We start from the raw sequence: 115,343 nt of genomic DNA, 5'->3' as shown, positions 1-115,343 counted from the left end.
AGAAAAAAAAATCAATTATGTATGCTCTCGAAAAGTATAATAAATTGGTTGATGGTCCATTATTAAAAAAACGTACCCGAGATTTCAGGCAACTTTATTTGAAAATTTTTAAAAATTATAGGATTTCTTTGCCGTCTTCTTAACGAAAATAAATAAATTTGCTAATCATGAATGACGAACAATCCAAAATTATACGCGAACAAGCTCAGCGATCGGCGACAAGAGAACATTCAGTTCCCCTATACTTAACTTCCAGTTTTATTTTTGATAGCGCCGAGCAAGGTCGTGCGGTATTTGCAGAAGAGGAAAGTGCCATGGTGTACTCTAGATATGCGAACCCTAACACAACCGAATTTATAAACAAAGTTTGTTTATTAGAGCAGGCAGAGGCTGGACTTGCATTTGCTTCAGGTATGGGTGCCGTTTTTGCAACTTTTGCAGGATTTATTCAAAATGGTGACCACATTGTTTCCTCAAGAGCAATTTTCGGTTCCACCCATCAATTGTTTACGCAATTATTTCCAAAATGGGGAGTTACAACAACCTATGTGGATGCAATTGATCTGGAACAATGGGAAAAAGCAATTCAACCCAATACAAAGTTTATCTTTTTAGAATCACCTTCTAATCCAGGGTTGGAATTAGTTGATTTGGAAAAATTGGGTGAGTTAAAAACGAAATTCCCTCATATAATTTTTGCCATTGACAATTGCTTCGCAACTCCCTATCTACAGAAGCCACTACGTTATGGTTTCGATCTCTCTATCCATTCGGCTACCAAATATATGGACGGCCAAGGCAGAGTCTTAGGGGGAGTCATTGTCGGAAAACAGGAACTTATCGACAAGTTAATGTTTTTTATAAGGCATACCGGTCCGGCAATGTCACCATTTACGGCATGGGTATTATCTAAAAGCCTTGAAACCTTAGGTCTTAGAATGGATAGACATTGTTCGAATGCATTAGCCTTAGCGATTGAATTGGAAAAAAATGAAGAAATTTTAGATGTTAAATATCCGTTCTTACCATCCCATCCTCAATTTGAATTGGCAAAAAAACAAATGAAAGCAGGCGGCGGGATTGTCACTATTGAGGTAAAAGGGGGACAACAAAGAGCATTTAGGTTCCTTGATGCATTAAATATGATACTCTATACGTCCAATTTAGGAGATTCACGTAGTATAGCGACTCATCCAGGATCTACAACACATTCTAAACTTTCAGAACAAGAACGTGAAAACCTTGGCATTAAACCTGGATCCATTCGATTGTCCATAGGAATTGAAGATCAAAAGGACATTATAGACGATATTTTGCAAGCTCTTGACTCGAGTAAATAAATTTTAAAAGGTTTAGTGAATTGATATTCACTAAACCTTTTAAAATTATAAGGAAGCTAGGGCCTGCTGATAATTTGGTTCTTCAGTGGTTTCAGCAACCTGCTCTGTATATTTTACCTTGCCTTCAGGATCCAATACAATTACAGATCGACTAAGAAGTCCCTGTAGTGGACCATCTGTAAACTTCACACCAAAAGCCTCATCAAACTTATTATCTTTAAAATCTGAAAGAGTAATCACATTGTCTAATCCTTCTGCTGCACAGAATCTATTCTGGGCAAAAGGTAAATCTTTTGATATACAAAGTACGACAGTATTATCTAAATTCGAAGCTTTTTCGTTAAATTGTCTCACAGACATGGCGCATGTGCCTGTGTCAATACTTGGAAATATATTGAGAATAACATTTTTACCTCTAAAGTCTTTCAATGATTTTTGCGACAGATCTTGCGCTGTCAACGTAAAATCTGGTGCCGTATCGCCTATTTTAGGCAAATTCCCACTTGTGTGTACTGGATTACCTTTGAATGCTACTTGTGTCATAATTAAACTTGTTTTAAATGAAAACCAATATACCCTAAAAATGTTTCCAACAAAAATAAATGCGTGCTCTTTTATTATAAATTGACATTAATTTGTATAAATTGACAGAAATTACTATGTTAGCATATCAATTGCATAAACTAAAACGCTAATCGCTATATATTATGAAAGGATTATTACTCAGTTTGTTATTAGCCTCCCCTTGTCTGCTCTTCGCACAAGGCTCACAAGTTAATACCCAAAGTCAAAAGGCTGTGGGTATGGCTGGCGCAGGTTCGGCATTATTTATTGATGAATCATCAATATTTTACAACCCAGGTGCGTTAGTAAAAATGGACCACAATGCTATTCAGATTGGTGCGAGTGCCGTAATGTACCGATCGGCATTCCAGCAGGCGGGCAGTCCGGATGTCCACCATACCAAATTCAAAATTTCACCTCCATTTGCAGCATACGCCACATTTGGACCAAAAAATTCCTGGTGGAAAGCAGGATTAGGTGTCTATACTCCATTCGGAGGTAGTGTAGACTGGGGAAATGACTGGCCAGGAAAATATTCCTTAAACCATCTTTCTTTACGCGCAATTTTTATTCAACCTACCCTGAGTTTCAAACTCACAGAACAATTCAGCTTTGGTGGTGGTTTTGTTTACAATATAGGTCAAGTTGATTTAAGTCGTTCATTGCCTGTTTTTCATCCCGATGGCACTACGGGACAGGCGGCTTTAAAAGGAACCGGTACGGGTATGGGGTATAATATAGGGGTACATTACAATTTGGAAGACCAATTTGCATTGTCACTTAGTTACCGTTCCAAGGTTGTGACAAAACTCGAAGATGGTGATGCTACTTTTGAGGTTCCAGGATCTTTGGCAGCAAATTTCCCAAGTGGAAAATTCAGTGCTGAATTACCTCTTCCTGCAACATTTAATATTGGGCTTGCATTCCCATTATCTGAAAAGGTTGATGCTGCATTGGATGGCTCTATTATTAATTATAGTATTTATAAAGAACTGGTATTCGATTACGAAAACAATACGCCTGTTTTACAGGATACACGCTCTGAAAAGAAATACCAAAATGCTTTTTCAGGGAAAGTAGGTATTAATTACCAAGTGCATGATAAATTAGATTTACGCGCAGGAGCTGGTTATGTTTATACCCCAGTGCAAGGTGGCTATGTTTATCCGGAGACACCGGACAACAATCGGCTGATGGCAGCTGCCGGATTTACGTACAAATTCTCTGAAAATTGGCAAATGTCTGGGGCCTATGTGTTTCAAAAGGTCCAAAAAAGAACCACAACCAATATTGAATCGGGATTAAGAGGAGCATATGAAACCAATATTCATGCACCTGGGTTATCCGTTTCTTACGCTTGGTAAACTTGTAAACATATAAAAAAATGAAAAAGAACTTAAAACTATATATAGGATTAGCAATTTTAGGATTAGCTAGTTCATGTGCGCCAAGCTTAGAGGAATTCCAACCAAGTAAGGGCACTGCAAATTTCTCGAAGTTTATTGCCGTTGGAAACTCGTTAACCTCGGGATACGCTGATGGAGGACTGTATTTAGAAGGACAAAAAGTAGCATTTCCAAATTTAATAGCTGAGCAGCTTAAAACAGTAGGTGGAGGTGAATTTACTTCTCCTTTTTTCTCACCGGATCAAGAAAACGGTTCAGGTTATATCCGCTTGGTTTCTTTAATAGATGGTTCACCGGTTACAGAGGTAGTAAAGGACAAGCTTGCAATAAGAGGCACAGTACCTGGATCAAACCCACCCAAACCATTGTATACAAAACACTTGGATCCTATTCAAAATTTGGGCGTTCCTGGGATGCGGTTAGACATGTCCATTTTACCTGGCATTGGATCGGTACAAGGTAACCCATTTTTTGAAAGACTATTAACAGATCAGGCTTCCTTAAGCACTAAATATATAGACTATGCATCAGCTCATGACCATACATTCTTTAGCTTTTGGTTAGGAAACAATGATGTTTTGGGGTATGCCACAAATGGTGCTGCAGTCTCAGAAGATCCGACAAAAACATTGATTTCTGTGCAAGCTTTTGAGAATATTTACACGCAGTTTGTTACGGCATTAACAGAAAATGAACAAAAAGGTGTTGTAGCAACAATTCCCGATGTAACGGCCGTTCCTTACTTCAACACGGTAACCACGGCCCGCTTAAATGCAGCCGTTGAAGCAGCATCTGGAGGACAAGCAAAAAATGTATTTATAAGGACCAAAACAGGGCCTCGCATGGCAACTAATGAAGATTTATTTGTATTAACTTTCCCTACTGCATTACTTGGTCAACCTAACGCAGATAAAATTCCATATGGTATGCATCCATTAAATCCAATTGAAGATCAATATGTATTGGATAAAAATGAAACCATTGAGGTTGCTACCAGGGTAAAAGAAATCAATAAAAAGATTATGGCGATTGCAGAGAGTAAAGATTTGGCTGTGGCTGATGTATATACCTTTTTAAACAAAGTTAAAGCCGGGTATCTCTACAATGGTTTCATGATTAGTTCGGCGTATATCACAGGAAATGCATTTTCATTGGATGGAATTCACCTCACACCGATTGGCAATGCTATTGTGGCAAATCTATTTATTGATGCAATTAATAAAAAATACAGCGCAAAAATTGCAAAAATAGATGTGACCAATTATAGCGGTGTGAAACTTCCTAATTAAAAAAAACTTTAAGCATAAAAAAACGGGAGAGTTATAAACACTATCCCGTTTTTTTTATGATAAAACACAGTATGGTAAACGCGGAGAATTGAAACAGATTTAAATTTAAGATTACCGAAGGGTCCTTGGGTAATCTTAAATAGTATACTTCGATTCTGATTGCGATTGTTTAAATTTGTTCCTTAATGAGAATCGAATTATGAAAGTTCAATTAAAAAGACAAAATAAAGCTGTACACTTTGAGGCTTCAAGTGAATTATCATCCGTTAAAGTACATATTGATGGTTCTGATTCAATCGGCGGGGAAGGCAAAGGCGTTCGACCTATGGAGTTAGTGTTGATGGCTCTTGGATCCTGTAGCGTATTTGATTTAACAACTATTCTTCGAAAACAACGTCAGGAAATAACGGACATCCAAGTAGATGTTGAAGGTACTCGCAGAGACGAAATCCCTAACATCTTCACTAAAATTCACTTATCATTTACACTAACGGGCCAAATAGAGGAAACAAAAGCTCAAAAAGCTGCAGAGTTAGCCGTAAAAAAATATTGTTCTGTTCACGACATGTTGGCAGCTGGCGGCATAGAGATCACCTACAGTCTTAAGATCATCAAGTAAGCCCCTACCTACTATTTTAGGGACAATTTAGAAGGGTATACAACGTGCTGTGGTTGGCTTACATTCTCTTTTTTATCGATACAATCAAACAATATCTCGGCTGCTTTATGGGCTTGTTTGTCGGGGTATTGTTCAATACTTCCCATCGGGGGATTATCCATATATGACCATAAAGGGTAGTTTGCATAACTTATGAAAAACATATCTTGATTTAAGATTATTCCACGTTGTTTTGCATAGCGAATTAAATCCAATGTGACAAAGTCATTAAAAGAAATAACGGCGGAGGGTCTATCAGAGAGTGAACACAATTTCTCCATTGCTGATTCATTTCCTTGTTCTGTTAAATCGGTATTCACGATATATCCATCGTGATGATCTATACCCCTGCTTTTCAAAGCTTTATGAAATGCATCTGATCGTTCTTTAGAGGCAAACAACGACTCTGGACCATTAATTAGTGCAATCTTACTATGACCTCTTTCCACAAACGCATCAATCGCTTCGATCATCCCTGATGATAAATCACTATACACTTTGTGGACATTTGGCAAATCAGGAACACAATCAAAAAAGACAATGGGGATTTCGGTTTTTGAGAGTATTTGTTCAAAATCGGTATCGCTTGTGTTTTTACTCAAGGAGATTAGAATACCATCTACCCGATGTTTTTTAAAGGTCTGCAGAATATTAAGTTCACGATTTTCATCGTCTAGGGATTGGCCTAAAAGCACGGTATATTTTTTCTCCTCAGCGACATTCTCAATAGCACTTATGGCCTCAGAAAAAAAAGGTTCAGATAGCTTCGGTAAAATCACTCCAATTGTAAAGGTCTTCCTTTGTTTAAAAAAAATAGCGGTTTGATTTGGTTCATATGCCATTTCTTCAGCCATTTTTTTAACACGCATCGTAGTCACCAAACCAATGCTGGGATGATCATTTAATGCGCGAGACACTGTTGAAGGAGATATCTTTAATTTTCTTGCTATTTCCTTAATTGTGGTCGGTTTATTTCCTGCCATGCTGTAAAGTTAATAATTAAATAATGATTATTTAATCCTTTAAAAGATTCCTTACAGGTATTTTATTTACGGTCCTTTTCGTTTGATAAACTGTTTGTGTAGATTCCATCGATGCCCGAGCAGAACTTCTATTGCTTGTAAAAGATCCCGAAGAAATGTGCATCAGTGCTTCTTGAATCATGTTTTCTTTCGGATTACCCAACTCCAAATAAATATTATCCAATACGTTTGATTTATTTGCAGGAATTCCATCCCAATAGTCTGTATAACCGTTTGCATTTACAATCTTAAATGAGGCAGCCCATAAGCCAACCTTATCCATGATATCTTGCCTAAAAAAACCTACGGGTTTGCCATAGGTACTTCTATATTCAGCGACAACATTCACATTCATATAGGGTTTTAGGGCACTAATAACTATTTCACTCGCAGAGGCAGTCATTTCAGAGACCAAAAAATACACATTCTTAATATCCGTACTGTTGTTTTTCTTGTAATTTTCCGGACTAAATTCTCTACTTCCCTGTTGCCTTTCCTTTTCCAAGTTTTTATTTAGCGTGTAGCTAAACATAAGTTTTCCGTTTCCAGCGTTATTTATGATTTTGTTATTTAAATAAACAGCAGTACTCACATACCCACCGGTATTATACCTTAAATCAACAATCAAATCGGTGATGTTCTTGGTGGCAAAATTTGTAAATATACTCTCCAGCTTAGTATACATAGCGGTCCGCGATCCTGCATCATTGGTCAGCTCCTCGAATGAAGAAAGGGCTAGATAACCAACATTTTTATTGTTCATTCTATACACAGTGTCCTTCATCACCGGATCTATATCATAACTTGTATAGGTTAAGGAATGTGTTCTTTTTAAATTATCTGCATCAACAGTGATGATATCCATTTTACTACCATCCAAATAAGACTCAATATTGAACCTGTTTGCATAAACCATGTTTTTATCCTGATTAATTTGAACAATCTTATCCCCCCTTTTCACCCCAGATTTAAATCCAGGTGAGCCACCCTCCACAAAATAGACAAACAAACTATCTCCCCTGTTCATATCAAAGGTTAAAAATATTCCATATCCATCCGCAAGGTCTGCTCGCGCAGAACTCGATCCTGTCGCAAGATCCTCCAACCAAGAAAACCGGTCCAAAGGGCCATCATAATCTGGATGAAATACATAATCTGTTTTTTGAGGAGTTTGTTTTTTCAGGTAATCCAACAATACATTTTTATCGCTGTACTTATCAGTTAATGAAGAAATTGGATTTGCTGTCTCAATGGACGATTCCCACAAAGAAAGATATTTGTATTGATAATATACACTGTCTAATAATTTTTGAGCGTCGGTACGGGATTGACTGACGTCCGGCTTGGGTGGTGCTGTAATGCTCGAAGGATCCTTACTACATCCAACTAATAATAGCAACATACCCATAACTAACAGCGTATTCTTAAGTCCAGTTCTATTCATTCTACTTATTCAAGATATTAATCCGATTACCTATTCATAGACATCACTCTTTCAAAAAAGATTAACTAGAATTTAAATTTTGACTGATTATCCTTTGAAAACTTAAACATGCTGTTACGATAATTTTTCACTTCGGGTGATTTCAATTCCAAAAGATCTTCTTTTTGGAGTTTGGCTCTTTTAGTAGATTCAGCAGATGAAGAACTTCGATATTGTCCGTTATTAGCAATGCTATATAGGGCCTCAGCGAAAAGCCCTTCATTTTCATTGCCCAATTCCAATAAAAAACTTTCTTGAGCATCCTTTTTAGTACCAATAAGTCCATCAAAATAGTCTCCGAAACCATTTTTATTAATCATCTGGAAAGAAGTAATGTACAAATCAGCATAATCATTGACAACAGGCCAACCAAAGAATCCTACAGGTTTTCCATAAGTACCCACTCCATTTGTACTTATAATTTGTGTATCCATATAAGGACTTAGAACATTGATCACTAGCTCGCTTGCCGAAGCAGTGCTTTTGGTAACCAAAAAGTAAACCCGTTTAAGATTAAGAGAATTCGTTTTATTAAAATTAACGGACTTAAATGGTGCATTTTCATCAGTATTGTCTGTCCATCCAAATTCTTCTAAGTATTGATTTACTTTAAAATCATACATTTTACCCTTAGCTGCAGCGGTGGGTGCAATTAGATTCGCTATTAATTCAGCTGAATTTGTAGCTCCACCACCGTTATAGCGTAAATCGATTACTAACTCTTCTATGTTTTCTGATTGAAATTCATCAAAGACAGAAGTTAGTGCCTGGTGATAGGCGTTTGGAAGATTATTTGTAAACACGTTCACAAAAGAAGTGTAAGCCATATAACCAACCTTCTTGCCATTGAGATCTACGACCTTATCAACCAAAATTGGGTCTATTTGATATGCACCTCCGGTAACTGAAATTGTCGATTCCTTATTATCTACTGGGTCTTTTACCTTTAAGGATAAGGTCTCACCAGTAAAAAACTTATTGTAATTTTTAAAATCGTTAGCTGTTTCAGAATTATAATCAACTTTAGTATCTCCATTGATACTTAAAATTTGCATCCCTCTTTTCAATCCAGCCTTTTGCGCCGGAGAATTTTTTTGGACCAGTCGGATATACATATTTCCTTGTCCACCGCTTAAAAGAAAAATAGGTATTATTCCCGTCTCTTTATAAACTCCTTGCTGAATTTCTTCACTTACCTGCCCTGTTCGGTCCACAAAACTGAATCTATCCTGCGGAGCATATTGTTTAAGCTTATTCAAAACAGCCTCTGAATTCTCTAGATCGTTTGTAAATTTCCTAAGATCCATTTCTTCGTTATTTTTCATCACAGGCTGGGGAAATTTGTCTGTCCATAATGAAAATAAAAGCGAATAATAGTAGGTAGAATCCTTCAGTAACAATTCCTTTTGAGTATCCAAAACGGGTTCTGGATCGGGTTCCGCAGATTCCTTTTTACAACCAGCAAACACAACCATCGCTAAAAGAAGGCCGAACAATAGATTCCTTTTCATCATAATTTTAAGTCAGTTTTTGCTCTATATAGCACAAATTATTGGTTAATAAACCATTTTCAGAAGCAATATAAGTAAAAGGATCCAAATTTCTGAAATGAAGCTCATCAACAAAAAAAACTTTGATATTTTCATCAAATCCTTGCCAGTCGATATGTTTGAGTTTATTTAATTGTAGCGCAGGATTCCCTTTGGTTAAAATTGCAATTTCTCCTCCTTTTTCTAAAATGGATGCAAAAAGCAATTTTACTTCATTAAAAAGGTATAGTTTTAATGGCAATTGTCCATTGACCATTAGTCTTTCGAAATTCTCTCGATAATCAGTAGTGAAATTAAAAAAATTTTGGCTTGCATCAAAAACATCCTTTTCCCCTTTTTCAACATAAACATCACGCATGAAATTTACCAAATCTGAAGCGATGGGTTTAGCTTCTGAAAATTCGACAAATTGTGCAAAGAGATAATAAATTTGTAACAAATAATCTTGTTTTGGATACAAAACATCATCCAGTTCAAATAAATAAAGTTTTTTATCTAATGGTATTTCTTTCCAATTCATTTACAAAATTTTATACAGTACAAAGTGCCACATTATCTCCGTCATCCGAAATGACATAAACCCCACTGATCGACTTATTATGTTTGTAATCTGTATCCAGAGATTTACCATTATGGTATATATGTAGATCTAAGGAGGGAGTTGGATTATTGATTAATAAAACGTCTTCCAATTCTTCCATATCAGGTGTTAACACTTGGATATCGTATTCTTCAAAAAGTTGCTTGGCTTGAGAAATTGCTTGGATTTCTTGCTGACCTAAAGGCAATAAATAGTGAATATGTTTATCTAAACATATCTTCAATAGCTCATGTGCATAGGTAGGATTACTGCCTTTGGGAATTGTCAAAAAATTAGCTTGTAGAAATACAGGAACTTCTTCGGAGGTAGCAAAATCCACATCATATTTATTTTTTAGTAGGTTAGCCAGCCTCTGAGCGAATGCTCTGGTTCCAAAAGTGATAAGAAATTTCTGCATATTAATAAATTAAGCCATCTCGCATATGAATCGTACGGTCTGAAATACGTGCCAGTTCTTCATTGTGAGTAACAATTATAAATGTTTGTTTCATCTTATCCCTTAAATCAAAGAAAAGTTGATGTAAAGCTGTTGCATTCTCGGAATCCAAGTTCCCTGAGGGTTCATCTGCTAGGATTAATGCGGGATTATTTATTAATGCTCTTGCAACTGAAACTCGTTGTTGTTCCCCTCCAGACATTGCCGAGGGCTTATGATCTGCTCGATGTTCAACACCCAAAATTCCCAAAAGTTCGAGCGCTCTATCTTCTACCTCTCTTTTATCCTTTCCGGCTATAAAACCAGGAATACAAACATTCTCTAAGGCTGTAAACTCGGGTAATAAGTGATGAAATTGAAAAACAAATCCAATGTGTTTATTTCTAAAATCGCTGAGTTGTTTCTCTTTTAGGGAAAATACATCCTGATCTTGGATCATTACAGTTCCTTTATCAGGTCTATCAAGCGTACCAATAATATGCAATAAAGTACTTTTGCCGGCACCCGATGCTCCAACGATTGAAACAATCTCTCCTTTGTTTACAGAAACACTAACCCCTTTCAGGATTCCAAGGTCACCATAGGATTTAAAAATATTATTCGCCTTTAAGATCATACTGCGAAAATAAAAATATAATAACATATAATCTTAAACATTTTTTTTCATTACCTAGGCAATTACCTTTGTTAGCCAAAAAAACTGTATTTAGTTATTCTAATGCCTTAAAATTAATGGTTCTATTGTCTCTACAATTTATCGCAATAATAACTTGACCCTTCGGAATAAATACGCTATTTTTACAACAAATTTTTTATCAATGAACATTCACGAATATCAAGGAAAAGAAATACTTAAAAGTTTCGGAGTAAGAGTACAAGAAGGTATTGTTGCCGAGACACCAGAGCAAGCTGTAGAAGCTGCAAAAAGTATGAAAGAAAATTTCAACTCGGATTGGGTTGTGATAAAAGCACAGATTCATGCTGGTGGACGTGGTAAAGGTGGTGGTGTAAAATTAGCAAAAAACCATGACGAAGTTTTACAACGCGCTACTGACATTATTGGTATGCAATTGGTAACTCCTCAAACTGGTCCTGAAGGTAAAAAAGTAAGCAAAGTGTTAGTTGCACAAGATGTTTATTACCCTGGAGAAAGTGAAACAAAAGAATTTTACGTATCTGTTCTACTTGATCGTGCAAGCGGTCGTAACATCATTATGTATTCCACAGAAGGTGGTATGGACATTGAAGAGGTGGCGGAAAAAACTCCACACTTAATTTTCAAAGAAGAGATCGATCCAAAGGTTGGCCTACAAGGTTTCCAAGCTCGTAAAGTTGCTTTCAATTTAGGTTTATCAGGAGCTGCCCACAAAGACATGGTTAAATTCATCGCCGCTTTATATAAAGCGTATGATTCAATCGACGCCTCTATGTTTGAGATCAACCCTGTTCTTAAAACCTCTGATGACAAAATCTTAGCTGTTGATGCAAAAGTAAATTTGGACGAAAATGCACTTTACCGTCATCAAGAAATTGCAGCTATGCGTGATGTTACAGAAGAAGATCCAACAGAAGTTGAAGCTGGTGAGTCAAATCTTAACTATGTAAAATTAGACGGTAACGTCGGCTGTATGGTGAACGGAGCTGGTTTAGCAATGGCAACTATGGATATCATCAAAATTGCTGGTGGTGAACCCGCAAACTTTCTTGATGTAGGTGGTACAGCAAATGCTGAAACGGTGAAAGCTGGTTTCAACATCATTTTAAAAGACCCTAACGTTAAAGCAATCCTAATTAACATCTTTGGCGGTATCGTTCGTTGTGACCGGGTTGCCCAAGGAGTTATTGATGCCTATAATGAAATTGGAAATATTCCAGTGCCAATTATTGTTCGTCTTCAAGGAACTAATGCTGCTGAGGCAAAAGAATTGATTGACAAATCTGGCTTAAAAGTATATTCGGCAATCTTATTAAAAGAAGCTGCTGAACTTGTTACTAAAGTACTAAACGAAGGTAAATAAGCTTTAAACATTCTATTGAAAGGCTACCTAGGCAGGTAGCCTTTTTCTATTACCAAAACTCTAAATTTCTAATCGTTGAATACTCAAAAAGAATAGAGGTGACATAAATCATTGAGATATCTTAATATTAAGTCATATTCTTGAGGAACTTTCAGCAGTCTGCCAGCAAAACACTAGAAACTAGTCACTAAATATTATTTTTGTGAATTAGACAATCAAATTACTATGAAAACATCTACTCCGGACATTTCACGTGAGAATTCTAAAGAATTATTTGAAAAAGCGAAAGCATATTTTCCTGGTGGAGTAAACTCACCTGTGCGTGCCTTTAAATCAGTTTATGGAACTCCATTGTTTATAGAGCGGGGAGATAAGGCTCATTTATGGGATGCAGACGGCAATGAATTTATTGACTTCTGCTGCTCATGGGGACCTCTAATTTTAGGGCACAACAATCCGAAAATTCGTCAAGCAGTTCAAGAGCAGCTGGGAAAAGGGTTGAGTTTTGGCGCACCTACTGCGTTAGAAAATCAGCTTGCTGAACTTATCCTCCAAAACAATAAAAAGATTGAAAAAATACGCTTCGTAAGTTCAGGAACTGAAGCTGTAATGTCAGCTATTCGACTAGCCAGAGGGTTTACAAAACGTGATAAAATCGTGAAATTCGAGGGATGCTACCATGGACATTCTGATTCGCTCTTGGTAAAAGCGGGCTCAGGTTTGGTAACCTTTGGGGAAACCTCCTCCGCGGGCGTACCAAAATCGTTTGCTGATGAAACCATCGTTATTTCCTTAAATGACACAGCCGCACTAGAACATGTTTTTCAAGAATTCAAAAATCAAATTGCAGCAGTCATCATTGAAGGTGTCCCTGCCAATAATGGGTTATTAATCCAAGACAAAGAGTACATCAAATTTTTAAGACAAATCACAGCTCAAAATGGATCCTTACTAATCTTTGATGAAGTGATCACAGGCTTTCGTTTGGGCTTTGAAGGAGCTGCACATTACTACGATATTCAGCCCGATATATTGACTTATGGTAAAATAATTGGAGGGGGAATGCCTGTTGGGGCGTATGGTGCATCCAAAGAAATTATGTCCTGCATATCGCCAGATGGAGCGGTATATCAAGCAGGAACATTATCGGGTAACCCCGTAGCAATGGCCGCTGGTATCGCTGCTTTAACCATTCTATCCCAACCAGACTTTTACCTAACTTTAGAAAAAACGACCCAAGAATTTGTTCAAAAATTAAACGTGTTCATTCAGGAGAATGGGTATCCAATTACCATCACAACAATTGGATCTATCTTTTGGTTCGCGTTTACAAAAAATCAAAAAATTCAACGAGCAGATGAAATTAATCCAGATTCAATGGACAATTATAAAATTATGCATCGAGAATTATTGAATCGTGGAATTTACTTTGGTCCCTCTGGATATGAGGTTGGATTTATATCGGCGGCCCATACCCAAGAAGATTTAAATATCACAATCGACGCACTCAAGGCTGCAATTCATACTGTGTTTCAAAAAAACTAAACAATAATAAAGTATATTTGTTAAAAAGTAAATAGACAATTTAGACTAAATATTAAAAAATGAAAACTATTAAATCCGCATTCGCTATTATAGCAACAGCATCCGTTTTAGTATCCTGCAATTCTGCTACAAAAAAGCAAGATGGTGAAACCCAAGATTCAACTGCATTAAGTGACACAACGGCTACGATTTCGGTTCAACCATTGCAGCATGCAAAAGAGTTTCCAGGAGCTACATTAAAAATAGCTTCATTGACTTCTGAGAAAGTAGGAACAGACTCTGCAAAAATCACGGTAAAATATGACGTTCAGAATTTTAATTTAACAGAACAAACCGAGCATACCCACCATATGGCAAACTCACATGAAGGACAACATATCCATTTTATTTTGGACAATACTCCATATGCTGCTTTATACAAGCCAGAACATACTTTTACAGTGCCAGTAAATTCAGAACATTACCTTCTTTCTTTCCTTTCTCGTTCATTCCATGAATCAATCAAAACGGCAGATGCATCAAAATTGATTAAATTTTCCGTAGGATCTGATGCAGCTATAAAAGAACTTCCTACTCCAACTGAACCTTCGTTATTCTACAGTAGACCAAAGGGAGAATACAAAGGAGATGATGCAAATGTTCTATTATTAGACTTTTTTGTTGTCAACACAACCTTAGGAGCAGATGGGAATAAAGTAAAGGCTGATATTAATGGTCAAGAATTCATTTTAGATCAATGGACTCCATATGAAGTATTAAACCTACCAAAACAAGATGCTCAAATCAAACTTTCCCTTATTGATAAAGACGGAAATGCGGTAACCGGAGACAATGTTTCTATCGAGAGAACTGTAAAATTGACAGCTGAATAGTAGCTCAGGTCATACTATAAAAAACAAAACACTATAAAACTGCAATGCCCCCAGAAAGTGTCTAACTTTTTGGGGGCATTGCAGTTTTTTTTATTGAAATCGATAAATTAAAAACCGACTGATTTTAGATTCAACCCCGTACGCTCATCCAAGCCAAAAAGCAAATTCATATTTTGAACAGCCTGGCCAGCCGCACCTTTAAGTAAATTATCAGTGATATTCAGAATCAAAAGTTTATCCGCGTGTTTTTCCAAATAAAGAATACTCTTATTGGTGTTGACCACCTGTTTCAAATCAATTGCTGTCTTTGAAACGTGAGTAAATGGATGGGACAAATAAAACGATTCATAAAGCTCAACAGCTTCCTCTAAGCTCAAATCAGAATCCAAATATGTGGATGAAAATATTCCTCGAGTAAAATTCCCTCTTTGAGGCACAAAATTAATTTTTTGAGCAGCTCTCTCAAGAAGAGTTTCTTGGGACTCTGCCAAGAAACCGTTTTGCAATTGATCCAAAGATTCGGAAATTTCCTGCAAATGACGGTGATGAAACGAATTGTAAACTGATAAATTATTGTTTCTCCATGAGAAATGAGTTGTAGGGGTCGGTTTTTGCCCAGCTCCAGTCGAGCCGGTTGTCGCATTGACATGTATCTGATCTGGCAACAATCCCTGACTAGCAAGTGGTAATAAAGCCAATTGAACATTAGTTGCAAAACAACCTGGATTTGCGATATGTTGAGCCCCTTTAATTTTCTCTCTATTGAGTTCAGGCAGTCCATAAACAAAATGCTCACCCTGATAACTCGTATTTGCTTTTAAGCGATAATCTTGTGAAAAATCAACAATTTTCACGCTAGGATCAATCACGTTATTCTCTAAAAATTTACGTGCGTCTCCATGGCCAACACATAAGAATAGTACATCAATTCCAGAATGAAAATCAGATGAAAAAGTGAGATCAGTATCACCGAATAAATCATTGTGGACATCTGAAATTTTATTTCCTGCATTGGAAACGGAATGTGCGTAGATAATTTCCACATGTGGATGATAAATCAAAATACGTAACAATTCACCTCCTGTATAACCAGCCGATCCCACGATGCCTACTTTTATTTTTTCCATGTTTAAAATCTCAATCTTCTTTTAATAAATTTATTTTTTATCGAAGAAGGGTTTTTCAAATCCCTTTCATTTAAAATAAAAAGAGTTAATTCTTTTTATTTACTTTATGCCAGATTCCAGTTTGATTTCCAAATATTTTCGAGAACCCTTTCACATCATCGGCAGTATACCCTTTATTAATTTCCCCATAACTACCAAACTTTGTGGACATCAAATCGTGTTCCGATTCAATCCCCAAGATCACAAAACGATATGGGTGAAGCTCCACAAATACACGACCTGTAACGGTGCTCTGAGAGCTTTGCAAAAAGGCCTCCAAATCCCTCATTACTGGATCATGCATCTGACCTTCATGCATATAATTGCCATAAAAAGCCGCCAACTGGTCTTTCCATGATAACTGCCATTTGGTTAATGTATGTTTCTCAAGAGCATGATGTGCTTTGATAATGATAAGCGATCCAGCTGCCTCAAAACCCACCCGGCCCTTAATACCGATGATGGTATCACCAACATGGATATCTCGCCCGATACCATAAGGTTGGGCAATGGCTTGCAATTTTTGAATCACTTGTACCGCGCCAATTTTCTCTCCATTCAAGGCCACAGGTTCTCCATGCTCAAAATCAATAGTAATCTGAATAGGTTCACTTTTAGTAACAGGGGTTGGCCAAGCCGTTTCTGGTAGATATTGATTGGAAGTTAATGTCTCTGCTCCTCCGACTGAGGTTCCCCATAATCCTTTATTAATCGAGTATTTAGCTTTTTCAGCGGAATATTCAACACCATGTTTATTCAAATACTCTATTTCTGCTTCTCGCGATAATTCCAAATCACGTATTGGTGTGATGATTTCAATTCCCGGAATAAGTGTTTGGAAGATCATGTCAAAGCGAACTTGATCATTCCCTGCACCTGTAGAGCCATGAGCAACATATTGTGCGCCAATTTTATTTACATAATTAGCAATAGCAGTCGCTTGACATACTCTTTCTGCGGAAACAGATAAAGGATAAGTAGCATTCTTTAGGACATTACCGAAAATCAAATATTTGATCGTATCACGATAGTAGTCTTCAGTCTCATCGATTGTGGTATGGGATTTAACACCTAATTCGTAAGCCCTCTTTTCTATTTGAACTAATTCTTGTTCAGAGAATCCACCTGTGTTAACAATTACAGAATGTACTTCCATCCCCAAGTCACGTGTCAAATAAATGCAACAAAAGGATGTATCTAAGCCACCACTGAAAGCTAAAACTACTTTTTTCATTTTATAACGATTTATATACTGATAATTACAAAAATAATAAATTAAAAACCTTTCTCAGGTCTGATCTTTGAGGGAATAACCGCAGCAACCATTTTCTTGGTGGACTTCCATAGCTTTGCCTCAATTCTTTTTAAAAGAGACTGTTTTTTAGAAATACGTTCCAAACGTTCTTTCGCCTCAGCTTTACGCAATAACTTTTCTTTTAATTCCTTTTCCTTTTCTACGGGGTCCCATAGCATAGCTGTACAGAGACAATTTTTACGTTCTTTTGCCATTAGAATATCGAAGTTCACGCAAGATTGGCATCCTTTCCAAAATTCCTCATCTTGAGATAACTCCGAATACGTTACTGGTTCATAACCCAAATCGGAGTTAATCTTCATAACGGCTAGGCCGGTTGTTAAACCAAAAATTTTTGCATTAGGGTATTTCTCTCGAGATAACTCAAAAACACGTTTTTTAATTGCTTTGGCCAAGCCAACCTTCCTGTAAATTGGATTAACAATTAACCCAGAATTAGCGACATAATCACCATGGCTCCAAGTCTCAATATAACAGAAACCTGCCCAGGTTCCATCCTTATGCAAAGCAATTACAGCTTTACCCTCTTCCATCTTACGCGCAACGTACTCTGGTTTACGACGTGCAATACCTGTACCACGAGCCTTTGCTGACTCGAACATTTCAGCACAGATTGTCTCGGCATATATCACATGATCAGCTGAGGCAGGAATAATCAAAAAATCGGAAATCGTCATTAATAAAGTCGACCTAAAAATTAAATACCTAAGTATTTTAATTAACTAAACAAAATATTTTAATTAATGTTCAATGAGCTGCATGAACAATCTTTGTGGGAAGTGCGCCTGCCCCAGGATCAAGCTCGAGGCAGAATAGGTCGTCGAAATCTAAGAATAGGACAATTTAATGACCTGACACCAGAATATAACACCCATTCAAAGCTCTGTTTAGCTTCAATCATAGTGTTCATATATAACTTGTTACAATGCATTTAAAATATCCATTTAATCAGTGTCCTCAGACTGTGCAAAAGTAAACAAATATTTTTTTCTTTTGTGCAATATCATTGTAGTTTTTTTATTTATAAACTAATATCACCTATATTTTATTGCCAACCTTTCAATCAGATATAACATTATTTGATAGTTTAAAAAAATCACATCTATGTGTAAGATTCTAAATCTAGTCAATTGTTTTATCTCATTATTTATAATAAATCCTTATTTTTGCATCAAAATTAAAAAATGATGGGTCCAAGTCTATTCTTCTATTTCATATTTGTAATTCCTTACGTATTCTTTATGTATTGGTTAGTGAAACAAGATAAAAAAAAATACATGTGGGGTATTCTGGTGGTGACCGTTATCGCTATATTTGGTGTTATTGTTTCCCAAACTGCAAGTAAAATTGCTATGGAAAATTACAAACAACATCAAATTGATGCACGTGAATCTGAAAATGATTTGCGACTGGATTCTTTAAAAAAATAAACAAAGACCACACATTCCATTCGTCTAAATAGCGGAATGTATGGTCCAGTTTATTAATCCTTGATGTTTTCTAATTTAAACAGGAAAGCATAATTTAAAGCAATATCCTTTAAGTAATCAAATCGACCTGAAGCTCCTCCATGACCATACTCCATTTCAGTCTTTAATAGAATAACATGATCTCCTTTCTTATTAGCTCTTAATTTTGCGACCCATTTGGCTGGTTCAAAATATTGCACTTGACTGTCATGCAAGCCCGTTGTAACTAACAAATTAGGATATTGAATCGCCTGAATATTTTCATACGGTGAATATGACTTCATATAGTCGTAAGCTTCCTTATTATTTGGATTTCCCCATTCATCGTATTCGTTCGTGGTTAAGGGTATACTCTCATCCAACATCGTATTCACTACATCCACAAACGGAACTTGAGCAATCACCCCATTCCAGATTTCGGGTGCCATGTTCATAACAGCTCCCATTAACAGCCCTCCGGCGCTCCCTCCTTGAGCGTAAAGATGTGCGGATGAGGTATATTGATTGTCAATCAACCATTTGCCACAATCAATAAAATCGGTAAAACTATTTTTCTTTTTCATCATTTTACCATCCTCATACCATTGCCTACCCATTTCTTCACCGCCGCGTATATGTGCAATAGCATAAATAAATCCCCTATCTAATAGCGATAATCTAGAAGAGTTAAAGGTTGGATCCATGGAACTTCCATAAGAACCATAGGCATATAATAACAGCGGAGTCTGACCATTCTTTTTAATTCCTTTTTTATAAACTAAAGAAATTGGAATTTGTGTTCCATCACCGGCCTTGGCCATGATGCGTTCGCTGACATATTTCTCTTGATCATATCCTCCCAATACTTCTACTTGTTTAAGCAGTTTTTTCTCATGGCTGATCATGTTATAGTCATATGTAGAAGAAGGTGTCACCAAAGAGGTGTAACCATAACGTACTATGTCTGTATTGTATTCGGGATTTGCGCTCGAGAATACGGTATATGCTTGTTCACCAAAATCAAGATAATGTTGTGTATGGTTTCTTAAATTTCGAATGGCCAGATTTGTCAATCCATTTTTTCGTTCAGAAATCACAATGAAGTTCGCAAATTCATCCACATCTTCAATTAAAACTTCATCTCTATGTGCAATATATTCCTTCCAGTTCTCTTTCAAGGTTTTATCTAGCGGAGTTTCCATAACCTTAAAGTTTTTTGCTTGATCATTTGTCACGATTAAAAATCGGTCAGCTAAGGGAGTAACAGAATATAAAACGTCTTTCATTCTAGGTTGAAATACTTGAAATTCTCCTTGGGGATTATCCGCCTTTAAATATCTGGTCTCTGAGCTTAGCGTTGCCGAGGAATAAATAAAAATAAATTGATCATTTTTAGACTTATAGACACCAATATAATTGGTATTGTCCTTTTCATGATAAACCACGACGTCTTTTTGATCATTTTCCCCTAAAGTATGACGTTTAATTTTTTCACTCAATAAGGTCACCGGATGCTTTGCTGTGTAGAAAAAAGTTTTGTTATCACTTGCCCAAATTGCACTACCACTGGTATTGTTTATTCTGTCTGCCAGAACCTCACCTGTTTCAAGATTCTTAACATAGATGACATATTCCCTTCGTGAGACGGTATCGACACCATAGGTCATCAGTTTATTATCCTCACTGATGGACACGCCACCAATGGAAAAATAAGAAAAACCTTCTGCCATTTTATCGACATCTAATAAAACCTCTTCAGGAGCATCTAAACTATTTCTTTTACGACAATATTTATAGTACTGTTTCCCTTCCTCTGTACGTCTGTAATAATAATACCCATTTTTTAAATAAGGAACACTTTGGTCAGCCTCTTTAATCCGGTTTTTCATTTCCTGAAAAAGACGACTTTGCAGATCCTCAGTATCTCTCATCATTTCATCAGTATACGTGTTTTCTGAGAGCAGATAATCTACAACTTTTGAGGAATCAGGACCTTTTTTAAAGTAGTCGTTAAGCCAATAATAAGGATCTGGGACAGTCTCGCCATGGATAATTCGATCATGCGGTATTTGCCGAGCAATTGGCGGAAGGATATTAGGCCATTTAATGGGTTCATTAAACGAACTCAAATCTGTAGAACAAGAAGAAATCATATAATAAAATATTAATCCAATTATTAATTTATTTTTCATAAAAAAGTTTGGCTAGTTAATAATTTAGCTAAAATTAAGATTTAATATGAATGTTTTTAGATTAATTAACAAATGGTTCATTTCGAAAATGATTAACTTTGTTAAGGTTTAATCTTTTAAAACATGATAAAAACAAATAAATTACTGAGTTTACTTCTATTAAGTACACTTCCATTTTTGAGTCTTGCTCAGGAGGAAAAAAACCCTCCGAAAGATTGGTATAATTTAGACTTCCAAAAAGACGGAGTGATGGGCATCAGTACTGAACAAGCATATCAGCTATTAGAGGGTCGAAAAGCATCAACGGTCATTGTCGCTGTATTAGATGGTGGAGTAGACGCCAAACATGAAGACTTAAAGGAAATCATGTGGAAGAACCCAAAAGAGATTCCCGGAAATGGTAAAGATGATGATGGAAATGGATACATCGACGATATAAACGGATGGAATTTTATCGGTAATCCTAACGGCAAAAATGTTAATCATGATAACCTTGAGGTAACGCGATTAATTCGAATTTACGAACCAAAATACTTATCCGTTCTTCCCTCCACCCCATTATCAGAAGAAGAAAGAAGGGAGTTTGTTGCTTATCAAAAGATGATAACAGACTATACCTCTAAAATGGACGAGGCTTCTTTTGGTAAATTAAATTATGGAAGATTAAAACTTGAAATAGACAGTATCCTCAAAAGCATTGGTAAGGAACCAAAGGATATAACGAAAGAAGATCTTGAAAAATTTGAAGCCGTTGAAGACAGACAAAAAATGGCAATTCGCCTAGCCAAAAAAGAAAGTGAAAAATCTGGTTTTCTGAAATTTTATGAAGACATCACGGAAGGAACCAAATATTTCAATGAGCAGGTAGACTTCCATTTAAACAAAGAATTTGATCCAAGAGAGATTGTTGGGGATGATTATCAAAATGCAAATCAGAGTGATTATGGTAACAACGATGTAAAGGGACCTGATGCTGAACATGGAACTCATGTTGCTGGGATTATTGCTGCCAATCGCGATAATAAAATTGGCATAAATGGTGTTGCAAAACATGTGGAGATTATGGCTGTACGATTAGTACCAAATGGTGATGAAAGAGATAAGGATGTTGCCAATGGAATTAAATATGCAGTGAACAATGGAGCTAAGATCATCAACATGAGCTTTGGAAAAGGATATGTTTATAACAAAAAAGCAGTAGATGAGGCTATCAAATATGCCGAATCCAAAGACGTTTTGCTCATTCATGCGGCCGGAAATGACGCTTCCGATAATGATATCAAAAAAAACTACCCAATGAAATACTATACAGACAGCCTTGACGCTGTTGTTGGAGAAGCTAAAAATTGGGTTACAGTTGGTGCAACTGGTTGGGAAATGAATTCGGATTTATTAGCTGAATTTTCAAATTATGGATATAAAAGTGTAGATGTATTTGCTCCAGGTGTAAAAATTAATTCTACTATTCCAGAATCAAAATATAAAGAACAACAAGGAACAAGCATGGCTGCGCCGGTAGTTTCGGGTCTAGCGGCATTGATCAGAGCATATTACCCAAACTTAACGGCTGTTGAGGTTAAGGATGTTATATTAAAAAGCGTTACCAAGGTGGACCAAAAAGTAAAAATAAAAAGTGAGTCTGGTAGCAAACGTGTTTATTTAGATGAAATAAGCGTTAGTGGAGGAATCGTGAACGCCTACAAGGCCATTGCAGAGGCAAATAAATTAGCGTCAAGCAAAAAGTAAAAAAATGTTAAAATTAAAACAATATTGCTTAGTATCTTGCGTTTATATATTAAACTCAAGATGCTTATGGTTCAAATCTCTACTAATTCAAAAGAAGTAAGTTACGAAGATCAACATTCAGATTTCACTAAGGAAAATAAAGTTGAGATCTCCTTCGAGGATAAGATAAAAAGTTGCATTCAGCAATTATCAAAAAATCCCAGCGAGAAAACGATAGAAAACATACTCAACTATTCGAAGAATCTTAGTAACTTATAATACAATGCCACTCTTAATTAGAGTGGCATTGTTCTTTATCGACCATACGCTCTTCCTGATGAAGCAACAAAAAATGCAATCAATCTGACAACCTTCAATTAAACCCGGGTCTTTACATCAACCGAATAGACGAGCTAAATCAATTATCAATTTAAGCTCCTTTGAAACTTCAAATCTCGCGTTTTAACGTGCAAAATAAAGAAGAAAACGAACATATTTGATTATCTTTGCGTATGCTAAAAAAAGATAGATACAAGGCATTCGTCGACTATTTTTCCACCCATAACCCTGATGCTCAAACTGAGTTAAATTACAGTAATCCTTTTGAATTATTAGTAGCAGTTATCTTATCTGCACAATGTACGGATAAACGTATTAATCAGGTAACGCCAGCTTTATTCGAACGGTATCCTGAGGCTATTACGTTGGCCCAGAGTACTTCAGATGAAGTTTTCACCTACATTAGGTCGGTGAGCTATCCAAACAATAAGGCAAAACACTTGGTAGGTATGGCACAAAAATTAATCTCCGAATTCGGTGGAGAAGTGCCTGAAAGAATAGAAGATTTAGTGAAGCTTCCAGGAGTAGGACGCAAAACGGCTAATGTCATCTCTTCTGTTGTTTTTAATAACCCCGCAATGGCTGTTGACACACATGTTTTTCGCGTGAGCAATAGACTAGGTCTAACCCAAAAGGCTAGTACGCCCTTAGCCGTTGAAAAGCAATTGGTAAAATATTTACCCAAGGAAACCATTGCAATTGCGCATCATTGGTTAATTTTACATGGCCGCTATATCTGTTTGGCGCGTAAACCAAAATGTGATGTTTGTCCCATCACGCACTTCTGTAAATACTTTGAGAAAACCTATATAGTCACTTCAACTTCAGAAAAATAACAAACTAATTATTTTAGCATAAAATTTGCATACTTCTAATATTAATCTTACTTTTGAAAACAACATACTAATAATATGAGCAACACAGATAAACTAAAGGCATTACAACTGACCTTAGATAAATTAGAAAAATCTTACGGTAAAGGTACCGTTATGAAGCTTGGCGATTCGGCTGTTGAACCGATAGAATCAATATCAACAGGATCTTTAGGTTTAGATATTGCTTTAGGGATCGGTGGTGTGCCAAAGGGGCGAGTAATAGAGATTTATGGACCGGAATCATCAGGTAAAACGACATTAGCCACACACATTGTTGCTGAGGCGCAAAAAAAAGGTGGTATCGCTGCAATTATAGATGCTGAGCACGCATTTGACAAATATTATGCAAAAAAATTAGGGGTAGATATAGAAAATCTATTGATTTCCCAGCCCGATAATGGTGAACAAGCATTAGAAATTGCAGATAATTTAATTCGTTCAGGTGCCATTGATGTTATTGTGATTGACTCGGTTGCCGCTCTAGTACCGAAGAGCGAAATTGAAGGGGAAATGGGTGATTCTAAAATGGGATTACAAGCACGTTTAATGTCTCAAGCATTGCGTAAATTAACAGGTACAATATCTAAAACAAATTGTTGTTGTATATTCATTAACCAATTACGTGAAAAAATTGGTGTTATGTTTGGTAATCCAGAAACAACAACAGGTGGTAATGCATTAAAATTCTATGCCTCAGTGCGTTTAGATATTCGAAGAACTTCTCAAATTAAAGATTCAGATGAAGTATCTGGAAACAGAGTAAAAGTTAAAATTGTAAAAAATAAAGTGGCTCCTCCTTTCCGCATAGCTGAATTTGACATAATGTTTGGCGAGGGAATCTCCAAGGTTGGAGAAATTATCGACCTAGGTGTAGAATATAACATTATTAAAAAAGCAGGATCTTGGTTTAGTTATGGAGATACAAAATTAGGTCAGGGACGGGATGCCGTTAAGTCTTTATTATTAGACAATCCTGATTTAATGGAAGAGTTGGAAACAAAGATTAGAACCGAAGTAAGTGGAATTGATTTAGACGAACAAATAATCGCTGAATAAGTAATTCAATTGTAAGGTATAAAACGGGGTAAACTAGATTATAGTCCCCTTGTTTTATGAAGTAATCTTCTTTTATTTATGAAAATCCCTGCTACTATGTAACAGGGATTTTTTATGCTTAAAAATAGTTAAATATTATTCTTCAGATAAGAATGGGTAGCGGTAATCAGTATCTGGATTAAGAGTCTCTTTAATTGTCCTCGGAGATACCCAACGCAACAGGTTAATCATTGAACCTGCTTTATCGTTGGTTCCAGAACCTCTAGCACCCCCAAAAGGTTGCTGACCTACAACTGCGCCCGTACATTTATCATTGATATAGAAATTACCCGCTGCATTACGCAAAACATAACTAGCTTGATCTATGGCGTAACGGTCTTGAGAAATGATAGAGCCCGTTAATGCATAGATTGACGTATTATCTACTAAGCTCAATACATCTTCCCATTGATCATCTTGATACACATAAACAGTCAAGACTGGACCAAATAACTCTTCACTTAACGTTTCATAATCACCCTTTTTTGCTAATATAACCGTTGGGCTAATAAAGTAACCTTTAGTCTTATCGTAGTCACCACCAATCACAACCTCAGCATCTTCAGACTCTTTAGCGCGATCGATATAATTTGTGATTTTATCAAAAGCTTTTTCGTCAATCACAGCATTGACAAAATTACTAAAATCCTCAACCCCTCCTACTTTAAAGCTATTAACATCTCTTTCCATAGATTTTTTCAAGTCATTCCATAAAGACTTAGGTACATAAGCACGAGAAGCAGCTGAACATTTCTGACCCTGATATTCAAATGATCCACGAACCAAGGCTGTATTCAACACCTCAAGATCCGCTGATGGATGTGCCATAATAAAGTCCTTTCCTCCTGTCTCACCTACAATTCGTGGATAAGTTTTGAACAATTGTATGTTTTGACCAATAGTTTTCCAAATATCTTGAAAGACCCCAGTTGAACCTGTAAAGTGAATACCCGCAAAATCAGGGTGTTTAAAAATAACTTCTCCAGCGACAGGGCCAGAAACATACACAAGATTAATTACACCAGCTGGAAGACCAGCTTCGATGAAAATTTCCATCAAAACTTGAGCTGAATATATTTGAGCATTTGAAGGTTTCCAAACGACAACATTTCCCATCATCGCAGCACTTGTTGGCAAATTACCAGCAATTGCAGTAAAATTGAATGGTGTTAAAGCAAAAACAAATCCCTCAAGAGGACGTTGTTCTACTCTATTCCAAACATTTTTTGGGTTGATCGGAGGTTGTTGTTGGTATATTTCAGACATATACTTCACATTAAAACGCAAAAAATCTGCAATTTCACAGGCCGAATCGATTTCTGCTTGATAAGCATTTTTCGACTGTCCAAGCATAGTCGCAGCATTTAATTTGTAGCGATATTTGCTAGAAATTAATTCAGCAGCTTTTAAAAAAATAGCAGCTCGATGTTCCCAAGGAAGATTTTCCCAATCTTTTTTTGCCGCCAGTGCAGCATCAATTGCTTTCTCTACGTGTTCATTAGTCCCTTGGTTATAATATCCCAAGATATGTTGATGATCATGAGGAGGAGAAATTTTCACCTTCTTGTCCGTACGGACTTCCTCTGCGCCAATATACATAGGTATGTCCAATTCTATTTTTCTTGCCGAGGCTATTGCCTCTTTCAGCAAACTTCTTTCCTTAGTTCCAGGACCGTACGAATAAACTGGTTCGTTAGCCGGTGTAGGAACATTAAAAAAACCCTTTAACATAAACAATATGATTTAATTTAAACTCTAAAGCCACAACTGTTAAACATCTAGAAATATAGAATGTTTAATTTCACAAAGATTTGTGGTTAAGATACGAAGTTAGCAAATAAAGGCTATCTAGAGGAAACGTATCTCAGCCGAAGATAAACATATTTTGTCCATTTTTATAAGTTTTTAACTAAACTAAAGGAATAAAGGTTTATAAATAACGCTATTGAGAAGCGATTATTTTTCCATTAACACGCAACTCTTCTTCGAAAGAAGTATTCGTTCCAAACCGGTATTTAAAATTAAAGAGGAGTAACATCATTATGCTACTCCCCTTTTTCAGTAAAAAAGATCTCTTCCTAAATGATAATCTAGGATCGAGATATTCTAAAAATTATTTTGCCTTACTGTATAACTCTGCAACAGCATCCCAATTAATTACATTAAAAATTGCATCTAAATAGGCTGGACGTTTGTTTTGATATTTTAAATAATAAGCATGTTCCCAAACATCAATGCCTAAAATCGGAGTTCCTTTTACTTCAGCTACGTCCATTAAAGGGTTATCTTGATTTGGTGTAGAAGTAACGGCCAGTTTGCCCTCTGGGGTAACGATTAACCAAGACCATCCAGATCCAAAACGCGTAGCACCTGCTTCTTGAAGTTTTTTCTTCAATTCATCAAATGAGCCAAATGTATCTTGGATATCTTTAGCCAACTCACCTGTAGGTTCTCCACCTGCGTTTGGTCCTAAAATATTCCAGAACAAATTGTGATTATATGCGCCACCACCATTATTACGTACGCCAGCTGCATACTTGCTAATATTTTTAAGCAAATCCTCTAACGATAAATTTTCAGCATCTGTACCAGCAATCGCTTTATTTAAATTATCAACATATGCTTGGTGATGACGATCATGGTGGATTTCCATTGTGTCTTTATCAATATGTGGTTCTAATGCGTCGGTTGCATAAGGCAACGCTTCTAATTGAAATGCCATAATTCTTATATTTTATTTTAAAGTTTTAAAATTAACAATGTACGAATATAACAAAATACTACGTTTAATGTTTGTCAAAACGGGTGTTTTGTGGATAACTCAGCGTTTATTACGAAAAAAAGACATCATTAGCTCTGCACATTGATCTGCAAGAACTCCGGAACTCACTGTTGTTTTCGGATGGATGATTTTTTCATTAAAAACATGGTATCCCCTCTTCACATCTTTTGTACCATACACTATTCGACCAATTTGAGTCCAATAACTAGCCCCAGCACACATCACACATGGCTCGACGGTAACATATAAAGTGCAGTCCCGCAAATATTTACCACCTAAGTAATTTGATGCGGCCGTAAAGGCTTGCATTTCAGCATGGGCAGTTACATCGTTCAAACGTTCAGTAAGATTGTAACCCTTACCTATAATTTTACCATTGGAGACAACCACAGCGCCAATTGGAATTTCATTTTCCTGAAGTGCAACATGCGCAAGCTTTAAAGCCTCTGCCATGTATAATTCATCTACCTTAAGTGGTTGATCGTCCTCTTGATTATCAAAATTGTAAATGATCATTTTAGTTTTGCTCCATTAGGTAAATTCCAGTCCACTGTACTCAATACGATATCTCCATTTTCATCCTCAAACCCAGTTACTAGACATTCAGACATAAAATTCGCGATTTGTTTTTTTGGGAAATTAACAACCGCTAAGACTTGTTTTCCCAATAACTCAGAAGGGCTATAGTGAAAAGTTATCTGAGCAGATGATTTCAAGACCCCTATATCAATTCCAAAATCAATTTCCAATTTATAGGCTGGCCTTCTTGCTTTGGGGAAATCCTCGATTTTAATAATGGTACCTAGACGAAGGTCAACCTTTTCGAAATCATTCCAGGAAATAGTTTCTTGCATTTTGTTACAGATTGTTAGAGGTCAAATCTGCCATTTCTTTTGATAGTGTAAAGATTACATAATCCACTTTTCTGTTCAACCTTTTCGCCAATCGATCTATTAACTCCCCTTCTTGACCATCATTAAACTGCAAATCATCATCCGTTAATCCGTTATATTTTCGTTGTAATTTTAGTTTAAGAATTGGCCAATCTGCAGCCTGAATCTTGAAATTATACATATATTTTACCTTGATTTAAATAAAAACTTATATTTTAGTATTTGGAAATAGTAAATATATAAATTTTTAACATGAAAAAAATCATACTAGGTTTAGCTGCTTTGTTATTTTGTATGCAGGCATCTCAGGCTCAGTTATTCCCTAGCTTAAAACTAGGAGTAAAAGGAGCGATAAATTTTTCAAGCCTACAGTCAGAGGGTAAAATTTTAAATTCAGACACCAAAGCTGGATATCAGATTGGCGTATGGGGAAGAATTGGTGCAGCAGGATTACATCTGCAACCTGAAATTTATTATGCACAAAAGAAAATGGGCGTTGAGACAGAGGGCGAAGGTCAGGACGGTGAGGTAACGTTAAAAAGCATGGATGTGCCCTTGTTATTAGGAACGAGAATCGGAATAGGTCCGATCGGTGTCCGAATTCAGGCAGGCCCAGTTTTCTCTTTTGCTCAAGATGGAAAAGTAACCTTCCAATCTGCAACTGATTTCGATAATTATAAAAAGACGTCCACTGGAATTATTGGTGGTCTGGGAGCCGATGTAGGTAATTTTACAGTAGACTTGCGTTATGAGCATGGTTTATCCAATGCAAGCGAAAGTAGTGATTATAAACAACGCGTAAGCATGTGGTCCGTTGGCATCGGATATGCTATATTCTAAAAAAACAATACAATCAACAGTATCAAAAGGCCTGATTTATCAAAAGTCAGGCCTTTTGACGTGTTAAAGATTAGAACAATTCTAAATTAGTAGTTTTTTGAACATAAATCTCATATTATTGTCACCAATTAAATAGATTTGCAGAACTAAATTAAATTCATAGTAATAATGAGTAAATCAAAGCCAGTATTAACGTCTTCATTAGGGAAGAAACTAATCATGAGCTTGACAGGATTGTTCTTATGTGCTTTCTTAATCGTTCACTTGATTGGTAACTTACAACTATTTAAAGATGATGCAGGGTATGCGTTTAACAACTACGCTTATTTTATGACCCACTTCACACCTATTAAAGTAGTTTCTTATCTCCTTTATTTTTCCTTCATTGCTCACGCTGTAGATGCCTTGATCTTAACTAAAAAGAACAAGCAAGCGCGCTCGATTGGGTATGATCAATATGATGGAAATGCTGGGAGTACTTGGAGTTCACGAAACATGGGAATTTTGGGAACGATCCTATTGGTGTTCCTTGTTACGCACATGCAAAACTTTTGGTATCAATATAAATTTGGCACAACGCCATATGTAGAATACCACACAGAGCTAGCTACTGATAACAAGCAAATAACAACCTCAGAGGATGTTCCTAGTGATTACACCGGTTACAAAATTTACACTCAAGACGGTGTGGAAGTTGTTAAAACTAAGGACTTGTACAAACAAGTATCGGTAACATTTCAAAATCCATTTTTAGTTGCTTTATATGTATTGGGAATGGCAGCTTTATCTTTTCATTTGATTCATGGCTTTCATTCTGCATTCCAGACATTAGGCTTTAACCACAGACGCTATAATGGTATAATCAAGTGGGTTGGAATTTGGATATTCGGTATTATAATTCCAATTGCATTCGCTTCAATGCCGTTGTATTTTTATTTTGTTAAATAGGTTATTTATAGATTAAGCAAAACGCCAGATCTTCTAAATAAATAAAAAATATGTTAGATTCAAAAGTACCTGCAGGCCCATTGGCCGAAAAATGGTCAAAACATAAATTTGACATGAAGCTGGTTAATCCAGCCAACAAACGTAAGTTTACTATTATTGTTGTTGGTACTGGTTTAGCAGGAGCTTCTGCAGCAGCTTCATTAGCTGAATTAGGTTATAATGTAAAAACTTTTTGCTACCAAGATTCTCCAAGACGTGCGCATTCGATCGCTGCTCAAGGAGGTATCAATGCAGCAAAAAGCTATCAGAATGATGGTGACTCAGTTTACCGATTATTCTATGATACAATTAAGGGAGGTGACTATCGTGCACGTGAGGCGAATGTATATCGTTTAGCTGAGGTTTCCGTAAATATTATTGATCAATGTGTTGCTCAAGGTGTTCCATTTGCGCGTGAATACGGCGGATTATTGGACAACCGATCTTTCGGGGGTGCACAAGTATCAAGAACTTTTTATGCACGCGGTCAAACAGGACAACAATTATTGTTAGGTGCATATTCAACACTTAATCGTCAAATACAAAAAGGAAAAGTTAAGTCCTACACACGTCATGAAATGCTTGACCTCGTTAAGATCGATGGTGAGGCAAGGGGGATCATTACCCGCGATATGATTACAGGAAAAATCGAGTCGCATGAAGGTCACGCAGTATTGTTGTGTACAGGTGGTTACGGAAACGTCTTTTTCTTATCCACAAACGCAATGGGCTGTAACGTAACTGCGGCTTGGAGAGCACACAAACGTGGGGCATTCTTTGCAAATCCATGTTACACTCAAATTCACCCAACCTGTATTCCTGTTACAGGCGACCATCAATCAAAATTAACTTTGATGTCAGAATCATTGCGTAACGATGGACGTGTTTGGGTTCCCAAAACAGTAGAATTGTCCGAAAAACTTCGTAAAGGTGAATTGAAACCGATTGACATCAAAGAGGATGATCGTGATTACTACTTAGAAAGAAAATATCCTTCATTTGGTAACCTTGTTCCTCGTGATGTAGCTTCCCGTAATGCGAAGGAAATGGTAGATGAAGGTCGTGGTGTCGGAAAAACTGGTTTTGCCGTTTACCTTGATTTTGCTGATGCGATCCAACGTTTAGGCGAAGATACAGTGAGAGAGAAATACGGTAATTTATTTGATATGTACTATCAGATAACGGATGAAAATCCATACAAACAACCAATGCGTATTTATCCAGCCGTTCACTATACTATGGGAGGTGTATGGGTTGACTATAATCTAATGACAACCGTTCCTGGACTATATTGTTTAGGCGAAGCGAATTTCTCAGATCATGGGGCAAACCGCTTAGGAGCATCCGCTTTAATGCAAGGACTTTCCGATGGCTATTTCGTGATTCCCTATACAGTTGGGGATTATTTAGCAAAAATTGGAAACTTCAAACCAGTTGACAAGAATCATCCAGCTTTTGAGGAAACTCGTTCAGAGGTTGAATCTAAAATCAACAAATTATTGTCTTTAAAAGGAAATAAGACCGTTGATGATATCCACAAGAAACTAGGCCACATCATGTGGGAATATTGTGGAATGGCCCGCTCTGCTGAGGGTTTACAAAAAGCAAAAGGTTTGATTCAGGAATTACGTAAAGAATTCTGGTCCGATGTTCGTGTTATAGGAGAAAATGAAGAATTAAATATGTCTCTTGAAAAGGCAGGCCGTGTGGCGGACTTTTTGGAATTAGGAGAACTAATGGTTGATGATGCGCTCGAGAGAAACGAATCTTGTGGTGGTCACTTTAGAGTAGAGTCTCAAACCGAAGAAGGAGAAGCAAAACGTAATGATGAATTATTCACATTCGTGTCAGCATGGGAGTACAAAGGCGATAATCAGCCTGAGACTTTACATAAAGAGGAATTAATTTTCGAAAACGTAAAGTTAACCCAAAGAAGTTATAAATAAGCATTGAGGCTTTAATGCCTTTTCATACTCAAAAATAAAATCATGAGTGGACATATGAATTTAACGCTTAAAGTTTGGCGTCAAAAAAATACAAGCGACAAAGGACAATTCGTGACTTATCAAGCAAAAAATATTGCAGATGACATGTCATTTTTAGAAATGCTTGATATTGTAAACGAAGAAATTACACACAAAGGAGAGGATCCCATATATTTTGATCACGATTGCCGTGAAGGTATTTGTGGTATGTGTTCATTGGTTATTAATGGACGTGCTCATGGGCCTAAATACGGAATAACAACATGTCAATTGCATATGCGTTCTTTCCATGATGGACAAACCATCGTGATTGAACCATTTAGAGCATCAGCGTTTCCTGTGTTAAAAGATTTAGCGGTTGATAGAACATCCTTTGACAGAATCCAACAAGCCGGCGGTTATGTTAACGTCAATACAGGTGGTGCACAAGACGCCAACAATATATTAATTCCGAAAAGGATTGCTGATGAGGCGTTTGAATCTGCAACTTGTATCGGTTGCGGGGCATGCGTTGCAGCTTGTAAAAATGCTTCAGCTATGTTATTTGTATCGGCTAAAATTTCTCAATTTGCGTTATTACCACAAGGCCAAACTGAACGCTATGAGCGCGCTCAGGCAATGGTAGATCAAATGGACAAAGAGGGTTTCGGTAATTGTACAAACACCAATGCATGTGAGGCTGAATGTCCTAAAGGAATAAAAGTTACAAATATTGCAAGAATGAACCGTGAATATTTCACAGCGAAATTCTTCCGTTCAGAGGATGTTCACCATAACTAGTTGGTAAATTCTCTATAAAGTCCTCGTAATCCAAAGTTACGAGGACTTTTTTATTTATATTTACCCTAATAAACAAAAATTCATGGGTAATAAAATTAGAATTCTCCTCCTAATTCTTACAGTTTCTTTATTGGCTACTGCCATAATGATTAACAATATGGTCAGCAAAGACGATATGTTGGAACTGGACACAAGAACCCTAACTAAAAATATCCATGAATATGAAGAAATTATAGATAATATTTTTCAAGATACTTCACTCATAAAGTCCTTTGAAAATGTAGAGCTTTACCCTACCCAGGTTCTTGAGTTTACGCAGAAACAGGGCGAAAAGCACAAATTATTTTTTTATATCTATAAGGATCACCAACCAATATTTTGGAGCGACAACACCTATGTTCCACATACAGATGCTGGACTTCAAACGGATGTAGTTTTTATCCAAGAAAATAATCGATCTTTTATTCTTAAACATAAAAATTTATCTGGAGGAATATCCATCATTGGTTTAATACCAGTAAAAACCAATTTTAGTATTAACAATGACTACCTATTTAACTCATTTTCGCCTAAACTTATAAAGACAAACAACCTCACCATAGCAAATTATAATGATACGGTGAACATCAAAAATATATACAGCAAAACCGGATCCTACTTATTTTCTGCTAAACTGAATCCCGGTAAACACGATAATATCTTCATGAATATCCAATTTTTCTGTTGGGTATTCGCCTCCATTTGTTTTGTGATATTAGTCAATAATATCTGTTATATGCTAGCAAAAAATGGGAAACCATGGTTATCGATTCTCTTTTTTATAGTCACTTTAATTCTGACTCGTTTAGTGGATTTAAGCACAAACTGGCTGGCTTCTAAATCAAGTTTAGGATTATTTGATCCTAAATATTATGCATATAATCCATTTTTACCGAACCTTTGGGCCTTCTTTATGACGACAATCTTTGTCGTTTGGTTGGTCTTTTACATCCGATCCATCCAGCATTATTTAAAACCACCAATAAAAAATGTATCCACAAATCTTGCGGCCATCGTCTCATTTTTTGGAATAATAAGCATTTACTTACTCAGTAATATGCTTTTTTATCATCTTTCTACCTTAATTACCAATAGTAACTCTATCGCATTAGATCTAACGAATTTACTTTCATTTGATCAATATAGTTGGCTAAACATGCTAATTATTTGTATTAACATGGTTATTCTTCTTTATTTCATCGATAGCATAATTGGATTGCTGAAAGTTCTATTACCAAATACAACATCATTTTTAAACATCCAGCTCATTGCATTAGTCACAGCAATCATATTAAATGCCATCATTATCGGTGAGAACACTTTTTTTAATATCTTTTTGGCTGGTGTGATCATGTTAAGGGCGTATAGTCGGGTCAAGGTCAGCTTATCCATGTCTACCTTTATAATTACGCTAGTCTTCCTAGCTTTTATGACCACGACCGTTTACCTGAGAAGTTTACACGAGAAGGTAGAACGGGAAATGAAAATAACCCTGAATCAATTAGACGCGGAAGACGACCTGAATGCAACATCTCTTTTTGTGGAACTGGAAAACAAAATATTATCGGATGTTCGTTTAAAACAGTTATTTCAAATCAGTCTTCCGCACACACAGACCAATATCATAAACACGTATTTAAAAAACAATTATTTAAGTGGATATTTATCAAAATTCGAATTCAGTGGCTATTATTATTACCAGGGAAAACCTCTAAATAATTACCCTAATAACAAAATAGAAGAATACAGAGAAAAGGTAATAAATAAATCTACAAAGGTTCCACAAACCGATCATTTCTATAGACTTCGAAGTGAGTTGGGAACTCAAGAATATTTTTTACAATTCGACATACCTATTGGAGAGAATGAAGATAAGCAGGTTCAAGTATTTTTAAATTTCAAAAACAGAGTTTTTGGCACCTCCCTTCCCTATCCTGAGATATTATCAGATAGCCGAGTTGAATTTATCAAGAATTATCAAAAGAACGTATCGTCTTTCGCATTATATAGGGATGGTAATCTATTAACTCAAAACGGATCATTTACCTACCCAAGCAAGGACGCAATGTTTGACACAAAAGTGTTAGAATTTCGGTCGATAGAAGATCTAAACGGTTATTTTCACGTAATTTATAAACCAAATGCACATACCACCTTAGTGGTAAGTATCGCCCAATTGAATCTATGGCAATCAATCGCCATTTTTTCATTCTTGTTTCTCTGTTTATACATCTTCTTTATATTCTTCACAGGTATCTTGTATATTGTCAACACCATTGCCCAAAAATCGTTTAATTTCAGAAGTATTAAATTCCATTTTAAAATCATAATTAACAGAATCCAATATAGTACCCGGATCCAAACAATGATTATTGGAGTTGTGATTTTTGCTGTCATTGGCTCTGGTATAATTTCCTTTATCAGTATAACAGGTCAGTTAGAAAAATCGAAAATACAACAAAGGCAGGACTATATCTTGGATGTGGTTAAAAAGATAGAATATAGCTTACAAGACTCTCAGGAAGATTCAGATTCACAAATTAGCAAAATTGTACAACAATTAGCAGAAACTTCTATCACAGATTTTAATTTATACAATAAGAATGGTAAGTTAATTTTCACCTCTCAACCTCGAATATATGAAACAAGGTTGTTATCTCAATACATCAATCCTCAAGCTTTTAACACCCTTAATGTGGTGAAAAAAAATGCTACATTTACCAGCGAATCCATTGTGAAATTTAAATATAACGCTAGTTATGCAGCAATTAAAAACAACGATTTTAATACTTTAGTCTTTCTAAATATTCCATATTTCACTTCAATTGACGAAGAAAACCAAAACCAAAATTTACTCTTAAACACCTTATTAAACATATATACAATTATCATTTTGGCCATGGGATTTCTAACTGTTTTGGTAGCAAATTCCATTACCAAGCCACTCAGTTTAATTGGCCAAAAATTATCACAAACAATTTTTAGTAATAAACCAAATGAACCTCTTTACTGGGAAAGAGATGATGAAATAGGAGCTCTCGTGAAGGAATACAATTTTATGATCGTAAAGCTGGAAGAGAACGCAAAACAGTTGATGAACGCTGAAAGAGAATATGCATGGCGTGAGATGGCAAAACAAATCGCACATGAAATTAAAAATCCATTAACACCTATGAAACTAGGCATTCAACAATTAAGCAGAAGCTATGCCGAGAATGATCCTAAATTTGAGGAAAGATTTCATAAAATCTCGAATTCTTTCATCGAACAGATAAATAGTTTATCAAAAATTGCAACTGAATTTTCAAACTTTGCGAAACTTCCTGACACGAACTTAACCAAAATTAATATTTTTGAAAAAATCAATAAATCTGCAAACGTTTACCACAATACCCACAACACATATATTAGAATTATCAACAACACTAATCATGAAAAAGTCTTTGTTTTGGGTGATAAAGACCAATTGTTACGATCGTTCAACAACCTAATTAAAAATTCGATAGAAGCCTCCATTGGCCGTAAAAAACACTTAATTAGCATTATTGTTGAATACGGTGAAATAGGGAATGTAAAAATTATTATTAAAGACAACGGAATGGGAATACCGGCGCATGTGATTCCTAAGATTTTCCAACCCAATTTTACAACTAAAAGCTCAGGAACTGGTCTAGGGTTAGCCTTTGTTAAAAAAACCATTGAATCGCTAAATGGCAGCATATCCTTTACGACCTACGAGGGAATAGGAACAACATTCACTATTCAATTACCACTATACAAGGAAACTGAAAACAGCCCAAACAATTAATTGATTGAAACAAAACTATGTTACTCGTAAATAAGCGAGGGTATTAAAGAAAATAATGCACAACTGGTTGGACCTGAAAGCTAAACGAACGTATGGGATAGTTATAATGTATCAAGGGGTTGTACCGACCAAATTAAAAACTCGAGGAGCAAATGACCCCTTCGTTGTTTATTACCCATATTTCTTGCTTTATAATCCTTAACGAATACATTGAGTACAAGAAAGACCCTTTTCAACCTTTCTCTTTCTTATACAGAGCGATGAAATGATATGCTTAACAACGTTTATTTCCCAACTTATTGTATGATATATGAAAACTCATACGTCAATAACAATTAAAAAAGGGGTAATAAATACCCCTAATATCTTTAAATAAAAACCTAAATTCACCTATTTCAACACCACCGAAGACCTACCCATGATGGCATTATCTGCATACAAAAGAACCGTATAGGCTCCTTTCTGGAAATCATGATTATCACTTGACCAAATGATCTGATACTCTTGCCCATTGTTGGAAAAATTAATTTCATCACTAAATGTAAACTGCAATTTCTCCCCATGTACATAAAAAATATCTTCCGAGTTTGCAATTAAATTCCCTTTAGGATTTATAATTCGGCCATAAATCTGTTTTTTACCAGCAGTGGCTAAAGGGTTATCTGCGATAGTAAAATTAATCTGTAAATTATTAATTCGTTTCGCTTTCGTTTCGTTCTCAAATGAGCCGTCTTTCTTAACCTCGATTCCAATAATATGAATATTTGAAACCTTGATGGAAGAAGCTTTTGCGATTTTAGAGTTCAACGATTGTCGATCCTTATCTAAGGCAATAGCTTTATTTTGCGTTTCTTCTATTTGTTTAGAAAGCTCTGAATTAGTCTGGGCTAGCATTTCATTTTTGATTCTCAGACCGATCACCTCGTCTTTCATTTTGAATACTTCATCCTTTAATCGGAAAACATCTTGACGGGCTACCTCAATTTCTGCTGTAGTAATATCACCATTTTCAAGATTGGTTCTCAATTCCTCTATTTTTAACCTAGCAACCTTTTCTCCGGAGACCAGGCTAGCGGTCGAGGTGATATCTTGAGCCTTAATATTATCTAACTCAGCCTCGATAATATCAATTTGCGATTGTAAATTTTCCTTTTGTAAAGTCACGGTGTATAACTTCTCACCCGAAGACTTAAACTTGACATAGAAATATATGTTCGTTGCCAAAAGGGCAGAAATAGCTATAATAAAGAAGTAAACTTTAGAATTATCACGTTTAGCTTTTAGACTAACTTCGTCATGATTTTGTTCAGAATCTATTACCTGTTCTTCAGTATTCATTTTAATATTATACGTTTTGGATAATATGGAAAATATCCATTACCATTTTGAAAACAATTTTTTAATAATTTGTTAACGATACATACAAAAATTGTTCCAACTAATTACTACTCAAAATAATTCGGTGTATTGAATCCACCGTTTTTTAAATATTCTTCTTTTTTCATTAGTTTCAAATCTGACAGGACCATCTCATTGATCAGCATATTTAGGCTATATTTAGGTATCCAGCCCAATTGTGTGTTTGCTTTACTAGGATCTCCAATCAATAAATCAACTTCGGTTGGTCTATAATATTGTGGATCGATTTTGACAACCGTCTGACCAAGTTTAATTTTATCAACCTCAATCCCTAGTTCGATCAACCTTTCATCATCACGATCAATGATTACCCCCTTTTCGCGCTCACCTTTACCTGAGAATTCAATCTCCACTCCTAATTCAGCAAATGCAAGCCTAACAAAATCACGAACCGTTGTGGTAACCCCTGTAGCTATCACAAAATCTTCAGGTTTCTCCTGTTGTAGAATTAACCACATGGCTTCCACATAATCCTTTGCATGTCCCCAATCTCTCTGGGCGGATAAATTTCCCAGGTAGAGTTTATCTTGAAGTCCTAACACAATTTTAGCCGCTGCCCTTGTGATTTTACGGGTCACAAAAGTTTCTCCTCTAACTGGGCTTTCATGGTTAAATAAAATCCCATTACATGCGAACATATTGTATGCTTCACGGTAATTAACAGTTATCCAATAACCATAGAGTTTAGCGACAGCATATGGACTTCTAGGATAAAATGGGGTAGTTTCACTCTGAGGCACTTGTTGTACCAGGCCATATAGTTCGGAGGTAGAAGCTTGATAAATTTTAGTATGCTGTACAAGCCCTAATAATCGAACGGCTTCTAATATTCTTAAAGTACCTAAACCATCTGCATTTGCTGTGTATTCAGGAGTATCAAAGCTAACTTTTACATGAGATTGTGCTGCTAGATTGTATATCTCGTGGGGTCTGGTTTCCTGAATAATTCTGATAAGATTGGTTGAATCAGTAAGATCCCCGTAATGCAACACAAAATTTCGTCCCAATTGATGTGGATCTTGATATAAATGATCAATTCGATCGGTATTAAAAGACGAACTTCTTCTTTTAAGTCCATGCACTATATAGCCCTTTTTTAAGAGAAATTCAGCCAAATATGCTCCATCTTGGCCGGTAATTCCAGTAATTAAGGCAACTTTATTACTATTTTGACTCATGCTAGTAGTTATGATTCGCAAATATATTTAAAATTTCATCTCAATTGATCGTATGCTATAAAAAATAAAGCCGCAGATCCTCTCCGCGGCTTTCATAAAATACCGTTCAGGCTCTATTCAGATGCTCTACTGAATTTCAGAAATAAAGAACCTTGGCCATTATCCAATGCAACAGGCATTCGCATTTCTAAAGTAGATTCATCAGCAAATATCAAATCTAAGCGATATCCACTGGTCACGTTAGCGGCTTTATCACCTGCATATATTTTTTTGAATTGAAAAGCAGGTTGCCCGCCATTACTACCTGGATTGAAGATGGACCATACAATAGTCCTAACAGCGCCGTTTGCACACAATGTTCCATCGGCATTGAAAGTAATGCTGCCTCTGTGATTTCCACCTGGAAGATCCCAAACAGAACCTATGAAACAATCTACCGGAGCCTCTTCGAAAATATTTTTGATAGTATAGGTACTTGGAATATTTTCACGTTCAACTGAATTCAGTATCCATTTACCTTTTACGCCAGCTCTCCATTGCGATGCAGAGGGGCCTTGTGAGGAAACAGTGCCTGTTTGATCACCCGAGGATGTGGCTTTTTTGGGAGCTCCACAACTTACCAATATTAACACAAAAGTGAATAAAGATAAAAACGAAAAAATACGTTTATGCATATTACAAGATTTAAAATAGTATATTAAATGTATATTAGTAGACAAAAAGTTTCTGTACATAATTTTGAAAAATAACACATCCAAAAATCATACCATAAGCAAAATTACCGCGAAAGCCCTGTTGAGATTAATTTTAATCGTATTGGTGCTTGGTTTGGCTTTTTCTCTGAGCAAAGATGCGAATTTACTAAACAATATTTCATTATTATTTCCCCATAAATGGGCTATATTTGCGCCAATTACATTATTTGCACTATGTATAGTCTTAATGTTTATTATGCTACGAGAAAAATATCAGCGTACTGATATTAATTGGTTATTCAGTTTGAGCGGCGCTTTTTTTGTAATTTACTTGCTCTTACTATACTCTCGTATTTACCCAATGCTTTAACACAACCATAAGATTACATGGACAAATCAAAAATCTGGGATATTATTAAGAATTTAATTAAGGTACTGATCACTTTAGGTGCAATTTACTGGGTATCCACAAAGATTTCTTTAATTGAGCTTCAGGAAGCACTTCAAAACAGCCAACCCACATATCTTTTTCTCGCATTGATCGCTTATTTATGTTCGGTAATTCTGGCCTCCTCAAGGTTAAATTCGTTTTTTAAGGCGATAGGGCTCAAACTCACCGAACGCTATAATTTTAGGTTATATCAATTGGGTTTGTTGTATAATTTTTTTCTACCAGGGGGAATAGGTGGCGATGGTTATAAGATTTTTTTTCTTAAAAAAACCTTTCAAATTTCACGCAGGCAGGTATTAGGGTCTGTATTTTTTGATCGACTTAGTGGACTTTGGGCATTGTGTGTGATTATTGGGTCGCTTGTGATATTTATGCCCAGACTTGCTATTCCAAACGCAATAACTATTGCCGTTTTGCTATTAGGAACATTTAGTTATCTCTATCTGCTAAAACTATTTTTTAAACAATTTCTAAAGAATTTTCTCACCACACACTTTAAAGCACTTTGCGTGCAGGGTTTCCAAACAGTTACGGCGATATTCATTCTCTATGCGATTAATTTTGATGGAAAATTCTCTCCTTATTTGTTGATCTTTATGGTTTCCTCATTAGTGGCGATTGTTCCTTCCATAGGTGGAGCAATAGGTCTACGAGAAACCGTCATATTTAGTTTAGCAACTTACTTGAGATTGGATCCACACATTGCAGTTACAATCAGTTTAATTTTTTATATCATTTCTTTATTAACCGCATCAAGCGGGATATACTATATATTTAGACCGCAACGTTTAGGCGCTGATAAATTACCTTCTGCAAGAGAAGTAGAAAAAGAATTCGAGAAAGAATAAGCAAATATTATGGCAAATATCATCATTACAGGAGCAAGCAGCGGTATAGGTTTTGAAGCTGTTTTAGATCTAGCAGCAAACAAAGACAATCAAATAATCGCCCTTGCCAGATCTGCAGATAAATTAAGTAAGCTACTTGAAATTTCCACATCTCTTAATGTAGGAGGAGGAAAACTATTCCCAGCTCAATTTGACATCGTATATGATAACTATTCACAATCCCTTATTCCATTTGTCAAATCAAAATTCAACCAGGTTGATATTTTAATCAACAATGCCGGGGCACTGATCAATAAACCATTTTTGGAAACCAGCGATGATGAATTTGCACAAATGCTACAAAGCAATGTAATTGGACATATTAACATGATAAAACATATTGTTCCGCTAATGAATAACGGAGGCCATATCCTAAACATAAGCAGTATGGGAGGTTTCCAGGGTGCTTCAAAATTTCCAGGTCTAGCCGCCTATTCTGCGAGCAAAGGGGCACTTTCAGTTTTAACAGAATGTCTAGCAGAAGAATTTAAAGAAAGAAACATTCGCGTGAACTGTTTAGCCTTGGGATCCTCTCAAACAGAAATGTTCGAAGCGGCATTTCCTGATACCCAAGCGGGAACATTAGCATTTGAAATGGGAAGATATGTGGCAGAATTCGCCCAAAATGGGCACAAATATTACAACGGAAAAATACTTCCCGTTTCCAAGACGACTCCATAATCATTCAGGTCAGCTTTTCAAGTAAGTCCCGCAGTGCCTGTGGACTTCCAATAATGGGCGTGTATTAGCTGATGATTTAAATCGCCCGAAAGAATATTCTTAAAAAAGATTAAACATATCTGCAGGAACTCTCTAGTAGAATGATTAAAATAGAGAAATCATACTTTGATTACAAATAGAGCACTATGAAATCTGAAACTCATCTCATCATTTAAGGTATAGACGGATAGTTTATTTTTTTAATCCAAGAGGCAATATCATAAAGTACTTCTTCATTCATCGTTTCTTGAATTTCAGCATATTCATGGATCTGACCCGTTTTAGCTTTTTGGAAAAGATGATTAAAATCAGGGTAGAATTTGATTTTATCTTTACTGTTTATTCTGAGATTAACCTTCAAACTTTCTATATTTTGTTTTGCCGGCACTTGAACATCTTTTCCACCATACCCGGCAAATACAGGAACTTTAATTTTTCGAATAAAAGGAACTGGATCAATTTTTAAAAAATGACGATACCAAGGAGTTACTAAAACACCAATTTGATCCGCAAAACTAACATTTTGACTCCCAGGAACAGCGCTCATATTTTTCATAATTGCATTCAGTGCCTGATCTGCCGGGAGATCTCCTTTGGCGATATTAAAATTCTTACGGATCATAATCCTCTCTTCATTGGTCATTTTTTTACCGTTACTTTCCATCACAGCCTGATTTTGTAGCATCAACAGCGAATCCATCTGAATACTTGGTCCAGCTAATGAGACAATAAATTTGATATCCGGAGCCTGTTGTCCAGCAAGAATAAAACTAATTAAACCACCTTCACTATGTCCTAAAACTCCAAGTCGATTAGGATCAACTTTAGGTTGTGACTTTAAAAATGCCAAAGCCGCCAATGCATCCTTCCCAAAATCACCCGTTGTGGCCTTTGAAAAATCACCTGTTGATTTCCCGACACCCCTATCATCATAGCGCAAAACAACAATTCCATTTTTCGTAAGGTAATCAGCTAGCACTTTAAATGGTTCATGAGCTAGCAATGATTCATTTCTATCCTGAGGACCACTGCCAGAGATCAACACGACCGCTGGAAATTTACCTGCATGTTTGGGCCTAGTAATAGTACCGCTTAATGAAAGGTCATCCATAACATTTTTGAATTGTACATCCAGCGTATCGTACGTATAAGGGGGACTTACCCGTTGAGGTCTTTTATGAGTTCTAAGCACCCCAGCTTGTTCAGCGTTTAACCTTGTAAGAGTTAAATCGGCAATTAGGTTCCCTTGGTAAAATTTTCCCAGGATAGCGTTTCTGTCCGCTGAAAGTTTCCCAGCAAAACGTAAACCCATCTTTTTTAATGACAAAAAAACAGAATCGCCATTTGTACGAACCGATGATAAAGGAAATTTGTTAGGGGATTGCATAGGGCTTTGCATGCTACCTTCCCAAACTCCATCGTATTTAAACTCAAAAATTAGTGGTAAATCCGCAGACTGAACTCTTAATTTGCCTGACCATGCCCCTGTAAATGATTGGCCGAAACCCAAACAAACTAAACTAATTAAAGACAGTGTAATTAAAATTCTTTTATTCATAAATATAGCTCTCAAGAAGCCTATAACTTGATCTGAACACAGGAGGAATTTAGCTAAGATTCCTTTTAGTGAAATAATATTTAATAATACTTCAATATCTAAACATCTCATTTTTGTATTTAAAAGTGTTTATATACCAATGTAAGAGCAATGCATATAGTTTTCTTATTTTTTATCCAATCCCCTTTTCCAGTCACACACTAACTATTAACTATTGAAGGTGTATTTAAAAATATGGCTTAATAGATACTAGCATAGCATCTAAAATGAAAACTAATAGGACAATTATTAAGCCATGATACCATCTTCTGCTATTAACCGCAATTCGAATACCTTTAATGAGCAAGAAAAAGTAGTATACCAAGGCCAACAAACTGATCACTCCTGTGAAGCTTAGAAATGTGAGATCAAATTTTGAAACAGATTGGAGTTCAATTTCACCATGTGCGAGACTCTCTTCTATCGATTTTATCACCCGTTGGGCAAATGGGAAGGATAATGAAATTTCTACGACCAGAAACGCGATTTGTGAAACCAAAACCACAATAAACACATCCAATAGCCTGGTTCTCTTATAGACAAATTTACCAAAAAGATAAAGAATTAAGGTCAAACACAGTAAGTTGATACTTTTATTACCTAAAACCTCAAAAATAGAATTATCCACCGAGCTTTGTAAATGTAGGTAACCAATTGTATTAAAATTCCAAAAATAGCCAAGAGTAGTTGACAACAAACAAGCTGACAAACCCAAAATTAATAATATTTTATCCGTAAAATTCTCATAAGGATTCTCAAGATATCTTAGTGAACTATTTCTCATCGGTTTCTGGTCTATAGTGAATCACAACTCTGTGTATTTCCTCTGGTTTTTGGGTTCCTATCATAATTCTCTCTCCATTTTTCAAAATCAGTTGCAAACCATATTTACCCTTGGCATTATAGGCAATCCCCTGTGAGCTCACACGGTATCCCCAACCGCCAAAATCTCTCAAGGTGTATGTACGACTATGAATTGTTTCAATTTGATCCCATCTTATGGTTTTATTCCATACAAAAGGAATAAAATGGATATGTATTCCATGCTCATCAATTTTCGTTTTAAGTCGAATTAAAAACAGAAAAACAGTAACGGAAAATAAAATCCAGAATCCAGGGTTTTGATAGATATGCGCAATATTCTCATAATTCACATAGACTATCTGCAAAAATAATATCCCTATAATAATTAATATCCATACCGACATTAAACTTTGTTTTTCCATGTAGATATTCTTCATATTTTGTTATTCGTTTTTAATTTTTCAATAAGCTCATCCAATTTATTACGGACAGTTGGATAACTTTTCCCCATTTTATTAGCCATTTCTTTTAAACTCCCTGAGTTTAACAAGAATTGAACTATAAATTCTTGTTCGGAGGCCGTCAATCGCAAAAGTATAGGAAGGCTGAACACCCCCAGAACTTCGGTATGGCAGCTCGGGCAATTAATCTTGACCACATTCATTTCTTCATCACATGCGGGGCAACGCGTTGGAAACTTCATATTCATTAAAACTTTTTTAATAAAGTTAAATAAAAAATAAATATAATGAAACTATAATTTAATTTATCATCATAAATCAAACAAAAAGAATGGAGCATTCTACATTTTCGTATATTTGCACAACGTTCGATATCTTATGAGAAAATTATTAGGTTATATACTGACCCCTATATTTTATTTTAGTTTTTTCTTATCCTTAATTATTTTTCATCCAATTCAATGGATATGCTTAAATCTTGGAGGATATAAAGCCCACAAACATAGTGTAGACATACTAAATTGTGTATTAGTCGCCTGCAATTATATCCTATTTAATAGGTCCGAATTTATTGACAATAAAAACCTGCCACTTGATCGACCAATTATTTTTGTAGCCAATCATCAAAGTACCTACGATATTCCGCCCTTAATTTATTTCCTAAGAAGGTTTCATGGAAAATTCATCTCAAAGATCGAGTTGATCAATGCTGGAATCCCAAGCATTTCCTTTAATTTAAAACACGGAGGAGCAGCAAATATTGATCGAAAAGATTCTAAACAATCGATTTCAGAGATATTAAAATTGGCAACCAACATGAAGGAACATAATTGGTCGGCTTTTATTTTTCCTGAGGGAACACGAACCAAAACAGGCAAGATGAAGTCCTTTTCAGTCGGAGGTATAGCAACGCTCGTTAAGAAAAATCCAAATGCGTTAGTGGTCCCTATAGCAATAAATGGCTCCTATAAAATGGTGCAATGGGGAAGCTTTCCATTGCGACCTTTTACCCATATGACATGGGAAGTTCTTGAACCATTAAATTTGACTGAATTAAGTGTTGAAGAAATTGTTCAAAATGCTGAATCAGCGATTAAAGCCAAAGTAATAGAAGAAAATAACTAAAACTTTATTATTTTACTATTCTACCTTTCCAATCGTATTTTCCAATATTGCCTGCTATTCCTATATAAACCAGATAAAGAGAGTGCACCAAGGTGATAACGGGTAAATTCCACAACAACTCCTTACGTTCAGCAAATTCCACAATGGGGTATAGAAATACCAATTCAACTAAAAACTTCATCATCAGGGATAGTAATATCAACTGAGAACCACTTGTATCACCGGCAAACAAAAGGCATAAATTTAATAAAAGGGCCAAATTAAACAACCAGATGCAGACGCCTAAAACCACAACCTTTTTATCTTTATACTTCGTACTCTTAGAGGCCCAACGTCTACGTTGATTAAGGAAAGATTTTAGGTTTTCCTTCGCATCGGTGTACACCATAGCTTGTTTGGTTTTACAAAAACCGATACGATCTGCATATTTTTCAGCTACCTTATGTAAAAGCAACTCATCATCACCCGAGGCAAGGTCGTCGATCCCGTTAAATCCACCCATTTCGAAAAATAAAGACTTACGATAGGCCAGATTTGCCCCATTACAAGTTGTTGGATTTCCCTGCCCTATACCTGCCGCGCCTAACCCGATTAAGTATAAAAACTCTAAAGTTTGAAGTCGTTCAAAATAGGATTGCTCATTATGGTAACACACGGCAGAGGAAACCATCAATTTATCCTCTCTTTCCATAAATTGAATAACAGACAACACCCAATCTTTTCCCATAATACAGTCCGCATCTGTAGTTACGATCACATCGCCCCAAGCCGCATTAATAGCCTTATTAATTGCAAACTTTTTATAGGAATTCAATTGACTTCCCTCGTTCAAGGTAATTAATTTGATTCCCTTATCCGCATAAGAGCTAACCACCTCACCTGTTCTATCAGTAGAATGATCATCGACAATAATGATCTCTAAAAGGTCCTTAGGATAACTCTGACTCACAAGACAGTCCAAAGTCTTCCCTATATTATTTTCTTCATTTCTAGCAGCAATTATAATGCTTACCCTGCTAACCACTTGGGTTGCTTGAATACGCGAAGGAGATAGGTTAAACCATCCTCTTTGCATATAAAGGACCAGGACCACATATACGATGGTCATGATAAACAGAAAAATACTAAGACTTAGAATCACTGATATAATTTACGTTAATTACAAAAAATGCTCCGATAATAGCCGGAAAGATAAGGTTAACAAACCAAACACAAGAAACAATGGCCATAACTGCAATTTCTTGCGTCGTGATATAGGCATATAAATTACTAGCGACAAAACTTCGAACACTAAAATCAAAAATATCTAAAGAAGGAACTGCTGATTGAATGAAAAACATAATGAAAATCATTAAAACCATGGACACGAATGGCAATTCCGGTAAAAAAATCAACATGAGTATTATATATTGTGAAGTAAAGATCACAAATCGAGCTGCAGAAAGAAATAATACATAGGCAAGCTCTTTGTTTGAAAAATCCTCCAAAATAACGAAATATGGTTTTATTTTTTTTAAAACCTTAACCCTTCCAACTAAATAATCTATCCAATATACATTGAAATATAAGACAATAAAACCCAATGCATAGATAATTGCGATTAACCAAATACCAAAATTAACCGATGCTGGAGTATCTATAAATTTGGTTACAAACCAAGCGATACTCAACGAACCAAAAACGCTGGTCAAAACGAGCTGAGCAAACAAACCTACACCCATTGCAACGGCTCCAGAAGCTCGGTTCTCGGGCTTCAATAGCATCACCCTTCCTCCATATTCTCCTATCCTATTCGGCGTAAATATGGCCCAGGTGAGTCCACAGAAAACAGATTTAACGGCCTTCCACAAACCAAGTTTTTCAATTCTTTGACTAAGGTATCTCCATTTGATTACTTCCAAAAACCAATTGACAAACATCAAGATTACTACGATACCTAAAACGGAACGAATCGTATAGGAATCAATTTTATAAAACAAGGCTTCAAATTCTCTTAGATTTTTTTGATCATTAACCTTGACAACAATAAACCACATAGCCATGACAACAATGCCTATTTTTATGAGCAGATTGAGATATTTCCGATGTGTCTTTGTCAATTTCGATAGTAAAAGCACAATTTTAACAAAAAATTAATTAATAATGGTTTTTCCGATGCAATCTTTAGAAAATCGTATTATTGTATTATGCAAAAAGAGAAGGCAAAGGAGAGGATTATTCTAGGAATTGATCCTGGGACGGCGGTTTTGGGGTATGGTATTATCAAAGAAGTCAATAAGAAAATCAGTTTAATCACTATGGGTGTTATAAAAATGGGCCATTTAGATGATCATGCGCTGAAACTACAACGGATATTCAAAAAGACCTCTGCCTTAATCGAAGAATACAAACCCGATTGCGTTGCGCTAGAGGCACCTTTTTATGGCAAGAACATCCAGGTAATGCTAAAACTTGGTCGTGCTCAGGGTGTTGCTATGGCTGCTGCCTTAAATAAGGACCTTCCGATTTTCGAATACTCTCCGAGAAAAATTAAACAGTCAGTGACCGGAGGCGGTAATGCCAGCAAAGAACAAGTTGCCTCCATGTTACAGACCTTATTGAATTTCAAAGAAACTCCTGAATTTTTGGATGCAACTGATGGGTTAGCTGTAGCAGTATGCCACTCCTTTCAACAAAATCTTACGGTTTCCGGTAAAAGTTATTCAGGATGGGAATCTTTCGCAAAAGACAATCAAAAACGAATTGTTTAGAGCTGAACCTGACGAATTACGTTTTTCACATTGAGCTCAATGATATCAGTCATTGAATGACACTTGAAATAATCTTCATTATTGTACAACTTGGCATAACCTTCTCTTAACCTTTGAATATTTTCCTGGGTGGAGAGTTGTTGTGTCTTAGAGGCGTCCCTTAGGTCCTTAATACGATGCCGTTCACTACGTACCCGATGAACTATTGAAGACCTTTCCTCTTGCTGGTACTGAAGTACCGTTTTCTCGTTTAAATATTCCATGGAAAGTTTGACGTAGGGAAAATTCTCTTTGAAGAACTGAGGCATATAAACCTTGATATTTCCCTCATAAAACTGCTGATCAAAATCAATGGCGCGAATACGAAATTGATAGTCATCAAAATCAGGGGTGATCTGCATAACAAAATTATACGCTCTCATATCACCTAACATTGAAATCACACAACGCTCATTAAACTTTACAAATTCTTTTGCAATCCGAGTTTGGTTGAAATCTGGACTTTTCATTCTATATTTAGCAAAAACATCTCCTGGAATTCCCACGATATGTTCTTCCACCAAAGTGTCTCTATCATAAAGATAATTAACTTGATTCGGGGAAACGATCTCTTCTAATTCCAATCCGTAAATTCGAGATGCGTCAGCTTGTTTAATGTAGAAGTAGTCATACACATCATTCAAACGATTCACAATTTTAATGCGAAAAGGATGTGTATTTCCAAATGCACAAAATTCGATTTTTTCGATCACTTTATGTTGAACAATCCGAATATTGCCAGAGGCTTTAAGTTGTGCATAAACAATTTTAAGTTGATCATATAGAACATCTTGGATGTGGGGGGGATAAAGAGGGATTTCCCACAAGGTGTCCTCTCCAAATTTATCAAGCGCAGGCACCGTTTCTTGAAAGTTCAGTAGGTCTTTATATGCCAAAGGTAATTTACCCTCACGCTGATAGGTCTTCAGGTATTTAATTAGGCCCGGACCTACCGGATAGATTGGTTTTTTACGGGAAATCTTTACATCCTTCTCTTCCATAACTGCACATATATCAATAATTCTAATGTACGAAAATAACTAAAATTAGCAATCTATTCTTCAAATGCAAATATGATAAAAAAAATGACCTAAATTTATCAATTGATTATTAAATTAACGAATATTGTTGCTATTTTTGAAAAAACATAAAATGTGTCATTCACAATGGATTATACGCGGAAGAAGCTCCCCGGGCGAGGAGCTTCAACACTTACCAATTATAAACCTATGTTAATTTGAAGGGAATCAAATGCAATTTTTATTTTTTTTCTTTGTTTTCTTAAACAAATCTAACTTTTTGTTATAGAAAACAGAAATAATATATCATTTTTTTAATATTTTTAAAAAACAACAACAAAAAACGACAACAAATACCATTTTTATGGAAAATAATTATTCAAATTACGATTTAGACAACTTAGATGTGCAGATTTTATCCATATTAATGGATGATGCATCAATTCCTTATACTGAAATTGCCAAAAAATTAATAGTTTCCGGAGGAACCATCCATGTACGCATGAAAAAAATGGAAGAATTAGGAATTATTAATGGATCAAAGCTAATAATCAACCCGCAAAAGGTCGGTTTTGACATCACAGCGTTTTTGGGGATTTATTTAGAAAAGGGATCTCAATATTCTGATGCTGTAGAACAACTAAGACAGGTAAAAGAGGTGGTTGAATTACACTATTGCACTGGACAATACAGTATGTTTGCCAAAATAGTATGCAAAGACACAACACATTTGCGAAAAGTTTTAAATGAGGATATTCAAGGTCTTAAAGGAATTCAACGTACAGAAACCATTATTTCTCTAGAAGAAAGCATTAAAAGGCAAATTACTTTATAAAAAATGAGTGGTAACCCCACTCATTTACTTATTTTAAAGTACTCATAAACCTTTTAATAGGTTTATATAAAACCTTACTCCTTGATCAATTTCATCCAGATAGATATATTCATCTGCTGTATGTGACCGAGCAGAATCTCCTGGTCCCACTTTTATAGATGGAATAGGTAAAATAGCCTGATCACTCATTGTAGGACTACCATATAGCCTACCTCCAAGTGCTAATCCTGATTGGACTATTGGATGATTCACATCTATTGAGGAAGGATTTAAACGGGTAGATCGTGGTTGTACACTAGATTCGACATGTTTTTGAATAATTTCTAAAATCTGAACATTAGAATACATATCGGTGCTTCTGACATCCACCACAAACTTACAGCTAGCCGGTACAACATTATGTTGCGATCCTGCTTGAATCATTGTCACGCTCATTTTAACGGGCCCTAAGAATTCCGATTGATTTTCGAATTGATATTCATTAAACCACGTTATATCCTTAATAGCTTTATATATAGCGTTTACACCCTCTTCCCTAGCAGCATGCCCAGATTGCCCTATAGCTTCACAGTCTAATACCATTAATCCTTTCTCCGCAACAGCCAGATTTAATAAGGTCGGTTCTCCAACTATTGCAAAATCACACGTTTTCAAGCTTTTATAAGCTTCTTCTAAACCCATTTTACCTGATACCTCCTCCTCACAGGAAGCAACAAGACATAAATTAAACGGGATATCCTTTTGGTTATAAAAATATCGAAAACAAGCAATTAAAGAAACCAAGCAGCCACCAGCATCATTACTACCCAAACCATAGAGTTTTCCATCTTCCTGAATAGGATTAAATGGATCTTTTGTATAGCCAGGGTTTGGTTTAACAGTATCATGGTGAGAATTTAACAATACAAATGGTTTGTCCTCATTAATATATTTATTATAGGCAATTATATTATTACCTACCCGCATGGAATCAATCCCACATGCGTGCAAAAAATCGGTAATTAGTAAAGCAGTTCCATCCTCCTGTCGACTATAAGATGGAATACGAATCAATTCACAAAGTAAATCAATACTATCCTTAATCAACTGCTCAATACTAATCATTATATAAACCTCCTGCTTTTTTTGCTGAGAGCTTAATCCCCTTTATAAAAGCGGAACTGAAACCATTGTGCTCCATTTCATTCAGCCCTGCAATAGTACATCCTTTAGGCGAGGTCACCTTGTCAATTTCACTCTCAGGATGCGTTTGCATCTGAAGTAATAAATCCGCAGCACCCTTAGCTGTCTGAATAGCCATCTTTAAGGCATCATGTGCATGGAAACCAATTTCTACCCCTCCTTGAGAAGCTGCACGGATACTACGTAGGAAGAATGCTATTCCACAAGCGCATAATGCAGTTGCTGAGGTCATCAAATCTTCGTTAATTACAACCACAGAACCAACAGCCTCAAAAATAGCAGTTACTTGATCTAACTGATCTACCGGAGCAAAATCAGTCGCAATGCAAGTCATTGATTGACCAATAGCAATTGCTGTATTTGGCATAGCACGAATTACCACTATTTCTTTACCAAGAACTTCTTTGATATCATGACATGACACCCCAGAGACAACTGAAATTATTGTTTGATTTGGTTTCAAAACAGGTAAGATTTCGTCCATTACCTTACGAAGGTGCTGAGGCAAAATAGCAAATACAATAAAATCAGCATCCAGTATTGCCGAAGCATTTTGATCACTTACTTGAAATCCCAGTTCCTTTTCTTGATCTAAAGAAGCTAAGCTTCTTCTAGTAATAGTTATTTGGCTCGGTCTGCAGTATTCGGATTTAACCAAACCATTTGCCAACGAGAGACCAATATTACCACCTCCAATAATAGTTATTTTGTTCATGGTTAATTTAGTTTATGCGATTAAACAAGTGCCAAATTTCTGCTGTTGGAACAAATGTAAATTAGTGGCATTGCCAATATAGACATGTTGAACCCCTTTCGAAATTGCCTCAAACGCATTATATAATTTTGGAATCATACCATCGTGAATAGTTTTACTATTCTTTAATAATTCAAATTCTTTTGAACGAATTGTTTCTATTACGGAATTGTCGTCATTAATATCCAAAAGCACACCATTTTTATCAAAACAGTAGATTAAAGAAACGTCGTAATAATTCGATAATGCCACCGCTAAGGAGGAAGCAATAGTATCTGCATTTGTGTTTAATAATTGCCCGATACCGTTATGGGTAATGGCTGAAAAAACCGGAATAAATTCCGCCTCAAGCAACTTCTTTATGGCTAAAGCATCTATAGAGTCAGCCAAAATATCACCTACAAATCCATAATCAATTTCTTTGACGGGTCTTTTAATTGCTTTGATGACGTTCGCATCTGCCCCACACAGACCAATTGCATTGCAATCATATTTCTGTAGGGTTGCGACAATGTTTTTACTCGTTAAACCAGCATAAACCATTGTTACCACATCTAACATTTGTTTATCGGTAACCCGTCTACCCTCTATCATTTTAGCCTCAATCCCCATATCTGAGGCAACCCGGGTTGCAATTTTGCCACCACCATGCACTAAAATTTTGCGGCCAGCCAAAGCAGAAAACTTTTCTAAAAAAGCATCCAATTGCTCAGGATTATCAATGACATTGCCACCAATTTTAATAATATTTAACATCGACATTCTTATTTCCTTCTCAATTCTTCCAACATCCTCTTTAACACTACCTGAGCGCCCCAAACACGATTGCTCGCTTGTTTGATGACGAGTGAATCAGGGCCATCCAAAATCTCGGATGACAACTCCAAATCACGCCGAACAGGTAAACAGTGTAACACCTTAGCCTTATCGGTTAGTTCCAATTTACTATTATCTAACATCCAATTCTCTTGCACAGGATAAACTTTACCATATTCATTAAAAGAAGACCAGTTTTTCACATAAACAAAATCCGCCCCCTGAAGAGCCTCGTCTAAATGATTTGTAATCGTTGCTCCTTGAGTAAAATCTTCGGACAATTCAAATCCTTCAGGCTGGGCAATAGTAAACTCGACAAGACCTTCTTGCTGGGCTTTGCACATCCATTCTGAAAATGAATTCGGAACCGCTTGAGGCAATGCTTTAACATGGGGAGCCCATGCTAAAACCACTTTAGGTTTTTCCTTATTTTTATGTTCAGTAATGGTAATCAAATCTGTTAAACTTTGCAAAGGGTGTCTGGTAGCACTTTCTAATGAAATAACGGGAACACCACAATAGTTAATAAATTTGTTGAACAGATCTTCTGAATAGTCGGCTTCTTTATCCTTCAAAGTAGGGAAAGATCTTAAGCCCAAGATGTCACAATACTCTCCCATCACTGCAGCGGCCTCACGAATGTGTTCAACGGTCGCACCGTTCATGACAACACCGTCACGAGTTTCTAGGGCCCAACCATCTTTATCCATATTCATAACCATGACATTCATACCCAAATTTAAAGCTGCCTTTTGTGTACTTAATCGGGTTCGAAGACTTGGATTTAAAAACACCAGGCCTAACATCTTGTTTTTACCTAAATCTTCATTAGCATGAGGATTTGCCTTTAAGCTTAAGGCCTCCTTAACAATATCTTTTAAATTAACTACATCCTTTACGGAAAAGAATTTTTTCATACGATTTATAAATTAAGCTTTTAATCTTTCGTCAAAAGCAGTCAAAAATTGATCCGCCAAATCTTTGCTAAGATTAAGTGCTGGCAATAAACGAATCACATTCGGTTTCGCCTCACCAGTGAAAATACGATTCTTTAATAACAAGTCTTTCTTAATATGATTTAATTCATTGGGTAATTCAATGCCAATCATTAAACCTCTTCCACGAACCTCTATAACCTTATCAAATTTCCTTAGCTCATCGATTAGATAAGTTCCTACCGAGGCCGCGTTTGCAAGTAATTGATCCTGTTTAATAATATCCAATACAGCGACTGAAGCCGCACAAGCTAAATGGTTTCCACCAAAAGTTGTACCTAACAATCCGAATGATGCACTAAATTTTGGTGATATAACTATTCCTCCTATCGGAAAACCATTTCCCATACCCTTAGCCATCGAATAAATGTCAGCCTGCACACCTGCATAATCGTGTGAAAAGAAAGAACCAGTACGTCCATAGCCACACTGGACAGAGTCAGCAATATAAACAGCTTGATATTGGTCACATAAAGTTCGAATCAACTTTAAAAAAGGAATTGAAGCCTCACGAATGCCACCTACCCCTTGAATTCCTTCAATTATAACTGCAGCAACTTCATGTCCAAATTTATGAAAGGCATCAGCAAGGGCTTGTTCATCATTAAAAGGAAGAAATACGACATTATCGGTTTGATTTACCGGAGCAACAATTGATGGGTTATCTGTAGCTGCTACTGCGAGCGATGTCCGTCCATGAAAGGATTTTGAAAAAGCAATAACTTTTTTCCGTCCAGTATGAAAAGAAGCTAATTTCAAAGCATTCTCATTTGCCTCTGCACCAGAATTACAAAGGAACAAACTGTAGTCAGTTTTACCAGATATCTCACCCAAAAGGTTCGCCAATCGGACTTGAATAGGGATGAGAATGGAGTTAGAATAAAAACCAATTTGGTTTAATTGATTGGTTATACTTTCAACATAATGAGGATGAGTATGACCAATAGAAATCACAGCATGACCCCCATAAAGATCTAAATACTCATTCCCAGAATCATCCCAAACATTAGAGCCTTTAGCTTTAACAATGTTAATTGGGTTAACTGGATAAACATTAAATAATTCCATGAAATATAAAGTAATTAATACTAAAGTTTAGATAGCTCAAATGTACAAATAATTAAGATTTAGAAAACAACAAAAGGATATAAAACAGAAAAGTCCTCTTAAAAAGAGGACTTTTCTGTTTTGATAACCAAAAGTAGATTATTCATCTACTTTTTTACCACCGTCTAATTCTCCTTTAAGTTTTTCCAACTCATCAAATTTACCATCAGCTGCAAGTTGAGCTTGTTCAGCCCAAGTTGAAGGATCTGCGGTATTAAAATTAGAACCAGCAGCTGCTAAAATTTCATTTACTTTCTCAGCATCAGTTTTAGCTAATTCCGCGTAAGTAGTGATACCAGCAGTTACTAATAATTCAGCGATTTTAGGGCCAATTCCTTCAACAATAGTTAAGTCATCAGCTGCAACAGTTGCTTCCGTAGCCTTAACCTCAGTTGTTTCTTCTTTCTTCTTAGAAGCGCCGCGACGACGAGTAGCTTTTTTCTCAGTTTTAACAGTTTTACCGTAAACTTCATTGTAATCTACCAATTCAATAAAAGCCATCTCTGCATTATCACCTAAACGGTTTTCTAATTTGATAATACGAGTATAACCACCTGGACGAGTAGCTACTTTTTCAGAAATTTCGCGAAACAAAATTGTAACAGCGTCTTTGTCTTTCAAATAAGAGAAAACAGTACGACGAGAGTGAGTCGTATCGTTTTTAGATTTTGTGATCAATGGTTCAACGTAAATACGTAACGCTTTTGCTTTTGCTAAAGTTGTTGTAATACGTTTGTGTTTAATCAATGACGTCGCCATATTAGCTAACATCGCCTTACGGTGACTGTCAGTGCGGCCTAAGTGATTTACTTTTTTTCCGTGTCTCATTTTTTTTAATTTTGTGCGTACCGTTCTTTGTAAAGGAGCAAACTGACATATTAGTTAACTCTACAATAAAGAGGAATTACGCAGCAGGTCGCTTATTATATATTTACTATTCTTCGTCTAGTTTATATTTAGACAAATTCATACCAAAAGATAAACCTTTGGATTTTACTAATTCTTGAATTTCACTTAAAGATTTTTTACCGAAGTTACGGAACTTCAACATATCTGCTACGTCATAAGTTACCAATTCAGCTAATGTGCGTATATCAGCTGCTTTTAAGCAGTTTAATGCACGAACTGAAAGATCCAAATCAACTAATTCAGTTTTCAAAATTTTACGCATATGTAAAATTTCTTCGTCAACTACCTTAGTCTCTTCTTTAGTTTGTGACTCCAATAACATATTTTCATCAGAGAACAACATAAAGTGCTGAATAAGAATTTTAGCAGCCTCTTTAAGTGCATCTTCAGGATGAATTGATCCATCAGTAGAAATATCTAACAATAATTTCTCATAGTCAGTTTTTTGTTCTACACGATAATTTTCAATGGAATATTTCACATTCTTGATCGGAGTGTAGATAGAGTCAATCGCAATAGTTCCGACTGGACCATCAACCACTTTATTTTCCTCTGCATTTACATACCCACGACCTTTGGAAACAGAAAGTTCTACCTCAATGGTAATTGAACTATCCATATTACAAATAACCAAATCAGGATTTAGAACTGTAAAATTATTGGAGAACTTCGTAATATCACCAGCGGTAAATTGATCTTGTCCATTGATAATAACAAAGATTTTCTCGTTCTCACCCTGATCACCTGATTTCTGAAAACGTACTTGTTTTAAGTTCAGGATGATTTCAGTTACGTCTTCTACCACGCCTTTTATCGTAGAGAATTCGTGCGAAACGTCTGAAAATCTTACCGACGTAATTGCATATCCTTCTAAAGAGGACAATAAAATACGGCGTAAAGCATTACCAATAGTAACTCCAAAACCTGGCTCTAATGGACGAAATTCAAAGGTACCATCAAAATCAGTAGATTTTTGCATGATAACTTTATCCGGTCTTTGAAATGCTAAAATTGCCATTTATGTTCTTTTAAGTTTATTTACTATATATGAGAAAAATAACAACATGGATCTGCATTAAGCAGACACATGTTGTTATCAATTATTATTTAGAGTACAACTCTACGATTAAGTTTTCTTTAATATTCTCTGGAATGTCAGCTCTTTCAGGGAAAGTAACAAAAGTACCTTGAAGTGCTTTCGCATCCCATTCTAACCAACCGTATTTGTTGATTTGTCTACCAGCTACCGAAGTAGAGATAGTTTCAAGTGTTTGAGAACGCTCACGTACAGCGATCACATCACCTGGACGTACACTATATGATGGAATGTTAACAACTTGACCGTTAACAGTAATGTGCTTGTGCGAAACTAATTGACGAGCAGCTGAACGAGTAGGAGCAATACCTAAACGATAAACAACATTATCCAAGCGAGCTTCTAATAATTTTAAGAAGTTTTCACCTGTAACACCTTGTTTAGAAGCTGCCTTTACAAATAAATTTGAGAACTGACGCTCCAATACACCATAAGTATATTTAGCTTTTTGTTTCTCTAACAACTGAATTGCATATTCAGATTGTTTACCTCTTCTTTTAGAAGGTCCGTGTTGACCTGGAGGATAATTCTTCTTTTCTAATGCCTTGTCTGGGCCGAAAATTGGCTCTTTAAATTTACGAGCTATTTTGGACTTAGGTCCTGTATATCTTGCCATTTTATTTTCTGTTTGAAGTATCGATCAGCCTATAGCTGACGAATCTTATCTTAAACAATTAATGATTAAACTCTTCTGCGTTTTGGAGGACGACAACCGTTGTGAGGAAGTGGAGTAATATCCTTAATCGTTGTTACGTCGATACCAATTGATTGCAATGAACGGATTGCTGATTCACGTCCAGCACCCGGACCTTTTACGAAAACCTCAACTTTACGCAATCCTAAGTCATAAGCAACTTTACCACAATCGTTAGCTGCTTGAGAAGCTGCATATGGAGTATTCTTTTTAGAACCTCTAAAGCCCATCTTACCTGCTGAAGACCATGAAATTGTTTGACCTTGATTGTTAGTCAAAGTTACGATGATGTTGTTAAAAGTAGCGCTGATATGAGCTTGTCCTACAGGCTCGATAACTACGATACGTTTTTTAGTAACTTTCTTACTTTTAGCCATTTTTACTTATTATTTAGTAGCTTTTTTCTTGTTTGCAACTGTCTTACGTTTACCTTTTCTGGTACGTGAGTTATTCTTAGTGCGTTGTCCACGAACTGGTAAATGTTTACGGTGACGTAGGCCACGGTAACAACCAATATCCATTAAACGTTTAATGTTCAACTGAACTTCTGAACGAAGTGCACCCTCTACCTTAACTTCATCATTGATGATAGTACGAATAGCTGTTAATTGATCATCGTTCCATTCTGAGACCTTTACATCTGGACTTATACCTGCTTTTTCCAAGATAAAAGCAGCAGTTGTCCGACCAATACCGAAAATATAGGTTAGGCCGATAACACCTCTTTTGTTTTTAGGTAAATCTATACCTGATATCCTTGCCATATAATACTTTAAGCGATTATGTTAAAATTAACCCTGACGTTGTTTATACTTCGGGTTCTTTTTGTTGATTACAAAAACTTTTCCTTTACGACGGATGATCTTACAATCCGTGCTACGTTTTTTTATAGATGCTCTAACTTTCATTACGTTATATTTTTTAAAGCTATTTTTTGAAGAAACCTACAACTTACTTATAGCGGTATGTTATTCTTCCTTTAGTTAAATCATACGGAGACATTTCAAGTTTTACTTTATCTCCAGGTAATATTTTGATATAATGCATACGCATCTTTCCAGAAATATGAGCAACGATCTCGTGACCATTCTCTAATTCAACGCGAAACATCGCGTTAGAAAGCGCTTCTTTTATAATACCGTCTTGTTCTATCGAGGCTTGCTTAGCCATATATTCTGTTTTAAAATAATGTATTAACCCGCAAACAGGAGTGCAAAGATAAATAAAATTAATTGAATACCAACTACTTTTTACTTAAAACTTTCTCTATCGCGTCAAAATTCAACAACACATCTGGAGTCCCTTTTCGAATGGCCACCATCTGTTCAAAATGCGCAGAAAGTTTACCATCGATTGTACTTACTGTCCAACCATCATCCCAAAATTTAACGCCTGCCTTACCTGCATTGATCATAGGCTCGATACAAATTACCAAACCCTCTTCAAGTTTAGGACCAGCCCCACGTTTACCATAGTTTGGAACTTCTGGTTTTTCATGCAAATGAAATCCAACTCCATGTCCGACTAATTCACGAACCACCCCATAGTTATAAGGACTCACATATTCTTGAACAGCTGAAGAAATATCCCCTACCCGTTTTCCAGCTACAGCCTGCTCAATACCAGCATACAAAGATGCTTTTGTAACTTCTAGTAATTGCTTTGCCTCATCTGAAATCTCACCTACACCAAAAGTATACGCTGAATCACTAATAAAACCATTCAAATCGACACCACCATCTACTGAGATGATATCTCCTTCTTTTAACACGTAATCACTCGGGAAACCATGTACTATTTGATCATTCAAAGAAATACATAAAGAATATGGAAATCCATGATAATTCAAAAAAGCTGGTGTACCCTTATAATCGTTAATGAAGTCAAAGGCAAATTTATCTAATGATAAAGTCGTAATTCCAGGTTTTATCAGGCCTGCGATTTCGGCAAGTAAGAGCGAGAGTACATTTGCAGACTCTCGCACTTGCTGTATTTCTTCTTCTGTTTTATAATATACTTTCGACATTCAGAATTTTATATTGCTGATTGATCGTAACCTTCTATGCTTGCCGCTGTACTTCTACCTTTTACTCTTCCAGTTTTCATCAATCCATCGTAATGACGCATTAATAAATGACTTTCAATTTGTTGAATGGTATCCAATACCACCCCTACCAAGATAAGTAAAGATGTTCCTCCATAAAAATGGGCGAACTGGTTATTAACACCAAACAAAGTAGCAATCGCAGGGAATATTGCAATAATCGCGATGAAGATTGCTCCCGGAAAGGTTATGTGAGAAATGACATTATCGATAAACAAATTGGTTTCAAATCCCGGCTTAATTCCTGGAATAAAACCACCATTTTTCTTCATATCATCAGACATTTGCTGAGGATTAACCATAATCGCTGTATAGAAAAATGTAAATGCAATAATCATTATTGAGAATACCACATTATACGTAACAGAGGTATAGTTACTCAGATTTGTCAAAAAGTCCGATTGAACATTTGGGAAAAACTGGCTAATAGACATAGGTAAAAACATGATTGCTTGTGCAAAAATAATTGGCATTACACCCGCTGCATTTACCTTTAAAGGAATATATTGACGTACACCGCCAACTTGTTTATTACCAACAATTTTCTTGGCATACTGAACAGGTACCTTGCGGACACCTTGAACAACCAGAATAGTGAAGATAACAACAAAAAACAAGGCAACAAACTCCAATAATAATGGAATCGGTCCGCCACCACTTGGACTCATTCTTGCAGCCCACTCAGCGGTTAAACCAGCTGGTAGTTGAGCAATAATTCCAGCCATGATGATCAGCGAAATACCGTTACCAATCCCCTTATCGGTAATTTTTTCACCTAGCCACATCACAAACAATGTACCCGCAGTCAATACAACTGCCGAAAGAATAGAGAACATTGGATCAGCAATCGTTTTTGCTTCAGGCCCAATTTGAGTCTTAACATAAGCTACTGCTTGTACCAAAGTAATTGCCACTGTTAGGTAACGGGTAATCTGGGTCATTTTTTTACGACCAGATTCTCCTTCTTTCTGCATCTTTTGAAAAGCAGGAACAGCAATCCCCAATAGCTGCACTACGATAGAGGCAGAGATATATGGCATTACACCTAAAGCAAAAATAGCTGCACGAGAGAAAGATCCTCCTGCAAACATATTGATTAGATTCATAATGTCATTACCACCTTCCCTGTTAATTACCAAAGCATCTGGATTAACACCTGGTAGTACCACGTGACATCCTATGCGGTATATTAAAAGAAAAAGTAATGTATTAAGAATACGATTACGTAATTCTTCTATCTTCCATATATTGGTTAAGGTTGTGATTAGTTTCTTCATGTAGGTTTACAATTTAACGATAGAACCACCTGCTGCTTCAATAGCTTTTTGAGCTGAAGCTGTAAATGCATGGGCTTTAACTTCGATTTTGGCAGTAAATTCACCACGACCTAAGATTTTAACTAGATCATTTTTCGAAACTAAACCATGTAATTTTAAAGATTCAAAATCAACAGATGTAAGATTGTATTTTTCAATCAAACTTTGCAAAACGTCTAGGTTAATTCCAATGTACTCAACACGGTTAATGTTTTTAAAACCGAACTTAGGAACACGACGTTGTAAAGGCATTTGACCACCTTCAAAACCGATCTTAGTTGAGTGTCCAGAACGAGATCCAGCGCCTTTGTGACCACGAGTGGAAGTTCCACCGCGACCAGAACCTTGACCACGACCAATACGTTTTTTGTTTTTTGTTGAACCAGCTGCTGGTTTTAAATTACTTAAATTCATTTTAGTAAAATTGCGTTACGCCTTCGCTCTCACTAAACAGGCCATAACAATTAATAATAATAACAACAGAATGGAAAGGATCGTGAGAATCCTTTCCATCAAATTTTATTAAATGCTTTCGATAGCAACTAGGTGATTTACCTTGCGAACCATACCGATAATGGCCGCTGTAGCTTCAACTTCTATCGAATGATTAATGCGCTTTAAACCTAAAGCCTCAATCGTTCTCTTTTGGCGCTCGCTTCTGTCGATAACGCTCTTTATCTGGGTAATTCTAATTTTTGCCATGATATTAACCGTTAAATACTTTGTTTAAATCGACACCACGTTGTTGTGCAACTGTATAAGCATCACGCATATTCGCTAATGCATCAATTGTTGCTTTAACCACGTTATGCGGGTTAGAAGATCCTAATGATTTTGCCAATACGTCTTTGATACCAGCTGACTCCAACACTGCACGCATTGCACCACCTGCTAAAACACCTGTACCACTAACTGCTGGTTTAATCATCACTGAACCTCCAGAATACTTACCGTATTGCAAGTGAGGTACAGTTCCTCTTATGATAGGAACTTTAACTAAATTCTTTTTTGCATCATCGATACCTTTAGTGATAGCTTCAGTTACCTCTTTAGCTTTACCCAAACCGTATCCTACGATACCATTCTCATCACCAACTACTACGATTGCAGAGAAACTGAAGGTACGACCACCTTTAGTTACTTTAGCAACACGTTGGATGCTTACTAAGCGATCTTTTAATTCAATCTCGCTTGACTTTACTCTTTTAATATTGCTTAATGCCATCTTTTTTTTAATTAAAAGTCTAAACCGCCTTCGCGAGCACCTTCAGCCAATGATTTGATACGGCCATGGTATAAGTACCCATTACGGTCAAAAACTACTTTGCTAACTCCTGCTGCAATTGCTTTTTCTGCAACCAATTTACCTACAGCTTTAGATTGATCTACTTTATTTCCTGAACCAGCAAATTCTTTAGATAATGTTGATGCTGCAGCGATAGTTTTGCCGCTAATATCATCAACAATCTGTGCATAGATACCTTTATTACTTCTAAAAACAGATAAACGTGGACGCTCAATTGATCCAGCCAGGTGTTTTCTTATTCCTTTTTTAATTCGCTCTCTGCGATTTGATTTAATTCCTGCCATGGTTATTATTTTTTAGCTGATTTACCTGCTTTTCTTCTTAATACTTCACCCACAAACTTAATACCTTTACCTTTGTACGGTTCTGGTTTACGTAAGCTACGGATTTTCGCTGCAACTTGTCCAATCAATTGTTTATCGATAGACTCAAGCGTAATCGTTGGGTTTTTACCTTTATCAGCAGTAGTTGTAACTTTAATTTCCTGTGGCAATACAATTACAATCTGGTGAGAGAAACCTAAAGTTAACTCTAAGGTGTTACCCGTATTTGCTGCACGGTAACCAACACCTACAAGCTCTTGTGTAGTTTTGTAACCCTCGGTAACACCAACAACCATATTGTTTAATAGGGAGCGGTATAAACCATGTAATGCTTTGTGTTTTTTCTGTTCAGTAGGGCGAGTTATCAAGATATTACCGTCTTCTTCTTTAACAGTAATGTCGCTGTCTACTTTTTGAAATAATTCACCTTTAGGGCCTTTTACAGTTACCAGATTCTTATCTGATACAGAAATCGTAACACCCGAAGGTATTGCGATAGGCGCTTTTCCAATTCTTGACATTTTTGTGTGTTTTTCCTAGATTAATAAATGTAACATAAAACCTCACCACCAACATTTTGAACGGCAGCTTCTTTGTCTGACATTACACCTTTCGATGTAGACAAAATCGCAATTCCTAAACCATTTAAAACACGGGGCATGTTGTCAACATTTGCATATTTTCTTAAACCAGGTTTACTCACACGTGTCAAAGTGCGAATAGCCGGTACTTTGCTAATTGGATTATATTTCAACGCAATTTTGATAGAACCTTGAGGTCCTTCTTCGATGAATTTATAATTAGCAATGTAACCTTTGTCGAAAAGAACTTTTGTAATTTCTTTTTTAAGGTTCGATGCAGGAATTTCAACAACCCTGTGGTTGGCCTTGATGGCATTCCTTACTCGTGTAAGGTAATCCGCTATTGGATCTGTATTCATTTTGTGTATTCAATTAGGATAATGGTTTCCGGTTCTAACCTAAGAATCAGACCTTTTATCTGTTAATAATATTGCAATGCAAAAAAACCCGATAAACCGTTTAACACGATTTATCCGGGCAAAAGTAAATATTTTTTTTGATTACCAAGAAGCTTTTCTTATTCCCGGGATTTTCCCGTCTAAAGCCATCTCACGAAAAGTAACACGAGAGATACCAAATTGACGCATATAACCCTTAGGACGGCCTGTTAATTTACAACGATTGTGCAAACGTACAGGTGAAGCATTCTTAGGCAATTTATCTAATGCAGCATAATCGCCAGCAGCTTTTAGAGCCGCACGTTTATCTGCAAATTTTGCAACTAATCTTTGACGCTTAACTTCGCGTGCTTTTATTCCTTCTTTAGCCATTGTTGTTCGTATTTTGATTTTTGAATGGTAAGCCGAATTGTTTCAATAACTCTAAAGCTTCGATATCATTTTTTGCAGACGTTACGAATGTAATATCCATACCTTGAATTTTATTGATTTTATCAATATCAATCTCAGGGAAAATAATCTGCTCAGTAACACCTAGAGTATAATTTCCATGTCCATCGAAACCTTTATCGTTGATTCCACGGAAATCACGGATACGAGGTAATGAAACCGCAATTAAACGATCTAAAAATTCGAACATATTGTTGTCACGTAATGTTACGCGAGCACCAATCGGCATTCCCTTACGCAATTTAAAGTTGGAAATATCCTTCTTTGATTTTGTAGGGACTGCTTGTTGACCAGTGATAAGCGTTAATTCAGCAATTGCATTGTCAATTAACTTTTTATCAGTGGTTGCAGCTCCAACACCTTGTGAAACAACAATTTTCTCCAGTTTAGGAACTTGCATAACACTCTTATACTGGAATTTTTCTTTAAGCGCAGTACGGACTTCTTCCGCATATTTTGCTTTCAATCTTGGTACGTAAGTCATTATTTAATTTCCTCCCCTGATTTTTTTGCGTAACGAACTAGTTTACCATCTGCATTTAGTTTACGTCCAATACGAGTAGGATTACCTGTTTTTGGATCAATTAAAGCTAAGTTTGAGATGTTGATCGCAGCTTCCTTCTCAACGATACCACCATTAGGATTAGCTGCGTTTGGTTTAGTGTGTTTTTTAACGAGGTTAGCGCCTTCAACGATTGCTCTGTTTGCATCCACTACTATTTGCAATACTTTTCCTTGAACACCTTTAGAGTTACCAGCGATAACTTTCACTAAATCACCTTTTTTGATTTTGATTTTGTGAGTAGTTGTTTTTGTCTTTTGTGCCATAATTATAAAACCTCCGGTGCTAGTGATACAATTTTCATGAACTGTTTCTCACGAAGCTCTCTCGCCACAGGGCCAAAGATACGCGTTCCACGTGGTTCATCATTATTATTTAACAATACTGCAGCGTTGTCATCGAAACGAATATAAGATCCATCTTTACGACGGATTTCTTTTTTCGTACGTACTACTACAGCCTTAGAAACGGTTCCTTTTTTCACGTTTCCTGAAGGCATTGCACTCTTAACGGTAACAACAATTTTATCACCGATAGATGCATAACGCTTGCGCGTTCCGCCCAATACACGGATTACTAAAACTTCTTTAGCACCGCTATTGTCAGCTACATTTAGTCTTGATTCCTGTTGTACCATTATTTAGCCCTCTCTAAAATTTCTACTAATCTCCAATTTTTAGTCTTACTCAGCGGACGAGTTTCCATAATCAATACCGTATCGCCGATACCACAGGTATTCGTTTCGTCATGAGCTTTAAATTTAGTAGTTTTCTTAACGAACTTACCGTAAATAGGATGTTTTACTTTACGCTCAACAGTCACTACGATAGATTTGTTCATCTTGTTGCTAACTACTAAGCCGATTCTTGTTTTTCTTAAATTTCTTTCCATTTCGACTTAAATTTTATGCCTCAGAGGCTGTTTCAGATTTTGCTGCATTTTTACGGCTTGAAATCTCCGTAGAGAGACGAGCAATAATTTTGCGAGCTGCTTTGAATACATTAGGGTTTTCAATAGCAGAAACAGCATGTGCAAATTTCAATTTGTTTAAGGCAACCTTCTCTTCTGCGAGACGGGCTGTTAAATCCTCAGTTGATAATTCTACGATTTCTGAATTTTTCATTTCTCAATTTGTTGGATCGGGTTATCTCCTGTTTAGGATGCCTTACAGGTAACGGCTGTAAGGCTAAACGATTGACATTACCGACGATTATTATGCTTCTACGTAATCTCTACGTATAACAAACTTTGTTTGAACCGGTAGTTTCTGAGCTGCTAGACGTAATGCTTCTTTAGCAATTTCTAAAGACACACCTTCTGCTTCAAATAATACACGGCCTGGGCGCACTACAGCTACCCAATACTCTGGAGCACCCTTACCTTTACCCATACGTACCTCTGCAGGTTTCTTGGTAACAGGTTTGTCAGGGAAAATGCGGATCCAAACTTGCCCTTCACGTTTCATGTAACGGGTAACGGCAATACGAGCTGCCTCAATTTGACGGCTTGTGATCCATGCTGGCTCCATTGATTTGATACCGAAAGAACCGAAAGCTAATTCTGCTCCACGAGAAGCATTACCTTTCATACGGCCTTTCTGCATCTTTCTGAACTTCGTTCTTTTTGGCTGTAACATGTTCGTATTTTATAGTAATCTGTCTAAACAGATCGTTTTAAATCTTATTGTTAATTAATCTCTTTTTGCGCCACGGTTAGTGTTACCGTCTCCACGACGACCACCTCCGCCAGCATTGCGGTTTCCACCACGTCCGCCACGGTGATTGTTATCACGACGATCAGATCCACCCTCTTGTCCACCACGAGTTTTTACACCTGATGCTTGACCAATGTTAGGGGAAAGATCTCTCTTGCCATATACTTCACCTTTACAGATCCATACTTTAACACCAATCTTACCGTAAGTGGTCAACGCTTCTGCTAATGCATAATCAATATCAGCACGTAATGTGTGTAAAGGAGTTCTTCCTTCTTTGTATTGTTCTGTACGCGCCATCTCAGCACCGCCTAAACGACCAGAACACATTACTTTGATACCTTCTGCTCCCATACGCATAGTAGATGCGATAGAAGTTTTCATTGCACGACGGAAAGAAATACGAGCCTCTAATTGTTTTGCAATACTTTCTGCAACCAATTTTGCATCTAGTTCAGGACGTTTAATTTCAAAAATGTTGATTTGAACGTCTTTCTTAGTTAGTTTTTTTAACTCTTCTTTGACTTTATCAACTTCTTGACCACCTTTACCAATTACAATACCTGGACGCGCTGTGTGGATTGTTACCGTGATGCGTTTTAAAGTTCTTTCAATAACAACTTTAGCTACACCGCCTTTTGCGATACGTACAGAAAGATATTTTCTTATTTTTTCGTCTTCAACTAACTTATCAGAATAGTTGTTTCCTCCGAACCAATTAGAATCCCATCCTTTGATGATTCCTAATCTGCTACCTATTGGATTTGCCTTTTGTCCCATTCTTAATATGATTAGTTGTTAACTGTTTTTAAACTATCTACTACCAAAGTTACATGGTTAGAACGCTTACGAATTCTATATCCTCTTCCTTGAGGTGCAGGGCGTAATCTTTTCAATTGACTACCTCCACCAACGGATACTTCTTTTACATACAGGCTACCTTCTTCTAAGGAAGTGCCTTCGTTTTTAGATTCCCAATTCTTAATTGCTGAAAGTAATAATTTCTCAACACGAATTGCAGCTTCTTTACCAGTATGCTTAAGAATATAAAGTGCGTTTTCTACTTTCTGACCACGGATAAGGTCCACTACTAAACGCATTTTACGTGGAGAAGTAGGGCAATTTAATAACTTAGCAGTAGAAGCTCCTCCTACTTGAGCCTTTTGCTGCTCTTTGCGCTGTTTAATTAAAACAGATTTTTTGAGTTTATTTGTTGCTTCCATTACCTATTATTTTTTCTTTTCTGCGTGGCCTCTGAAAGTACGCGTAGGCGCAAATTCACCAAGCTTGTGACCAACCATATTTTCTGTTACATAAACTGGAATAAATTTATTCCCATTATGCACTGCGAAGGTATGGCCAACAAAATCAGGGGAAATCATTGATCTACGAGACCAAGTTTTGATAACTGACTTCTTGTTAGTTTCATTCATAGAAAGAACTTTTCTCTCTAAGTTGTGATCGATATAAGGACCTTTTTTAATTGAACGAGCCATTATTTTTTCCTTCTCTCAATGATGTAACGATTCGATGTTTTCTTCTTGTAACGAGTTTTGTAGCCTTTAGCCAATACTCCTGTGCGTGAACGAGGGTGACCTCCTGATGAACGACCTTCACCACCACCCATAGGGTGATCGACAGGGTTCATAGCAACACCACGAACTCGAGGACGGCGACCTAACCAACGGTTACGACCAGCTTTACCCAATACTTGGCTAGCTTTTTCTGAGTTGGATACAGATCCGATTGTCGCAACACATGTTAATAAAATCATGCGTACTTCACTCGAAGGCAATTTAATAATCGCGTATTTACCATCACGTGCAGACAGTTGTGCATATGTACCTGCAGAACGTGCAATGGAACCTCCTTGACCTGGGTTTAATTCGATATTGTGAATAATCGAACCCAAAGGAATGTTTGCCAAAGGCATGGTATTACCAATTTCTGGGGCTACTGATTCGCCTGCAATTACCGTTTGTCCTACTGTTAAACCAGATGGAGCAAGGATGTAACGTTTCTCACCATCTGCATAATGCAATAATGCAATACGTGCTGTACGATTTGGATCATACTCGATAGTAGCTACTTTTGCAGGGATATCTTTTTTATCGCGTTTGAAATCTATTAATCGGTATACTTTTTTGTGTCCCCCACCGATGTAACGCATAGTCATTTTACCGGAATTATTACGACCACCTGATCTTTTGTTGACGCTAACTACTAATGATTTCTCAGGTACGTTAGTTGTAACGTCTGAATAATCAGCACCAACTCTAAAACGAGTTCCAGGGGTAACCGGTTTGAATCTTTTAACTGCCATTTCTTATTATAGTGTACTGTAAAAGTCAATAGTTTCGCCATCTTTCACCGTGATGATGGCTTTTTTATATTTAGGGCTTCTTCCAGAAACAAAACCTGCTTTGGTATGACGGCTCTTCGTTTTACCTGCAACAACACACGTGTTAACTGCAAGTACATTCACTCCGAACATCTGCTCAACAGCAGTTTTAATCTGAATTTTGTTAGCTCTATGATCTACTTTGAAAGCATAACGGTTTAATTTCTCCGTTAACATTGAAGCTTTCTCAGTTAAGATAGGTTTTTTAATAATTTCCATATTACTTAGCTAATGCTTCCTCCAAAGTTTTAACAGAATCCGCTGTTAACAATAATTTCGTAGCGTTTAATACATCATATGTACTCAACTCATTTGCTACGATAACTTTTGCTTTCTTCAAGTTTCTGCTTGATAAATAAACATTGTTATTGTATGCTGGCAATACTAGTAAAGTTTTTTCGTCAGCAATGTTCAATGCATTAATTAAAGCTAAATAGTTCTTTGTTTTGATTGTCTCGAAGTTTACTTCATCCAATACCAAAACATTGTTTTCTTGTGCTTTATAACTCAATGCAGATTTACGTGCTAATTGCTTTAATTTCTTATTCAATTTAAAGCTATAATCACGTGGTTGAGGACCGAATACTCGACCACCACCATTAAACAATGGAGATTTGATAGAACCCGCACGGGCACCACCTGTACCTTTTTGTTTGTGTAATTTACGAGTAGAACCCGCAATTTCATTACGTTGTTTTGATTTGTGTGTTCCTTGACGTTGGTTTGCTAAATATTGTTTAACATCCAAATAGATCGCGTGGTCGTTAGGCTCTACACCGAATACTGACTCAGGCAGTTGCACCTTGGCACCTGTTTCTTTACCTGATAAATTAAATACGTTAATTTCCATCTCTACTATTTGTCTACAACTACAAATGAACCCTTAGCTCCTGGTACGGAACCACTAACAACGATTAGATTTTGATCTGGATAAACTTTCAAAACTTGTAAGTTTTGAACTTTCACACGATCTCCACCCATACGACCCGCCATGCGCATTCCTTTGAATACACGTGAAGGCCATGATGAAGCACCTAATGAACCTGGCGCACGTAGTCTGTTGTGCTGACCGTGAGTCGCACCACCTACACCACCAAATCCATGACGTTTCATTACACCTTGAAAACCTTTACCTTTTGAAGTTCCAACTACATCCACATACTCACCTTCTTCAAACAAAGTAACATCAATGATGTCTCCTAGTGATTTCTCATCCACAAAGGTTTTGAATTCAACTAGTTTACGCTTAGGACTAACCCCTGCTTTTGCAAAGTGTCCTTTTAGAGGGGCTGTTGTGTTCTTTTCTCTGGCATCTTCAAATCCCAGTTGAACAGCGGTATAGCCATCCTTCTCTACCGTACGTATCTGCGTTACCACGCACGGCCCAGCCTCGATTACTGTGCAAGGAATATTCTTCCCATCAGCGTTGAACAGGCTGGTCATTCCTACTTTTTTTCCAATTATTCCTGACATGTTATAAATTAATTAATTAAAAGTCCATCGAAGCAGTAGGGCTTCGCTCAAGACATACTATCCCCATTAAGGGACTGCAAAAGTACAAACAATTTTATAACTATCAAATAGTTAGTAAATTATTTTTTAAAAATATTGGACAGGATTTAAGTTTTAGAAATTTAATTTTGAATCATATTTTCTCCAGAGAGCATTCTTTGGTAACGAAGTAGTGCTTCTACATAATAATAATCAGCATAGCTTAGTGCCACATCAACTTCAGAATGCATAGGCAAAGCACCAACACTATGTTTTAATAAAAACCCTCCATTCTCTCCCTTTTTTGAAAAATATTCATCCGAAGAAAGGGTTCTAATCATCCCTTCTGCCTTTCTCAAATAATTCTGGGATTCCTTCCCTTCTGTATATTCAGACAGCTCCAAAAGGCAAGAAGCTAATAAAGCAGCAGCTGAGGCATCGCGCAAAGTTTTCTTAGAAGCCATGTGACTTTCGGACGGAATGTTCTTCTGATCAAAATCCCAATAGGGAATTAAATCAGCAGGTAATTCTGGATGATTGAGAATAAAGGAAGCAATATTTTTAGCAAATTTCAAAAAGGATTTATCGTTAGTTTCTCTATACATCATAATAAATCCGTATAACCCCCAAGCTTGTCCTCTGGCCCAAGCGGATTCGTCTGAGGCTCCCTGATGGGTTTGTTTTGAGAGGACAATCCCAGTTTCTGCATCATAATCAACCACATGATAAGAACTAAAGTCTTTTCGGTAATGATTCTTCATTGTAGTTCGTGCATGTGTCTTTGCAATATGCGAATGGGTTGTGTCTCCGGTCATTTTTGACACTTCCATCAAAAATTCTAAATTCATCATATTATCAATAATCACAGGGTATTCCCATTTATTATTATCCCACGATCGAATCGTCCTTGTTTTTGCACTGTACCTACTACTCAGAGATTTCGCACCGTTCTTTAAAACAGCGAGATAGCTTAGCGAGTCGTTGGTTAATCGTAATGCATTCCCAAAACTACAATAGAGCATAAAACCCAAATCATGTGTTCCTTTATTGTATTGCTCTTTTTGAAGATGTTTTAACTTTGCAAGGGCCAGATCTTTTAATTTTTCATTCGAAGTTGCTTCCGATAGAAGCAATAATGTACCTGGGTAAAAACCAGAACACCACCAACTCGAACTAGAAAACTTATGTGTGTTGTTGGAAAAATTTTGAGGAAATTTATCCTCTGGAGTTGCAGCTGCTAAGACCAGAATTTGTGCTACACTTGCCTTGAGTTGTTGATTAATGAACGTGGTATCTAAGGCCAACGTTTTTGCCGAATTCTGGGAATAGCTAACATTGCAAAAAAATAAGCATATGAGCGTTATCAATAACGAAATTTTAGGAATCATAACTGTGTGAACATAATAATTATCACAAGTTAAGGATTGTTTCCCAAAAAATTTCACGAATCTCCAGAGAAAAACATCAATCTATTTTTAATTAAAAACAAGTTTGTTGAACACGCTCATCCAAAGTAACTCGGTGGATTCTTTTTATAAATCCCCACTTCTCGAACATACAATACAGAAAGAAGCAGAAAAACGGTCGTTAATCTGCTTCTTTTGTATCGATTCAAAAAGATCTCTATGCGCTATAAGATTGAGCTATTCTTTCTTAATCAAAGATTATCTCTTAAAATTGACCTGTATTTAGCATAACTAATGTACACCCTTCGATGACCTCAATCCCCTTTTCTTTTGCCAGACTCGCTAGTTCCGGGTTTTCAGAGCCTGGATTGAAGATTAATCGTTTTGGTTTGGTGTTTAAAATATAATCGTAATATTGCGGCTGATTTTTAGGACCAACATATAAAGTTATTGTATCAATATCGTCATGAATGGTCTCTGCTGGTTCGATTTCAACGCCAGCAACCTTTCCGGTTTTGCGTCCAACATTAACAATTGGATGACTCTTCCTTACCAATTTATTGGCTACCAGATAAGAATATCTTGCAGAATTGGTACTTGCTCCCAAAATCAATGTCTTTTTCATATATCGTTTAAAGTTTAATTAACAAATTCACCGTTTGCATCATATGCATTTTGTCTCAAAATAGGCATTTCCAAGATCTTATACAAATCATCTAAGTTATGTAAACTACCATTTGCCATATTCGTTAACAACACAATGCATACATCATTCTTTAAATCCCTCACATATAAACTCTTAAATCCGTGCCACCAACCCGTGTGATAAACTATGGGATTGTTAGTTGGATGAAAAGTTCTCCACCCATAACCATAACTAAATAAACTATGCTTAGCATCACTTCGCGGAACATAAGCTGAATCAAGTAATGCCTTATCAACCACCCTTCCCTCTTTTAAGGCGAGATCTAACAGAAATAAATCCTGAACAGTACTATAAATACCCTTGTCTCCAACCGGACCATCCAAATAATTTTGAACAACAGATCTTCGCCAAATTTTATCATGCCCAATCACATCAGTTGGAATTTTTTCATAAACAGCCTTTGAATAAACTGAGGTATGTTTCATTCCCGCAGGATCAAAAATATTTTCTTTCATAAAAACTCCAAAATCCTGGGCAGTTACCTTTTCAATTATGGAGGCAAGAACCATAAAATTAGAATTATTATAATGAAAACGTCCGTCAGGTGCGCCATATCGAGCCGGATGGTGTTCAATCAAAAGTTTCATGGCATCCTGATTGGACATCCCTTTTTTACGGTCCTTCCACACTGTTTCTGAGAAATAGACATAATTAGGAAGTCCCGAACGATGAGACAACAGCTGTTTTATAGTAATTCCTGGATAAGGGAAATCGGGATAAAAATCATTTACCGTATTTTCGAGCTTAAGTTTACCATCTTCAATTAATTTCAAAACACCAAGGCTCGTTAATGGTTTTGAATTAGAGGCAAGTTCAAATTGAGAATTGATATGTAGACTATCTTTTAACAAATAATTTGCCCATCCAAAGGAGTTTTGGTATATAATTTTTCCTTTTCGAGCAACTAATACATTTCCGTTAAACCCCGATTTTTTATGTAATTTTTGCATAAAAGCATCAATTTCCATATTCGCCTCAGCAGAATTATATACTAAGCTAACACTATCTAATTTCGATTGATTTATCTTTTTTTCTAATTGTTTAGCCTCGGGTGAGACACAGGAAATTAATGTAAGGACTCCAAATCCAAACCCAAATATTATATTTTTTATTGACACTCTTCTGAATTGTAATTAATTAACACGATCTCATTTCTACCTAAGTTGACAAAATACTACATATCAAAACAAAATCCAATAAAAAATAACAATCTTTCAAAAAAAGACTTGCTATAAGTTTGGCAAAGAGAATTAACAAATGAGTTATCTTGAGACAAATCCAAAGAGCATCTGATTGTCATCTATCGTGCCCCAGTTAACCATAATGAGTTTTCAAGTTCTTTTTATAATCAAAAAGAACGTAATGATTGAAGGGCTAAGGGTAAATAAAAACAGAGATCACAAGTGATCTCTGTTTTTATTCTATTCCATTTGGAATCTGAAGTAATTTATGCTAATAAGCGAATCGGTGCTTCTAACAGACTTTTTAAGGTTTGTAAAAATTGAGCTCCGGTGGCTCCATCTACTACACGGTGATCACATCCAAGCGTTAATTTCATAACATTGCCGGGTACAACTGCACCATTTTTAACAACCGGTACAGCCTGGATAGCTCCAACGGACAATATTGCACCATCTGGAGAATTTATAATTGATGTAAATTCATCTATTCCAAACATCCCTAAGTTAGAAACGGTAAAGGTCGAGCCTTCCCAATCTGAAGGTTGTAGTTTTTTAGCTTTTGCTTTTTGAGCGAAATCCTTCACCTCGACAGAAATGTGAGATAAAGATTTACCATCAGCGAAACGTATAACTGGTACCAGTAGGCCATCTTCTACAGCCATAGCAACACCAATATTAGTATGCTCGTTGTATCGTATTTTATCACCTAACCACGAGGAGTTAACGTTTGGATGTTTTTTCAACGCAATCGCTACTGCTTTAATGACGATATCGTTAAAAGAAACTTTCACTGGAGCAACTTCGTTGATCTGCGCACGAGCTGCCATAGCATTATCCATATCGATACTTACAGTCAGGTAAAAATGTGGGGCCGTAAATAAAGACTCTCCTAATCTACGCGCAATTGTTTTACGCATTTGATTAACAGGCTTCTCGGTAAAACGCTCTTCTCCAACAAACTGAGGTAAACTTATTGTCGTTTTAGTCTGATCACTCGGAGCTGAAGAAGCAACTGGGGCTGCAGCAGGTTTGAAGTTTTCAACGTCCTTCTTAACAATACGTCCATTCTCCGCAGATCCTTTAACTTGTGTAAGATCAATTCCTTTGTCTTTAGCAATCTTTCTAGCCAAAGGAGAGGCTTTAACTCGGGTATCATCGGAAACTTCCCCTTGGCTTTGAGCAGGCTCTGAGGGAGCAGCATCTTGCGAGGAAGCTTGAGTTTGGTTGTCTTCTTTTTTTGCAGGAGCGCTAGCACCCGTTGAGGATTTTTTGTTCAACAACGGAGTAATATCAGTTCCGGCAGGGCCAACAATCGCAATAATATCATTCACTTTAGCAGCTTGACCTGCTTCTAAACCAACATATAATAAAGTGCCATCAGCATATGCTGTCACTTCCATTGTTGCTTTATCTGTTTCTACATCGGCGATGGAATCATCAGACTTAATGGTATCTCCTACTTTGAAGTTCCATTGAGCAATTACTCCCTCGGTCATTGTATCACTCAACAATGGCATTGTGATTACTGTAACACCTAAATCTTCTGGGGTAACATCAGATTCTTGATCAGATCCATCAGAATCTTCTTTTTTGGAGTTATCTTCTTTAACTTCTTCTTTTTTATCAGGAGCGGGACCACCTTCTTTCAAGAGTGCCTCGAAGTCCTCACCTTGCTCTCCCAATATGGCAATAACTGAGTCCACAGGAACAGCTTCACCTTCTTTTGGTCCAATATATAACAATATACCCTCTTGGTAAGATTCAAAGTCCATTGTTGCTTTGTCGGTTTCAACTTCAGCAATTAAATCACCCGAACTTACTTTATCACCAACTTTTTTGTGCCATTTAGCGATCACCCCTTCGGTCATTGTGTCGCTCATTTTTGGCATTCTTACTACTTCAGCCATTTCTTAAAATCGTTCTATTTAGTTAAAGTAATTATCAATTATTAATCCAATATGAATGGATAATCTTCCTGTACATAGACATCCTTGTAGATCTCCGATGGATCAGGATATGGAGATTCTTCTGCAAATTTAACAGAAGCATCAACCACTTTTTTCACATCGGCCTCAACTTCTGCAAACCATGCATCATCTGCATATTTGTTCTCGACAATAGCATGCTTAACGGCAATAACTGGATCTCTTTCTTTATATTCTTCTAACTCGTCTTTTGTACGGTATTTTGCTGGATCAGACATCGAATGTCCTTTGTAACGATACGTACGAATTTCCAAAAATGTTGGACCTTCACCAGCACGAGCACGTTGAACAGCTTCGTCCATTGCGTTATGAACGGCAACAACATCCATTCCATCTACAGGAGCACTTGGCATATCAAATCCCAATCCCATTTTGTAAATATCTTGCATATTTGTTGTTCTTTTCACCGAGGTTCCCATGGCATAACCATTGTTCTCACAAACAAAGATTACAGGTAGTTTCCATAACATTGCCATATTCAGGGTCTCATTAAAAGCGCCTTGACGAACAGCCCCATCTCCCATATAACAAACGTTTACGTTGTCATTACCGAGATATTTTTCTGCAAATGCAATACCAGCACCCAAAGGAATCTGTCCACCTACGATTCCGTGTCCGCCCATAAATTTATGTTCTTTAGAAAAGAAGTGCATTGAGCCTCCTTTACCTTTTGAACAGCCGGTAACTTTACCATAAAGTTCGGCCATACATGCATCCGCTGATACACCTTTTGCAAGTGCGTGAGCATGATCACGGTAAGCAGTAATTAGAGAGTCTTTCGCCCCAATCACAGACATAGTCCCCGCAACTACAGCTTCCTGTCCAATGTATAAGTGACAAAATCCACGGATCTTTTGTTGTCCATACAACTGTCCGGCTTTCTCTTCAAATTTGCGCATGAGCAGCATAGACTTATACCACTCTAGGTAGGTTTCTTTTGTTATAGGTGTTGAACTCATTTCAAAGTATTGAATATCTTTACTAACTGACCACAAATTTAATCAATATTAACGATATTTTGAAGATTTTTTAGGTTACAATGTGTGTTTTTCTCAGAACCTTGATCTTAATTTTCGCTAATGGCAAACAAAAAGGACCCTATTCAAGTCCTTTAATGATTCTTTGCTATTGTAAAATCTTTATTAATTCTTCAACATTCACTTCGGTTTGCTCACCTGTAGACATATTTTTTAGAGATAGTCTACCTGATTCGACCTCTTGTTGACCTATCAATAATACAAATGGGATCTGCTTTGAATCTGCATAGCTCATCTGTTTTTTTAGTTTTACCGCCGTGGGATATAGCTCAGCTGAAATCTCATTTTCTCTTAACTTACATAATAATGGTAAAGTGAAGTCTTCGATTTGAGCGTCAAAATTTATGATGAGTAATTTGGTGCGATGTAAATTGTTAACGGGAAATAAGCTAAGCTCTTCCAATACATCATAAATTCGGTCCGCCCCGAAGGATACCCCGACCCCCGTTAGACCTTTCAGTCCAAACATACCTGTCAAATCGTCGTAACGACCTCCGCCTCCAATACTTCCCATTTGCACCTCATTGGTTTTCACCTCAAAAATACACCCTGTATAATAATTAAGCCCCCGAGCTAAAGTAATATCTAGTTCAACTTGTCTGTCTAATAATTCCGGGTGACCTAGCTTTTTAATGTAATTAAAAACTTCCTGAAGTTCTTCAAGTCCCAATAGACCAACCTGAGAATTTGCAAGCACTGATGCAAGGGATTCCATCTTTTGTTCATTGTTTCCACTCATTTCAATGATGGGTTTCAGAATCTCCAAGTCCTCTTGGGTGAACCCTCGTTCAAGGAGTTCTTTATTTACTCCATCCAACCCTATTTTATCAAGCTTATCAATAGCAACCGTCATACTCACAATTAACTCGGGTTTACCTACCACCTCAGCAATCCCCGAAAGGATCTTGCGATTATTAAGTTTTATTGTAAAATCTTTTAATCCTAGTGCTTTTAGCGCTTCGTGATAAATCAGCACAAATTCGGCCTCATTTAATAGTGAGTCAGAACCAACCACATCTACATCGCATTGATAAAACTCCCTATAACGACCCCGCTGTGGACGATCTGCTCGCCAAACAGGTTGAATTTGAAAACGTTTAAAAGGAAGGGCAATGTCATTTTGATGCATAACCACGTATCTTGCAAAAGGCACGGTTAAATCGTATCGCAATGCTTTTTCTGAAATAAAAGGAATTAGAGAATTAGAAACTTTTGTTTGCAACAAGTCCGTTGGGGCCTTTGCAAGATAATCTCCGGAATTTAGAATTTTGAAAATCAGTTTATCACCTTCATCTCCATATTTACCAGTTAAGGTATTCAAATTCTCAAATGATGGTGTTTGAATTTCACTGTACCCATATTTTTTAAAAATAGACTTTAGTGTATTAAAAATATGATTACGCTTATCCATTTCTATGGGAGAGAAATCGCGTGTCCCTTTTGCTAATGATGGTTTGATCGTTGCCATGCAGCAAAATTAATATTTACTCTTAGTATTCCCTATTTCCGGCCTATCTTTTTGAAATATTTATTCGGAGTCGAATACTTTTAAATATTCACAAGCCCTTTCTGCAGCAATTTTCTCAGCACTTTTTTTATTAAAATCTCGACCAAGACCACAATCTTCTCCATCAACAACCGCCTTGATGGAAAACATTTTATTGGATTCTCCATCGGGATTATCAATCTGCATAAAGGCGACATCTTTACCATTGTGCTGGCACCATTCAATTAATCGACTTTTAAAATTAGTTTCGGTAATCTCTAAAACATGGATATCTACGTGCGGCTTAATGATTCTGGAAAGCAGGAACTCTCTTGTAAAGGAATAGCCTTTATCTAAATATACAGCCCCCACCAAAGCTTCAAATGCATCTCCCAAAAGAGATCCTTGCTTGTTGGGATAACCAATCATTCGAGCATCGAATTCAATTAGTTCGTTAAAGCCCAATTTTCTTGAGAGTTGATTGAGATTGACTCTAGAAACGATTTTCGATCGCATCTCGGTTAAAAAACCTTCATCTTTATAGGGATAAAGTTTAAATAATAATTCTGCAACGATAGAACCTAATACCGCATCTCCTAAAAACTCTAATCGTTCATTACTATTCTTCACACCATCTTTTATCACAACAGCCACAGATTTATGTCTGAAAGCCATTTGATAGAGGCGTATGTTGCCAGGAACGAACCCTAAAATATTCTTTAGCCTTCGAAAGTAAGTCCGATGAGGAGATAGATATAGTTTATAAACTAGGAGAATAGGCATGTTACGGTAAAATAACAAATAGGTAGTTGCAACAACTACCTATTTAATGTTTAGCCTTTTGCAAAATAAAACAACATTTATTTAATCTTTAAACTTCTTAAAGATTACAGTGGCATTATGTCCACCGAAACCAAAGGTATTACTCAGAGCTGCATTCACAACCCTTTTCTGAGCAGTATTAAATGTAAAGTTCAGTTTATTATCTAATTGAGGATCATCAGTGAAGTGATTTATGGTAGGAGGAACAATATCGTTCTTCACAGCTAAAATTGAAGCAATCGCTTCAATTGCGCCTGCAGCACCCAATAAATGACCAGTCATAGATTTTGTCGAGCTAATATTCAATTTATATGCGTGGTCACCAAATAAATCAACGATTGCCTTGGTTTCACTTACGTCACCCACTGGGGTTGACGTACCATGCACGTTAATGTAATCAATATCAGAGAAGTCCATCTCAGCATCCTTAATGGCCATGGTCATTGCCAACTTGGCCCCCAAACCCTCAGGATGTGAAGCTGTAATATGATATGCATCAGCACTCATACCCCCTCCTACAATTTCCGCATATATCTTAGCACCTCGAGCTAATGCATGTTCTAAGCTCTCCAATACAATTGCACCAGATCCTTCTCCTGAAACAAATCCATCACGATCCTTGTCGAATGGACGGGACGCAGTTTTTGGATCGTCATTACGCGTAGAAAGCGCATGCATTGCATTGAAACCACCTATACCAGCATCATTAATGGTTGCCTCCGAACCACCTGTAACAATAATGTCCGACCGTCCTGTACGAATGTAAGTAAAGGCATCAATCATTGCATTGGTAGCCGAAGCACAAGCAGAAACTGCCGAAAAATTTGGCCCTTGGAAACCGTGACGCATTGAAATATGTCCCGGTGCCAAATCGATGAGCATTTTTGGAATAAAGAAAGGATTAAACCTAGGAGTACCATCTCCTTTGGAATAATTCACAACTTCTTCGGTGAATGTAGTCAAACCTCCAATCCCCGATCCCCAAATAACACCTACTCGAGTCCTGTCTAATTTTTCAAAGTCCAAGTTTGCATCCTTAATTGCTTCATCAGTTGATGCAATTGCATACTGAACAAAAGGATCTAACTTCCGGGCTTCTTTCCGATCCAAGTAGTTATGTGGATCAAAGCCTTTGACCTCACAAGCGAATTGTGTTTTGAATTTTGACGCATCAAAATGCGTTATAGGAGCGGCACCACTTACACCGTTGATCAATCCATCCCAATATTCTGAGACAGAATTACCGATCGGTGTAAGTGCACCTAACCCTGTTACAACTACTCTTTTAAGCTCCATTTATACTATTTGGCCTAATAAAATTAGTTAGTTAACATTTTTTTCTAGGTAAGCGATAGCTTGACCTACAGTACTGATGTTTTCAGCTTGGTCATCAGGAATTGCAACGTTGAATTCTTTTTCGAATTCCATGATCAACTCAACTGTATCAAGTGAGTCTGCACCTAAATCATTCGTGAAAGAAGCCTCTGGTGTTACTTCATTTTCATCTACACCTAACTTTTCTACGATAATTGCTTTTACTCTTGATGCGATATCTGACATGATTTTCTAGTTTAATTGTTTAATAAATCTGTGCAAAGAAAAAATAAATTTCCCCAATAATCAAATCTTTTTGATTTTAGAAACCAAATAAAGAACAAAGTCACCCATATAAATGTTTTTCAACAGCCTATATATTAACCTTATTCAATGATACTAAAACAAAAATAGTTTTACAAACTTAATGTATAATTATTAATTTTTTTACTTAAAAATCTGATTAAAACTTCATAAATCCATAGATTTGTATCGGAATCCTTTAGCATTACTGACTTGAGCAAAATTACATTTAGACTTGAAACTGACTTTGATTTAGAACTTGATTTTATTTTAATAGGAATCAGTTCTGTCCTGAAAGATTACCGTCTTTGTCATTTTATAAACAAGCACTCTGGACTTAAGTTTGTACATGGCAGGGAAGATCATATTGATCACAATGGAAATAAAAAAGAAAAACCTAAAGATGAATTAGACTACCATATCATTTATGAGAACAAAAAGAACAAACCTAGTGTACAACACTATTTTAGTACTTTTCGGTATCATGATTCTACCTTTGAGTTTGAATATTATTTGATGAGTAACAGATCTTTGAAAGGAACATTATTAATCCCTGAAATATCGAGTTTTGACTATTTCTTAATAATAAAACACTATATTGACGATGAAGATTTAACGACCCTCATTGATAACATAAAATCCATACCTGAAATCTTGCTTGTAAAAGAAATAGATCCAAGTATATTGAAATCTAAAGAAAATCTAATATTTTAGCGGAATATTTAGATAGTGTACGATTTACACATAAACCTATAATTCGTTTATACTGGGGAGAAATTAAAACGAAAGATGATACTTAAGAGTGAAAATTTAAAAAATAATTTAAATGGATAAATTAAAAAAGCGGACCAAAATTGTAGCTACATTAGGACCAGCTTCTTCTAACAAAGATGTATTAACCCGCATGATAGCTAAAGGCGTTGATGTATGTCGCCTTAACTTTTCACATGGAAGTCAAGAAGATCACTTAAAAGTGATTAACACCATTAACGAAATTAATCAAGAAAATCCATTTAACGTAGGTATTTTAGCCGACTTACAAGGACCAAAAATCCGAATCGGCAAAATGAAAGAGGGCGGAGCGATTTTAGTTAATGGTAGCAAAATCGAAATCACAACTCATGAATTAATAGGAGATGAAAAACGCATTTACATCTCGTATACCAATTTCCCTAATGATGTTAAAGAAAATGAAATCATCCTTTTAGATGATGGAAAACTACAACTCCGTGTTCTCAACACCAATCACAAAGACACCGTTACCTGTGAGGTTGTACATGGTGGTATTCTAACATCTAGAAAAGGGGTAAATTTACCAAATACTAAAGTCTCTATCCCATCATTAACTGAAGAGGATTTAGATAATTTAAACTTTGCTTTAGATCATGGAGCAGATTGGATTGCAATGTCATTTGTACGTTCAGCGGAAGATATCTACCAAGGAAAGGCGATTATTAAAGAAAAAGGATCACACGCTAAAATTATCGCTAAAATTGAGAAACCAGAGGCCATAGAAAACATTGATGCTATTATCGAGGCAACAGATGCGATCATGGTTGCTCGTGGAGATTTGGGTGTTGAAATGCCAATGGAAGAAGTTCCCGGTTTACAAAAAATTATTGTACAGAAATGTCGTAATCTATCTAAACCAGTAATTATTGCTACCCAGATGCTGGAAAGTATGATTACAACTCCTCGTCCAACGCGTGCTGAGGTGAATGATGTAGCAAACTCTGTAATTGATGGTGCCGATGCTGTGATGTTAAGTGGAGAGACCTCGGTAGGTGAATTTCCTGAAATAGTTATTGAAACAATGGCAAAAGTTATTACACATGTAGAGGCTACCTCGTATCCGTATTACAGTGATAAGGAAGCATTAGGAACAGTGGACATTACACGTATTCCAGATGCAATTTGCAGCTCCTCAATCTTTTTAGCGGAAAAAACAAAAGCTTCAGCAATCGCTGTAATGACCGACTCGGGATACACAGCATTTGAAATTTCAAGTTACAGACCGAATGCTGACACCTATGTGTTTACAGGAAATAAAACGTTGTTGCGCACCTTAAGTTTAGTCTGGGGTGTAAAAGCATTTATATATGAAAAATACGAAAGTACAGATGGTACTATTCAAGATGTAAATGGACTGTTAAAACAATACCATTTGGTAGAACCAGGTGAAATTGTAATTAACACCTCTTCTACGCCGCTTCATGCCAAAGGTAGAACAAACACAATTCGCGTATCTGAGGTGAAATAACTTTCACTATTTATTCAGCACTACGTGTTTAGCCAGATTTGAAAAAGAATATTTTCGAATCTGGCTATTTTTTTGTTTTTACCAAAGTAAAACCTTTGGCTATTTTTCCCGATGGATTACAGACAATGCATTCTTTAATTCCATTTTTGGATAAACTATTCATGCCTGAAAAAAATGAATTTTGTAAAAAAACAATCCAAATAGTCCAAAAAAAAAACGATATCATTGTTAAAATGTGTTAAAGGAGAAAATTAGCACCTTTCCCTTATTACTTTTGTAACAAATGAAAAAGAGGAGTATCGCGCTTATTATCTGGCTAATGTCTTTTGCCTTAATTGCTGTTATGGCAATGCAATTTTATTTTGTCAGGGAATCTTTTAGGCAAAAATCAAAAATATTTGATGAAGCAGTTAAAGCTGCGTTGGCCTCCGTAGTAAGCAAAATAGAACGAAAAGAAATATTCGATTTTGCTAGAGAACAAGGCAGAATCAATCAAGAACGCTATAGGTTAAATCAAGAGCGACAAAAACAAAAGGAACAGATTCTTGCTCAACAAGTGGCCTATCAAGAACGAATCAAAAAGCTGCAACAGGATGTCTTTATTTATCAAAGAAATTTCAGCGAACTTGAAAAAGATTTGAATACTAGATACTCAAATATCCCTATCGAAAACAGCTTTTTTGAAACCTATATTCGAAGAAAAGAATATAGAAACCTCATCATCATCACTTTAGAACAAGAAATATCTCCAGACATGACCCTGGAGCCTTATGCAAAAATTGATGCCGTTAAGGCCATTCCAATGGTTGAACCAAGGGACGATAGTACACGATATATCATCCCGGAATTCAACGGATACCACAAAACTGCAACAAGTTTCCGTTGGGTCACGCTTCCTCCGAGGACGAACATGAAACTCGTTTCTGAAATCATAGAATTAGAACAAAAATTAGCGAAGCTGACTCAGCTTAAATTGGACGGGGCTTTTACTTTATTTGATACGGTGGCTATCATAGGGGGTAAAAAAAGTTCGGTGGTAGAAGATGTCGCAATTGGGTTGGAATTATCTAAAAGACCATTATCCAAGCGCTTGAATCAAGATTTTGTCTTGGATTTATTGGTTAATGAACTATCTGATCGAGGGATCAATTCTTCCTTTGTCATGCAGGTAAAAAATTCTAAAAACTCTCCAGCGGTTTTTCAAGGAGTTTTTCAATTTAAAAAAGAAAACTTAAAAGAGACCAGCAATCCTACGATCTATACCGCAAAACTATTTCAGGGTGATCAAGGTAAACCTCCTGGTGTTCTGAGTATCTATTTCCCCAATAAAGGAAGTATAATTGCAGACACTATGGGATATTGGCTTTTTCCGACAATCATTGCCCTACTAGCTTTATTGATAGGTTGTTTCGCCTATACTTTATTGATTATCTTTAGGCAAAAGAAGATTTCAGAGATGAAAACAGATTTCATCAACAACATGACTCACGAATTTAAAACTCCCGTTGCAACCATTATGATTGCCAGTGAATCTTTGCGAGATCCTGAAATCTCAGCTGATGGAAAACGAGTAAACAAACTGGCGACCATCATCTACGATGAAAATGTCCGTCTGGGCTCTCATATTGAAAGGGTTCTCAATATTGCCAGATTGGAAAAAGAGAATCTAAAAATAGAACGAACAAATGTAAAAATAAACGATTTGGCTTCAGCAGTTTTAGAAAGCATGAAACTTCAACTCGAAAAAGCGAATGGCACAATGCACATAGAATTGGATGCTAAACACGACTTAGTCGTAGGAGATGAACTGCATTTGTCAAATGTTTTATATAATTTGGTAGATAATGCCATTAAATATAGCAAGGATAAACCTGAAATTACGGTAAAGTCTTTCAACAGAGATAAAAACGTTATCATCACGGTTACGGATAAGGGAATCGGAATGACAAAAGATCAATCAGAAAAAATATTTGACCAATTCTACCGTATACCTACCGGCAATATACACAATGTAAAAGGGTTTGGGCTGGGGCTAAGCTATGTGTATGATATTATAAAAAGATTAAACGGGAAGATATCGGTCAGAAGTGAAAAAGATAAAGGCACGCAATTTGAAGTAGTTCTCCCGTTAAAAAACGCATCGCGGGAAGTTGCTTAAATTTTAGATAAAAAAAATATGAATCAAAAAATATTATTAGCAGAAGATGACCCGAATTTGGGGGAATTGCTTAAAGATTATCTTGAATTAAAAGGGAAGTTTGATGTCGTATTATGCGCCGACGGTCAACTAGCGATGGATGCTTTTAGAAAAGATGAATTTGATCTTTGCATCTTGGATGTCATGATGCCAAAAAAGGACGGTTTTTCTTTAGGTAAAGATATTCGAAAAATAAATCAAACAGTACCTATCATCTATGCAACTGCAAAAGGAATGATGGAAGATAAGACGCAAGCTTTTGAGTTAGGTGGTGATGACTACATTACAAAACCATTCCGCGTTGAGGAGTTGTTATTGAGAATTCACGCACTATTGAAGCGAGCAGCTAAGGATAAGGAAGAAGAAATATTAGACAAATTTGAAATTGGAGATTACTTTTTTGACTACACAAGTCAAATCATTTCTTTTAAAGGCCAGCAACAAAAGCTCTCCACAAAGGAAGCTGAGCTGATGAGGTTATTGTGTATCAAAAAAAATGATGTGTTAACGCGTGAAGAAGCATTGATCAAAATATGGCATGATGATAATTATTTCACGGGACGGAGCATGGACGTTTTTCTTAGTAAATTGAGAAAATACCTAAAAGAAGATCCTAATGTAGAAATTGTAAATGTACATGGAAAAGGGTACAAACTGCTTGTTAGCTAAAGCTCCAATATCTATAAAAATAGATTGTAAAATAAATCGACGAATAGACTCTATCAAAAACAGAGTCTATTTGTTGTTAAAGGCACTTTTTAAAAGAAAGATCAACTCCATCATTCTTTATGATTATACAATTCCAATCTTTTTTTTGGGAATTAAAGATCTAATTCATACCTTAGCCTCCGCTTATAGAGAAAGGCAGAGGGACTAGACCCGATGAAGCCTTAGCAACCTGTCACTTGACAAGGTGCTACATTCTACCTGAAAAGGGAAAGATAAGCTGGCCTCATAATTCTTTGGGAGCCTTCTCTTAGCAAACGATTTTAGTATAATTAATTTAGTATAATACTTTATGTTATTAACAAACAATTTAGGTTACCCACGCGTGGGCGCATTCCGCGAATTGAAAAAAGCTAATGAGGCCTATTGGGCTAAGAAAATCAGCGCGGAAGAATTATTGCAAGCTGGACTAAAAATCCGTGAAAGCAACTGGAAGACTCAAAAAGATGCCGGCATCGATTTGATCCCTTCCAATGATTTCTCATTTTATGATCAAGTTTTAGACTTATCATTAACTGTTGGGGCTATTCCATCACGTTATCATTCATTATTAAACAAAATCGACCGTCAGTATAATTTAGATTTATATTTTGCGATGGCTCGTGGTTTCCAAGAAGGTGGTGTTGATGTCACTGCTATGGAAATGACAAAATGGTTTGACACCAATTACCATTACCTGGTTCCTGAATTTGTAAAAAACCAAGAATTCAAATTAACTTCTGAAAAATTCTTAAGTGAATACAACGAAGCAAAGAAACTTGGCATTGAAACTAAACCTGTTTTTATTGGTCCAATTTCTTACTTATTATTAGGAAAAGAAAAAGAAACAGATTTTAATCGTATCGATTTAATCGATAATTTATTGCCTGTTTACCAAGAAATCCTTACCAAATTAGCTCAAGCAGGGGCAAAATATGTTCAAATCGATGAACCATTCTTAGCATTGGACATTGATGATCAGACACGTGCACTTTACGTAAATGTATATGAAAAATTAAGTAAAGCTGCTAATGGTGTAAAATTAATTGTTGCTACTTATTTCGAGGCATTACGTGACAATGAAGATATTGCTGTTAACCTTCCTGTACATGCGTTGCACTTAGATCTAGTTCGTGGTGAAAATCAGCTCGACACCATATTAACCAAAATTCCTGCAAACCTTACCTTATCATTAGGCGTTGTTGAAGGACGTAATATTTGGAAAAACGATTACGAAAATTCATTAAAGAAAATTAATCAAGCGATTCAAGCATTAGGAAAAGACCGTGTTTGGGTAGCTCCTTCATCTTCTTTATTACATGTTCCGTTTGATTTAGATAATGAGAAAAATGAAGAATCTTTACCAACAGAGGTAAAAAATTGGTTAGCATTCGCTAAACAAAAATTGGCCGAAGTAAAAGACTTGGCAATCCTAGCTGAGGGGGAAGTTGATTCAGACACTCAAAACCGGTACCAAGCCAACAAAGAAGCTGCTCAAAGTCGCCGAACTTCACCATTGATTCATAAACCAGAGGTTAAGAATCGCGTTAGCAACATCACTGATGAGGATGCAAAACGTACATCAATCTTTAACGATCGTAAAGCAGCGCAGCAAGCAAAATTTGGTTTACCAGCTTATGCAACGACAACTATCGGATCTTTCCCTCAAACCAAGGATGTGCGTAAATGGAGAGCGGATTTGAAAAAAGGCGCAATCACACAAGAGCAATACGATAAAGAAATTTCTGAGGAAACGGAAAGAACTATTCGTTTACAAGAATCACTAGATATCGATGTATTGGTACACGGTGAATTCGAACGAAATGATATGGTCGAATATTTTGGTGAACAATTGGCAGGTTATGCCTTCACTCAAAATGGATGGGTACAATCCTACGGTTCTCGTTGTGTGAAACCTCCAATTATTTTCGGAGATGTTTACAGACCTCAAGACATGACTGTACGTTGGTCATCATATGCACAATCTTTAACAAATCGTCCTGTAAAAGGAATGTTAACTGGTCCAGTTACTATTCTACAGTGGTCATTTGTCCGTAATGATCAGCCTCGTTCAACAACGACTTACCAAATCGCTCTAGCAATTTTAGATGAAGTTCAAGCGCTAGAAAAAGCGGGTATTAAAATTATTCAGATTGACGAACCAGCAATTCGAGAAGGCCTTCCTTTACGTAAAGCTGATCAACAAGCTTATTTAGATTGGGCAGTACGTTCTTTCCGCGTATCTTCATCCAATGTAGAAGACGATACTCAGATTCACACACACATGTGTTATTCTGAATTCAATGATATTATTCAAGACATTGCCGCGATGGATGCAGACGTGATCACAATTGAAACGTCTCGTTCTCAGATGGAGTTATTGGATGCTTTTGCAGACTTTAAATATCCAAATGATATTGGTCCTGGTGTTTATGATATTCACTCACCACGCGTTCCTAGTACAGAGGAGATGGTAGATTTGCTTCGCAAAGCTAAAGCTGTAGTTCCTGCTGAACAATTATGGGTTAATCCAGACTGTGGATTAAAAACCCGTGCTTGGCCAGAAACGAAGGCTGCTTTAGAATCTATGGTGGAGGCTGCCAAAATTTTAAGAGCTGAGTAAAACACCAAAAACACTTTATTTAAACAGTCCGTACGTAAAAAGTCGGACTGTTTTTTTTTAAATTTTTCATAAAATGGTATATAGAATGTATTAGGTTGAGCAAGAAGGATCAGATAACGACTAGGTTTCTCAATATTTTTAGATGGCAACCTTTGCCCTAACGATTAAGATGGAAAACTTTATTTTTGATTCACTTATCCTTAATCCAAATTCAGTATCTTAACAGAAAAAAACGATGAGAAGGTTAACCATTAACATCTTTCTGTTCCTCGTATACGGCATGGCCTTCTCTCAGGATAATTATCCTGAGCCAAAGGGCGTAAATGATCTAATGTTTTATATCCAACACAACCGGTCAACAAATACCTATGTCTATACCCTTAATTTGGATACGAAAAAAGAGTTAAATCGAAAAACACCTATCCTAGTCTTTAGACAACTTTTTGAAAATGATGGTGAAATTCTATCGCTCACAAATATTCAGAAAAGATATGCTTATGGTATCAAATCTGAAGAATTGGAAAACAATAGTTTTGAGTTAAAGATTATATCTCTACCTGAGCAAAAACTGTATTTACATATTCCAAAAAATGGAAGCCCATACATTATTACCTCTGTAAATGGTGTTAAATTAAGATTAGAAAGGATATTTCTCAAATTAAAAGAAGGAACATGGGGATTGGGTACAAAGGTCGAATACATCCTATTTTATGGAAAATCTAATAATAAATACGCAATTCAAAAATTGATATTGTAATTTTTAAAACCATATGGTACAGGACAGTATAACCATTTATATTGTCGAAATTTATAAAAAATAGGCCAATAAGAAATTAAACCAATGAACAAAAAAATAAGCTTCTCTTACAACTCCAATTTTCCTTCAGTTGCTGATTTAAAAAAACGTGCCAAATGGCGAATTCCAAAGTTTGCCTTTGATTACCTGCAGGGTGGATGTAATGAGGAACTGAATTTAAGAAGAAATGAAAGTGACTTTGATGATATTTTATTAAAGCCTCAATACTTACAAACGAGCCATGAGATTGATATGTCTGTGGAACTCTTTGGACATCGCTACGCAGCACCTTTCGGAATTTCTCCTATTGGTTTGCAAGGTTTGATGTGGCCAAACGCACCCGAAATATTGGCTAAAGCAGCTGCTGAACACAACATCCCCTACACCTTAAGTACAGTTTCAACGAGTAGTATAGAACGTATTGCGGAGGTCTCTCAGGGCAAAGCATGGTTCCAACTTTATCATCCGACTGAGGATCGGCTAAGAGATGACATTTTAAAAAGGCTTCAAGCCGTAGAATGTCCGGTGTTGGTGGTACTAGTGGATGTACCTTCTTTTGGACTACGGTATAAAGAAATCAAAAGTGGGCTGTCTATGCCTCCAAAGATGAATATTAATAATATTCTACAAGCATTGATTTGTCCAGAATGGGGTATTAGAACATTAAAACATGGAATTCCTTCCTTTGCCACGCTAAAGCCATACATGGAAAAAGGGCTTGATTTGACTCAGCTTGGCAAGTTCATGAATCAAACTTTTACAGGAAAAGTAAATATCAATAAGGTCAAAGCAATTAGAGATATTTGGAAAGGTCCTTTAGTGCTAAAGGGTATAACCACAGAAGAAGATATGCAAGCAGCGATAGCTATTGGAGTTGATGGTGTTATTGTTTCCAACCACGGAGGACGACAAATTGATGCGGGCGAATCCTCTATTCATTCGCTCATTCGTTTGACCAGAACCAATCAATATAAGGACAAAATTAAAATTATGTTGGATGGTGGAATCCGCTCTGGAGTAGATCTAGGCAGAGCACATGCCGTTGGTTCAGATTTCAATTTTATGGGAAGACCTTTCATGTATTCTGTAGGAGCCTTGGGAGATCAAGGGGGAAATCATGCAATCAATCTATTTAAAGCACAACTCTATCAGCTTATGCAACAATTAACGATTGATCATGTTAATCAATTTCCAGGTAGATTGTTGTAGACATTTGGCTAAATAAAATTTTACAATCCTATTTTTGATTTATAAATAGGATTGTAAAATTTTATTTTTTTAAAAATCTATTGCAAATCGATTGAGCGTAATGCTCAAGAAGTTTTTGTCTCGAATTTTTCTTGATATGCCTTTTCTAAAGCAAACATTTCATCCCTCAATTTCGCAGCTTCTAAAAAGTCTAACTCCTTTACAGATTTATCCATCCGTTTTTTAACTGTTAAAATTGCCTTTTTCATCTCCTTTTCATTCATAAATTGGATTAAAGGATCTGCGGTGACAGCCTTAGTCGGATCAGGTTCTGTATATATTTTGGATTCACCATTGAAATCAGCTACCGAAGTTTGTTCCATAATCTCTTCCCTAGTTTTACCAACAGTCCTAGGGGTGATGCCATGCAAAGTGTTGTAAGCCACTTGCTTTTCCCTTCTGCGATTGGTTTCATCTATAGTTATCCGCATACTATCGGTCATCTTGTCGGCATACATAATCACCCTCCCCTTGTCATTACGGGCAGCTCGTCCAATCGTTTGAATCAGAGATCTTACCGATCTCAAAAACCCTTCTTTATCCGCATCTAGAATCGCAACCAGGGTGACCTCCGGCAAATCCAAACCTTCGCGTAATAAATTCACACCGACAAGGACATCGAATTCCCCTAATCGAAGCCCTCTTAATATTTCAACTCTCTCTAATGTTTTTACCTCAGAGTGAATGTATCGCACTTTAATATTGAGTCGGTTCATGTATTTGGTTAACTCTTCAGCCATTCGTTTGGTTAAGGTTGTTGCCAAAACGCGCCCCCCTTCTTTTATCGTTTTCTCTACTTCTTCCAAAAAATCGTCAACTTGATTGATAGCCGGTTTTACCTCTATCTGCGGATCTAATAATCCAGTCGGTCTAATTACTTGTTCAACAACCACACCTTCAGTTTGTTGCAATTCATAATCACCTGGTGTTGCTGAAACATAAATGGTCTGATTAGTCAAAGCCTCAAATTCAGGAAAATTAAGTGGACGATTATCCATCGCTGCCGGAAGTCGAAAACCATGCTCAACAAGAGATATTTTCCGAGATCGATCTCCACCATACATTGCCCTTAATTGTGGAATTGTAACATGGCTCTCATCAATGACTAATAAATAATCTTCCGGAAAATAATCCAATAAGCAGAATGGGCGCATCCCGGGCTGTCTTCCATCAAAAAAGCGGGAATAATTTTCAATTCCTGAACAATATCCGAGCTCACGCATCATCTCCAAATCGTAATTCACCCGTTCCTCTAAGCGTTTTGCTTCTAGCATCCTTCCTTCGTTCTCCAATTGAGTTTTTCTAACCACCAGCTCCTCTTGGATAGCCCAAATGGATTCCGTAAACTTCTCTTTGGGTGTCACAAATAAATTCGCTGGAAAAAGAGCCAAACTCTCATGTTTTTGAATAGTCCTTGCAGAAACCGGATCGATCTCACTTAATTCATCAATTTCATCTCCAAAAAAAGAAATTCTATAAGCAGTATCTAAGTAAGCCGGATAAACATCAATCGTATCACCTTTCACACGGAATGTTCCCCTTTTGAATTCCGAGGTGGTTCTGGCGTATAAAATTTCCACCAAACGATGCAGAAATGCGTTTCTACTAATAACTGTACCTACACCAAACCTGAAGATAGAGCGTGAAAAATCTTCGGGATTTCCCATACCATAAATACAAGAAACCGACGATACCACAATAACATCTCTCCTTCCAGACATTAAGGAAGATGTTGTCGCTAATCGGAGCTTTTCAATTTCTTCGTTAATCATTAAATCCTTTTCGATATAGGTATTACTGGAAGCAATAAAAGCCTCAGGTTGGTAATAGTCATAGTATGAAACAAAATAATTGACTGAATTATCAGGGAAAAATTGTTTAAATTCTCCATACAATTGAGCCGCAAGTGTTTTATTATGGCTTAAAATCAAAGTAGGTTTCTGAGTCTGTTGGATAACATTAGCAATAGTGAAGGTTTTTCCTGAGCCTGTGACACCAAGTAACGTTTGGTAGGTTTCACCTTGATCAACGGAGGTAACCAATTGTTCAATAGCTGCAGGTTGATCTCCAGTGGGCTTATATTCCGATGTAATTTGAAATTTCATGTTTTTTCTCTCCTGAAACTAAGTTATTAAAATTTATCTCCATATCCCATTAATATATTTTGTCCTCCTATTAATGCAAAAAATTATTAGTAATTTGCTTGTAAATAAGACTTTTGCTATGGTCACAATCTTAACAAAACAAAACAGCTTAGTCAATCATTTTCTGAGCGAACTAAGAGATGTTAACATCCAAAAGGATCGTATGCGTTTTAGAAGAAACCTTGAGCGTGTAGGCGAAATAATGGCCTATGAGATTAGTAAAACCTTAAAGTACTATAACCAAGACGTGGAAACACAACTTGGTATCGCCAACACACACTTACTAGCAGAGCAACCCGTCATTGCGACCATATTACGCGCTGGTCTTCCGTTTCATCAGGGATTACTAAATTATTTTGATGGTTCGGATAGTGCATTCATTGCAGCCTTTAGACATACTAAAAAAAGCGGTGAATTTGAAATTCAAAAAAAATATCAGAATACACCGAATTTGGATGAAAGGGTGGTAATTATGGCGGACCCTATGCTGGCTACAGGAAAAAGTTTGGTGTTGTGTTGCAAAGACCTTCTTGCCGAATATTCGATCAAGGAATTGCACATTGCAACCGTGATAGCGTCCGAGGAGGGCTTACAACATGTACGTGCTTTTTTACCAGAAGCTCATCTCTGGATTGGATCTGTTGACAATGAACTTACCAGTAAATCTTATATTGTTCCCGGTCTTGGAGATGCTGGAGATCTAGCATTCGGCTGTAAACAATAAGCGTTAAAGCAACGTCTTAAGACAATAAATAATTAGCAATTACTTAATACACAAATTAATGAAAATGAATAGGATAACATTAAATTTATCAAAAAAACAAGCAAACTATGAATTGGCAAAAATACAATGGGGAGAGCATCAAGAGCTCAATATGTACGGCTGTTGAAGAAACTATTTTACGTGAAAACAATGCCGGTAACCAACTAAAAGTTTTCATCGGAACAGATTCTCAAGTCAAACGTGGAATCACCGAATTCGCAACAGTTATCGTGTTTCTACGCGAGCATCGGGGAGGATTTATGTTTATCAATAAATTCCGTAAATCCCAAAAAATGACCATTAAAGAGCGAATGTTAATGGAAGTACAACAATCCATTGAAACAGCCTACCAACTTTGTCCATTGTTAGATCAATACAAAATCGATCTCGAAGTCCATGCCGACATTAACACCAACCCAAATTTCAAATCCAACACAGCACTGAAAGATGCAATGGGATATATATTGGGTATGGGGTTCATATTCAAAGCAAAGCCAGAATCCTTTGCTAGCACCAATTGCGCAAACAAACTAGTACAATAAGTCATAAGTCTATTGCATTTTCTTCCTTAAGTATTGCTAACTTTAAAAATACAAAGATGAAGAATGCAAGATTATCTTTCTCAAATTTATCAACAATTCATTCAAACCAGTCTTTTAGAATGGATTGCCACCATTAGTGGATTCATATGTGTTTATCTGGCTTCCAAACAGAATATTTGGAGTTGGCCAATTAGCATCATTTCAGTTTTATCCTATCTTTATATTTTTTTTCAAAATAAACTTTATGGAGATGCCCTTTTGCAAATCTATTTTCTAAGCACAGCAGTTTATGGTTGGTATTATTGGGACAAACGCGCGCACTCTAAGGAAAAACCAATAAACTCTCTAAAGGCGAAGGAATTCTTTTTTACCCTTTATATCATTTCAGTTTTAACAATTGTTTTCACCCAATTATTGACAAAGGTAACAGATTCTGATGTGCCATTTGCGGATGGATTCTGTACTTCCATTAGTTTGGTTGCTCAATTTTTGATGACCCGTAAGATATTACAAAACTGGCTTCTATGGGTCTTTGTTGACCTTTGTTACATCCCATTATATCTTCACAAAGGACTTATTTTAACCGCTGTACTTTACTTAGCTTTTGCCATAATTGCATATTATGGCTTTAGAGATTGGCGAAAAACCTACCAGAATTTTCAGTAGTTTTGCAGCGCTATGAATACTGAACATCAAAACATCTTAAAGATAGCAATAGTTGGTCCTGAATCTACCGGCAAATCAACTATGGCAAAGTTTCTAGCTAAGGAATTTGACAGCCTTTGTGTCCCCGAATATTCCCGATACTATTGCCAGAATTTAAATCGAAATTATACGCCACAGGATGAACTAAATATGTTTTATGGGCAACTCGCTTTGGAAGACGCCATTCTTTCAAGCCAACCCAAACTCTTATTTTGTGACACGACTATTTTAACGGTAAAAATATGGTGTGATTACCTATTCAAGCATACCCCTAGTGAGGTCACTACGGAAATCAAGCGCAGAAAATATGACTTTTATCTTTTGATGGACATTGATTTGGCATGGGAGGATGACCCTATGCGAGATTTTCCTAATCAAAGAGAATATTTCTTAAACACCTGGAAAAACGAGCTCGAGAATTTAGGATCTACCTACTCTCTAGTAGGTGGGCAAAGACAGCAACGTTTAATGAATGGTCTGAATGCTGTAAAAAATTATTTAAAGAAAAAAAATGAAAAGTTGCCTTAACAAGCGAATTTTTGCAAATAATAAAGGTCCAATTCATTAAGAATCTGGACCTTTATTCATTTTCAGAATGGTTAAGAGAGAATCTTCAAATTAAATTCCGATTTATAATCAAGAATCATAGTTTGCCGAAAGCTCTTAATCGTTAATTTTTATTTCTTAGTAACGATAAGCTTCTGGCTTATAAGGACCATCTACTGTCACACCAATATATTGCGCTTGATCTTCTGTAAGGACTTCCAATTCAACACCTATATGAGCTAAATGTAAGCGTGCAACCTTTTCATCTAAATGCTTAGGCAAAGTATACACTTTTTTCTCGTAATGGCTGGTATTGGTCCAAAGTTCTAATTGTGCTAAAGTCTGATTGGTAAATGAATTCGACATTACAAATGAAGGGTGGCCAGTAGCACATCCTAAATTTACTAATCGGCCCTCTGCCAATAAGATAATATCCTTTCCATCAATGGTATACTTGTCAACTTGTGGTTTAATTTCAATCTTTGTATTTCCGTAATTTGAATTTAACCAGGCTACATCGATTTCATTATCAAAGTGGCCAATATTACACACCACTGTCTTGTCTTTCATCGCTTTGAAGTGTTCAGCACGAATAATATTTTTATTCCCTGTTGTGGTCACAACAATATTTGCTTCCTTAATCGCATCGGCCATTTTCTTCACTTCAAAACCTTCCATCGCTGCTTGTAAGGCACATATTGGATCAATTTCAGTTACAATCACACGCACGCCCGCGGAACGTAAAGATTCAGAGGAACCTTTACCAACGTCACCATAACCTGCTACTACGGCCACTTTTCCAGCCAACATTAAATCAGTAGCCCGACGTATAGCATCCACTAAAGATTCGCGACAACCATATTTATTGTCGAATTTAGATTTAGTCACCGAGTCATTCACATTAATCGAGGGTAAATGAAGAGTTCCATTTTTCATTCTTTCATACAAGCGGTGAACGCCCGTTGTCGTTTCCTCGGATAACCCTTTAATTCCGTCAATTAATTCTGGGAATTGATCGAAAACCATGTTCGTTAAATCTCCACCATCATCTAGAATAAGATTTAAGGGTTGGCGTTCCTCTCCGAAGAATAAGGTTTGTTCAATACACCAATTGAATTCTTCTTCACTTAGTCCTTTCCAAGCATACACAGGAATACCAGCAGCAGCGATTGCCGCAGCAGCGTGATCTTGTGTAGAGAAGATGTTACAAGATGACCAAGATACCTGAGCACCTAACTCAACGAGGGTTTCAATTAAAACAGCAGTCTGAATAGTCATGTGTAGACATCCCGCTATACGAGCACCCTTTAATGGTTTTAATGCACCAAATTCTTGACGCAAGGACATTAAACCCGGCATTTCAGCTTCTGCCAATTCTATTTCTTTACGACCCCACTCTGCTAAAGAAATATCTTTAACTTTGTATGGCACATAGGTAGTTTCTAATGAAGACATATAAATTACTTTTTTTAGTTATTGAAGCACAAAATTACTTGATAGCCAACTCAATTCAAAACATTGAGGCATTATTCCCAATAAATTGACATTTTCTTGAGGATACCGTCTTGATTAACGTATCTTTTAGCAGTATATTTGCATAAATCATTAAAAAGATAGTAGTATGTATCCAGAATATTTAGTAGCTCCAATGCGTCAAGAATTAATTGATGCCGGATTCCAAGAATTAAAAACTGCTGAAGATGTTGATCAAACCATCCCTTCTGAAGGAACTGTATTGGTTATCGTTAACTCAGTATGTGGATGTGCAGCTGCCAACGCACGCCCTGCAGCAAAAGCAGCCGTTAAAAACGAAAAACATCCTGACAAACTTGTTACCGTTTTTGCCGGGATGGAGAAAGACGCTGTTGATAAAGCGCGTCAATATATGTTGCCTTTCCCTCCCTCTTCGCCTGCAATGGCTTTATTCAAAGACGGAAAATTGGTTCATATGATTGAAAGACATATGATCGAGGGCCGTCCGGCTCAAATGATTGCTGATAATTTAGTAGCAGCGTTTGATGAGTATTGTTAAGATCATTTAATGTTGATTTTTGAATAACAGAAAAAGCTTTTTTCTAATTAGAGAAAAGCTTTTTCTATTCTATGCATTTTCAAAAGTACGAATGCCTCCAATTAAATTATAGCTCTCGCTATAAGCAAATTTCCCAAGTTTGCCCGGCTATAGTATTCAAAAGAAGATAATTTCTTTTGTTTTAAAGCAATGGATAGTTCCCGAATTTCTTATTACATTTGTTTACACCTCGATTTTGATTATGAAAATATTAAGTAACCTTTTCTACCTATTTATTATAAGTTTATTTTTGAGCTGCTCCAATAATAACCAAGTTGATTTGATTGTGTACAATGCCAAAGTGTACACCGTGGATTCTTCTTTCTCTATACAGGAAGCTTTCGTGGTAAACAATGGTTTGTTTGTGGAGATAGGCAATTCAAAGGATTTATTGAATAAATATGAAGCCAAACAAAAAGTAGATGCACAAGGTAAATTTATTTATCCCGGATTTTATGATGCACACGGCCATTTTTTCATGTTGGCAGAAGCCTTGGATGAGGTTAATTTAATTGGATCAACATCATTTGATGAGGTCATTAACAGATTAAAAATATACATTACTGAAAATCCAGGAAAGAAATGGATTATTGGTAATGGATGGGATCAAAACCTTTGGGAAAATAAAGAATTCCCTACTAAAGACTCCCTCGACAAATACTTTCCAGATATCCCGATTTATCTCTCCAGAGTAGATTATCATGCAGCATTAACCAATAGCAAAGCCATGAAAATCGCTGGATTAGATAGCGCCTACTTTGTAGACGGAGGTTTGATTTCCACAAATTTGAAAGGAGAGCCCGATGGAATATTAGTTGACAATGCAATGCAAATAGTCACTAAAAATATTCCTAAAGAAGAAAGCAAAGAACTTCTCAAAACGTTACGTAGAGCTCAAGACTCCTTATTTTCGGTTGGATTAACCAGCATTGTTGATGCCGGTCTTAGCAGTCAACAGATTGAATCATTAAAAATATTTTATAACGAAGACTCTTTAAAAATACGTGATTACGCTATGGTACTCGCTAATTCGGAATCAATTAATGAATACCTGAATTCTGGCACTTTTGAATCTGAAAAATTAACAGTTCGTTCCTTTAAATTAATGGCAGATGGAGCATTAGGGTCAAGAGGAGCTTGCTTACTTCACCCCTACCATGATGCGCCAACGAACGGTTTTTTACTTCAAAGCCCACAGGAGTTTGAAGAGATTATCAAGCGCTTAGCAAACAGTAATTTTCAAGTAAATACGCATGCAATTGGTGATTCTGCAAACCGAATTATATTGGACATCTATGGAAAATATCTTCAAGAAGGCAAAGAGAAAAGATGGAGAATCGAACACGCTCAAATTATAGCCCCAGAGGATTTTAAAAAATTTGCACAGTTTCAGATCATTCCATCAGTACAACCAACTCATGCCACCTCAGATATGAATTGGGCAGATGAGCGACTCGGCTCAAAGAGATTAAAAGGAGCATATGCATACAAAGATTTATTAGATCAATATGGCCTTTTAGCATTAGGGAGTGATTTCCCTGTTGAACATTATAATCCTTTATATGGTTTCCATGCAGCAATTGCACGAGTAGACAAACAGGGCTTACCCGTTGGCGGATTTCAAATGGAGAATGCAATTACCCCAGAGCAAGCCTTGAAAGGAATGACCATATGGGCGGCTTATTCCTGCTTCCAAGAGAAAAAAAGAGGGAGTATTGAAAAAGGGAAAGACGCAGATTTCGTTATTTTAGAAGATGACATTATGCATTCTGAGCTTGATAAAATTCGTAACATCAAAACCTTAAGAACAGTTGTTGCTGGAGAAACAGTGTTCCAAAAAACAGCCAAAAAATAACTATTGGAAGCACAAAGCAATTGGATTGGAATAGCTAACTATCCTTAAATTAAAAACTCTCAGACAAAATGCCTGAGAGTTTTTAATTTAATAAGGAACAATTTTAAATAATTAAAAAATAAATTTTGACATGACCTTCCTATTCTATTGCATATCAAATAAGTGTTTTTCTGCGTGGTAAGAAGATCGTACCAATGGACCAGATTCAACGTATTTAAATCCCATCTTAAGGCCAATTTCTTTATATCTTTCGAACTGTTGAGGAGTAACCCACTCTATAACTGGATGATGCGCTTTAGTAGGTTGTAAGTACTGACCAATGGTAATAATATCGACGCCAACATCAAATAAATCTTGCATGGTTTCAATCACATCTTGTTCTGTCTCTCCAAACCCTAACATTATCCCTGATTTGGTGCGGAGTCCCGCTTCTGAAATTCTTTTTAAACATTCCAATGAACGGTCATATTTAGCTTGAATTCGAACTTCTTTGGTTAATCGGCGTACCGTTTCAATATTGTGTGAGACCACTTCAGGACGAACCTCTAACACGCGAGCCAAGTTGTCCCATTGTCCTTTGAAATCCGGAATTAAAGTCTCCAAGGTCGTCTCAGGACTTTCTCTACGAATTGCTAATATTGTTTCTGCCCAAATGATAGAACCGCCGTCTTTAAGATCGTCCCGATCAACGGAGGTAATTACACAATGCTTAACTCCCATAAGCCTGACCGAGTTTGCTACTCGATTAGGTTCATCAAGTTCAACTGCCATTGGCCGGCCAGTTGAAACGGCACAAAACGAACATGACCGTGTACAGATATTTCCCAAAATCATAAAAGTTGCTGTACCAGCTCCCCAGCATTCACCCATATTTGGACAATTGCCACTTTCACAAATTGTATGAAGTTTATGTTCATCAACCAACTCTCTTACATGACGGTATTCTTTACCTACAGGCAATTTAACCCGCAACCAATCAGGTTTGCGCTCAGTTTGGTTCACTGAAATTACAGGAAGTTCTATCATGGAACAAAGTTAATCATATTTAGTTTATTAATAAAAAAGGAATGTTGAGATAATATCATAAAAACATTGTAACAACATTTATTGTTATCTAAGTAGTATTTTTAGGATATTTGTATTCACAAACGAACCCTTTATTAATAATATGATAATCAAATTGCGTGTACTTTGGGTTGTGTTATTATTTTTCCCCTTGCTTATAACAGCACAGAAAAAGGAAATATCACTCATACCTCAACCCGAAAAAATAAAATTTTTTGACGGTGAGCTCTCGCTCAGCCAAAGCTTCAATTTATTTACAGTTGAGGATTTTAGTAAAGTATCAGAACTTCTATATGAAGTGCCCGGATTATCCATCAGTAGTTCAGAGATTATCAAGAAGGTTAAAAAACAGCATCAAAAAGGGGTGCGGCTTTTTAAAGCCGAAAAACATGATAATGTCGAAGCAAATGGATATTTATTAGAGTTGGATGAGAATGGTATTTTATTAAAAGCGCACTCCCCTGAGGCCATGATCTCTGGAATATACACCTTAATTCAGTTAAGCCATTTAGCGAATGAAAAAAGTATTCCTTATATGCAAATTTTGGATAAGCCAAGATTTGCATATCGTGGGTTACATTTAGATGTATCAAGACATTTTATGCCTATCGATTTTTTAAAGAAGTACATCGATATAATGGCTTTATACAAATTCAACCATTTTCATTGGCATCTTACTGATGGTGCAGGTTGGAGAATTGAAATAAAAAAATACCCTGAGCTCACCAATAAAGCAGCTTGGAGATCTCATTATTTATGGAAAGATTGGGTAAATAACGGCAAACAATATGTAGAAAAAGGCAACCCAAATGCCAGTGGCGGCTTCTATACACAGCAACAGGCTCGTGAATTAGTTAACTATGCCTTAAAGCGGGGTATCACTGTTATACCCGAAATAGAAATACCTGGACATTCCGAGGAAGTTCTAGCTGTATATCCTGAGCTCTCCTGTACTGAACTCCCATATACCCAAGGAGAATTCTGTTTAGGGAATGAAGAAACGTATGTATTCCTAAGAAATGTCTTGGATGAGATAATTGATATTTTCCCTTCAAAATATATTCATATCGGAGGTGACGAAGCTGACAAAACACATTGGAAGAATTGCTCAAAATGTCAAGCCATAATCAAGAAAGAAAACATAAAATCTGAAGATCAATTACAGACCTATGCAATAAATAAAATACAGGCCTATCTGGAATCTAAAGGACGTAAAATAATAGGTTGGGATGAGATTCTTCAAGAAGGCATCGCAAAACAAGCAACAGTTATGAATTGGCGCGGACAGGATTTAGGCAAACAGGCGGCACTACAGGATCATCAGGTAATCATGACACCTGAAGATTTTCTTTATTTTGACAAATACCAAACCGATCCAAGGAGCCAACCGGAGGCAATTGGAGGATATTTACCTTTGGAGAAAGTCTATACTTATAACCCTATTCCGGAGGGCATCCCAGATGATAAGAAAAGGAATATACTGGGCGCTCAAGGAAATCTATGGACAGAATATATGCCTACCTATCAACAGGTAGAATACATGGCTTTTCCAAGGGTTCTTGCACTCTCAGAAGTTGTTTGGTCAGAGCAACAAAATAGATCATTTGATAATTTCAAAAAAAGACTACAACAACATTACCCATTATTACAAAAATTGGATATTAACTATTACCGACCTTCTTTTTGGGTCAGCAATAAAATAACCTTTGATTCGGTAAACAGGAAGAATACTGTCTTTTTAACAAGCGAACAGTTTATTCCGGAGATTCGTTATACTGTGGATGGCACTAATCCCAATAAAACTTCTACCCTTTATAACTTGCCATTGGAATTATCTCAATCAACTACGGTAAAGACCGCCTCATTTTTAGACTCTATTCGAGTTAGTCCTATTGAGATCATCGAATTGGATGTCCATAAAGGTATCGCAAAGGAGGTCATTTATAAAACACAGTGGGAAGGTTATCCTGCTCAAAAGAAGCTAACCTTAACGAATGGGATAAAAGGAGGACTATCCTATTCTGATGGACAATGGCAAGGGTTCACCAAAGACCTCAATGTAGTCGTCGATTTTGAACGAAGGGAGGAAATATCTTCAGTAGCTATGAATTTCATGCAAGTTCCTGGTCCAGGGATATATTTTCCTGACACATTTATAGTCCTAGCTTCTGATAATGGAAAAAATTACCGAGAAATAGGGATAGTCAAGAATCAGATAAAAAAGGATGATCCAACGTTAAAATTTCAAAAATTTGAAGTCAAACTTTCCAAACCCATTATGGCACGCTATATACAAGTAATTGCTACCAATACGATGGGAGGATACATTTTCACGGATGAAATTGTAATTTATTAATTAAGGATTGGATTAATTCTTCTCGGATAAGATTTAAACCAGATTGACATATCCGAAATAATTGTTCGAAATAAATTGAGCAATTATAAAAATAATAATGTAACTTTGCACTCCGACAAAGCAGTCGGAAATACACCTCTTCAAAGGCAAAACCTGTCTGCAAACTGTTCACAGAATTATTTGTATTTAACATTTGAATTTAAAAAATAATGCCTAGAAACACCTCCATCAATTCGGTATTAATCCTTGGATCAGGTCCCATCGTTATTGGTCAAGCATGTGAATTCGATTATTCAGGATCGCAAGCTGCTTTATCACTAAAAGAAGAAGGAATTAGTGTATCCATCATTAACTCTAACCCAGCTACTATCATGACCGATAATGTCGTGGCTGACCATGTTTACTTACTTCCGCTAACTTGCGAGAGTATCGAACAGATCCTTCAAGAGCGTCAGATTGATGCTGTATTGCCAACTATGGGTGGGCAAACGGCATTAAACCTATGTATCGAGGCTTCTGAGCGTGGTTTGTGGGATAAATACAATGTTGCGGTAATTGGGGTAGATGTTGCGGCAATTGAAAAAACGGAAAACCGAGAGGCGTTCCGTCAATTGATGGTTGATATTGGAATCGGCGTTGCAAATTCAAAAATTGCAAATTCTTTTTTAGAAGGAAAAGAAGCCGCACAATTGATCGGATTTCCTTTGGTAATTCGTCCATCATATACTTTGGCAGGAACCGGAGGTGGGTTTGTGCATAAAAAAGAGGAATTTGACGCAGCTTTAAATAGAGGACTGCATGCTTCACCTACTCATGAAGTACTTGTAGAACAAGCTGTTTTAGGGTGGAAGGAATTCGAACTTGAGTTACTTAGGGACTCAAATGATAATGTGATTATCATCTGTACAATTGAAAATTTTGACCCAATGGGTATTCATACAGGTGACTCAATCACTGTGGCACCTGGAATGACCCTTTCTGATAAATGTTATCAGGATATGCGTAATCAAGCGATCAGAATGATGCGTTCGATTGGAACTTTTGCTGGAGGATGTAATGTACAATTCTCAGTAAATCCTGAAAATGAAGAAATCATCGCAATCGAAATCAATCCCCGGGTATCTCGCTCTTCTGCCTTAGCTTCTAAAGCCACTGGCTATCCGATTGCGAAGATTGCTGCTAAACTGGCTATCGGTTACAACCTTGATGAACTTCAAAATCAGATTACAAAAACTACTTCAGCCTATTTCGAGCCTACCTTAGACTATGTAATTGTTAAGGTGCCACGATTTAATTTTGATAAATTTAAAGGAGCAAATAAAGAATTAGGACTACAAATGAAAGCAGTCGGTGAAGTTATGGCAATTGGTCGTACCTTTATTGAGGCATTACAAAAAGCTGCTCAATCTTTAGAAACTGGACGTGCTGGTTTAGGCGCTGATGGTCGCCAATCAAGGAATTTAGAAGAGATTATGTACAGTTTGGAACATCCAAGTGCAGATCGCCTTTTCCATATTAAGGATGCCTTCGAGTTAGGTGTTCCACTGGAGTCTATCAGAAAAGTAACGCATATTGATAAATGGTATTTGGTTCAGATTCAAGAATTGGTGCATTTGGAAACTGAGCTTCGTAGATATCAATTAAACAATATACCTAAAGATTTCTTTATGACTTTGAAACAAAAAGGTTATTCGGATATTCAAATCTCTTGGTTATTAGGCAATTGTTCAGAAGACGATGTTTACAACAGACGTAAAGAACTAGGAATCAAACGTGTATATAAAATGGTTGATACCTGTGCAGCAGAATTCCCAGCACAGACCCCCTATTATTATTCAACCTTTGAACAAGAAAATGAATCAACAGCCTCTGATCGTAAAAAAATCATTGTATTAGGTTCTGGTCCTAACCGTATTGGACAAGGTATTGAATTCGATTATTCATGTGTTCATGGTTTACTGGCAGCAAAAGAATGCGGCTATGAAGCCATCATGATTAATTGTAACCCAGAAACTGTCTCTACAGACTTTAACATGGCCGATAAGCTTTATTTCGAACCGGTATTCTGGGAACATGTGCGAGAAATTATCGAATTAGAAAAGCCTGAGGGTGTAATCGTTCAATTAGGAGGTCAAACAGCTTTAAAAATGGCTGAACGCTTGGAAGAAGTAGGTGTAAAAATTATCGGTACCTCTTTCTCAAATATGGATTTGGCAGAAGACAGAGGGAGTTTCTCTGACTTATTAAAAGCATTGGATATTCCATATCCAAAATATGGTGTAGCGACATCTGCTGAGGAAGCTATAGTGGTAGCAAATAAAGTTGGTTACCCTGTTTTGGTTCGTCCATCTTATGTGTTGGGTGGTCAAGGAATGAGTATCGTAATCAACGATGAAGACTTGGAAAAAGCAGTTGTAAACTTGCTGAAAAATCTACCAGGAAATCAAATTTTAATTGACCATTTCTTAGATCGGGCTGAAGAAGCTGAATCTGATTCAATCTGTGACGGACAAGATGTTCATATTATTGGAATGATGGAACATATTGAGCCTGCTGGTATCCATTCGGGTGATTCATCTGCAGTATTACCTCCATTTAGTCTATCAGAAAATGTTCAGGCGAAAATGGAAGAATATTCCATTAAGTTAGCCAAGGCCCTAGGGGTTATCGGATTATTAAATATACAATTTGCAATCAAAGATGAAAATGTTTACGTGATAGAGGCAAATCCACGAGCATCACGTACCGTCCCTTTTATTGCCAAAGCATATGACGTTCCCTATATTAATATCGCGACTAAAGTGATGTTGGGCGCCAATACCTTAAAAGATTTCAAAATTGAACGCAAGTTAACTGGATACGCGATCAAGGAACCTGTTTTCTCTTTCTCTAAGTTTCCAGAGGTTGATAAACAGCTAGGGCCAGAAATGAAATCGACGGGAGAGTCAATTCGATTTATTAAAGACTTAGAAGACCCACATTTTAGAGAGTTATACAATTCTAAATCAATGTTCTTAAATGCTCAATAGAGTAACTCTAGATCGATTAACTTCAGTATAAATTCAGTAGAACGAGCCCGATTTTATCGAGCTCGTTCTATTTTAATCCTCTTAAGATAATCTTTAAATATCCATAACACATCGAAATCCAACATTATTTGTTGGAGAATTGATTTCACCCTTTCCTCTACTCCCTGCTTTATACCGCTCACAATATTGATCATTACAAAGAAAGGAGCCTCCGCGTTGAACTCTTTTAACGGCTCCGGGTTCCAATGGGTCATACGAGTCTTTTGGGCCTTTGGGATTTATAGGCTCGCTGTATTGATAATAATCTCCTTGGTAAAAATCAGAACACCATTCCCAAACATTTCCCTCCATATCATATAAGCCAAATGCATTCGCTGGATACGATTTGACAGGGGCAGTTGTTTCAAAACCATCTTCTTTTGTATTTTGTGTAGGAAACTTACCTTGATAAATATTTGCCAACCAACGGCCATCTTCCAGTTTTTTATCTCCCCAATAATACATTTGATTGCTGTGGGTTCCTGCCTTCGCGGCATATTCCCATTCAGCTTCTGTTGGAAGCCTTTTCCCTGCCCATTTAGCATACGCTTCTGCATCTTGATAAGCTATTTGGGTAACAGGATGGTCTTTCTTACCCTCTAAAGAACTTTCAGGGCCTTCAGGATGCTTCCAATTGGCTTGAGGTACATATTCCCACCATTGTAAATGATTTTGCAATCCTTGCACCTGATTGGGCGCCTTAAAAACCGCTGATCCTGGAACAAGCATCGCTGGATCGACTCCTGGAAAATCCTTAGGATTAAGTGGGCGTTCAGCTAAAGTTTGATAACCTGTAGCCTCGACAAAGGCTGCAAATTGCTCATTTGTAACTTCATGAACATCCATATAGAAGGAATCAAGAGTTATCTTATGAATAGGTTGGGCGTCCTCAAAGGAAGTGCTCCCCATATTAAAGCTGCCCCCTTTAATTAATACCATTTCAGATTGGTTGATTGCAATCGAGGATGTTTTTGTTTTCTCAGTGGTATTTAGAGCGGTAAATCGAGAGGGAATTTTTCCTGTGTGACAAACCATTGTTGTATCATTACCAAAAGAATTTTCAACTGTTTGATTCTTAAGTTTTGATCCACAGGATAGGCAAAAACTAACAGCAAAAAGGGACAAGTAAATCCTAAACATATTTATTTTTTTTAGTAAATATAATGATTTGAAAATCAAAAAGGGAAGGTCCATATATAGAACCTTCCCTTTTTGATTATTCTGAAAATTGTATTATTTCACGTTCAATTGAACATCCTTAGATTGAACTTTAGCACGGATTTTTGTATTCCCACCGCCGTTTAAAGTCATATCATGAGGTTTATTCGTTTTCCAATTTCCTCTAGTAAAATCAGGAATGTCAACTGTTCTACTATTTCTGGCAACTGATTCAACACTCAAAGGCACAATAGATGACCAAGAAGCACCATCGTAAACCGTTTGATCCAATGGTAATCCATTACGTAAACAGTCAATTAATCTCCAGTCCATCATAAAATCCATACCACCGTGTCCGCCAACTTCTTTCGCTTGTTCTCCGATGTATTTGACTAATTCAGGAGTATATTTAGTATATAATTCTTTTAGCTCTTCTGGTTTTATAAAACTATGTCCAAAAGCAATTCCTTCAGTTGGGTATTTTTGAGCAAATCCTTTTGTACCACTCAATAAATGTATACGAGAATAAGGTCGTGGAGAAGTTACATCATGTTGAATCATTATGGTTTTACCCTTTTCAGTTTTGATCAACGTAGTATCCATATTTCCGCGGTATTTCTTACCTACAAACTCTTGGAAGAAACTATCCTTCGATGCAAGTTCTTTTGCTTTATCTGCCATCATAAAATCATTGGTTTGCATTGCTACCAAATGATTCATTTTATCACCTGTATTAATATTTAAACATTGAGCTACTGGTCCGATTCCATGCGTAGGATAAAGATTTCCGTTCATTTTAATGTTTTCACGTAACCTCCACATATTATCATATCCTTTTTTATTAAAATTAAGATCCAATAAATCATGAATGTATGCTCCTTCAGCATGTACCAATTCCCCAAAAAGACCTTGACGGGCCATATTTAAGGTTAACATTTCGAAGAAATCGTAACAGCAATTCTCCAACATCATACAATGTTTTTTTGTTTCTTCAGATGTTTTAACAACCTCCCAGATTTCGCTAATCGTTAAACCAATTGGCACCTCAGTCGCTGCATTTGCACCTGATTTCATAGCCTCAATTGCCATCGGAGCATGTAATTCCCATGGAGTACAAATATAAACTAAATCAAGTTCTTCATTTTTTAACATGGTTTTCCAACCATCTTCTCCAGAATACGATTTTGCTTCCTTTAAACCTTTTTTTGTTAGGATTGTTTGTGCTTTAGTCACACGCTCAGGATGCTTATCGCATAAAGCAACGATCTCTGCACCCTCTATATAGGATATACGGTCTACTGCGCCGGGACCGCGCATCCCCAATCCAATTATAGCAACTTTTACTTTGTCTATTTTAGGAGCCGCAAAACCTGACATATTAAAATTAGTCGTTGCAAAAACTTCGTTTTGCAAAGAGGGTAAAGTTATAGCAACACTGGATAACAATGAAGCCTTTTTCAAAAAATCTCTACGGGAATTATTCATAGTATTTATTTAATATCTAACTAAGTTACAAAATTAAGGGGGACGTGGTCCCCCTCTTAATCACCTATTTTAAAACAAACTAAACAGTTTAAAATCAAAACCAATTAAAAATATGTACGGTATATTTTGGTTAAGCAGCTTGATTATCAAACCACTAATACAAGTATAATATGAATTTTTACAAAACAAAAACAAATTGACGATGCAAACGTTTGTTTAATTTACACAACCGTTTGATTTTATGTCAAATTCTTGAGACAATTCATTTAAAGGTCAATATCACCCGTCATTTCTTTCAATTGAAGTTCCGAAAGTTTGGCTTGCAGTCTTGAGGAATTAGATCTAGAGACAGCGTTTATATAATTTTCTTGGGCATCTCTAAACTCTACCGCGCTAATTGTTCCTATTTTATATTTCTCTAGGGTAATATTCAAATTTTGTCTAGCAATATCCGCATTTTTTTGTTCTAATAATGCTAATGATAGATTGGTTTGATAGGTCTGAAAAGCCGTTGAAATGGACGTTCTGAGTAAAAGATCCTGTTGACTTATCTGGAGATTTGAATTTTCAATATTAAGTTGAGCGACTCGTTCATTTCGTCTCTGATTAAAACCATCAAATACATTTACTGAGGCGGTAATTCCATAATTAAGACCTCTAGAATTGGAACTTGAAACAAACCCCAAGCTCGATTCAGATTCAGAAAAATTATATCCTGTATTCAATGTAATAACAGGATAACGATTTGCTTTTACATTTTTAAGATTCAACTCAGATATCCTTTTATTGATAGCTATTATTTGTAGGTCTGGATTGTGTTTTTTTGCTTGTTCCAAAAGATCTAAGTAAACCAAAGAATCGTCATAATCGACCTCACTTTCAACCTCAAACTCAGTTGAAAGCTCTCGAGCCATCAAGCTGTTTAAATTGATTTTTAGATTTTTAACAACGGCCAATTGTCTTAATTTATTGGATTCATCTTCGTTCATATTTACCTGAACATTCAATACTTCTAAACGGGAAGCCTTTCCAATCATAAATCGATTTTTGGCTGTTTCTAACCTCTCTTTTGAAATAATAATGTTGGAATCAAGCGCAAAAAGTATATTTTGTTGTTCTACAATCGTATAATAAGTTGAAATAACCTCTGAAACCTTGTTCAGGATAGTACGTTTTAATTCAAATTCTCCTTGTTTGCGTAATTCTTTGAGTTGTTCGTACCGTGAAAACATTCCCAGTCCATCAAAGATGGTCCAGCCGATGCTCACTCCATATGACATGTTATTATTTTTGGCATTTTTCAAGGACCGTTCTGCTCCTGTTGATTGGACTTGAGAGGAGTTTTGCAAACTGTTATTTTGCGAAAAATTAGCTGTTACACGGGGTAACATTCCTGCATTTCCTTTACTTACGTTCACTTGATCCACGCGCAAATCGTTTTGCGATAATTTTATTTCGAAATTATTTTCCAAGGCAATCTCAACAGCTTGTTTTGCAGTAAGAAGATCCTGGGCATTGGTTGCAATAACCAACAAAATAAAAGATAACAATATTCCTGCTTTTTTCATTTTTTTATTCTTCAATATTCTCCAATTCAGGATTAAGATTTTTTTTCCTGGACATCATCAAATAAAAACAAGGAATAACAAAAAGGGTAAGCACTAAGGCAAACAATGAGCCGCCAACAATAACTACTCCCATTCCAATTCTACTTGTTGATGCCGCTCCTAAGGACATTGCAATGGGTAAGGCACCTAAAGCGATAGCCAAGGAAGTCATTAAAATTGGTCTAAGCCTTGATTCAGACGCAACCAAAACGGCATCATATTTTGTATATCCTTGTTCCCGCAATTGATTGGCAAATTCAACGATTAAAATTCCATTTTTTGTTACTAATCCGATCAACATAATCGTTCCAATCTGACTAAAAATATTCCATGACTGACCAAACAACCATAATGAAAACATCGCACCTGCAACAGCCATTGGAACGGTAATAATGATAATGATCGGATCAATAAAACTTTCGAACTGCGCAGCTAAAATTAAAAATATCAATAGCACTGCCAAACCAAAAGCAAACATTGTATTGGATCCACTTTCTTGAAAATCTCTAGATTCTCCACCCAAATCAGTTGTAAAAGTATCATCTAAAACCTTCTCCCGAATCGCTTCCATAGCATCAATTCCATCTCCCATGCTTTTCCCAGGAGCTAATCCCGCAGAAACAGTGGCAGACATATATCTATTGTTATGGTATAATTGGGGCGGACTACTCCGTTCTTCAATTTCAACTATATTATCTAATTGAATTAACTCACCATTATTATTTTTAACAAATATAGCCGCCAAATCCATAGGCGTAGCCCTGTCCTTGCGGTCAAATTGTCCCATTACTTGATACTGTTTACCATTCATCATAAAGTAACCAAATCGTTGGCCTGAGAGCGACATCTGTAATGTCTGAGCAACATCCATGACGGAAACGCCTAAAGATTGCGCCTTTTCCCTATTGATCATTACATAGACTTCCGGTTTATTAAATTTTAAATTAACATCCGTGATTGAAAAGGTATTGTCTTTGGCTAACTCATCCATGAATTCTGGAATCTTTTCCTCTAGCTTCTGAAAATTAGGAGCTTGAATAATATATTGAATTGGTAATCCTCCTCTTCGATTTACTGAAATGGTTGGTTGTTGTGATATCGAAACCCTAGCCTCCGAATATGATTTTGTCAAACGCGATAAATCATTCGCTATGTCCGCCTGTGATCTTTCCCTTTGATCGGGTGCTACAAGCCCCAATCTAACCATACCACTATTGGAAGAAGCGGATCCAAATCCGGGGGAGGTGATCACTAAACTAACTTTTTTCTCTGGAACAGAATCATTAATTAACATCGTCAAGTCAGTCATAAAGCGATCCATATAATCATAGGAAACACCCTCAGGGGCATTGGCTCTCAAACTCACATAGCTTCTATCATCATAAGGGGCTGTCTCTTTTGGTAAGAGCTGATAAAAAAAGTAGGTTATCGCAAAACAAACCAACACGGTAACAAAACTTAACCATTTATACCTTAAAAAGCTTTTCAAGGCATCAGCATAGCCTGTGTTCATCATCACGAAATACTTTTCAGTGCGATCATAAAATCGTGATTTCTTTTGTTCTCCGCCTTTCATCAGATAAGCGTTCAACATCGGTGTAAGGGTCAGAGAGACAAAAGCTGAAATTAATACTGCTGCGCCAATGACTATTCCAAATTCTCTAAATAAACGTCCAACAAACCCTTCTAAAAAGATTACTGGTAGAAAGACTGCCGCCAGTGTAATGGAAATTGAGATAACGGCAAAAAAGATTTCATTTGCCCCCTTTATCGCTGCCTGAATTGGAGACATACCCTCTTCCACTTTCTTAAATATATTCTCGGTCACAACTATACCATCATCTACAACCAATCCAGTTGCCAAGACAATCGCTAACAGAGTGAGCACATTGATGGAGAACCCACACAAATACATAACAAAAAAAGTGGCAATTAGAGATACAGGGATATCAATCAACGGCCTGAAAGCAATGGACCAATTTCGAAAGAACAGGTAGATAATTAGCACCACTAGAATAATAGAAATAATTAAGGTTTCAGCAACCTCAAATACTGCCTTTTTCACGAACATGGTGTTATCAATAGCAATATTTACCTCGAAACCCTCTGGTAAATCGCCTTGTAATTTATCATATTCTTTGTAAAACTTGTCTGCAATGTCCAAATAGTTGGTTCCTGGCTGAGGAATAATTGCTAATGCCACCATCGGATAACCCGAATCCGACATCTTCGTTTCAAAGTTTTCAGCTTCCAAGGCGGCATTTCCAACATCACTCAATCGTATTGTTCGATTGTTATCAGATTTAATAATAACATCGTTAAATTCTTGTTCTGAAGCCAAGTTACCGATTGTTTTTATCGCCAATTCTGTATTAGAACCAGTCAATTTACCAGATGGTAATTCTACGTTCTGCGCAAGTAAAGCGCTTCTGACATCCAAGACAGTTAAACCATAAGAGGCTAGTTTTACAGGGTCAATCCACAAGCGCATCGCATATTTGCGCTGACCCCATATTTGAACTGAACTGACCCCCGGAATAGTTTGTAAACGTTGTGCTACAACATTTTCAGCATAATCCGAGAGTTCCAAAACATTTTTGGTAGCACTCTGCAGGGTCATGGAAATTATAGGCTCCGAATCCGCATCTGCCTTAGAGACAACTGGAGGAGCATCTATATCTTGGGGTAAACTGCGTTGCGCCTGGGATACTTTATCCCTAACATCGTTTGCCGCCTCCTCAAGATCTTTCCCCAGATTGAATTCAATGGAAATATTACTAGACCCTTGATTACTCGAAGAAGAAATATTCCGAATACCATCAATTGAATTAATTGATTTCTCAAGAGGTTCCGTAATTTGAGATTCTATAATGTCCGCATTCGCTCCTGCATAATTTGTCCGAACTGAAATCTGGGCTGGATCAATAGATGGATATTCACGAACCCCCAAAAATGTATAACCAATGATTCCAAAAAGAATCAACATCAGGTTCATAACAATCGTTAGAACAGGTCTCTTTATACTTATCGTAGATAAACTCATTATTATTACCTTTTAACGTAATGTTACCTGGACAGAACTTCCATCACGCAGGGACATAACTCCGGAAGTCAAAACGGTATCACCTTCTTGAATACCTTTCGTAATTAAGATATCTTGGTTGGTTCTTGCCCCGGTTTCAACCAATATTTCTCTCGCTATTCCATCTTTCAATACAAATAATTTTTTACCATTCTGAATTGGAATAAGCGCTTCAGCGGGTACCAGCAAACCATTATCCAACGTTTCTAAAGGAAAAATTATATTAGCAAAGGAACCTGGTTTAATCGTAAAAGAAGGGTTACTCGTTATGGCTTTCACTAACAAGGTTCTTGTAGTTGCCTCAATCGCGGGTTCTGTTGCATAAATCTTTGCCTTAAAATCACCTGGTACGCCTTGAACATTAAATTCAATTTGTTCATTTACATGAATTTGATTTGCATATTTTTCGGGTATAGAAAATAACACCTTTAATCGGTTGTTGTTTACCAATTGGGCGATATTCACCGTTGGGGAAATATAGCTGCCTTTAGATACATTACGTAGTCCAATGATTCCTGAAAATGGTGCTTTTATTACTGTCTTACTTAATTGTGCTCTTATCAATTGAATTTGAGATTGAGCAGTTCTAAAATCAGCACTGGCAATATCGTACTCTTGTTGACTGATGGCTTCTTTTTCCAATAACAGCTTGGCTCTACGTTCGTTTTCAGAGGCTAAATTATTTTGTGTAATAGCTTGAGAGAGCTGCGCTTGAAGCTCTGAATCATTGATAGTCAACAATACTTGACCTTTAGAAACCCGTCCTCCCTCAGAAAAATTAATTGTTTCTACGATTCCTGAAATTTCGGTATGTAGTTCTATTTGCTCATCTGCCTCTATTGAGCCTGATAACGATAAAAAGTCAGAATAAGGTTGTCCGACAATAACTTTTCCATATACATTTAAACCTTTTTTAGGCCCCAAGACAACGTTTTGCCTTTCTAATTTTTGCTTATTCGTATTAATACGATAAATGATTAATCCTGTGATAACAGTTAATGCTATAACAAGAATCAAGATGGAATTCCTTTTCATGACAAATTTGTTGGCCCAAAAAAAACTGGCTGTCTTTAGTTAAAAATATATCCGGAAAATAGAAAAAAATAAAACGCTATTGTGTAATAATGTTATTATAGTATTGAAAATTTAGAATCCTTGGTATTCACTTGACTATTGTGAAATCTAATCCTGTAACCGTTAATATATTACGAAACGGCAGTGTGATTTACACATATTCGGGTATTAGCTTTGTTACCAACAACAATAAAAAATGTATGGTAAATTTAGCGATAAACCATCTTTATTACCGCTAATAATAGGTCGTATAACTAAAATTCGAACCTAGTATTTGATTTCATGATTGCTATGCCAAACATACGTACAAATAATTAAAGCCCAAATCCCTTCCTTTGATTAATCAAAACAAATTTCTCATCAAAGCATACTGCCCGTTTACTTGAAGATCTTAGAGGATTTTGGTAAGATGTGTTGGGGTTTTTCAGTCTGTAAGGGAAGAATGGCCGGACACACAGGATGAGCTGGGGAAGTGGCCTAAGAATAGACCCTGCGGTAAGGACGCTGCAGTGCCATAGACT

The 115,343-nt window shown here is 36.5% G+C and carries 113 protein-coding genes and 1 riboswitch; of the genes, 36 read left to right on the top strand and 77 right to left on the bottom strand.

Going from position 1 to position 115,343, the window contains the following annotated elements; all coding sequences use genetic code 11:
* Positions 1–167: 167 nt before the first annotated feature.
* Positions 168–1,340, top strand: a complete 1,173-nt coding sequence (locus AC6CHH_RS06875) for a trans-sulfuration enzyme family protein (protein WP_498281124.1) — start codon at positions 168–170, stop codon at positions 1,338–1,340.
* Positions 1,341–1,385: 45 nt separating this feature from the next.
* Here the strand turns inward: AC6CHH_RS06875 and tpx are convergent, their stop codons facing one another.
* Positions 1,386–1,883 carry a thiol peroxidase gene (gene tpx / locus AC6CHH_RS06870; protein WP_498281122.1) on the bottom strand — a complete coding sequence of 166 codons (498 nt, stop codon included), beginning with the start codon at positions 1,881–1,883 and terminating at the stop codon, positions 1,386–1,388.
* Between the two features lie 164 nt (positions 1,884–2,047).
* Here tpx and AC6CHH_RS06865 point away from each other — a divergent pair, with 164 nt between their 5' ends.
* The 3 genes from AC6CHH_RS06865 to AC6CHH_RS06855 all read left to right on the top strand — a co-directional run bounded on the left by AC6CHH_RS06865 (position 2,048) and on the right by AC6CHH_RS06855 (position 5,218).
* Positions 2,048–3,268, top strand: a complete 1,221-nt coding sequence (locus AC6CHH_RS06865; protein WP_498281119.1) for an OmpP1/FadL family transporter — start codon at positions 2,048–2,050, stop codon at positions 3,266–3,268.
* Positions 3,269–3,288: 20 nt separating this feature from the next.
* Positions 3,289–4,599: an SGNH/GDSL hydrolase family protein gene (locus tag AC6CHH_RS06860; protein ID WP_498281117.1), complete on the top strand. Its 1,311-nt coding sequence runs from the start codon at positions 3,289–3,291 to the stop codon at positions 4,597–4,599.
* A 199-nt stretch (positions 4,600–4,798) separates the two neighbouring features.
* The gene (locus AC6CHH_RS06855) at positions 4,799–5,218 is read left to right on the top strand and encodes an OsmC family protein (protein ID WP_498281326.1); all 420 of its coding nucleotides are present in this window, start codon (positions 4,799–4,801) and stop codon (positions 5,216–5,218) included.
* A gap of 11 nt (positions 5,219–5,229) precedes the next feature.
* Here the strand turns inward: AC6CHH_RS06855 and AC6CHH_RS06850 are convergent, their stop codons facing one another.
* The 6 genes from AC6CHH_RS06850 to AC6CHH_RS06825 all read right to left on the bottom strand — a co-directional run bounded on the left by AC6CHH_RS06850 (position 5,230) and on the right by AC6CHH_RS06825 (position 10,965).
* The gene (locus tag AC6CHH_RS06850; RefSeq protein ID WP_498281115.1) at positions 5,230–6,240 is read right to left on the bottom strand and encodes a LacI family DNA-binding transcriptional regulator; all 1,011 of its coding nucleotides are present in this window, start codon (positions 6,238–6,240) and stop codon (positions 5,230–5,232) included.
* 31 nt (positions 6,241–6,271) lie between these two features.
* Positions 6,272–7,723, bottom strand: a complete 1,452-nt coding sequence (locus tag AC6CHH_RS06845) for a S41 family peptidase (protein ID WP_498281113.1) — start codon at positions 7,721–7,723, stop codon at positions 6,272–6,274.
* A 65-nt stretch (positions 7,724–7,788) separates the two neighbouring features.
* The gene (locus AC6CHH_RS06840; protein ID WP_498281110.1) at positions 7,789–9,276 is read right to left on the bottom strand and encodes a S41 family peptidase; all 1,488 of its coding nucleotides are present in this window, start codon (positions 9,274–9,276) and stop codon (positions 7,789–7,791) included.
* Between the two features lie 4 nt (positions 9,277–9,280).
* Entirely contained in the window at positions 9,281–9,832 is a 552-nt protein-coding gene (locus AC6CHH_RS06835) for an HAD family hydrolase (RefSeq protein ID WP_498281108.1), read from the bottom strand.
* Positions 9,833–9,842: 10 nt separating this feature from the next.
* Positions 9,843–10,310: a hypothetical protein gene (locus AC6CHH_RS06830; RefSeq protein ID WP_498281105.1), complete on the bottom strand. Its 468-nt coding sequence runs from the start codon at positions 10,308–10,310 to the stop codon at positions 9,843–9,845.
* Position 10,311: 1 nt separating this feature from the next.
* Positions 10,312–10,965: an ABC transporter ATP-binding protein gene (locus tag AC6CHH_RS06825; RefSeq protein ID WP_498281324.1), complete on the bottom strand. Its 654-nt coding sequence runs from the start codon at positions 10,963–10,965 to the stop codon at positions 10,312–10,314.
* A gap of 202 nt (positions 10,966–11,167) precedes the next feature.
* Here AC6CHH_RS06825 and sucC point away from each other — a divergent pair, with 202 nt between their 5' ends.
* The 3 genes from sucC to AC6CHH_RS06810 all read left to right on the top strand — a co-directional run bounded on the left by sucC (position 11,168) and on the right by AC6CHH_RS06810 (position 14,784).
* Positions 11,168–12,367, top strand: coding sequence for an ADP-forming succinate--CoA ligase subunit beta (gene sucC / locus AC6CHH_RS06820; RefSeq protein WP_498281103.1), 1,200 nt, complete (start codon positions 11,168–11,170; stop codon positions 12,365–12,367).
* 225 nt (positions 12,368–12,592) lie between these two features.
* On the top strand, positions 12,593–13,912 hold the full coding sequence (gene hemL, locus AC6CHH_RS06815) for a glutamate-1-semialdehyde 2,1-aminomutase (RefSeq protein ID WP_498281101.1): 1,320 nt from the start codon (positions 12,593–12,595) through the stop codon (positions 13,910–13,912).
* Between the two features lie 59 nt (positions 13,913–13,971).
* Positions 13,972–14,784, top strand: a complete 813-nt coding sequence (locus AC6CHH_RS06810) for a hypothetical protein (protein WP_498281099.1) — start codon at positions 13,972–13,974, stop codon at positions 14,782–14,784.
* Between the two features lie 107 nt (positions 14,785–14,891).
* Here the strand turns inward: AC6CHH_RS06810 and argC are convergent, their stop codons facing one another.
* From argC to AC6CHH_RS06795, 3 genes are all read right to left on the bottom strand, one after another.
* Positions 14,892–15,911, bottom strand: coding sequence for an N-acetyl-gamma-glutamyl-phosphate reductase (gene argC / locus AC6CHH_RS06805; protein ID WP_498281096.1), 1,020 nt, complete (start codon positions 15,909–15,911; stop codon positions 14,892–14,894).
* Positions 15,912–15,996: 85 nt separating this feature from the next.
* Entirely contained in the window at positions 15,997–17,184 is a 1,188-nt protein-coding gene (gene argG / locus AC6CHH_RS06800) for an argininosuccinate synthase (protein WP_498281094.1), read from the bottom strand.
* Positions 17,185–17,225: 41 nt separating this feature from the next.
* Positions 17,226–17,942 carry a GNAT family N-acetyltransferase gene (locus AC6CHH_RS06795; protein ID WP_498281092.1) on the bottom strand — a complete coding sequence of 239 codons (717 nt, stop codon included), beginning with the start codon at positions 17,940–17,942 and terminating at the stop codon, positions 17,226–17,228.
* A 507-nt stretch (positions 17,943–18,449) separates the two neighbouring features.
* Between AC6CHH_RS06795 and AC6CHH_RS06790 the strand changes: the two genes are divergently transcribed.
* Entirely contained in the window at positions 18,450–18,695 is a 246-nt protein-coding gene (locus tag AC6CHH_RS06790; protein ID WP_498281090.1) for a hypothetical protein, read from the top strand.
* 53 nt (positions 18,696–18,748) lie between these two features.
* Here the strand turns inward: AC6CHH_RS06790 and AC6CHH_RS06785 are convergent, their stop codons facing one another.
* On the bottom strand, positions 18,749–20,905 hold the full coding sequence (locus tag AC6CHH_RS06785) for a S9 family peptidase (RefSeq protein ID WP_498281088.1): 2,157 nt from the start codon (positions 20,903–20,905) through the stop codon (positions 18,749–18,751).
* Positions 20,906–21,028: 123 nt separating this feature from the next.
* Here AC6CHH_RS06785 and AC6CHH_RS06780 point away from each other — a divergent pair, with 123 nt between their 5' ends.
* From AC6CHH_RS06780 to recA, 3 genes are all read left to right on the top strand, one after another.
* Complete coding sequence (locus AC6CHH_RS06780; protein ID WP_498281086.1) at positions 21,029–22,651, top strand: S8 family peptidase; 1,623 nt, start codon at positions 21,029–21,031, stop codon at positions 22,649–22,651.
* Positions 22,652–23,142: 491 nt separating this feature from the next.
* Positions 23,143–23,805, top strand: a complete 663-nt coding sequence (gene nth / locus AC6CHH_RS06775) for an endonuclease III (RefSeq protein ID WP_498281084.1) — start codon at positions 23,143–23,145, stop codon at positions 23,803–23,805.
* Between the two features lie 75 nt (positions 23,806–23,880).
* Entirely contained in the window at positions 23,881–24,900 is a 1,020-nt protein-coding gene (gene recA, locus AC6CHH_RS06770; protein WP_498281082.1) for a recombinase RecA, read from the top strand.
* 135 nt (positions 24,901–25,035) lie between these two features.
* On the opposite strand, the gene pruA is transcribed toward recA, so the two are convergent.
* The 5 genes from pruA to AC6CHH_RS06745 form a co-directional block, all read right to left on the bottom strand.
* Positions 25,036–26,670, bottom strand: coding sequence for an L-glutamate gamma-semialdehyde dehydrogenase (gene pruA, locus AC6CHH_RS06765; RefSeq protein ID WP_498281080.1), 1,635 nt, complete (start codon positions 26,668–26,670; stop codon positions 25,036–25,038).
* Positions 26,671–27,052: 382 nt separating this feature from the next.
* Complete coding sequence (locus tag AC6CHH_RS06760) at positions 27,053–27,661, bottom strand: superoxide dismutase (RefSeq protein WP_498281078.1); 609 nt, start codon at positions 27,659–27,661, stop codon at positions 27,053–27,055.
* Positions 27,662–27,760: 99 nt separating this feature from the next.
* A complete protein-coding gene (locus tag AC6CHH_RS06755) occupies positions 27,761–28,237 on the bottom strand; it encodes a nucleoside deaminase (RefSeq protein WP_498281076.1) in 477 nt (158 codons plus the stop codon).
* Complete coding sequence (locus AC6CHH_RS06750) at positions 28,234–28,575, bottom strand: tRNA-binding protein (protein WP_498281074.1); 342 nt, start codon at positions 28,573–28,575, stop codon at positions 28,234–28,236. Before AC6CHH_RS06750 ends, AC6CHH_RS06755 begins: the two co-directional genes overlap by 4 nt.
* Before the next feature lie 4 nt (positions 28,576–28,579).
* Positions 28,580–28,795 (bottom strand): hypothetical protein, encoded by a 216-nt coding sequence (locus AC6CHH_RS06745; protein ID WP_498281072.1) that lies wholly within the window; start codon positions 28,793–28,795, stop codon positions 28,580–28,582.
* 71 nt (positions 28,796–28,866) lie between these two features.
* Between AC6CHH_RS06745 and AC6CHH_RS06740 the strand changes: the two genes are divergently transcribed.
* The 5 genes from AC6CHH_RS06740 to AC6CHH_RS06720 all read left to right on the top strand — a co-directional run bounded on the left by AC6CHH_RS06740 (position 28,867) and on the right by AC6CHH_RS06720 (position 37,053).
* Entirely contained in the window at positions 28,867–29,454 is a 588-nt protein-coding gene (locus tag AC6CHH_RS06740) for a porin family protein (RefSeq protein WP_498281070.1), read from the top strand.
* Positions 29,455–29,622: 168 nt separating this feature from the next.
* The gene (locus tag AC6CHH_RS06735) at positions 29,623–30,402 is read left to right on the top strand and encodes a succinate dehydrogenase cytochrome b subunit (protein WP_498281068.1); all 780 of its coding nucleotides are present in this window, start codon (positions 29,623–29,625) and stop codon (positions 30,400–30,402) included.
* A gap of 50 nt (positions 30,403–30,452) precedes the next feature.
* Positions 30,453–32,387 (top strand): fumarate reductase/succinate dehydrogenase flavoprotein subunit, encoded by a 1,935-nt coding sequence (locus AC6CHH_RS06730; RefSeq protein WP_498281066.1) that lies wholly within the window; start codon positions 30,453–30,455, stop codon positions 32,385–32,387.
* Between the two features lie 42 nt (positions 32,388–32,429).
* Positions 32,430–33,206 carry a succinate dehydrogenase/fumarate reductase iron-sulfur subunit gene (locus AC6CHH_RS06725; RefSeq protein WP_498281064.1) on the top strand — a complete coding sequence of 259 codons (777 nt, stop codon included), beginning with the start codon at positions 32,430–32,432 and terminating at the stop codon, positions 33,204–33,206.
* A gap of 82 nt (positions 33,207–33,288) precedes the next feature.
* Positions 33,289–37,053, top strand: coding sequence for an ATP-binding protein (locus tag AC6CHH_RS06720; RefSeq protein ID WP_498281062.1), 3,765 nt, complete (start codon positions 33,289–33,291; stop codon positions 37,051–37,053).
* Between the two features lie 390 nt (positions 37,054–37,443).
* Here AC6CHH_RS06720 and AC6CHH_RS06715 read toward each other — a convergent pair whose 3' ends face one another.
* From AC6CHH_RS06715 to AC6CHH_RS06705, 3 genes are all read right to left on the bottom strand, one after another.
* Positions 37,444–38,391: a DUF8428 domain-containing protein gene (locus tag AC6CHH_RS06715; protein WP_498281060.1), complete on the bottom strand. Its 948-nt coding sequence runs from the start codon at positions 38,389–38,391 to the stop codon at positions 37,444–37,446.
* A gap of 107 nt (positions 38,392–38,498) precedes the next feature.
* Positions 38,499–39,650: a GDP-mannose 4,6-dehydratase gene (gene gmd / locus AC6CHH_RS06710; RefSeq protein ID WP_498281058.1), complete on the bottom strand. Its 1,152-nt coding sequence runs from the start codon at positions 39,648–39,650 to the stop codon at positions 38,499–38,501.
* A gap of 113 nt (positions 39,651–39,763) precedes the next feature.
* A complete protein-coding gene (locus tag AC6CHH_RS06705; RefSeq protein WP_498281055.1) occupies positions 39,764–40,324 on the bottom strand; it encodes a lipocalin family protein in 561 nt (186 codons plus the stop codon).
* A 408-nt stretch (positions 40,325–40,732) separates the two neighbouring features.
* Between AC6CHH_RS06705 and AC6CHH_RS06700 the strand changes: the two genes are divergently transcribed.
* Both AC6CHH_RS06700 and AC6CHH_RS06695 read left to right on the top strand, forming a co-directional pair.
* Positions 40,733–41,644 carry a lysylphosphatidylglycerol synthase transmembrane domain-containing protein gene (locus AC6CHH_RS06700; RefSeq protein ID WP_498281053.1) on the top strand — a complete coding sequence of 304 codons (912 nt, stop codon included), beginning with the start codon at positions 40,733–40,735 and terminating at the stop codon, positions 41,642–41,644.
* 9 nt (positions 41,645–41,653) lie between these two features.
* Positions 41,654–42,364, top strand: coding sequence for an SDR family oxidoreductase (locus tag AC6CHH_RS06695; protein WP_498281051.1), 711 nt, complete (start codon positions 41,654–41,656; stop codon positions 42,362–42,364).
* A 211-nt stretch (positions 42,365–42,575) separates the two neighbouring features.
* Here the strand turns inward: AC6CHH_RS06695 and AC6CHH_RS06690 are convergent, their stop codons facing one another.
* The 4 genes from AC6CHH_RS06690 to AC6CHH_RS06675 all read right to left on the bottom strand — a co-directional run bounded on the left by AC6CHH_RS06690 (position 42,576) and on the right by AC6CHH_RS06675 (position 45,513).
* Positions 42,576–43,961: an alpha/beta hydrolase family protein gene (locus AC6CHH_RS06690; RefSeq protein WP_498281049.1), complete on the bottom strand. Its 1,386-nt coding sequence runs from the start codon at positions 43,959–43,961 to the stop codon at positions 42,576–42,578.
* 226 nt (positions 43,962–44,187) lie between these two features.
* A complete protein-coding gene (locus AC6CHH_RS06685) occupies positions 44,188–44,784 on the bottom strand; it encodes a hypothetical protein (RefSeq protein ID WP_498281047.1) in 597 nt (198 codons plus the stop codon).
* Positions 44,774–45,241 (bottom strand): DUF6141 family protein, encoded by a 468-nt coding sequence (locus AC6CHH_RS06680; RefSeq protein WP_498281045.1) that lies wholly within the window; start codon positions 45,239–45,241, stop codon positions 44,774–44,776. The genes AC6CHH_RS06685 and AC6CHH_RS06680 overlap by 11 nt, the downstream gene beginning before the upstream one ends.
* The gene (locus AC6CHH_RS06675; protein ID WP_498281043.1) at positions 45,238–45,513 is read right to left on the bottom strand and encodes a DUF2089 family protein; all 276 of its coding nucleotides are present in this window, start codon (positions 45,511–45,513) and stop codon (positions 45,238–45,240) included. The genes AC6CHH_RS06680 and AC6CHH_RS06675 overlap by 4 nt, the downstream gene beginning before the upstream one ends.
* A gap of 130 nt (positions 45,514–45,643) precedes the next feature.
* On the opposite strand from AC6CHH_RS06675, the gene AC6CHH_RS06670 reads away from it, so the two are divergent.
* Positions 45,644–46,390, top strand: coding sequence for a lysophospholipid acyltransferase family protein (locus AC6CHH_RS06670; RefSeq protein ID WP_498281041.1), 747 nt, complete (start codon positions 45,644–45,646; stop codon positions 46,388–46,390).
* A gap of 7 nt (positions 46,391–46,397) precedes the next feature.
* Here the strand turns inward: AC6CHH_RS06670 and AC6CHH_RS06665 are convergent, their stop codons facing one another.
* Together AC6CHH_RS06665 and AC6CHH_RS06660 are read right to left on the bottom strand one after the other, a co-directional pair.
* A complete protein-coding gene (locus AC6CHH_RS06665) occupies positions 46,398–47,498 on the bottom strand; it encodes a glycosyltransferase family 2 protein (protein WP_498281039.1) in 1,101 nt (366 codons plus the stop codon).
* Positions 47,499–47,514: 16 nt separating this feature from the next.
* The gene (locus AC6CHH_RS06660; RefSeq protein WP_498281037.1) at positions 47,515–48,489 is read right to left on the bottom strand and encodes a lysylphosphatidylglycerol synthase domain-containing protein; all 975 of its coding nucleotides are present in this window, start codon (positions 48,487–48,489) and stop codon (positions 47,515–47,517) included.
* An 87-nt stretch (positions 48,490–48,576) separates the two neighbouring features.
* Here AC6CHH_RS06660 and ruvC point away from each other — a divergent pair, with 87 nt between their 5' ends.
* Positions 48,577–49,140 carry a crossover junction endodeoxyribonuclease RuvC gene (gene ruvC / locus AC6CHH_RS06655; RefSeq protein WP_498281035.1) on the top strand — a complete coding sequence of 188 codons (564 nt, stop codon included), beginning with the start codon at positions 48,577–48,579 and terminating at the stop codon, positions 49,138–49,140.
* Here the strand turns inward: ruvC and AC6CHH_RS06650 are convergent.
* Positions 49,137–50,180 (bottom strand): hypothetical protein, encoded by a 1,044-nt coding sequence (locus tag AC6CHH_RS06650; protein WP_498281033.1) that lies wholly within the window; start codon positions 50,178–50,180, stop codon positions 49,137–49,139. The genes ruvC and AC6CHH_RS06650 overlap by 4 nt on opposite strands.
* A gap of 382 nt (positions 50,181–50,562) precedes the next feature.
* Here AC6CHH_RS06650 and AC6CHH_RS06645 point away from each other — a divergent pair, with 382 nt between their 5' ends.
* Positions 50,563–51,033: an Lrp/AsnC ligand binding domain-containing protein gene (locus tag AC6CHH_RS06645; RefSeq protein ID WP_498281031.1), complete on the top strand. Its 471-nt coding sequence runs from the start codon at positions 50,563–50,565 to the stop codon at positions 51,031–51,033.
* Positions 51,034–51,075: 42 nt separating this feature from the next.
* On the opposite strand, the gene AC6CHH_RS06640 is transcribed toward AC6CHH_RS06645, so the two are convergent.
* The 43 genes from AC6CHH_RS06640 to AC6CHH_RS06430 all read right to left on the bottom strand — a co-directional run bounded on the left by AC6CHH_RS06640 (position 51,076) and on the right by AC6CHH_RS06430 (position 81,415).
* Positions 51,076–52,137 (bottom strand): M20 family metallo-hydrolase, encoded by a 1,062-nt coding sequence (locus AC6CHH_RS06640; protein ID WP_498281029.1) that lies wholly within the window; start codon positions 52,135–52,137, stop codon positions 51,076–51,078.
* Positions 52,130–52,930, bottom strand: a complete 801-nt coding sequence (proC, locus tag AC6CHH_RS06635; RefSeq protein ID WP_498281027.1) for a pyrroline-5-carboxylate reductase — start codon at positions 52,928–52,930, stop codon at positions 52,130–52,132. The genes AC6CHH_RS06640 and proC overlap by 8 nt, the downstream gene beginning before the upstream one ends.
* Before the next feature lie 12 nt (positions 52,931–52,942).
* Positions 52,943–53,731: an acetylglutamate kinase gene (gene argB, locus AC6CHH_RS06630; protein WP_498281025.1), complete on the bottom strand. Its 789-nt coding sequence runs from the start codon at positions 53,729–53,731 to the stop codon at positions 52,943–52,945.
* 2 nt (positions 53,732–53,733) lie between these two features.
* Positions 53,734–54,702 (bottom strand): Rossmann-fold NAD(P)-binding domain-containing protein, encoded by a 969-nt coding sequence (locus tag AC6CHH_RS06625; RefSeq protein WP_498281023.1) that lies wholly within the window; start codon positions 54,700–54,702, stop codon positions 53,734–53,736.
* Positions 54,703–54,714: 12 nt separating this feature from the next.
* The gene (locus AC6CHH_RS06620) at positions 54,715–55,848 is read right to left on the bottom strand and encodes an aspartate aminotransferase family protein (RefSeq protein WP_498281021.1); all 1,134 of its coding nucleotides are present in this window, start codon (positions 55,846–55,848) and stop codon (positions 54,715–54,717) included.
* A gap of 138 nt (positions 55,849–55,986) precedes the next feature.
* Complete coding sequence (gene rplQ, locus AC6CHH_RS06615) at positions 55,987–56,715, bottom strand: 50S ribosomal protein L17 (protein ID WP_498281019.1); 729 nt, start codon at positions 56,713–56,715, stop codon at positions 55,987–55,989.
* A gap of 106 nt (positions 56,716–56,821) precedes the next feature.
* Positions 56,822–57,814, bottom strand: a complete 993-nt coding sequence (locus AC6CHH_RS06610; RefSeq protein WP_498281017.1) for a DNA-directed RNA polymerase subunit alpha — start codon at positions 57,812–57,814, stop codon at positions 56,822–56,824.
* Between the two features lie 85 nt (positions 57,815–57,899).
* Positions 57,900–58,508 (bottom strand): 30S ribosomal protein S4, encoded by a 609-nt coding sequence (gene rpsD, locus AC6CHH_RS06605; RefSeq protein WP_498281015.1) that lies wholly within the window; start codon positions 58,506–58,508, stop codon positions 57,900–57,902.
* A gap of 65 nt (positions 58,509–58,573) precedes the next feature.
* Complete coding sequence (gene rpsK, locus AC6CHH_RS06600; protein ID WP_498281013.1) at positions 58,574–58,963, bottom strand: 30S ribosomal protein S11; 390 nt, start codon at positions 58,961–58,963, stop codon at positions 58,574–58,576.
* 9 nt (positions 58,964–58,972) lie between these two features.
* Positions 58,973–59,350, bottom strand: coding sequence for a 30S ribosomal protein S13 (gene rpsM, locus AC6CHH_RS06595; RefSeq protein WP_498281011.1), 378 nt, complete (start codon positions 59,348–59,350; stop codon positions 58,973–58,975).
* A gap of 27 nt (positions 59,351–59,377) precedes the next feature.
* Positions 59,378–59,494: a 50S ribosomal protein L36 gene (gene rpmJ / locus AC6CHH_RS06590; protein ID WP_498281009.1), complete on the bottom strand. Its 117-nt coding sequence runs from the start codon at positions 59,492–59,494 to the stop codon at positions 59,378–59,380.
* Between the two features lie 43 nt (positions 59,495–59,537).
* Positions 59,538–59,756, bottom strand: a complete 219-nt coding sequence (gene infA, locus AC6CHH_RS06585) for a translation initiation factor IF-1 (protein WP_498281007.1) — start codon at positions 59,754–59,756, stop codon at positions 59,538–59,540.
* Positions 59,757–59,829: 73 nt separating this feature from the next.
* Positions 59,830–60,612, bottom strand: a complete 783-nt coding sequence (map, locus tag AC6CHH_RS06580) for a type I methionyl aminopeptidase (protein ID WP_498281005.1) — start codon at positions 60,610–60,612, stop codon at positions 59,830–59,832.
* Between the two features lie 8 nt (positions 60,613–60,620).
* Positions 60,621–61,967 carry a preprotein translocase subunit SecY gene (gene secY, locus AC6CHH_RS06575; RefSeq protein ID WP_498281003.1) on the bottom strand — a complete coding sequence of 449 codons (1,347 nt, stop codon included), beginning with the start codon at positions 61,965–61,967 and terminating at the stop codon, positions 60,621–60,623.
* 6 nt (positions 61,968–61,973) lie between these two features.
* Complete coding sequence (gene rplO / locus AC6CHH_RS06570) at positions 61,974–62,420, bottom strand: 50S ribosomal protein L15 (RefSeq protein WP_498281001.1); 447 nt, start codon at positions 62,418–62,420, stop codon at positions 61,974–61,976.
* A 108-nt stretch (positions 62,421–62,528) separates the two neighbouring features.
* Positions 62,529–62,708, bottom strand: a complete 180-nt coding sequence (rpmD, locus tag AC6CHH_RS06565; protein ID WP_498280999.1) for a 50S ribosomal protein L30 — start codon at positions 62,706–62,708, stop codon at positions 62,529–62,531.
* A 4-nt stretch (positions 62,709–62,712) separates the two neighbouring features.
* Complete coding sequence (gene rpsE, locus AC6CHH_RS06560) at positions 62,713–63,231, bottom strand: 30S ribosomal protein S5 (protein ID WP_498280997.1); 519 nt, start codon at positions 63,229–63,231, stop codon at positions 62,713–62,715.
* 11 nt (positions 63,232–63,242) lie between these two features.
* A complete protein-coding gene (rplR, locus tag AC6CHH_RS06555) occupies positions 63,243–63,596 on the bottom strand; it encodes a 50S ribosomal protein L18 (protein WP_498280995.1) in 354 nt (117 codons plus the stop codon).
* A gap of 5 nt (positions 63,597–63,601) precedes the next feature.
* On the bottom strand, positions 63,602–64,156 hold the full coding sequence (gene rplF / locus AC6CHH_RS06550; RefSeq protein ID WP_498280993.1) for a 50S ribosomal protein L6: 555 nt from the start codon (positions 64,154–64,156) through the stop codon (positions 63,602–63,604).
* A gap of 20 nt (positions 64,157–64,176) precedes the next feature.
* Positions 64,177–64,575 (bottom strand): 30S ribosomal protein S8, encoded by a 399-nt coding sequence (gene rpsH, locus AC6CHH_RS06545; protein WP_498280991.1) that lies wholly within the window; start codon positions 64,573–64,575, stop codon positions 64,177–64,179.
* A 141-nt stretch (positions 64,576–64,716) separates the two neighbouring features.
* The gene (gene rpsN, locus AC6CHH_RS06540; RefSeq protein ID WP_498280989.1) at positions 64,717–64,986 is read right to left on the bottom strand and encodes a 30S ribosomal protein S14; all 270 of its coding nucleotides are present in this window, start codon (positions 64,984–64,986) and stop codon (positions 64,717–64,719) included.
* The gene (gene rplE / locus AC6CHH_RS06535) at positions 64,979–65,548 is read right to left on the bottom strand and encodes a 50S ribosomal protein L5 (protein ID WP_498280987.1); all 570 of its coding nucleotides are present in this window, start codon (positions 65,546–65,548) and stop codon (positions 64,979–64,981) included. The genes rpsN and rplE overlap by 8 nt, the downstream gene beginning before the upstream one ends.
* A complete protein-coding gene (gene rplX, locus AC6CHH_RS06530; protein ID WP_498280985.1) occupies positions 65,548–65,892 on the bottom strand; it encodes a 50S ribosomal protein L24 in 345 nt (114 codons plus the stop codon). The genes rplE and rplX overlap by 1 nt, the downstream gene beginning before the upstream one ends.
* 2 nt (positions 65,893–65,894) lie before the next feature.
* Positions 65,895–66,263 carry a 50S ribosomal protein L14 gene (gene rplN, locus AC6CHH_RS06525; protein WP_498280983.1) on the bottom strand — a complete coding sequence of 123 codons (369 nt, stop codon included), beginning with the start codon at positions 66,261–66,263 and terminating at the stop codon, positions 65,895–65,897.
* Positions 66,263–66,517 (bottom strand): 30S ribosomal protein S17, encoded by a 255-nt coding sequence (gene rpsQ, locus AC6CHH_RS06520; RefSeq protein ID WP_498280981.1) that lies wholly within the window; start codon positions 66,515–66,517, stop codon positions 66,263–66,265. Before rpsQ ends, rplN begins: the two co-directional genes overlap by 1 nt.
* Before the next feature lie 13 nt (positions 66,518–66,530).
* On the bottom strand, positions 66,531–66,749 hold the full coding sequence (gene rpmC, locus AC6CHH_RS06515; protein ID WP_498280979.1) for a 50S ribosomal protein L29: 219 nt from the start codon (positions 66,747–66,749) through the stop codon (positions 66,531–66,533).
* 90 nt (positions 66,750–66,839) lie between these two features.
* Complete coding sequence (gene rplP, locus AC6CHH_RS06510; RefSeq protein WP_498280977.1) at positions 66,840–67,262, bottom strand: 50S ribosomal protein L16; 423 nt, start codon at positions 67,260–67,262, stop codon at positions 66,840–66,842.
* Positions 67,263–67,316: 54 nt separating this feature from the next.
* Complete coding sequence (rpsC, locus tag AC6CHH_RS06505) at positions 67,317–68,120, bottom strand: 30S ribosomal protein S3 (RefSeq protein ID WP_498280975.1); 804 nt, start codon at positions 68,118–68,120, stop codon at positions 67,317–67,319.
* Between the two features lie 11 nt (positions 68,121–68,131).
* Positions 68,132–68,563 (bottom strand): 50S ribosomal protein L22, encoded by a 432-nt coding sequence (gene rplV, locus AC6CHH_RS06500; protein WP_498280973.1) that lies wholly within the window; start codon positions 68,561–68,563, stop codon positions 68,132–68,134.
* 6 nt (positions 68,564–68,569) lie between these two features.
* On the bottom strand, positions 68,570–68,836 hold the full coding sequence (gene rpsS, locus AC6CHH_RS06495) for a 30S ribosomal protein S19 (RefSeq protein WP_002997495.1): 267 nt from the start codon (positions 68,834–68,836) through the stop codon (positions 68,570–68,572).
* The gene (rplB, locus tag AC6CHH_RS06490; protein ID WP_498280970.1) at positions 68,836–69,663 is read right to left on the bottom strand and encodes a 50S ribosomal protein L2; all 828 of its coding nucleotides are present in this window, start codon (positions 69,661–69,663) and stop codon (positions 68,836–68,838) included. Before rplB ends, rpsS begins: the two co-directional genes overlap by 1 nt.
* Before the next feature lie 6 nt (positions 69,664–69,669).
* A complete protein-coding gene (gene rplW / locus AC6CHH_RS06485; RefSeq protein ID WP_498280968.1) occupies positions 69,670–69,960 on the bottom strand; it encodes a 50S ribosomal protein L23 in 291 nt (96 codons plus the stop codon).
* A 1-nt stretch (position 69,961) separates the two neighbouring features.
* The gene (gene rplD, locus AC6CHH_RS06480; RefSeq protein WP_498280966.1) at positions 69,962–70,591 is read right to left on the bottom strand and encodes a 50S ribosomal protein L4; all 630 of its coding nucleotides are present in this window, start codon (positions 70,589–70,591) and stop codon (positions 69,962–69,964) included.
* 5 nt (positions 70,592–70,596) lie between these two features.
* Positions 70,597–71,214, bottom strand: coding sequence for a 50S ribosomal protein L3 (gene rplC / locus AC6CHH_RS06475; protein WP_498280964.1), 618 nt, complete (start codon positions 71,212–71,214; stop codon positions 70,597–70,599).
* 161 nt (positions 71,215–71,375) lie between these two features.
* Entirely contained in the window at positions 71,376–72,536 is a 1,161-nt protein-coding gene (locus tag AC6CHH_RS06470) for a glycoside hydrolase family 88 protein (RefSeq protein WP_498280962.1), read from the bottom strand.
* A gap of 367 nt (positions 72,537–72,903) precedes the next feature.
* Positions 72,904–73,263 (bottom strand): CoA-binding protein, encoded by a 360-nt coding sequence (locus tag AC6CHH_RS06465; RefSeq protein ID WP_498280960.1) that lies wholly within the window; start codon positions 73,261–73,263, stop codon positions 72,904–72,906.
* Between the two features lie 14 nt (positions 73,264–73,277).
* Positions 73,278–74,462: a serine hydrolase domain-containing protein gene (locus AC6CHH_RS06460; RefSeq protein ID WP_498280958.1), complete on the bottom strand. Its 1,185-nt coding sequence runs from the start codon at positions 74,460–74,462 to the stop codon at positions 73,278–73,280.
* A 329-nt stretch (positions 74,463–74,791) separates the two neighbouring features.
* Positions 74,792–76,432, bottom strand: a complete 1,641-nt coding sequence (locus AC6CHH_RS06455) for a dihydrolipoyl dehydrogenase family protein (RefSeq protein WP_498280956.1) — start codon at positions 76,430–76,432, stop codon at positions 74,792–74,794.
* Between the two features lie 41 nt (positions 76,433–76,473).
* Positions 76,474–77,469, bottom strand: a complete 996-nt coding sequence (gene pdhA, locus AC6CHH_RS06450; protein WP_498280954.1) for a pyruvate dehydrogenase (acetyl-transferring) E1 component subunit alpha — start codon at positions 77,467–77,469, stop codon at positions 76,474–76,476.
* Positions 77,470–77,635: 166 nt separating this feature from the next.
* Positions 77,636–79,015, bottom strand: a complete 1,380-nt coding sequence (gene hisS / locus AC6CHH_RS06445; protein WP_498280952.1) for a histidine--tRNA ligase — start codon at positions 79,013–79,015, stop codon at positions 77,636–77,638.
* A gap of 60 nt (positions 79,016–79,075) precedes the next feature.
* Positions 79,076–79,816, bottom strand: coding sequence for a ribonuclease III (gene rnc / locus AC6CHH_RS06440; RefSeq protein ID WP_498280949.1), 741 nt, complete (start codon positions 79,814–79,816; stop codon positions 79,076–79,078).
* A gap of 81 nt (positions 79,817–79,897) precedes the next feature.
* Positions 79,898–81,151 (bottom strand): beta-ketoacyl-ACP synthase II, encoded by a 1,254-nt coding sequence (fabF, locus tag AC6CHH_RS06435; protein ID WP_498280947.1) that lies wholly within the window; start codon positions 81,149–81,151, stop codon positions 79,898–79,900.
* 27 nt (positions 81,152–81,178) lie between these two features.
* Positions 81,179–81,415, bottom strand: coding sequence for an acyl carrier protein (locus AC6CHH_RS06430; protein ID WP_079643602.1), 237 nt, complete (start codon positions 81,413–81,415; stop codon positions 81,179–81,181).
* 270 nt (positions 81,416–81,685) lie between these two features.
* On the opposite strand from AC6CHH_RS06430, the gene AC6CHH_RS06425 reads away from it, so the two are divergent.
* From AC6CHH_RS06425 to AC6CHH_RS06395, 7 genes are all read left to right on the top strand, one after another.
* Complete coding sequence (locus tag AC6CHH_RS06425) at positions 81,686–82,186, top strand: IPExxxVDY family protein (protein ID WP_498280945.1); 501 nt, start codon at positions 81,686–81,688, stop codon at positions 82,184–82,186.
* A 112-nt stretch (positions 82,187–82,298) separates the two neighbouring features.
* A complete protein-coding gene (gene pyk / locus AC6CHH_RS06420) occupies positions 82,299–83,732 on the top strand; it encodes a pyruvate kinase (RefSeq protein ID WP_498280943.1) in 1,434 nt (477 codons plus the stop codon).
* Between the two features lie 283 nt (positions 83,733–84,015).
* Positions 84,016–85,890, top strand: a complete 1,875-nt coding sequence (locus AC6CHH_RS06415; RefSeq protein WP_498280941.1) for a sensor histidine kinase — start codon at positions 84,016–84,018, stop codon at positions 85,888–85,890.
* An 18-nt stretch (positions 85,891–85,908) separates the two neighbouring features.
* Complete coding sequence (locus tag AC6CHH_RS06410) at positions 85,909–86,598, top strand: response regulator transcription factor (protein WP_498280939.1); 690 nt, start codon at positions 85,909–85,911, stop codon at positions 86,596–86,598.
* 180 nt (positions 86,599–86,778) lie between these two features.
* Positions 86,779–86,877: riboswitch (SAM riboswitch) on the top strand.
* Positions 86,878–86,947: 70 nt separating this feature from the next.
* Positions 86,948–89,257, top strand: a complete 2,310-nt coding sequence (gene metE, locus AC6CHH_RS06405; RefSeq protein WP_498280937.1) for a 5-methyltetrahydropteroyltriglutamate--homocysteine S-methyltransferase — start codon at positions 86,948–86,950, stop codon at positions 89,255–89,257.
* Positions 89,258–89,492: 235 nt separating this feature from the next.
* Positions 89,493–90,014 carry a DUF4833 domain-containing protein gene (locus AC6CHH_RS06400; RefSeq protein ID WP_498280935.1) on the top strand — a complete coding sequence of 174 codons (522 nt, stop codon included), beginning with the start codon at positions 89,493–89,495 and terminating at the stop codon, positions 90,012–90,014.
* Between the two features lie 84 nt (positions 90,015–90,098).
* Positions 90,099–91,262 carry an alpha-hydroxy acid oxidase gene (locus AC6CHH_RS06395; protein WP_498280933.1) on the top strand — a complete coding sequence of 388 codons (1,164 nt, stop codon included), beginning with the start codon at positions 90,099–90,101 and terminating at the stop codon, positions 91,260–91,262.
* A 104-nt stretch (positions 91,263–91,366) separates the two neighbouring features.
* On the opposite strand, the gene uvrB is transcribed toward AC6CHH_RS06395, so the two are convergent.
* On the bottom strand, positions 91,367–93,406 hold the full coding sequence (gene uvrB / locus AC6CHH_RS06390; protein WP_498280931.1) for an excinuclease ABC subunit UvrB: 2,040 nt from the start codon (positions 93,404–93,406) through the stop codon (positions 91,367–91,369).
* A 118-nt stretch (positions 93,407–93,524) separates the two neighbouring features.
* On the opposite strand from uvrB, the gene upp reads away from it, so the two are divergent.
* From upp to AC6CHH_RS06370, 4 genes are all read left to right on the top strand, one after another.
* Positions 93,525–94,169, top strand: coding sequence for a uracil phosphoribosyltransferase (upp, locus tag AC6CHH_RS06385; protein WP_498280929.1), 645 nt, complete (start codon positions 93,525–93,527; stop codon positions 94,167–94,169).
* A gap of 107 nt (positions 94,170–94,276) precedes the next feature.
* Complete coding sequence (locus AC6CHH_RS06380) at positions 94,277–94,750, top strand: ribonuclease H-like YkuK family protein (RefSeq protein WP_498280927.1); 474 nt, start codon at positions 94,277–94,279, stop codon at positions 94,748–94,750.
* A gap of 63 nt (positions 94,751–94,813) precedes the next feature.
* Complete coding sequence (gene pnuC, locus AC6CHH_RS06375) at positions 94,814–95,416, top strand: nicotinamide riboside transporter PnuC (protein ID WP_498280925.1); 603 nt, start codon at positions 94,814–94,816, stop codon at positions 95,414–95,416.
* Between the two features lie 12 nt (positions 95,417–95,428).
* Positions 95,429–95,983 carry an AAA family ATPase gene (locus AC6CHH_RS06370; RefSeq protein ID WP_498280923.1) on the top strand — a complete coding sequence of 185 codons (555 nt, stop codon included), beginning with the start codon at positions 95,429–95,431 and terminating at the stop codon, positions 95,981–95,983.
* Positions 95,984–96,139: 156 nt separating this feature from the next.
* Here AC6CHH_RS06370 and ahcY read toward each other — a convergent pair whose 3' ends face one another.
* The gene (ahcY, locus tag AC6CHH_RS06365; protein WP_498280921.1) at positions 96,140–97,456 is read right to left on the bottom strand and encodes an adenosylhomocysteinase; all 1,317 of its coding nucleotides are present in this window, start codon (positions 97,454–97,456) and stop codon (positions 96,140–96,142) included.
* A gap of 166 nt (positions 97,457–97,622) precedes the next feature.
* On the opposite strand from ahcY, the gene AC6CHH_RS06360 reads away from it, so the two are divergent.
* The gene (locus AC6CHH_RS06360; RefSeq protein ID WP_498280919.1) at positions 97,623–98,033 is read left to right on the top strand and encodes a BrxA/BrxB family bacilliredoxin; all 411 of its coding nucleotides are present in this window, start codon (positions 97,623–97,625) and stop codon (positions 98,031–98,033) included.
* 241 nt (positions 98,034–98,274) lie between these two features.
* A complete protein-coding gene (locus AC6CHH_RS06355; protein ID WP_498280917.1) occupies positions 98,275–99,927 on the top strand; it encodes an amidohydrolase in 1,653 nt (550 codons plus the stop codon).
* A gap of 144 nt (positions 99,928–100,071) precedes the next feature.
* Here AC6CHH_RS06355 and lipA read toward each other — a convergent pair whose 3' ends face one another.
* Positions 100,072–100,953 (bottom strand): lipoyl synthase, encoded by an 882-nt coding sequence (gene lipA, locus AC6CHH_RS06350; RefSeq protein ID WP_498280915.1) that lies wholly within the window; start codon positions 100,951–100,953, stop codon positions 100,072–100,074.
* A 142-nt stretch (positions 100,954–101,095) separates the two neighbouring features.
* On the opposite strand from lipA, the gene AC6CHH_RS06345 reads away from it, so the two are divergent.
* Together AC6CHH_RS06345 and carB are read left to right on the top strand one after the other, a co-directional pair.
* Positions 101,096–103,348 (top strand): glycoside hydrolase family 20 protein, encoded by a 2,253-nt coding sequence (locus tag AC6CHH_RS06345; protein ID WP_498280913.1) that lies wholly within the window; start codon positions 101,096–101,098, stop codon positions 103,346–103,348.
* A 209-nt stretch (positions 103,349–103,557) separates the two neighbouring features.
* Positions 103,558–106,377 carry a carbamoyl-phosphate synthase large subunit gene (carB, locus tag AC6CHH_RS06340; RefSeq protein WP_498280911.1) on the top strand — a complete coding sequence of 940 codons (2,820 nt, stop codon included), beginning with the start codon at positions 103,558–103,560 and terminating at the stop codon, positions 106,375–106,377.
* Between the two features lie 93 nt (positions 106,378–106,470).
* Here the strand turns inward: carB and AC6CHH_RS06335 are convergent, their stop codons facing one another.
* From AC6CHH_RS06335 to AC6CHH_RS06315, 5 genes are all read right to left on the bottom strand, one after another.
* Positions 106,471–107,556: a formylglycine-generating enzyme family protein gene (locus AC6CHH_RS06335; protein WP_498280909.1), complete on the bottom strand. Its 1,086-nt coding sequence runs from the start codon at positions 107,554–107,556 to the stop codon at positions 106,471–106,473.
* 93 nt (positions 107,557–107,649) lie between these two features.
* Positions 107,650–109,059, bottom strand: coding sequence for a Gfo/Idh/MocA family protein (locus AC6CHH_RS06330; protein WP_498280907.1), 1,410 nt, complete (start codon positions 109,057–109,059; stop codon positions 107,650–107,652).
* A gap of 266 nt (positions 109,060–109,325) precedes the next feature.
* The gene (locus tag AC6CHH_RS06325) at positions 109,326–110,627 is read right to left on the bottom strand and encodes a TolC family protein (RefSeq protein WP_498280905.1); all 1,302 of its coding nucleotides are present in this window, start codon (positions 110,625–110,627) and stop codon (positions 109,326–109,328) included.
* A 4-nt stretch (positions 110,628–110,631) separates the two neighbouring features.
* Entirely contained in the window at positions 110,632–113,709 is a 3,078-nt protein-coding gene (locus AC6CHH_RS06320; RefSeq protein WP_498280903.1) for an efflux RND transporter permease subunit, read from the bottom strand.
* A 12-nt stretch (positions 113,710–113,721) separates the two neighbouring features.
* Positions 113,722–114,783 carry an efflux RND transporter periplasmic adaptor subunit gene (locus tag AC6CHH_RS06315; protein WP_498280901.1) on the bottom strand — a complete coding sequence of 354 codons (1,062 nt, stop codon included), beginning with the start codon at positions 114,781–114,783 and terminating at the stop codon, positions 113,722–113,724.
* Between the last annotated feature and the right edge of the window lie 560 nt (positions 114,784–115,343).

It is taken from the genome of Sphingobacterium sp. GQ94, from assembly GCF_059758715.1.
This window is presented reverse-complemented; position numbering and strand designations above follow the sequence as displayed.

Coding starts and splice junctions, on each gene's coding strand:
- AC6CHH_RS06670 (WP_498281041.1), top strand. CDS start 45,644: ATGAGAAAATTATTAGGTTATATACTGACCCCTATATTTTATTTTAGT.
- AC6CHH_RS06850 (WP_498281115.1), bottom strand. CDS start 6,240: ATGGCAGGAAATAAACCGACCACAATTAAGGAAATAGCAAGAAAATTA.
- rpmD (WP_498280999.1), bottom strand. CDS start 62,708: ATGGCAAAAATTAGAATTACCCAGATAAAGAGCGTTATCGACAGAAGC.
- AC6CHH_RS06860 (WP_498281117.1), top strand. CDS start 3,289: ATGAAAAAGAACTTAAAACTATATATAGGATTAGCAATTTTAGGATTA.
- proC (WP_498281027.1), bottom strand. CDS start 52,930: ATGAACAAAATAACTATTATTGGAGGTGGTAATATTGGTCTCTCGTTG.
- hisS (WP_498280952.1), bottom strand. CDS start 79,015: ATGGCAACGATCAAACCATCATTAGCAAAAGGGACACGCGATTTCTCT.
- AC6CHH_RS06855 (WP_498281326.1), top strand. CDS start 4,799: ATGAAAGTTCAATTAAAAAGACAAAATAAAGCTGTACACTTTGAGGCT.
- secY (WP_498281003.1), bottom strand. CDS start 61,967: ATGAAGAAACTAATCACAACCTTAACCAATATATGGAAGATAGAAGAA.
- AC6CHH_RS06370 (WP_498280923.1), top strand. CDS start 95,429: ATGAATACTGAACATCAAAACATCTTAAAGATAGCAATAGTTGGTCCT.
- AC6CHH_RS06355 (WP_498280917.1), top strand. CDS start 98,275: ATGAAAATATTAAGTAACCTTTTCTACCTATTTATTATAAGTTTATTT.
- pdhA (WP_498280954.1), bottom strand. CDS start 77,469: ATGAGTTCAACACCTATAACAAAAGAAACCTACCTAGAGTGGTATAAG.
- AC6CHH_RS06840 (WP_498281110.1), bottom strand. CDS start 9,276: ATGATGAAAAGGAATCTATTGTTCGGCCTTCTTTTAGCGATGGTTGTG.
- AC6CHH_RS06720 (WP_498281062.1), top strand. CDS start 33,289: ATGGGTAATAAAATTAGAATTCTCCTCCTAATTCTTACAGTTTCTTTA.
- AC6CHH_RS06415 (WP_498280941.1), top strand. CDS start 84,016: ATGAAAAAGAGGAGTATCGCGCTTATTATCTGGCTAATGTCTTTTGCC.
- AC6CHH_RS06625 (WP_498281023.1), bottom strand. CDS start 54,702: ATGAAAAAATTCTTTTCCGTAAAGGATGTAGTTAATTTAAAAGATATT.
- AC6CHH_RS06785 (WP_498281088.1), bottom strand. CDS start 20,905: ATGAAAAATAAATTAATAATTGGATTAATATTTTATTATATGATTTCT.
- sucC (WP_498281103.1), top strand. CDS start 11,168: ATGAACATTCACGAATATCAAGGAAAAGAAATACTTAAAAGTTTCGGA.
- rplB (WP_498280970.1), bottom strand. CDS start 69,663: ATGGCAGTTAAAAGATTCAAACCGGTTACCCCTGGAACTCGTTTTAGA.
- rpmJ (WP_498281009.1), bottom strand. CDS start 59,494: ATGAAAGTTAGAGCATCTATAAAAAAACGTAGCACGGATTGTAAGATC.
- AC6CHH_RS06795 (WP_498281092.1), bottom strand. CDS start 17,942: ATGACGATTTCCGATTTTTTGATTATTCCTGCCTCAGCTGATCATGTG.
- AC6CHH_RS06705 (WP_498281055.1), bottom strand. CDS start 40,324: ATGCATAAACGTATTTTTTCGTTTTTATCTTTATTCACTTTTGTGTTA.
- AC6CHH_RS06845 (WP_498281113.1), bottom strand. CDS start 7,723: ATGAATAGAACTGGACTTAAGAATACGCTGTTAGTTATGGGTATGTTG.
- rplV (WP_498280973.1), bottom strand. CDS start 68,563: ATGGAAGCAACAAATAAACTCAAAAAATCTGTTTTAATTAAACAGCGC.
- rpsQ (WP_498280981.1), bottom strand. CDS start 66,517: ATGGAAAGAAATTTAAGAAAAACAAGAATCGGCTTAGTAGTTAGCAAC.
- upp (WP_498280929.1), top strand. CDS start 93,525: ATGGTCACAATCTTAACAAAACAAAACAGCTTAGTCAATCATTTTCTG.
- AC6CHH_RS06335 (WP_498280909.1), bottom strand. CDS start 107,556: ATGTTTAGGATTTACTTGTCCCTTTTTGCTGTTAGTTTTTGCCTATCC.
- argB (WP_498281025.1), bottom strand. CDS start 53,731: ATGTCGATGTTAAATATTATTAAAATTGGTGGCAATGTCATTGATAAT.
- rpmC (WP_498280979.1), bottom strand. CDS start 66,749: ATGAAAAATTCAGAAATCGTAGAATTATCAACTGAGGATTTAACAGCC.
- rpsE (WP_498280997.1), bottom strand. CDS start 63,231: ATGGCATTAAGCAATATTAAAAGAGTAAAGTCAAGCGAGATTGAATTA.
- rplN (WP_498280983.1), bottom strand. CDS start 66,263: ATGGTACAACAGGAATCAAGACTAAATGTAGCTGACAATAGCGGTGCT.
- AC6CHH_RS06380 (WP_498280927.1), top strand. CDS start 94,277: ATGAATTGGCAAAAATACAATGGGGAGAGCATCAAGAGCTCAATATGT.
- AC6CHH_RS06685 (WP_498281047.1), bottom strand. CDS start 44,784: ATGAGAAATAGTTCACTAAGATATCTTGAGAATCCTTATGAGAATTTT.
- AC6CHH_RS06325 (WP_498280905.1), bottom strand. CDS start 110,627: ATGAAAAAAGCAGGAATATTGTTATCTTTTATTTTGTTGGTTATTGCA.
- rpsK (WP_498281013.1), bottom strand. CDS start 58,963: ATGGCTAAAAGTAAGAAAGTTACTAAAAAACGTATCGTAGTTATCGAG.
- rplF (WP_498280993.1), bottom strand. CDS start 64,156: ATGTCAAGAATTGGAAAAGCGCCTATCGCAATACCTTCGGGTGTTACG.
- AC6CHH_RS06750 (WP_498281074.1), bottom strand. CDS start 28,575: ATGCAAGAAACTATTTCCTGGAATGATTTCGAAAAGGTTGACCTTCGT.
- AC6CHH_RS06675 (WP_498281043.1), bottom strand. CDS start 45,513: ATGAATATGAAGTTTCCAACGCGTTGCCCCGCATGTGATGAAGAAATG.
- AC6CHH_RS06875 (WP_498281124.1), top strand. CDS start 168: ATGAATGACGAACAATCCAAAATTATACGCGAACAAGCTCAGCGATCG.
- AC6CHH_RS06715 (WP_498281060.1), bottom strand. CDS start 38,391: ATGAATACTGAAGAACAGGTAATAGATTCTGAACAAAATCATGACGAA.
- rpsM (WP_498281011.1), bottom strand. CDS start 59,350: ATGGCAAGGATATCAGGTATAGATTTACCTAAAAACAAAAGAGGTGTT.
- AC6CHH_RS06610 (WP_498281017.1), bottom strand. CDS start 57,814: ATGGCAATTTTAGCATTTCAAAGACCGGATAAAGTTATCATGCAAAAA.
- fabF (WP_498280947.1), bottom strand. CDS start 81,151: ATGGAGCTTAAAAGAGTAGTTGTAACAGGGTTAGGTGCACTTACACCG.
- rpsH (WP_498280991.1), bottom strand. CDS start 64,575: ATGAATACAGATCCAATAGCGGATTACCTTACACGAGTAAGGAATGCC.
- AC6CHH_RS06755 (WP_498281076.1), bottom strand. CDS start 28,237: ATGATCATTTACAATTTTGATAATCAAGAGGACGATCAACCACTTAAG.
- AC6CHH_RS06650 (WP_498281033.1), bottom strand. CDS start 50,180: ATGGAAGAGAAGGATGTAAAGATTTCCCGTAAAAAACCAATCTATCCG.
- rpsC (WP_498280975.1), bottom strand. CDS start 68,120: ATGGGACAAAAGGCAAATCCAATAGGTAGCAGATTAGGAATCATCAAA.
- infA (WP_498281007.1), bottom strand. CDS start 59,756: ATGGCTAAGCAAGCCTCGATAGAACAAGACGGTATTATAAAAGAAGCG.
- AC6CHH_RS06395 (WP_498280933.1), top strand. CDS start 90,099: ATGAACAAAAAAATAAGCTTCTCTTACAACTCCAATTTTCCTTCAGTT.
- AC6CHH_RS06825 (WP_498281324.1), bottom strand. CDS start 10,965: ATGATCTTAAAGGCGAATAATATTTTTAAATCCTATGGTGACCTTGGA.
- rpsS (WP_002997495.1), bottom strand. CDS start 68,836: ATGGCTCGTTCAATTAAAAAAGGTCCTTATATCGATCACAACTTAGAG.
- rplE (WP_498280987.1), bottom strand. CDS start 65,548: ATGACTTACGTACCAAGATTGAAAGCAAAATATGCGGAAGAAGTCCGT.
- argG (WP_498281094.1), bottom strand. CDS start 17,184: ATGAAAAAAGTAGTTTTAGCTTTCAGTGGTGGCTTAGATACATCCTTT.
- argC (WP_498281096.1), bottom strand. CDS start 15,911: ATGGAAAAAATAAAAGTAGGCATCGTGGGATCGGCTGGTTATACAGGA.
- AC6CHH_RS06760 (WP_498281078.1), bottom strand. CDS start 27,661: ATGGCATTTCAATTAGAAGCGTTGCCTTATGCAACCGACGCATTAGAA.
- AC6CHH_RS06695 (WP_498281051.1), top strand. CDS start 41,654: ATGGCAAATATCATCATTACAGGAGCAAGCAGCGGTATAGGTTTTGAA.
- pyk (WP_498280943.1), top strand. CDS start 82,299: ATGGATAAATTAAAAAAGCGGACCAAAATTGTAGCTACATTAGGACCA.
- rpsN (WP_498280989.1), bottom strand. CDS start 64,986: ATGGCTAAAGAAGGAATAAAAGCACGCGAAGTTAAGCGTCAAAGATTA.
- AC6CHH_RS06320 (WP_498280903.1), bottom strand. CDS start 113,709: ATGAGTTTATCTACGATAAGTATAAAGAGACCTGTTCTAACGATTGTT.
- AC6CHH_RS06780 (WP_498281086.1), top strand. CDS start 21,029: ATGATAAAAACAAATAAATTACTGAGTTTACTTCTATTAAGTACACTT.
- rplO (WP_498281001.1), bottom strand. CDS start 62,420: ATGAATTTAAGTAATTTAAAACCAGCAGCTGGTTCAACAAAAAACAAA.
- rplX (WP_498280985.1), bottom strand. CDS start 65,892: ATGGCACAAAAGACAAAAACAACTACTCACAAAATCAAAATCAAAAAA.
- AC6CHH_RS06360 (WP_498280919.1), top strand. CDS start 97,623: ATGTATCCAGAATATTTAGTAGCTCCAATGCGTCAAGAATTAATTGAT.
- map (WP_498281005.1), bottom strand. CDS start 60,612: ATGTCGAAAGTATATTATAAAACAGAAGAAGAAATACAGCAAGTGCGA.
- AC6CHH_RS06455 (WP_498280956.1), bottom strand. CDS start 76,432: ATGGCTGAAGTAGTAAGAATGCCAAAAATGAGCGACACAATGACCGAA.
- rplP (WP_498280977.1), bottom strand. CDS start 67,262: ATGTTACAGCCAAAAAGAACGAAGTTCAGAAAGATGCAGAAAGGCCGT.
- AC6CHH_RS06410 (WP_498280939.1), top strand. CDS start 85,909: ATGAATCAAAAAATATTATTAGCAGAAGATGACCCGAATTTGGGGGAA.
- AC6CHH_RS06330 (WP_498280907.1), bottom strand. CDS start 109,059: ATGAATAATTCCCGTAGAGATTTTTTGAAAAAGGCTTCATTGTTATCC.
- metE (WP_498280937.1), top strand. CDS start 86,948: ATGTTATTAACAAACAATTTAGGTTACCCACGCGTGGGCGCATTCCGC.
- uvrB (WP_498280931.1), bottom strand. CDS start 93,406: ATGAAATTTCAAATTACATCGGAATATAAGCCCACTGGAGATCAACCT.
- AC6CHH_RS06865 (WP_498281119.1), top strand. CDS start 2,048: ATGAAAGGATTATTACTCAGTTTGTTATTAGCCTCCCCTTGTCTGCTC.
- AC6CHH_RS06725 (WP_498281064.1), top strand. CDS start 32,430: ATGAGTGGACATATGAATTTAACGCTTAAAGTTTGGCGTCAAAAAAAT.
- gmd (WP_498281058.1), bottom strand. CDS start 39,650: ATGAGTCAAAATAGTAATAAAGTTGCCTTAATTACTGGAATTACCGGC.
- AC6CHH_RS06730 (WP_498281066.1), top strand. CDS start 30,453: ATGTTAGATTCAAAAGTACCTGCAGGCCCATTGGCCGAAAAATGGTCA.
- tpx (WP_498281122.1), bottom strand. CDS start 1,883: ATGACACAAGTAGCATTCAAAGGTAATCCAGTACACACAAGTGGGAAT.
- AC6CHH_RS06620 (WP_498281021.1), bottom strand. CDS start 55,848: ATGGAATTATTTAATGTTTATCCAGTTAACCCAATTAACATTGTTAAA.
- rplD (WP_498280966.1), bottom strand. CDS start 70,591: ATGGAAATTAACGTATTTAATTTATCAGGTAAAGAAACAGGTGCCAAG.
- AC6CHH_RS06645 (WP_498281031.1), top strand. CDS start 50,563: ATGGAAAATAATTATTCAAATTACGATTTAGACAACTTAGATGTGCAG.
- AC6CHH_RS06810 (WP_498281099.1), top strand. CDS start 13,972: ATGAAAACTATTAAATCCGCATTCGCTATTATAGCAACAGCATCCGTT.
- AC6CHH_RS06835 (WP_498281108.1), bottom strand. CDS start 9,832: ATGAATTGGAAAGAAATACCATTAGATAAAAAACTTTATTTATTTGAA.
- rplW (WP_498280968.1), bottom strand. CDS start 69,960: ATGGAAATTATTAAAAAACCTATCTTAACTGAGAAAGCTTCAATGTTA.
- ruvC (WP_498281035.1), top strand. CDS start 48,577: ATGCAAAAAGAGAAGGCAAAGGAGAGGATTATTCTAGGAATTGATCCT.
- AC6CHH_RS06640 (WP_498281029.1), bottom strand. CDS start 52,137: ATGATTAGTATTGAGCAGTTGATTAAGGATAGTATTGATTTACTTTGT.
- hemL (WP_498281101.1), top strand. CDS start 12,593: ATGAAAACATCTACTCCGGACATTTCACGTGAGAATTCTAAAGAATTA.
- AC6CHH_RS06745 (WP_498281072.1), bottom strand. CDS start 28,795: ATGTATAATTTCAAGATTCAGGCTGCAGATTGGCCAATTCTTAAACTA.
- AC6CHH_RS06680 (WP_498281045.1), bottom strand. CDS start 45,241: ATGAAGAATATCTACATGGAAAAACAAAGTTTAATGTCGGTATGGATA.
- AC6CHH_RS06345 (WP_498280913.1), top strand. CDS start 101,096: ATGATAATCAAATTGCGTGTACTTTGGGTTGTGTTATTATTTTTCCCC.
- AC6CHH_RS06735 (WP_498281068.1), top strand. CDS start 29,623: ATGAGTAAATCAAAGCCAGTATTAACGTCTTCATTAGGGAAGAAACTA.
- AC6CHH_RS06830 (WP_498281105.1), bottom strand. CDS start 10,310: ATGCAGAAATTTCTTATCACTTTTGGAACCAGAGCATTCGCTCAGAGG.
- AC6CHH_RS06665 (WP_498281039.1), bottom strand. CDS start 47,498: ATGACCATCGTATATGTGGTCCTGGTCCTTTATATGCAAAGAGGATGG.
- AC6CHH_RS06740 (WP_498281070.1), top strand. CDS start 28,867: ATGAAAAAAATCATACTAGGTTTAGCTGCTTTGTTATTTTGTATGCAG.
- AC6CHH_RS06700 (WP_498281053.1), top strand. CDS start 40,733: ATGGACAAATCAAAAATCTGGGATATTATTAAGAATTTAATTAAGGTA.
- pnuC (WP_498280925.1), top strand. CDS start 94,814: ATGCAAGATTATCTTTCTCAAATTTATCAACAATTCATTCAAACCAGT.
- AC6CHH_RS06790 (WP_498281090.1), top strand. CDS start 18,450: ATGATGGGTCCAAGTCTATTCTTCTATTTCATATTTGTAATTCCTTAC.
- AC6CHH_RS06315 (WP_498280901.1), bottom strand. CDS start 114,783: ATGAAAAGGAATTCCATCTTGATTCTTGTTATAGCATTAACTGTTATC.
- pruA (WP_498281080.1), bottom strand. CDS start 26,670: ATGTTAAAGGGTTTTTTTAATGTTCCTACACCGGCTAACGAACCAGTT.
- nth (WP_498281084.1), top strand. CDS start 23,143: ATGCTAAAAAAAGATAGATACAAGGCATTCGTCGACTATTTTTCCACC.
- carB (WP_498280911.1), top strand. CDS start 103,558: ATGCCTAGAAACACCTCCATCAATTCGGTATTAATCCTTGGATCAGGT.
- AC6CHH_RS06690 (WP_498281049.1), bottom strand. CDS start 43,961: ATGAATAAAAGAATTTTAATTACACTGTCTTTAATTAGTTTAGTTTGT.
- AC6CHH_RS06465 (WP_498280960.1), bottom strand. CDS start 73,263: ATGAAAAAGACATTGATTTTGGGAGCAAGTACCAATTCTGCAAGATAT.
- lipA (WP_498280915.1), bottom strand. CDS start 100,953: ATGATAGAACTTCCTGTAATTTCAGTGAACCAAACTGAGCGCAAACCT.
- rplQ (WP_498281019.1), bottom strand. CDS start 56,715: ATGAGACACGGAAAAAAAGTAAATCACTTAGGCCGCACTGACAGTCAC.
- rplC (WP_498280964.1), bottom strand. CDS start 71,214: ATGTCAGGAATAATTGGAAAAAAAGTAGGAATGACCAGCCTGTTCAAC.
- recA (WP_498281082.1), top strand. CDS start 23,881: ATGAGCAACACAGATAAACTAAAGGCATTACAACTGACCTTAGATAAA.
- rplR (WP_498280995.1), bottom strand. CDS start 63,596: ATGGCAGGAATTAAATCAAATCGCAGAGAGCGAATTAAAAAAGGAATA.
- rpsD (WP_498281015.1), bottom strand. CDS start 58,508: ATGGCAAGATATACAGGACCTAAGTCCAAAATAGCTCGTAAATTTAAA.
- rnc (WP_498280949.1), bottom strand. CDS start 79,816: ATGCCTATTCTCCTAGTTTATAAACTATATCTATCTCCTCATCGGACT.
- AC6CHH_RS06430 (WP_079643602.1), bottom strand. CDS start 81,415: ATGTCAGATATCGCATCAAGAGTAAAAGCAATTATCGTAGAAAAGTTA.
- AC6CHH_RS06400 (WP_498280935.1), top strand. CDS start 89,493: ATGAGAAGGTTAACCATTAACATCTTTCTGTTCCTCGTATACGGCATG.
- ahcY (WP_498280921.1), bottom strand. CDS start 97,456: ATGTCTTCATTAGAAACTACCTATGTGCCATACAAAGTTAAAGATATT.